The organism is Dyadobacter sp. HNCC25DJ184 (genome assembly GCF_056895215.1).
In genome coordinates, this window is record NZ_JBXHAQ010000013.1 from 1 (window position 1) to 115,343 (window position 115,343).

83 protein-coding genes (1 of these 83 running past the window's edge) are annotated in these 115,343 nt (G+C 43.2%); 41 read left to right on the plus strand and 42 right to left on the minus strand.

Annotation, left to right across the window (positions count from 1 at the left end):
* Nucleotides 1-498 precede the first annotated feature (498 nt).
* From AC1XUD_RS18715 to AC1XUD_RS18730, 4 genes are all read left to right on the plus strand, one after another.
* Nucleotides 499-1,317 carry a hypothetical protein gene (locus AC1XUD_RS18715; RefSeq protein WP_483362569.1) on the plus strand — a complete coding sequence of 273 codons (819 nt, stop codon included), beginning with the start codon at nucleotides 499-501 and terminating at the stop codon, nucleotides 1,315-1,317.
* A 134-nt stretch (nucleotides 1,318-1,451) separates the two neighbouring features.
* Nucleotides 1,452-2,603, plus strand: a complete 1,152-nt coding sequence (locus AC1XUD_RS18720) for a hypothetical protein (RefSeq protein ID WP_483362570.1) — start codon at nucleotides 1,452-1,454, stop codon at nucleotides 2,601-2,603.
* 11 nt (nucleotides 2,604-2,614) lie between these two features.
* The gene (locus AC1XUD_RS18725) at nucleotides 2,615-3,652 is read left to right on the plus strand and encodes a T9SS type A sorting domain-containing protein (protein WP_483362571.1); all 1,038 of its coding nucleotides are present in this window, start codon (nucleotides 2,615-2,617) and stop codon (nucleotides 3,650-3,652) included.
* Nucleotides 3,653-3,813: 161 nt separating this feature from the next.
* Nucleotides 3,814-5,850, plus strand: coding sequence for a DUF3472 domain-containing protein (locus tag AC1XUD_RS18730; RefSeq protein WP_483362572.1), 2,037 nt, complete (start codon nucleotides 3,814-3,816; stop codon nucleotides 5,848-5,850).
* 188 nt (nucleotides 5,851-6,038) lie between these two features.
* Here the strand turns inward: AC1XUD_RS18730 and AC1XUD_RS18735 are convergent, their stop codons facing one another.
* From AC1XUD_RS18735 to AC1XUD_RS18745, 3 genes are all read right to left on the minus strand, one after another.
* Nucleotides 6,039-8,063 carry a tetratricopeptide repeat-containing sensor histidine kinase gene (locus tag AC1XUD_RS18735; RefSeq protein WP_483362573.1) on the minus strand — a complete coding sequence of 675 codons (2,025 nt, stop codon included), beginning with the start codon at nucleotides 8,061-8,063 and terminating at the stop codon, nucleotides 6,039-6,041.
* A 149-nt stretch (nucleotides 8,064-8,212) separates the two neighbouring features.
* Nucleotides 8,213-10,231: a tetratricopeptide repeat-containing sensor histidine kinase gene (locus tag AC1XUD_RS18740; protein ID WP_483362574.1), complete on the minus strand. Its 2,019-nt coding sequence runs from the start codon at nucleotides 10,229-10,231 to the stop codon at nucleotides 8,213-8,215.
* 421 nt (nucleotides 10,232-10,652) lie between these two features.
* A complete protein-coding gene (locus tag AC1XUD_RS18745; RefSeq protein WP_483362575.1) occupies nucleotides 10,653-11,306 on the minus strand; it encodes a LuxR C-terminal-related transcriptional regulator in 654 nt (217 codons plus the stop codon).
* 470 nt (nucleotides 11,307-11,776) lie between these two features.
* Between AC1XUD_RS18745 and AC1XUD_RS18750 the strand changes: the two genes are divergently transcribed.
* Nucleotides 11,777-12,385, plus strand: coding sequence for a hypothetical protein (locus tag AC1XUD_RS18750; RefSeq protein WP_483362576.1), 609 nt, complete (start codon nucleotides 11,777-11,779; stop codon nucleotides 12,383-12,385).
* A 260-nt stretch (nucleotides 12,386-12,645) separates the two neighbouring features.
* On the opposite strand, the gene AC1XUD_RS18755 is transcribed toward AC1XUD_RS18750, so the two are convergent.
* Nucleotides 12,646-13,407 (minus strand): CHAP domain-containing protein, encoded by a 762-nt coding sequence (locus AC1XUD_RS18755; RefSeq protein WP_483362577.1) that lies wholly within the window; start codon nucleotides 13,405-13,407, stop codon nucleotides 12,646-12,648.
* A gap of 717 nt (nucleotides 13,408-14,124) precedes the next feature.
* Here AC1XUD_RS18755 and AC1XUD_RS18760 point away from each other — a divergent pair.
* From AC1XUD_RS18760 to AC1XUD_RS18770, 3 genes are all read left to right on the plus strand, one after another.
* Nucleotides 14,125-14,820 carry a LytR/AlgR family response regulator transcription factor gene (locus AC1XUD_RS18760; protein WP_483362578.1) on the plus strand — a complete coding sequence of 232 codons (696 nt, stop codon included), beginning with the start codon at nucleotides 14,125-14,127 and terminating at the stop codon, nucleotides 14,818-14,820.
* A 109-nt stretch (nucleotides 14,821-14,929) separates the two neighbouring features.
* Entirely contained in the window at nucleotides 14,930-17,125 is a 2,196-nt protein-coding gene (locus tag AC1XUD_RS18765; protein WP_483362579.1) for a hybrid sensor histidine kinase/response regulator, read from the plus strand.
* A gap of 25 nt (nucleotides 17,126-17,150) precedes the next feature.
* A complete protein-coding gene (locus AC1XUD_RS18770; RefSeq protein WP_483362580.1) occupies nucleotides 17,151-17,675 on the plus strand; it encodes an antibiotic biosynthesis monooxygenase in 525 nt (174 codons plus the stop codon).
* Between the two features lie 214 nt (nucleotides 17,676-17,889).
* On the opposite strand, the gene AC1XUD_RS18775 is transcribed toward AC1XUD_RS18770, so the two are convergent.
* Nucleotides 17,890-18,600: a YoaK family protein gene (locus AC1XUD_RS18775; RefSeq protein WP_483362581.1), complete on the minus strand. Its 711-nt coding sequence runs from the start codon at nucleotides 18,598-18,600 to the stop codon at nucleotides 17,890-17,892.
* Nucleotides 18,597-19,646 (minus strand): cupin domain-containing protein, encoded by a 1,050-nt coding sequence (locus tag AC1XUD_RS18780; protein ID WP_483362582.1) that lies wholly within the window; start codon nucleotides 19,644-19,646, stop codon nucleotides 18,597-18,599. Before AC1XUD_RS18780 ends, AC1XUD_RS18775 begins: the two co-directional genes overlap by 4 nt.
* A 371-nt stretch (nucleotides 19,647-20,017) precedes the next feature.
* Here AC1XUD_RS18780 and AC1XUD_RS18785 point away from each other — a divergent pair, with 371 nt between their 5' ends.
* The gene (locus AC1XUD_RS18785) at nucleotides 20,018-23,587 is read left to right on the plus strand and encodes a carboxypeptidase-like regulatory domain-containing protein (protein WP_483362583.1); all 3,570 of its coding nucleotides are present in this window, start codon (nucleotides 20,018-20,020) and stop codon (nucleotides 23,585-23,587) included.
* Between the two features lie 708 nt (nucleotides 23,588-24,295).
* Here AC1XUD_RS18785 and AC1XUD_RS18790 read toward each other — a convergent pair.
* The 3 genes from AC1XUD_RS18790 to AC1XUD_RS18800 all read right to left on the minus strand — a co-directional run bounded on the left by AC1XUD_RS18790 (nucleotide 24,296) and on the right by AC1XUD_RS18800 (nucleotide 29,890).
* A complete protein-coding gene (locus AC1XUD_RS18790; protein WP_483362584.1) occupies nucleotides 24,296-26,527 on the minus strand; it encodes a DUF7133 domain-containing protein in 2,232 nt (743 codons plus the stop codon).
* A gap of 25 nt (nucleotides 26,528-26,552) precedes the next feature.
* Nucleotides 26,553-29,033: a glycoside hydrolase family 95 protein gene (locus AC1XUD_RS18795; RefSeq protein ID WP_483362585.1), complete on the minus strand. Its 2,481-nt coding sequence runs from the start codon at nucleotides 29,031-29,033 to the stop codon at nucleotides 26,553-26,555.
* Nucleotides 29,034-29,362: 329 nt separating this feature from the next.
* Nucleotides 29,363-29,890: an NAD(P)H-dependent oxidoreductase gene (locus AC1XUD_RS18800; RefSeq protein WP_483362586.1), complete on the minus strand. Its 528-nt coding sequence runs from the start codon at nucleotides 29,888-29,890 to the stop codon at nucleotides 29,363-29,365.
* Here AC1XUD_RS18800 and AC1XUD_RS18805 point away from each other — a divergent pair.
* Together AC1XUD_RS18805 and AC1XUD_RS18810 are read left to right on the plus strand one after the other, a co-directional pair.
* Nucleotides 29,878-30,291, plus strand: a complete 414-nt coding sequence (locus tag AC1XUD_RS18805) for a uracil-DNA glycosylase family protein (RefSeq protein ID WP_483362587.1) — start codon at nucleotides 29,878-29,880, stop codon at nucleotides 30,289-30,291. The genes AC1XUD_RS18800 and AC1XUD_RS18805 overlap by 13 nt on opposite strands.
* Nucleotides 30,292-31,033: 742 nt before the next feature.
* Nucleotides 31,034-31,921 carry a lysophospholipid acyltransferase family protein gene (locus AC1XUD_RS18810; protein ID WP_483362588.1) on the plus strand — a complete coding sequence of 296 codons (888 nt, stop codon included), beginning with the start codon at nucleotides 31,034-31,036 and terminating at the stop codon, nucleotides 31,919-31,921.
* Between the two features lie 89 nt (nucleotides 31,922-32,010).
* Here AC1XUD_RS18810 and AC1XUD_RS18815 read toward each other — a convergent pair whose 3' ends face one another.
* The gene (locus tag AC1XUD_RS18815; protein WP_483362589.1) at nucleotides 32,011-33,054 is read right to left on the minus strand and encodes an NAD(P)-dependent alcohol dehydrogenase; all 1,044 of its coding nucleotides are present in this window, start codon (nucleotides 33,052-33,054) and stop codon (nucleotides 32,011-32,013) included.
* 256 nt (nucleotides 33,055-33,310) lie between these two features.
* On the opposite strand from AC1XUD_RS18815, the gene AC1XUD_RS18820 reads away from it, so the two are divergent.
* Nucleotides 33,311-34,270 (plus strand): amidohydrolase family protein, encoded by a 960-nt coding sequence (locus AC1XUD_RS18820; RefSeq protein WP_483362590.1) that lies wholly within the window; start codon nucleotides 33,311-33,313, stop codon nucleotides 34,268-34,270.
* A 108-nt stretch (nucleotides 34,271-34,378) separates the two neighbouring features.
* On the opposite strand, the gene AC1XUD_RS18825 is transcribed toward AC1XUD_RS18820, so the two are convergent.
* From AC1XUD_RS18825 to AC1XUD_RS18835, 3 genes are all read right to left on the minus strand, one after another.
* On the minus strand, nucleotides 34,379-35,872 hold the full coding sequence (locus tag AC1XUD_RS18825; RefSeq protein WP_483362591.1) for an SDR family oxidoreductase: 1,494 nt from the start codon (nucleotides 35,870-35,872) through the stop codon (nucleotides 34,379-34,381).
* A 288-nt stretch (nucleotides 35,873-36,160) separates the two neighbouring features.
* Nucleotides 36,161-36,805 carry a flavin reductase family protein gene (locus AC1XUD_RS18830; protein WP_483362592.1) on the minus strand — a complete coding sequence of 215 codons (645 nt, stop codon included), beginning with the start codon at nucleotides 36,803-36,805 and terminating at the stop codon, nucleotides 36,161-36,163.
* A gap of 1 nt (nucleotide 36,806) precedes the next feature.
* The gene (locus tag AC1XUD_RS18835; protein ID WP_483362593.1) at nucleotides 36,807-37,523 is read right to left on the minus strand and encodes an SDR family NAD(P)-dependent oxidoreductase; all 717 of its coding nucleotides are present in this window, start codon (nucleotides 37,521-37,523) and stop codon (nucleotides 36,807-36,809) included.
* 320 nt (nucleotides 37,524-37,843) lie between these two features.
* On the opposite strand from AC1XUD_RS18835, the gene AC1XUD_RS18840 reads away from it, so the two are divergent.
* The gene (locus AC1XUD_RS18840) at nucleotides 37,844-39,040 is read left to right on the plus strand and encodes an MFS transporter (RefSeq protein ID WP_483362594.1); all 1,197 of its coding nucleotides are present in this window, start codon (nucleotides 37,844-37,846) and stop codon (nucleotides 39,038-39,040) included.
* A gap of 31 nt (nucleotides 39,041-39,071) precedes the next feature.
* Here the strand turns inward: AC1XUD_RS18840 and AC1XUD_RS18845 are convergent, their stop codons facing one another.
* Nucleotides 39,072-39,542 (minus strand): DUF6790 family protein, encoded by a 471-nt coding sequence (locus AC1XUD_RS18845; protein ID WP_483362595.1) that lies wholly within the window; start codon nucleotides 39,540-39,542, stop codon nucleotides 39,072-39,074.
* A 167-nt stretch (nucleotides 39,543-39,709) separates the two neighbouring features.
* Nucleotides 39,710-39,931, minus strand: a complete 222-nt coding sequence (locus AC1XUD_RS18850; RefSeq protein WP_483362596.1) for a hypothetical protein — start codon at nucleotides 39,929-39,931, stop codon at nucleotides 39,710-39,712.
* Between the two features lie 350 nt (nucleotides 39,932-40,281).
* On the opposite strand from AC1XUD_RS18850, the gene AC1XUD_RS18855 reads away from it, so the two are divergent.
* Entirely contained in the window at nucleotides 40,282-41,385 is a 1,104-nt protein-coding gene (locus AC1XUD_RS18855) for an alkaline phosphatase family protein (protein WP_483362597.1), read from the plus strand.
* A gap of 46 nt (nucleotides 41,386-41,431) precedes the next feature.
* Here AC1XUD_RS18855 and AC1XUD_RS18860 read toward each other — a convergent pair whose 3' ends face one another.
* Nucleotides 41,432-42,430 (minus strand): endonuclease/exonuclease/phosphatase family protein, encoded by a 999-nt coding sequence (locus AC1XUD_RS18860; RefSeq protein WP_483362598.1) that lies wholly within the window; start codon nucleotides 42,428-42,430, stop codon nucleotides 41,432-41,434.
* Between the two features lie 269 nt (nucleotides 42,431-42,699).
* On the opposite strand from AC1XUD_RS18860, the gene AC1XUD_RS18865 reads away from it, so the two are divergent.
* Genes AC1XUD_RS18865 through AC1XUD_RS18875 form a run of 3 tightly spaced genes read left to right on the plus strand, consistent with a single transcriptional unit; the run spans nucleotide 42,700 to nucleotide 44,316 of the window.
* Complete coding sequence (locus AC1XUD_RS18865; protein WP_483362599.1) at nucleotides 42,700-43,302, plus strand: GDSL-type esterase/lipase family protein; 603 nt, start codon at nucleotides 42,700-42,702, stop codon at nucleotides 43,300-43,302.
* Between the two features lie 3 nt (nucleotides 43,303-43,305).
* Nucleotides 43,306-44,058, plus strand: a complete 753-nt coding sequence (locus AC1XUD_RS18870) for an esterase family protein (RefSeq protein ID WP_483362600.1) — start codon at nucleotides 43,306-43,308, stop codon at nucleotides 44,056-44,058.
* A gap of 51 nt (nucleotides 44,059-44,109) precedes the next feature.
* Nucleotides 44,110-44,316: a hypothetical protein gene (locus AC1XUD_RS18875; protein ID WP_483362601.1), complete on the plus strand. Its 207-nt coding sequence runs from the start codon at nucleotides 44,110-44,112 to the stop codon at nucleotides 44,314-44,316.
* Here AC1XUD_RS18875 and AC1XUD_RS18880 read toward each other — a convergent pair.
* Nucleotides 44,308-44,721 (minus strand): hypothetical protein, encoded by a 414-nt coding sequence (locus tag AC1XUD_RS18880; RefSeq protein ID WP_483362602.1) that lies wholly within the window; start codon nucleotides 44,719-44,721, stop codon nucleotides 44,308-44,310. The two genes, AC1XUD_RS18875 and AC1XUD_RS18880, sit on opposite strands and share 9 nt — an antisense overlap.
* Before the next feature lie 39 nt (nucleotides 44,722-44,760).
* The gene (locus tag AC1XUD_RS18885) at nucleotides 44,761-45,069 is read right to left on the minus strand and encodes a hypothetical protein (RefSeq protein WP_483362603.1); all 309 of its coding nucleotides are present in this window, start codon (nucleotides 45,067-45,069) and stop codon (nucleotides 44,761-44,763) included.
* Nucleotides 45,070-45,169: 100 nt separating this feature from the next.
* On the opposite strand from AC1XUD_RS18885, the gene AC1XUD_RS18890 reads away from it, so the two are divergent.
* From AC1XUD_RS18890 to AC1XUD_RS18910, 5 genes are all read left to right on the plus strand, one after another.
* Nucleotides 45,170-45,697, plus strand: a complete 528-nt coding sequence (locus AC1XUD_RS18890) for a hypothetical protein (RefSeq protein ID WP_483362604.1) — start codon at nucleotides 45,170-45,172, stop codon at nucleotides 45,695-45,697.
* Nucleotides 45,698-46,137: 440 nt separating this feature from the next.
* Nucleotides 46,138-47,829 carry a DUF4331 domain-containing protein gene (locus AC1XUD_RS18895; protein WP_483362733.1) on the plus strand — a complete coding sequence of 564 codons (1,692 nt, stop codon included), beginning with the start codon at nucleotides 46,138-46,140 and terminating at the stop codon, nucleotides 47,827-47,829.
* A 24-nt stretch (nucleotides 47,830-47,853) separates the two neighbouring features.
* Complete coding sequence (locus tag AC1XUD_RS18900) at nucleotides 47,854-50,160, plus strand: DUF4331 family protein (protein WP_483362605.1); 2,307 nt, start codon at nucleotides 47,854-47,856, stop codon at nucleotides 50,158-50,160.
* Between the two features lie 105 nt (nucleotides 50,161-50,265).
* Nucleotides 50,266-51,576 (plus strand): tetratricopeptide repeat protein, encoded by a 1,311-nt coding sequence (locus AC1XUD_RS18905; RefSeq protein WP_483362606.1) that lies wholly within the window; start codon nucleotides 50,266-50,268, stop codon nucleotides 51,574-51,576.
* A 93-nt stretch (nucleotides 51,577-51,669) separates the two neighbouring features.
* Nucleotides 51,670-53,928 carry a TonB-dependent receptor gene (locus tag AC1XUD_RS18910; RefSeq protein WP_483362607.1) on the plus strand — a complete coding sequence of 753 codons (2,259 nt, stop codon included), beginning with the start codon at nucleotides 51,670-51,672 and terminating at the stop codon, nucleotides 53,926-53,928.
* Nucleotides 53,929-54,007: 79 nt separating this feature from the next.
* Here AC1XUD_RS18910 and AC1XUD_RS18915 read toward each other — a convergent pair whose 3' ends face one another.
* The 3 genes from AC1XUD_RS18915 to AC1XUD_RS18925 all read right to left on the minus strand — a co-directional run bounded on the left by AC1XUD_RS18915 (nucleotide 54,008) and on the right by AC1XUD_RS18925 (nucleotide 57,052).
* A complete protein-coding gene (locus tag AC1XUD_RS18915) occupies nucleotides 54,008-55,027 on the minus strand; it encodes a proline iminopeptidase-family hydrolase (RefSeq protein ID WP_483362608.1) in 1,020 nt (339 codons plus the stop codon).
* A 48-nt stretch (nucleotides 55,028-55,075) separates the two neighbouring features.
* A complete protein-coding gene (locus AC1XUD_RS18920; RefSeq protein WP_483362609.1) occupies nucleotides 55,076-56,005 on the minus strand; it encodes a sugar phosphate isomerase/epimerase family protein in 930 nt (309 codons plus the stop codon).
* A 153-nt stretch (nucleotides 56,006-56,158) separates the two neighbouring features.
* Complete coding sequence (locus AC1XUD_RS18925) at nucleotides 56,159-57,052, minus strand: alpha/beta hydrolase (protein WP_483362610.1); 894 nt, start codon at nucleotides 57,050-57,052, stop codon at nucleotides 56,159-56,161.
* A gap of 323 nt (nucleotides 57,053-57,375) precedes the next feature.
* Between AC1XUD_RS18925 and AC1XUD_RS18930 the strand changes: the two genes are divergently transcribed.
* From AC1XUD_RS18930 to AC1XUD_RS18945, 4 genes are all read left to right on the plus strand, one after another.
* Nucleotides 57,376-58,485, plus strand: coding sequence for an AI-2E family transporter (locus tag AC1XUD_RS18930; RefSeq protein WP_483362611.1), 1,110 nt, complete (start codon nucleotides 57,376-57,378; stop codon nucleotides 58,483-58,485).
* Between the two features lie 171 nt (nucleotides 58,486-58,656).
* The gene (locus AC1XUD_RS18935; protein WP_483362612.1) at nucleotides 58,657-58,836 is read left to right on the plus strand and encodes a hypothetical protein; all 180 of its coding nucleotides are present in this window, start codon (nucleotides 58,657-58,659) and stop codon (nucleotides 58,834-58,836) included.
* Nucleotides 58,837-58,863: 27 nt separating this feature from the next.
* Nucleotides 58,864-62,484 (plus strand): cache domain-containing protein, encoded by a 3,621-nt coding sequence (locus AC1XUD_RS18940; protein WP_483362613.1) that lies wholly within the window; start codon nucleotides 58,864-58,866, stop codon nucleotides 62,482-62,484.
* Between the two features lie 33 nt (nucleotides 62,485-62,517).
* Nucleotides 62,518-62,802, plus strand: a complete 285-nt coding sequence (locus AC1XUD_RS18945) for a hypothetical protein (RefSeq protein WP_483362614.1) — start codon at nucleotides 62,518-62,520, stop codon at nucleotides 62,800-62,802.
* A gap of 65 nt (nucleotides 62,803-62,867) precedes the next feature.
* On the opposite strand, the gene AC1XUD_RS18950 is transcribed toward AC1XUD_RS18945, so the two are convergent.
* A complete protein-coding gene (locus AC1XUD_RS18950) occupies nucleotides 62,868-63,677 on the minus strand; it encodes a transglutaminase domain-containing protein (RefSeq protein ID WP_483362615.1) in 810 nt (269 codons plus the stop codon).
* A 254-nt stretch (nucleotides 63,678-63,931) separates the two neighbouring features.
* Here AC1XUD_RS18950 and AC1XUD_RS18955 point away from each other — a divergent pair, with 254 nt between their 5' ends.
* Entirely contained in the window at nucleotides 63,932-64,612 is a 681-nt protein-coding gene (locus AC1XUD_RS18955) for a ligand-binding sensor domain-containing protein (protein ID WP_483362616.1), read from the plus strand.
* A 42-nt stretch (nucleotides 64,613-64,654) separates the two neighbouring features.
* Here the strand turns inward: AC1XUD_RS18955 and AC1XUD_RS18960 are convergent, their stop codons facing one another.
* The 4 genes from AC1XUD_RS18960 to AC1XUD_RS18975 form a co-directional block, all read right to left on the minus strand.
* Complete coding sequence (locus AC1XUD_RS18960) at nucleotides 64,655-66,907, minus strand: T9SS type B sorting domain-containing protein (protein WP_483362617.1); 2,253 nt, start codon at nucleotides 66,905-66,907, stop codon at nucleotides 64,655-64,657.
* A 308-nt stretch (nucleotides 66,908-67,215) separates the two neighbouring features.
* The gene (locus tag AC1XUD_RS18965) at nucleotides 67,216-67,911 is read right to left on the minus strand and encodes a PDDEXK nuclease domain-containing protein (protein ID WP_483362618.1); all 696 of its coding nucleotides are present in this window, start codon (nucleotides 67,909-67,911) and stop codon (nucleotides 67,216-67,218) included.
* A 49-nt stretch (nucleotides 67,912-67,960) separates the two neighbouring features.
* Nucleotides 67,961-68,260: a DUF1016 N-terminal domain-containing protein gene (locus tag AC1XUD_RS18970; RefSeq protein WP_483362619.1), complete on the minus strand. Its 300-nt coding sequence runs from the start codon at nucleotides 68,258-68,260 to the stop codon at nucleotides 67,961-67,963.
* Between the two features lie 170 nt (nucleotides 68,261-68,430).
* The gene (locus AC1XUD_RS18975) at nucleotides 68,431-68,745 is read right to left on the minus strand and encodes a GntR family transcriptional regulator (RefSeq protein ID WP_483362620.1); all 315 of its coding nucleotides are present in this window, start codon (nucleotides 68,743-68,745) and stop codon (nucleotides 68,431-68,433) included.
* A gap of 281 nt (nucleotides 68,746-69,026) precedes the next feature.
* On the opposite strand from AC1XUD_RS18975, the gene AC1XUD_RS18980 reads away from it, so the two are divergent.
* From AC1XUD_RS18980 to AC1XUD_RS18995, 4 genes are all read left to right on the plus strand, one after another.
* Nucleotides 69,027-73,181 carry a hybrid sensor histidine kinase/response regulator transcription factor gene (locus AC1XUD_RS18980; RefSeq protein WP_483362621.1) on the plus strand — a complete coding sequence of 1,385 codons (4,155 nt, stop codon included), beginning with the start codon at nucleotides 69,027-69,029 and terminating at the stop codon, nucleotides 73,179-73,181.
* A 272-nt stretch (nucleotides 73,182-73,453) separates the two neighbouring features.
* A complete protein-coding gene (locus AC1XUD_RS18985; protein ID WP_483362622.1) occupies nucleotides 73,454-76,588 on the plus strand; it encodes a SusC/RagA family TonB-linked outer membrane protein in 3,135 nt (1,044 codons plus the stop codon).
* A gap of 8 nt (nucleotides 76,589-76,596) precedes the next feature.
* Entirely contained in the window at nucleotides 76,597-78,282 is a 1,686-nt protein-coding gene (locus tag AC1XUD_RS18990) for a RagB/SusD family nutrient uptake outer membrane protein (protein ID WP_483362623.1), read from the plus strand.
* 67 nt (nucleotides 78,283-78,349) lie between these two features.
* Nucleotides 78,350-79,912 carry a glycoside hydrolase gene (locus AC1XUD_RS18995; RefSeq protein ID WP_483362624.1) on the plus strand — a complete coding sequence of 521 codons (1,563 nt, stop codon included), beginning with the start codon at nucleotides 78,350-78,352 and terminating at the stop codon, nucleotides 79,910-79,912.
* A 153-nt stretch (nucleotides 79,913-80,065) separates the two neighbouring features.
* Here AC1XUD_RS18995 and AC1XUD_RS19000 read toward each other — a convergent pair whose 3' ends face one another.
* From AC1XUD_RS19000 to fdhA, 6 genes are all read right to left on the minus strand, one after another.
* Nucleotides 80,066-81,211 carry an efflux RND transporter periplasmic adaptor subunit gene (locus tag AC1XUD_RS19000; RefSeq protein ID WP_483362625.1) on the minus strand — a complete coding sequence of 382 codons (1,146 nt, stop codon included), beginning with the start codon at nucleotides 81,209-81,211 and terminating at the stop codon, nucleotides 80,066-80,068.
* 11 nt (nucleotides 81,212-81,222) lie between these two features.
* Nucleotides 81,223-85,590, minus strand: coding sequence for a CusA/CzcA family heavy metal efflux RND transporter (locus AC1XUD_RS19005; protein ID WP_483362626.1), 4,368 nt, complete (start codon nucleotides 85,588-85,590; stop codon nucleotides 81,223-81,225).
* Between the two features lie 103 nt (nucleotides 85,591-85,693).
* Complete coding sequence (locus AC1XUD_RS19010; protein WP_483362627.1) at nucleotides 85,694-86,071, minus strand: hypothetical protein; 378 nt, start codon at nucleotides 86,069-86,071, stop codon at nucleotides 85,694-85,696.
* A 169-nt stretch (nucleotides 86,072-86,240) separates the two neighbouring features.
* Nucleotides 86,241-87,179, minus strand: coding sequence for a sugar phosphate isomerase/epimerase family protein (locus AC1XUD_RS19015; RefSeq protein WP_483362628.1), 939 nt, complete (start codon nucleotides 87,177-87,179; stop codon nucleotides 86,241-86,243).
* Nucleotides 87,180-87,185: 6 nt separating this feature from the next.
* Nucleotides 87,186-90,026: a PQQ-dependent sugar dehydrogenase gene (locus AC1XUD_RS19020; protein ID WP_483362629.1), complete on the minus strand. Its 2,841-nt coding sequence runs from the start codon at nucleotides 90,024-90,026 to the stop codon at nucleotides 87,186-87,188.
* Nucleotides 90,027-90,365: 339 nt separating this feature from the next.
* The gene (gene fdhA, locus AC1XUD_RS19025; RefSeq protein ID WP_483362630.1) at nucleotides 90,366-91,556 is read right to left on the minus strand and encodes a formaldehyde dehydrogenase, glutathione-independent; all 1,191 of its coding nucleotides are present in this window, start codon (nucleotides 91,554-91,556) and stop codon (nucleotides 90,366-90,368) included.
* A 748-nt stretch (nucleotides 91,557-92,304) separates the two neighbouring features.
* On the opposite strand from fdhA, the gene AC1XUD_RS19030 reads away from it, so the two are divergent.
* Together AC1XUD_RS19030 and AC1XUD_RS19035 are read left to right on the plus strand one after the other, a co-directional pair.
* Entirely contained in the window at nucleotides 92,305-93,312 is a 1,008-nt protein-coding gene (locus AC1XUD_RS19030; RefSeq protein WP_483362631.1) for a hypothetical protein, read from the plus strand.
* Nucleotides 93,313-93,565: 253 nt separating this feature from the next.
* Nucleotides 93,566-93,994, plus strand: coding sequence for a hypothetical protein (locus AC1XUD_RS19035; RefSeq protein WP_483362632.1), 429 nt, complete (start codon nucleotides 93,566-93,568; stop codon nucleotides 93,992-93,994).
* A gap of 234 nt (nucleotides 93,995-94,228) precedes the next feature.
* On the opposite strand, the gene AC1XUD_RS19040 is transcribed toward AC1XUD_RS19035, so the two are convergent.
* Together AC1XUD_RS19040 and AC1XUD_RS19045 are read right to left on the minus strand one after the other, a co-directional pair.
* On the minus strand, nucleotides 94,229-95,104 hold the full coding sequence (locus AC1XUD_RS19040; RefSeq protein WP_483362633.1) for a c-type cytochrome: 876 nt from the start codon (nucleotides 95,102-95,104) through the stop codon (nucleotides 94,229-94,231).
* 2 nt (nucleotides 95,105-95,106) lie between these two features.
* Complete coding sequence (locus AC1XUD_RS19045; protein ID WP_483362634.1) at nucleotides 95,107-95,727, minus strand: YceI family protein; 621 nt, start codon at nucleotides 95,725-95,727, stop codon at nucleotides 95,107-95,109.
* Between the two features lie 320 nt (nucleotides 95,728-96,047).
* Here AC1XUD_RS19045 and AC1XUD_RS19050 point away from each other — a divergent pair, with 320 nt between their 5' ends.
* Both AC1XUD_RS19050 and AC1XUD_RS19055 read left to right on the plus strand, forming a co-directional pair.
* Entirely contained in the window at nucleotides 96,048-97,064 is a 1,017-nt protein-coding gene (locus AC1XUD_RS19050) for a helix-turn-helix domain-containing protein (protein WP_483362635.1), read from the plus strand.
* 107 nt (nucleotides 97,065-97,171) lie between these two features.
* A complete protein-coding gene (locus AC1XUD_RS19055; RefSeq protein ID WP_483362636.1) occupies nucleotides 97,172-98,326 on the plus strand; it encodes a threonine aldolase family protein in 1,155 nt (384 codons plus the stop codon).
* Nucleotides 98,327-98,409: 83 nt separating this feature from the next.
* Here AC1XUD_RS19055 and AC1XUD_RS19060 read toward each other — a convergent pair whose 3' ends face one another.
* From AC1XUD_RS19060 to AC1XUD_RS19090, 7 genes are all read right to left on the minus strand, one after another.
* Nucleotides 98,410-99,645, minus strand: coding sequence for a DUF4374 domain-containing protein (locus tag AC1XUD_RS19060; RefSeq protein ID WP_483362637.1), 1,236 nt, complete (start codon nucleotides 99,643-99,645; stop codon nucleotides 98,410-98,412).
* Nucleotides 99,646-99,671: 26 nt separating this feature from the next.
* The gene (locus AC1XUD_RS19065; protein WP_483362638.1) at nucleotides 99,672-102,095 is read right to left on the minus strand and encodes a TonB-dependent receptor; all 2,424 of its coding nucleotides are present in this window, start codon (nucleotides 102,093-102,095) and stop codon (nucleotides 99,672-99,674) included.
* Nucleotides 102,096-102,764: 669 nt separating this feature from the next.
* On the minus strand, nucleotides 102,765-103,259 hold the full coding sequence (locus AC1XUD_RS19070; RefSeq protein WP_483362639.1) for a GNAT family N-acetyltransferase: 495 nt from the start codon (nucleotides 103,257-103,259) through the stop codon (nucleotides 102,765-102,767).
* 169 nt (nucleotides 103,260-103,428) lie between these two features.
* Nucleotides 103,429-104,280 (minus strand): SDR family oxidoreductase, encoded by an 852-nt coding sequence (locus AC1XUD_RS19075; protein ID WP_483362640.1) that lies wholly within the window; start codon nucleotides 104,278-104,280, stop codon nucleotides 103,429-103,431.
* 24 nt (nucleotides 104,281-104,304) lie between these two features.
* Complete coding sequence (locus AC1XUD_RS19080; protein ID WP_483362641.1) at nucleotides 104,305-104,502, minus strand: DUF6496 domain-containing protein; 198 nt, start codon at nucleotides 104,500-104,502, stop codon at nucleotides 104,305-104,307.
* 30 nt (nucleotides 104,503-104,532) lie between these two features.
* On the minus strand, nucleotides 104,533-105,015 hold the full coding sequence (locus AC1XUD_RS19085) for a ferritin-like domain-containing protein (protein WP_483362642.1): 483 nt from the start codon (nucleotides 105,013-105,015) through the stop codon (nucleotides 104,533-104,535).
* Between the two features lie 236 nt (nucleotides 105,016-105,251).
* Nucleotides 105,252-105,449 (minus strand): hypothetical protein, encoded by a 198-nt coding sequence (locus tag AC1XUD_RS19090; RefSeq protein WP_483362643.1) that lies wholly within the window; start codon nucleotides 105,447-105,449, stop codon nucleotides 105,252-105,254.
* A 421-nt stretch (nucleotides 105,450-105,870) separates the two neighbouring features.
* Here AC1XUD_RS19090 and AC1XUD_RS19095 point away from each other — a divergent pair, with 421 nt between their 5' ends.
* The 6 genes from AC1XUD_RS19095 to AC1XUD_RS19120 all read left to right on the plus strand — a co-directional run bounded on the left by AC1XUD_RS19095 (nucleotide 105,871) and on the right by AC1XUD_RS19120 (nucleotide 114,257).
* A complete protein-coding gene (locus tag AC1XUD_RS19095; RefSeq protein ID WP_483362644.1) occupies nucleotides 105,871-107,073 on the plus strand; it encodes an imelysin family protein in 1,203 nt (400 codons plus the stop codon).
* Nucleotides 107,074-107,153: 80 nt separating this feature from the next.
* Nucleotides 107,154-108,572, plus strand: coding sequence for a di-heme oxidoreductase family protein (locus AC1XUD_RS19100; protein WP_483362645.1), 1,419 nt, complete (start codon nucleotides 107,154-107,156; stop codon nucleotides 108,570-108,572).
* A 70-nt stretch (nucleotides 108,573-108,642) separates the two neighbouring features.
* Nucleotides 108,643-109,782: an imelysin family protein gene (locus AC1XUD_RS19105; protein ID WP_483362646.1), complete on the plus strand. Its 1,140-nt coding sequence runs from the start codon at nucleotides 108,643-108,645 to the stop codon at nucleotides 109,780-109,782.
* Between the two features lie 11 nt (nucleotides 109,783-109,793).
* Nucleotides 109,794-111,125, plus strand: a complete 1,332-nt coding sequence (locus tag AC1XUD_RS19110) for an HTTM domain-containing protein (RefSeq protein WP_483362647.1) — start codon at nucleotides 109,794-109,796, stop codon at nucleotides 111,123-111,125.
* Nucleotides 111,122-113,560 (plus strand): TonB-dependent receptor domain-containing protein, encoded by a 2,439-nt coding sequence (locus AC1XUD_RS19115; protein ID WP_483362648.1) that lies wholly within the window; start codon nucleotides 111,122-111,124, stop codon nucleotides 113,558-113,560. The genes AC1XUD_RS19110 and AC1XUD_RS19115 overlap by 4 nt, the downstream gene beginning before the upstream one ends.
* A gap of 490 nt (nucleotides 113,561-114,050) precedes the next feature.
* Nucleotides 114,051-114,257 (plus strand): hypothetical protein, encoded by a 207-nt coding sequence (locus AC1XUD_RS19120; RefSeq protein ID WP_483362649.1) that lies wholly within the window; start codon nucleotides 114,051-114,053, stop codon nucleotides 114,255-114,257.
* 166 nt (nucleotides 114,258-114,423) lie between these two features.
* Here AC1XUD_RS19120 and AC1XUD_RS19125 read toward each other — a convergent pair whose 3' ends face one another.
* Nucleotides 114,424-115,343, minus strand: the 3' portion of a protein-coding gene (locus tag AC1XUD_RS19125; RefSeq protein ID WP_483362650.1) for an acyl-ACP desaturase. The gene runs 64 nt beyond the window's last position; the window shows 920 of its 984 coding nt (coding positions 65-984); the start codon falls outside the window, past its right edge — the gene reads right to left on this strand; it ends in the stop codon at nucleotides 114,424-114,426.

Genomic DNA, 115,343 nt, shown 5'->3' on the forward strand with positions numbered 1-115,343 from the left:
ATATTTACCTTTCCTGAATCAAATACAGATCGTGCTTTTTTAGTGAGTTTATTCGATGAAAATCAGTGATGCAGGGGTTCCGGGCTGAGTCGAAAGCTACCTTTTCAGTCTTGTGATGTTATCAGAATCACTTGCGTCAGAAAGAAGTTATTTCACAGTAATTATCGGCATACAAGATGCGAGGAGTCTTAGCCAAACATATTAGATTTTATGTTACCTCTAGTAATATAAATGTATCTAATTCGCATATACTACCTTATTTAAGGTATGAGTTTTGACAAATTTACGATCGAAGAGGTATTTTAAGGAGGGGGGCTTATCATGACCTTTGTACCGTCGGAGGTAAACAATGATTTAGACTTGCGAAACCAGATAGCCTGGCAAGACAATCTTCGATTTGACAATACATTATCTAATAGCAATTTATTTATGAGCGCGCAAACAGTTAACAATTTAAAAAGGTCAGTCAAATGTTTTTTTTATTTAAATGACAACGGAATGAAACAGTTTTTCAAAAAACCAGCGAAGGATATTCGCGTACTAGCCATTTCGTCGATGATAATGGCAGGCAGTATTGCTGCACATGCGCAGGTTAAAGTTGGCGCAAATCCAGGGAACATTACCACCAACGCAGTTCTTGACGTGGAAGGAACCAGTGCCCAACGCACGGTGATTTTACAGAATGGGAATATGGGAATAAACCAGGCTGCCCCTACCAACAAGTTGCATGTAAAGGATGCAGCCGATCCGGTTAAAATTGAGGGATTACAAACTTCAACAAATGCAAATGACAAGTCAGTGCTGATTGACGCAAACGGGGTTTTGAAATCCGGCACATCAATCTCTTCAACACCAGGCTATTCGTCAGTTTATCAGGCAATTGGAACCACAGAACTGGGGCTGAGCGAAAATAGTTCTAGTGCCACAGATATTCCAGGGGCATTTGTAACCTTCACAACAACCTCTGCATCGTCTAAGGTTCTTGTCACGGGAATCGGATACTTTGTTTCTCAAAATCCTGACAATACAATCCAGGGAGCGATGGATATTGTTGTAGACGGAACAAAAAGGACCTCTGGCTTCTTTTCTGGCACTGACTTTAAAACCACCAGTCATTCACTTAACAGAATGCCTATTCCGGTTACCTGTCAACTTGTTTTGACGTTGCCAGCGGGATCGCATACCATAAAACTTCAGGCAAGAACGTGGGTATATGCCGCATTTGTGAATCGAGACGGAAGTACCTATGGTGGTGCGTTTTCAAGCGATGCAGACGCCCTAAAATCACGTATTTCTGCTTTGGTGATTAGTCAATAATTATTGTAGGGTTAATCATTTTACCAGGGTTTTATTATCAGGGTTTTACCTGAAATTGTCCGGTAATCTGGTGGATTGAATGTTTGATATTTCGAACGGCACTGTAACAATATTGACAATAAAAAAACAAAATTATGTATAGGAAACTATATCACACACTTTTGCTTTTTAGTGTGGCCGTGGCAAGCCATGGCCAGGGGAGCAAAATATACAGCACAGTACAGACCTATTCTGGCGGATATTATGGGATCTATAGTCAGCTGGAATTCGGGACGGGCTACATTGTCACACCCCGTAGCACACCGGCTACCAGCAGTGCCTATTTTACCCAGGGTTCGACTTACACCGGCGCTTCGGCGGCATCACATGTAGACGGTTATGCAGAAAAGGATGGAAGCACGGCTTTTGTATTTCCGGTTGGCGATGGCTTAAAGCTTCGCACTGCGGGTATTTCTGCACCTTCCTCATCGGCACGGTTTCAGGCAGCCTACTGGTATTTCAACCCGGATGTTGCCATGCTGCCTGCGGGCGCACCTTTTCCTGCCGCCAACCTTGGAACTGGCCTGAGCTCAGTGAGTACGAAGGAATATTGGGATATCAACGGTGCACTTTCGGTTAACCTTACTTTAAGCTGGGATACAGAAAGTGACCTGGCTGCATTAACTGCTGGGACACTTTCAAGACTGGTTGTAGTAGGTTACAATGCCGCTGCGAGCAAGTGGGAAAACCTTGGCGCAGCTGGAGGTACCACTGGTGCATTGGCTACCACTGGGACCATTACAGCAAACGGGGTGATTCCTGATAACTACACTGCATTTACTTTTGGAACGATTACGGCCCTTGTACCGGATCTGACACCCCGAATTACGGTAACCCCTTCCATTACGCATGGTAATACTGCCATTGAAGTGCTAGTTTCGGTAATGGAAGTAAGCAACAAGGCGCCATCGAGTGGAGAGATCACGGTGCAGGTGCACAAGAATGCAAAACTGGCAGATGGGACCTTTGCCTATAATGCGGGGCAGACCACCTCTACTGCGGGACTGTCTGTGCAAAACAGTATCTGGACTGTTGACCAGAGCAACGCGAGTTACTACATTTTCAAAACCAGCACGGTTATCCCCAAAAACTCCCAACGACGTTTGGCGTTTACCATTCAGCTGCGGCCTGGTGGTGCCGATGGTATATTGTCGGTATTAGCTTCGATTCCTTCCGGAAACGTCGGTGGAGAAAGCAATATTCTCAACAATAACGATGACGAAGAAGTCAGGTTCTTCAATAATTAACCAATCAGATTATGAAAAATATTCTAAAATTCATTTTTTTCTGCGCAGTACATGTTTCTGTTGGGACGTCAGCATTTTCTCAGGCAGTAGATATGGCCGTTGATAATCCCAATATGTCGCCTTCTCCAACTAGCTTTCCTGGCAAAACGACGATCAGCTTCGATTTTCAGGCAGAGCAAGGCAGCCATTTGATAAGCTCGGATGATTTGGCCAGTAACTTTATGGTTATCAATGTCACGCTGGGTAAGCTTGATGGCAGCGGAATACAGCCATCTGGTACTGGTGCGGCTTTGTTTAACTGGAGTTACAATGCGTCAACGGGTGTTTTTCAGGGGACTTCGAAAGATGTGATCGTTGTTGAGGATGAGATATACCCGATTATCTTTGCTGATTTGCCCGCTACGTCGGCATCTACGGCCAACGATGTCGGCTTCAAAGTAAACATGGTGCCTCCTGGCGACCTTTTGAACAGCGTACCAACCGATGACAAGACTGAACTGTTTACCTCGGCACCACTTCCCGTGAAGCTGATCAGTTTTGATGCTGTCAAAGAAGGTAATACCGCAAATTTAAGCTGGGCAACAACGGAAGAGATCAACAGTGAGCGATTCGATATCGAGCGGAGTAATACCGGCAAAGAGTGGGTTAAGATTGGTACGGTGGGCTCGAAGGGCGAAAGTGTGACCCGACAGGATTACAGCTTTTCTGACCAGGCCCCGATAGCTGGCTCTAATTATTATCGACTAAAAATGGTGGACAAAGATGGGACGTATACGTATAGCCGTTTGCAATCAGTGAATTTTGAGTGGAGTGTGGCGGTATCTGTTTTTCCTAACCCGGTCTCCGAGGTGCTTTTCGTCAAGTATTCTTCCTTGGAAGGGGTAAAGTCTGTTTCGCTGATTAATATGGGCGGTAATACGGTCTACCACGCTGGGCGTGTTCCTGATGATGGGATCAATGTTAAGGGCCTTGCCAACGGGATTTATATCGTGAGAATTATTGGAAAACGCGGCGCACAATACACACACAAGGTAGTTGTCAGAAAATAAGTAAATATGGGAGTGTAAAAAAAATTCTTGAGCAGTCAAATAAGCGTCTTGTTTGTCGGAGTCTGGTTTTTTGATCCCATGGTTCTAAAATTTGGACAGGTATGTAAGAGCTTAGAATGAAGATCCGGGGGATTATTTAAAGCACAGACATAACATGCATCATGAAAACGATTGGAGCAATATTTATTTGTTTGTATCTGGCCTGCTTGTCACTGATGGCCCAGGAAAATGCAGCACCTTCAATGCATATTTACTACAATTTTAACACGAATGTGGCTTTGATGATGAACAAAGTGAAAGTGAAGGAGTCGGCCATGACAAGTTACTTTGCAGTCCAGAACTGGTCAGGCGGATATGGGGGGATACAACAGACACCGGATACGAAATATGCGACTTCCAATATTTTTATCGCATCGCAATGGAATCCGGATGAGTCTGCAGGAATATATTCAGGGGTAGATTATGTCGGTCCGGGAACTACTTCTGAAAGTTTCGGAGGAGAGGGGACAGGATCCAAAACAACCAATGACCAGTTAAAATGGGCGAAAGACAGGTGGTATAACATGGTCACCCGTTCGTATAAGAAAGGTAAAGATTTGAACATAGCCGTTTTCTTTCACGATCTTACGAATGATAAGTGGACCCATATGAGCACGCTGAGCAGGCCGTTTGCCGGATCGAATTATCTGGGCACAAGTGATGACGCATTTCTAGAGAACTGGAACGGAAACGGTGCTGCAAATGATGGTCGTAATCCGCGGAAAGCCTTTTTTAAGGATTGCTGGGGCATGACCGTCGATGGGGATTGGGTGAAGCCACAGAGTCAATACAGTGTGGCCAATGACAGTCAGGCTGATGTAAAAAGGAATGGGTCCTATCACTGGAGTTTTAATGCGGGTTATGACGCAACTGAGGATGCATACTTTATGGAGCACGGGGGAAATGCTACGCGCAGCGCAGAATATGGGGGAGGAGCCAACCGGACTCTTGACCTTGGACACCAGTTGGGGCAAGGAGATTTACCTGTGTTAACCGTGGGCGAAATAACCTCTTTCACGGCCAGCTGGGTTGACCATATAGCTACCTTGCAGTGGAGCGTAAACCAGGCGAAAAGTCCTCAGTGGATCACCAACGTAAGCATTGTCAACAGCGTCGGCGCGGAGATATATAATCGGACTGATACCATTCCCCAGCAGCGAAAGATTGTATTTAGTGCAGATTATGTGGACGGGCAGTACACGGCAAAAATAAAGATGACTGACATTTTTGGACAAAATGCGGAGGAGAAAACTGCCGTGTTTGATGTGGCATCCGGACCGGTTCAATATGTTCTGATCCGGAATGTGCAAAGTGGTAAGTATCTTGGTATTGAAAATACCAGTGTTGGCGATCAGGCGTATATCGTTCAAAATAAATTGAATAACTCCTTCAATCAGCAGTGGGCTATTCGGGGAAATGTCGGTCAATACCGGGTTACAAACAGAAACAGCGGCAAAGCCATTGAGATAAAGGGGGGAGATCAGGCCGTTTTGACCAATGTGGTTCAGGGAGAAATCGATGATCATGCTTACCAGTTGTGGAATATACTTGGTGTGGGAAATGACCGTTATTTGATCCAAAGTACCATGTCGGGTCAAAGAGTAATCGATAATCCAGGGGGGGCGACCGCAGAAAATACCCGGATGATTATTTATAATCGCTCAGGTTCTTTGGGCACACCTAATCAACAGTGGGAAATGCTCGATCCCAATACTTTACCAGATTTTGTGCCGAGAATATCTGTTACTCCGTCCATCATTCACGGTAACACGACCGTTGAAATACTGGTATCTGTTTTGGAAGTTAGCAATCGTGGAGGCTCCAACGGGGAGGTTGTGGTGAGGATTCGCAGGAATAATAAGTTAAGCGAGGCGAGTTTCTTTTACAATCCTTCCCAGACAATTTCACAATCAGGTTTATCTGTTCAGAATAGTATATGGCGTGTTGAGCTCAATGACCCAAACTATTACGTTTTCAAAACCAACAGCATTATTCCTAAAAATTCCCAGAGGAGACTTGCGTTTACAATACAGCTTAGGCCGGGTGGTACGAATGGGGTTTTATCATTATTAGGGTCAATCTCGTCGGATAACTTGGGCAATGAGTATAACTTTCTGAATAACAACGACGACGAAGAAATCAATTTTTTTGACCAATAGATGTTGCAGAGTAAGGGCAGACTTCGAGATTTTCTACTATTCCTTGGAAGAGGCCCTTGCTGTTTTAATGCTGGTTATATTATTGCCCAACAGCGGCCTTGCCATACGAGACGGATTACTGCGAACCCTGGATTTAGGTTACATTGATATACTCTCTCACGTTTATTGGTCAAATGATGTTGCCAAAGTTAGTCACGCTTGGCGTTGGTCACGGAGGATTTAATTTCCGTTGGAATTTCAACTCTTAGATTTGTTCCGGATGGTTGCCGTGGTTGAGCTGACATTTTGCCGTTTAATTTTGAAACTCTTTCATGAATAGATCGTAAGCCGACATTTTTTGAACCGGAGCCGAGTAACATTCCTTTGCCGTTGTCCTTCACCTCCAGTACCAGTATCTCCCGCCCGGCGTAAATTAATATCTCTACTTCCGAAGCATTTGAGTGCTTGATTACATTTGTAATACTCTCTCTTATTACAAGAAGAATAGCGGTTTTCTGTTCTGTTGTGAGAATTATATCAAAAGTTTTGCGATTCAAACTTACTTTCATCGTAGTTCCCGCAAAAAAGAGATCAATATTGCTTTCAAGTATTTTCCAAAAATTCTCGTCATTTTCTTCCAGATACAGCTCGTGAGATTTTCCCCGAGCCTTATTATATGCGCTTTCAAGCATATCCGAGATTTCGGAAATCTGAATTTTATTTTTATTGATAGACTCATCTTCAGTCATCATCCGTAAGTAACGAACTCCAGCAGCTATTGTTCCCGATAGGTCATCGTGCAGCTCTTGCCCTATACGCTTTCGTTCTTGCTCCCTTTCATCCTCAATTCGCAGGATTTGCAATTCTGTCAGATCATTGAGTTGACTAACCAGCAAATTCGTTTTCCTTAAGTTGTTTCTATACCGAATCCCCATCAACAGGCCTAGAAAAAATATAGATATGCCAACACTTCCAATAATTAACCTATTTCTTTTTTCCTCTTCCCTCAGTTGCCCAATATGCAAATCTCTGGTGGCGATATCATATTTTTGTTGAATCTCGAAAATTTGCCCTCTGGTCTTTGAAGATATGGCAGAATCCTGAAAATTTTGAAGCCGTTCAAGGTATACAAGTGCACTTTTCAAATTTCCTTTTTCTTTTTCGGCTCTATATAGTTCCTTCAGTATTTTACCGGCATCGGGGCCAGTTCCCTGAATTTTATTATTTTTTATTAGAGCTAAGCCTTCAGCTTTTTTTCCGATTTTGATCAAGCAAAGTGCTTTAAATATCAAACTATTGATTTGATCTTCATTAAGTTCCGTCCCTCGGACCTGAGCTAAAGAACTGTCAATTAAGGAAATGCTGTTTGTATAATTTTTTTGATGATAATTGATCCTCGCCAGGATGTCATATGCTATTGATCGGGGTCTGTCATAATTAGCTATTTCAAGAATTTTTCTCACATTGCTAATTACGGAATCCTTGTAAATTTCTTTATTTGTGCCGATGTACATACTACAGAATGCATATGCCTTGCTAATTAATACTCCTGTTACGCGACCATTGTATGATCTTACAGAGTTATTGTCTTTTTTATTTAAAACATAAGAATATTTCAGTGCACTATCGCAAAACATAATTGATTGTGGGTACAGCTCTAATTCATTATGCAATACAGAAAGTACATTGTATAGAAAACAGATTGATAAAGAGTCTTTTTCATCTCGATAAATTTTTAACGCTCTCTGGATGAAGTCATAAGATCCTGAGTATTGCTTTTCTTTTGCCAGCAATGTAGCTTTGGCGCTATAGTATTTGGCAAGATTACGTTTGTATTTTTTTCCCTCCTTCTGAATATTTTTCCTATATATCTCTGTATACTTGGAAGAAGAATCCAACATTCTTTTTTCTGGATGAACCTGATTGTTGTCATATCGAAAGAGCCAGAATGTACTCACTAGCACCAAATGATTTAGTTTTTCGTCCTCTGTTTTTAGAGTTTTATATACTGGCGTAAAGCTGCCACACAGTCGCTCAATTTCAAGGTCTTCCTTTGGAGACTTGAATCGGGTATATGTAGCGTATTTCAGGATTTTTCTTGCCTCGTGGTAAGAGATTCTATCTAAATTGCCCGGGCGGATTGAGTCTGGTAGCTGGCTATTAGTGTTTTTCGAAATTTGGGCAAATGCACATAAATGAAAAACTGTCAGAAGAAAGATTAGCAGACTTTTCATGACTTTTAAGAAAAGCAATTAAACCAAGGATGTTATGCGCTTGTCTTTTTCGGGAATAACGTATTCTGGATGATGATCCCTTACCGATAGGTGTTAATATCAACGACTGACGCGAAAAGTCTCGCCTAAGAAAGTTTTTTCGGTGTTTTTTAAGGCGAGAATTCGTGACTCATAGCAGAATATAACTGTTCTTTAACAGGAATTTCAACTGTGAGGTTTGTTCCTGTAGGATTCTGAGCGCGGATCCTCAAAGTTCCATTTAACTTCGAAACCCTCTCACTAATGGATCTTAATCCGACATTTTTCGAATCAAATTTGGATGACATTCCTTTACCGTTATCACTTATTTCCAATATCAGTTTTTGGAATTCAGAATAAATTAGTATTTCCAGCTCTGAAGCCTTAGAATGCTTGATTACGTTTGTAACGCTCTCTCTGATAATAAGAAGAATGGTCGTTTTTTCCTCTGGGGTCAGAATCAGATCCGAAGTTTCCCGATTCAGGCTTAGTTTTATGTTCGTTGCCGCGAGGAATAGGTCAATATTTTGGGTAAGTCCATTCCAGAAATTTTTGTCAGTCTCTTCCATATACAACTCATGCGACTTTCCTCTGGCCTTATCATAGCCTTTCTCCAGCATGTCAGAAATTGCTGACAATCCAATTTTATTTTCCCTTTTTGTATCATCTTCCGCGATCATCCGCAAGTATCGAACGCTGGCAGCTATCGCACCAGACAGATCATCATGCAGTTCCTGACCGATTCGCCGTCGTTCTTTCTCTTTTCCATCCTCAATCCGCTGTATCTGTAATTCGGTTAACTCATTAATCTGATCAATCAGAAAGCGCGTTTTCTTTTGGTTGTTTAAAAAACGCATACCTAGCTGCAGGACCGAAAAACAGACTACAAGTCCAATGCCGCCAGCAATCAATTTATTTCTTTTTTGTTTTTCCCTTAGCTGCTGAATTTGTAAATCCCTGGAGGCGATATCGTATTTCTGTTGAATCTCAAAAATTTGCCCCCTGGCCTTTAAGGTTCTGGAAGAATCCTGAAATTTTTGAAGACGTTCCAGATACGAAATGGCGTTGCCTAAATTTCCTTTTTCCTTTTCAGATTTATAGAGCTCCTGTAATATTTTGCCGGCCTCGGGACCCGTTCCCTGAATTTTATTTTTTTTGATTATAGCTATTCCCTCATTTTTTTTTCCAATTTTAATCAAACAGAGTGCCTTAAACAAAAGACTATTGATTTGGTCTTCATTGAGCTCCTTTCCGCGCGAGAGAGCCAATGAGCTGTCAGTAAATGAGATGCTTCTGAGGTAGTTTCCCTGATGGTAATTCAGCCTTGCCAAAATATCGAATGCAGTTGATCTGTATTTCGAGACGTTGGTACTTCTAATCACTTTATTGACATTGCTAATGACAGAATCACTGTGCTGTTTCATCTTGGTAGTAGCGTAAAGACTACAAAATGCATATGATTTGTAAATTAAAATGTTTGGGAAGGTGTATGACTGAAACTGGGTCTTATTGCCCGAATTTGAAGAGTATAGTAATGCACTGTCGCAATACATGACTGTTTGGGGGAATAATTCCAATTCATTGTGCATATTTGAAAGGGTTCTGTATAGAAAACAGATGAATGTGGAGTCGTTTTGTTTTTTATAAATTTCTATCGCACGCCGAATACAAGTATAGGCTTCCGGGTAATTCTTTTTTGTGTTCATTAAACTACCTTTAAGAGCATAATATTTGGCAAGATTTGCTTCATAATTTTTGGAGTCTTTTTTGATATATTTTCGATATATTTCGGTATATTTCAGAGAGGAATCTAAAATATTGCTTTTGGTGTAGATTTCTCTGTTAGCATATCGATTGTGCCAGAATGTTACGATCGTCATGACATGATCTAGTTTTTCGTCACTCGTCTTCAGTTTTTTAATTAGGGGAATAAATCTATTGCAAAGTTCCTCTATCTGCTTGTTTTCATTTTCAGTCTCGAATCGTATAAACGCGGAGTATCTAAGAATTTTTTTTGCTTCAACGTAAGAAATGTTGTTAATGTCTGCCGGTCTGAGTGAATCGGGTAGCTCGCTGCTCACATCTCCGGAAATTTGCGAAACAGATACAAACGGAGCAATGATTAGAAGGAAAATTGATAGATATTTCATGGTTAGGCGGATCAAATGATTGAACCAAGTATTTCTTGTGACACTTCAAAGCCTAATAAGTCACCTGTATTGTACTATTTTTGTATGAAATAGTCTTATCTTAACTTGTAAAGTTAATATTCCTTTATGATGAAGCCAAGAGGTTGCTCAATTTGGTTCATATAAATGAAATCGACATTGGTTCACTGAATTGTTTAAGACTGATATCGTTTGATCAGGGAGCTGACTCTGTCATGAAGAGCGTTCTGTACAGAGGGATCGTGTAAGGAAAATATCAGTGACGGTGGTGAATATTCGTTAAGTGATTACTAGGAATACCAATGGAATATACCCCGCGTTGAAGCATTTCTTGGTCAGGCGTGTTATGGCAGATATTGACATTCTTTAGTATTAAGTATCATCCGTATGGCTCTGTCCAATCTCAGTCATGTGCGACTATGCCCGCACGAATGGCGTACGCCACAAGATCAGTAACTGAGCTGTACCCGGTTTTCGCTAAAAGATTTCTCCTGTGCGTTATGACTGTGTGTTTGCTTATATTCAGTAGTTCGGATATTTGGTCCACACTTTTACTCCACGACAAGTGAGTCAGTATTTCAAGCTCACGTGATGTGAGATCTAAGGTGACAGTATTGCCATCTTCGGAACTTAGAAATTGTTTTATCTGAGGTGATTGGTAGCTTTCCTTTGCAGACAAAGCACGTATGCAAGCCAATACTTCATCTGCTCCATCAGTTTTGCTGATGAAGCCGTCCACCTTGTTTAGTAATATTTTCCGTATCAGCAAAGGGTTGGAAAGACTACTGACCATAATGACTTTTACAGTTGGACAGAACCTCCGGATGTCGTTCATGACGTAGATTGTATTGCAATTTGGAATAAAGTAGTCCATAAAAAGGAAAGTGTTGTCAAGTTGATTTTGTACAAAAAAGTTTACAACGTCCTCCTCTTCGTTAAAGACCTGAACCAGGGAAAACAAACCAGTGCGTTCCAGAAGCATAGCGAATGACGTCGAGAAAATTTTGTGGTCGTCAAAAATGATCGCTATCGCGGATTTGGTAATACGTTTTTCCATGATTGTTCGGAATAGGTGTGGATAATGTTTGCAATATTAGATCTTTTTGAAACACATGACCCTATAATCACAGTCCACTTTGCTCAAATTACCTTGTTAAAGGTGTTAAGTATAATCTTTCTACTAACTCAAAGTAGACGGACTGACCCGTTCTACCATCAAAAATTTTTAGATTAGACCTAGCTCAGTTTCGATCTGTACAATCATCCGAACTTCTAAAATAGTTGATAAATAGTTGGACTTGGCGATATAATGGAGACGCAAATACCTTTTTTAAGGGTACCTATCCATTTATATACCATAAAAAAGGTATTTCAAATTCTATGAGCCAAGAGGATATTTGCAAACCGAAAATTGGTTATCAAGCTTTTTGGTAAAAGCTTGTATTTCAATGGAGTTCGGGTTATGTGGGAAGGAGTGAGGCCCCTTATCCCTTTTTATGGATCAATGAAACAGAATTGATTCGGTGTTTGTGGAATACTCGAAACTTCACATCTATTCACCGGTCGCTTAGAGGACTTATGTTTTTTGTAGAATCACGGAAGCGCATTGTCGAATTGCAACAGCAGCTTCAAAAACTTTTCAGCCAAAACGAAACGCTTCAGTTAAAACTGACTATGGCTGAGCTGCGGCTGGCACGGATACGGCATCTTGTAAATCATGCGCCCTATGCTGAGATGACCAGTTTTTTAGGCACAACAGAGAAAGGGGAGGACTTCGTCTGTCGCAGTTACTACACGCGCTCGGACAGGACAATCATAATTGAAATGTGTAGGGTGGAGTGGAGCGAAGATGATGTTGACTTTACGATTTTGGCACGCAGACGAGCTGACGATTCAATCGTGATCGAGGATTTGGATGGCGATTTTCAATTTTGCACTGATGCCTTGCGTAGGCTGGTTTATTTGGCCAAACAGGATCGTATCAACTGGATTACGTTTCAAATCAAGCCGCGTAGTTCTCCATCAGTAAAGTCTATGGTCAGCATGTTCCAGGCCAGTAATTTCAGGGTAAGTTTTGATGCTGAAAATAGGCAGACCACAGCGGTAAAGATTATATCCAACGCGGTATTCAACTAGCTGGGGTTGATGCTCGATCGCCTGTCAGTGTTCTTTCTAAATAGTTGATATACAGTGGATTGTTAGCTATTGAAGGTGAGCTCGAATTGGGTTCTAGTTCTGCATTACATGTAGACTTCGCGCCAACCATAATGGTTAACCAGTTATAAAATGTTACCCTAAAACATCCCGACACGAGAAGGTTTAGACGAGTTTTTTTATAACTAATTGATATACAATTTATTCTGTATTATCAGAAGATTTTTCTCATCTCAAAGGTCTCAGTTATATATAATAAAACCTTTTTCGATTGAATTAATCTTTCTGAAATTCAGGCGAAAAACACCTAGACCATTGCTGCTTCCACTGCTATTACTATTTCCTTCAATTGTTTTTACAAATCCGTTTTCCACACTTTCGATGATGCCCGTATGGCCCATTCCTTGACCGTGATCTTTGATGAAAATACTACCGGGACGGATCAGTGATGGATCCTGGATCGCCTGATTTTTCAGAATTTTGTTCGCAGTTGTCTTTCTCCAATGATCCAGGCAACCAACTGTTCTGACAACTGGATTCGGCCTTCCTAATTGTCGGGCTGCCTCATTGAAACACCAGTAAACGAAACCGGCACACCAAAAAAGTCCCTCGCGTGAGCCAGCACTTTCCATATACATCTTGATATCCCTTCCTTTATTGGATCCGGGCGGGTTTTCCATCACGCCGATTTGAGTTATAGCCACCTCTACTGCTCTGATTAAAAGAGGACTGTCTGCTTGTTGCGCGGGAGCCTCGGCTAGCGGATCAGTATTGAAAAGGACGCCCCAGGTAATGGATCCGATCTTCCCGTCTGAGATAAGTGGTGTCCCATGCGCATCACGGTGTAACGCCTGAAACTGCTTCACTGCGGAAGTTGTCTTGGGTCCGAAAATACCAGTTCCGCTTAAATCGCCAATCCCAACCTCTTTAAGTCTGTTTTGAATGGCTTTGACGATGTTAATGTCAGTTTCTCCTTCTTTGATTATTCTGTTTGGAAATTGCATAGTTGTTTAATTTAGACAGACGAGATGAAATCTTTATGACTTCAATTTTTATGTTTGTTGCTTCGGAATCGGCGCATACCAATACTGATTATATCAGCAAATAATTGCCGACAACGATGTCCGGTTAAGAACATAAATATTATTAATAAATATCGTTTTTGCCAAGTTACAACTCGTTTGTTATTAAGCGGTTATAGGTTGGTTGTGCAAGTCTTCAATGGGCCGGTGACGCGGTTTTCTGATCAGGTAACCAAAATGACATCACGCTGAAAATAAACGTCGATATATCATGCTCGCCTCTGCTTCCTTTGATTTTTTTGTTGCAGGTATTTGTAAGCTCGTAGAATAGCATATCGGTCAGAAGAGTGCGAGTATAATTTCAGGCCATCTAAGAGGACTCGAAATAAAATCTTAAAACATTTGGGTGATGAAAGCAAGTATTGGAATCAGGGGAGACCGGCCTGCTTGGTCGACATCAATAAAATTAAAGTACAGGCAAAGTCCATCCTTCCAATCGCGCTGCTAACAATCGACAAGTTGCCGATTGTTAGCATCCTTTTTCGAAAACCATGTATATCAGCGGTATTTTTGCTATATGTTACTGAAAAAGTGATTCTGACGACTGTTTCAGGCCTTTTACGTCAAATTTGGTAACTTCGCTTTTGTACTTTCCATAGTAAGCCAAACCATTTGACAACCTATACTCTGCCTCACTCAATGAAATGTTTAATTGTTGACGACAATCTCATCGCGCGCGCAACGTTGAGCCAGTTGGCTACACACGTATCTGATCTTGTGGTTGCAGGAGAATGTTGTGACGCTTTGGAAGCATATCAGTTTTTACAGCGAAATGAGGTAGACATATTATTTCTTGATATTGAAATGCCCGAGATGTCTGGACTCGAATTGACCAGGAGCTTGAATAGTAATGGCATGGTCATCATTTTTACAACATCCAAAAAGGAATATGCCGTCGAGGCCTTTGAGTTAAATGTGGCCGACTATTTGGTCAAACCATTTACACCTGCCAGATTTTTACAGGCGGTAGGGAAGGCGCGGGAAATACTAGGTAGTAAAAATGATAGGGTGCAGCTGGTTAATGACGAATTTATCTTCGTTAGAGACTCCAATATCATGAGAAGGCTTAAATTTGATGATATTCTATATGCGGAGGCTATGGGCGACTACGTAAAATTTTATACAACTCAAACATTTTACGCGATCCATGGAACCTTGAAATCGGCTGAGGAACGTTTACCCAGCACCAAATTCCTACGAGTTCATCGTTCTTACATCGTAGCAGTGAGCAAAATTGACACTTTTCAGGAAGGCGGTCTGGTCGTTGGTGGAAAGTATGTTCCGGTGGCGGATGCTTATCGCAAAGCGCTTAACAACAGAATTAATGTATTTTGAACCGGGAGTTGTTTCAACGACTGGTTTTGCCTGTTCAGCGACAAATGAAACGCGTGTACATATTTTTTGAGCTATTTTGTTGCTAACAAATGCACCTATCGAAATCAATATGGCCAACAAATATTTTGCATACTACATTCTGTCGGCGTTTATTGTTGCAGCTGTTGTTCTAACGGTGGTAACTTATAACTCCTCGGAGAACCTGACTTCCCTGCAAAAAGGGAATGATGAGCTTTTACGTGAGCTCGTCATCAGTAATCACCTTCGAACTATAGACCGGGATCTTCTAGGGGTGGAAAGTCGTATTCGTGCTGCCATCGCTACGGGAGATACTTCGCACCTTGAGGGAGTTGATCAGAAGATCAATGAAGTTAACGGGTTTCTGGATACCTTAAAGGCAACCAGTCATGATATTAAAACGCGGCAATACCTGGACCGGCTGGAGGTTCTGGCTAGCAACAAGATCCGAATCAAAAATCATTTAATGAGCCGGTTTCTGAGGACGGGTGAAATGAATGACACGAGTTTGATCGCCAATCCACAAGCCAGAATTACATCAGACGAGATCATGGTGGCAACCCATCAGATTTATGATAGTCGCCAAAAGTCAATGCAGGCATTAAGTAGCCGCATTGGTGAGGGAGGCAGAAAAGCGAGGATATTTGGCAACATATACATTACACTGCTTCTTATCAGCTGCGGTAGTGGTTGTTGGTTGATTATCAGACAGTTTCGCAAACAAAATGATCTTATCGCAAGGCTTGACTTATCCGAAAAAACTGCGATGGAAGCCTTGCAGGTGAAAGAGAATTTCCTTGCTAATATGAGTCATGAAATACGTACACCACTTAATTCCATTTTGGGATTTACCAACCTTTTGAAAAGAAAAAATCTCGATATGGACAGCTCTGAATTTGTAAGCTCGATTCAGTTGGCGGGCGAAAACTTGTTAGAGATTATTAACGATATTCTAGACCTGTCCAAAATTGAGGCCGGGATGATGAGGATTGTAAATAACCCATTTAGCGTGCGGGGGCTGTTGCATTCGATCGAAACTTTGTTCGGGGAAAGAGTTAAGGAAAAGGGGTTGACTTTATCGAGCCGGATTAATTCGGATATACCAGATACGTTGATCGGTGATGCTACTCGCCTAACTCAAATACTTGTGAATTTACTTGGTAATGCACTGAAATTCAGCGATGCTGGTGAAATCGAATTGACGGTATATTCTAAAAAAGTATCAGGAGAGTTCATCGAACTATACTTTACTGTTTCAGACAAAGGAATCGGGATTGGTAAGGAAAAACTGGACAGTATATTCGAACGGTTTAGCCAGGCAGAGGATACAATAACGAGAAACTATGGCGGGACAGGATTGGGGTTGTCTATTGTTAAAAACCTGATCGCGTTGCAGAAGGGGGAGATTGAAGTGCAGAGTGAAGCCGGGAAAGGTACTTCTTTCACATTTTATATTCCATATCAGATAGCCCCGGAGCAAATTTCAGAGGCCCCGGAGCAAGATTTGGAGCGTTTAAAAAGCAGCATAAATCTGGCGGTAAAGCTTTTGGTGGTGGATGATAATACAATGAACCAAAGCCTTATGAGACATTTGCTTACGCAATGGAACGCATCTTTCGATATTGTTTCCAGCGGATCGCAGGCAATTGAAATTTTGAAAAAAGAACAGTATAATCTCGTTTTGATGGACATACAAATGCCGGAAATGGATGGCTATACTGCAACCGGTATCATTCGTGATGATTTGGGCTTGGAATTGCCAATTATCGCCATGACGGCTCATGCCATGGCCGGAGAAAGAGAGAAATCCCTTAGTCATGGGATGAACGAGTATATCTCGAAGCCGATCAATGAAAATGCCCTGTTTGAACTGATCCGCAAATTTGTTCCTGGAATCACTAATGTGGATGTGTATGAAGAATTTATCGGAGCTTCGACCGAAAATAAGTTTATAAATCTCGGGCCAATGAAAGAGATCAGCCGGGGGAATATTGAGTACGAGAAAATTGTCATCGCCCAGTTTGTTAAATGTATACCTCAGGATTTAGATAACCTTCAGTCTGCACTGGATCAAAAAGATTTTGCTTCTCTGGGAAGGATCGCTCATAACATGAAAACGAGTATCGGAATCATGGGTTTGACTCCGATTTTGGAAAGTCATCTGGATCTGCTGGAAGAGCCGGACTCAGATTCTGAACATTTACAAAGCTGCTTGAATACCGTCAGAGATATATGCTTGAAAGCAATTCAGGAAGCGGAAAGTGTTTACAAGAAAATCATTGCCTGAGCAGGAAAGTCAAATCGGAAAACTGATGCCAATACACGTCGCAATTACACGTAAAGTTCTTCCCGGGAAGGAAAAAGAATTCAAAGACGCCCTCCGTCATTTTCTTGGTGAATCATTTTTGCATGGTGGAGTGCAAGGTGCCGGGATGATCTCTCCATTACCAGGAACCGACAGCCAGGAAATTGGTATTCTCAGGACTTTTGCTGATGAAGCGGAGCGCGATGCCTTCTACAATTCCCAGCTTTTCAAAGAATGGGAAACCTACGCTTCCACGCTGACAGAAGAGCCAGTTTATCGTCAATTGTCCGGGTTAGAAGCCTGGTTCCGTTCCCCCACGCCTCCTCCTCGCTGGAAGATGGCAGTGGCGACATTATGTGGTGTTTTTCCGACCAGCCTGTTTCTGTCGCTTATAATCGGCCCCTATATCCAGCCACTTCCTTTAGTGATCCGGGTACTCATTGTTGCAACAAGTATGGTTACGCTGTTGACGTGGGTTGTGATGCCCCTGGTAGCAAAAGCGTTGAAACCATGGCTGCAAAGTGGAAAATGAATGATTGCTCCGAATCTGAAGGCATTAAAATCGGATGTCAACAGACTCACATAAGAGAAGCAAATACTACGTTCGGATCATAGCCTCTAGCACAGCATTAAAACCAGAGAAAGACGTCATTTCGCCAGAGCTGTTACCACTGTTTGGGCCACGGGCGAAAAGACGTCTTTTGAAAAATGCAGCTACTACAATCCAGGATCGCAAAAAAACAATTTTAGTGGCCAATCGACCTATACTTGCGTAGAAATGCCGGACATAGCAGTAGTGCCAAAATAGGCGGCAGGAGTATAAATTTGCCAAGCGATCCTGCAACGAATACACAAAGAAAAGCACCTGACAGAAAGCATATCCATACGGCAATTAGCAGTTTGGCTCTATACCAGTGCGTGTCCCATTTGCCGGCTGCGTTAATCATTGGCTTCTTTTCTAACGCAAACGCGAGATGCTGCATGGTTTTGCTAAGATTGCCCGTTACAAAATCCGCGTTAACAGATTCGCTGCCCACCTGTGTCAGTGTATTGTTCATATATCCTAAAGCAAAACTCAGCAGCGCAACTTCCTCATAATTTTTCGCTTTAGTAAAATCGACAAGCAAGCTACCAAGGGCGAGAAGCGTCGCTACAATTGCGTAGGGTATCCACCGACGATTATACCATTTTCGACCGGAGAAAATGGTCGCAGCAAATATCCCCGCTGCAAACAACGAAATTGCTGTTAGCGCAAGGTAAGCACCAGGCAAATCGCTTTGTCCCAGTGCGAATCCCGCTTGCGTGGTGTTGCCGCTCATAAATGAAACGTACGTTTTGAAGTGTATCAGGCCATAAGAATCGCAGAATCCCGCAATGAGCGCCAGAATCGTCATAAGCCGTTGCTGAACGAGTACCTCTTCCGGCTTCTCCCCGTGAGTACTGGACCTCGGCTTCACTGATTTTTTCGGGTAGCAGGTACTGCGAATAATTTATGGTGAGGCATTTTATCCAAAATATCAGCACCAATTCCGAAGTTAGTTTCAATCACATCTCTGGGATTGCCAGCCAGCCATTCACTCAGATCGATGGCTTCGTAATGACCGCTATTGAAACCAATCAGAATACGACAAACCGTTGTACCCGTATTTTTGATATAATGCCCGGCTCCCATGGGAACATACCCAACATCGCCTGCATTGAAATTTTCAGTTACAGCTGTAGCTTCGGCCAGGAAGACAGTCATCTCTGCCTTCCCCGATAAATAGTACTGCCATTCGTCTGCATTGGGGTGCCAGTGCATTTCGCGCAAAGCGCCAGGTTGCAACTCAATTACTGAACCTGTCATTGTCGTGCTAATCGGAAATTCTTTCATAGATACCACTCGCTGCGTTCCTCCGCCCGGTATTAATCGCGGCTGCTGCGCTTCAAGTGGGTAGCGGTGCATGCTGGTCAATTCTGATGCAGGTCTTTGCAAAGCTATGGCACTATTTTCGTCGGGATTGGCACCGAGAGCAAAATACGCTTCGCTGTGGGGCAACTTGCTCACTTCGTCTAACGTGAGCCCAAGATTTTGTGCTACAACCTCTGGCGGCATAGAAGCGATGAAATCAGTGACACTGAAAGTGTGATCTTCTGAGAAATTTCCATTATCGAAAATCAGAATAAAGTGACATTCTGTATCTCCCGTTGCCTGGATGGAATGGCCATAACCCTTTGGAAAATACCAGACATCTCCAGGGCTGAAATTATCGACGTAGGTATTGCCGTCGGGGTGGATTATCGTGGTACGTGCACTGCCCGAAATTACATATGCCCATTCAGCTGCGTTGGCGTGCCAGTGAAGTTCTCTCATGCCACCAGGCTGCAAGCGCATTGACACGCCGGCTATACCTATCGACGCAGGAAAGTCTTTAACAGAAGCACCGCGGGTAATACCCCCCGCGGCAATACGAGGCGTCTTTTTTTCAAGTTCGTATTTAAAAGATAGTCCGGTGTTTTCCATAATTCTACAGATTAAGCGTGAATAATTTTACCTGTACCAAAGCTATAAGGCTTCCGGACTAATCATTCGCTATATTCGATCAACAGGCAAATCGGATCGGTGGATGCTGGGATACCCGGTTGAACGGTGCCTCTTTCTAAATTTTGAAAAAATATTGGTTCTAATTATTGGCTGCAATCGTAATTTATTTATCTGCGAATCAGGATTGTTCAGTTAACAAAAATTTTCACGATGTTTTTTGTGTGAATAAACGCAATAAATAACCTTCATTTTTGATGGTAACTCCTGTTCAATTATCGACGTGCCACCCCGTATTCAGTCGTTAGGTATATTTACGTGGCAAAGTTCTTTGTAGAGCATAATTTATAACCATGCGTTCCTCGTTCTTCTTAGGGTGGATAACTTTTGTGCTGCTAAATTTGGTAGCGCTCCCGATGGCTTACGGGCAAAAGTCAGCCGTTCTGTCCGGCTATGTAGAAGATGCTGCAACTGGAAAACCCATGCCATTTGCCAATGTATATGTCAATGGCAGCACCCGGGGAGCTGTAGCCGACCAAAATGGAGCATATACTCTTACTGTTAATTCGCTTGGTACGGTTGAAGTTGTTGCTTCGTTTATTGGCTATCAGCCTGACAAACGCACATTAAGATTTGATAATACGTCTGCACAAAGAGCCAATTTTCGGCTGCAACCAAATGTGCAGACGCTTGATGCCGTGATAGTTCGGGGTAATCCGAAGCGTTGGGAACGACATTTACGGGAGTTTAAAAAGCAGTTTTTCGGAGAGCCGTTCGGAGGGCAGTGTTTGCTGGTAAACAGTGAAGTACTAAATTTCAAAGAAGAAAAAGGCCATCTGTATGCGACGGCTAGTGAAGCTTTAATTGTTGATAATCAGGCCCTGGGTTATCGGCTGATTTATGATTTGCAACATTTCGATGCCACTACATCAGGAAAGGTTTTTTCTGCAGGTACTGCGCGTTTCGAAGAGCTAAAACCCGATAACGAGCGACAAGCTGAGCGATTTCGGCATAACCGACTAATCGCCTACAAGGGATCTATCCGACATTTGATGACGACCCTGATTGATAATACCTTCGAGCAGGCTGGCTTTCTGGTTTATGAGGAAGATGTGAACAAGCCGATCTCCACGGAAACCAGGTCAATTACCCTTGCCGCTGCTGTGAACGATTACAAGCGGTTGGTTCCAGTAAAGGCTCCTACGTTGATTCAACCGGGACAATTATCGATAGAACGCCGACTGGTTTCGCCGCAAAAATTGATCATATTCTATACAAATGCTTCCTCGGGTTTTTCGCCATATCCAGATGCTCGTTACGCATATACAGAAATTAAATTGCCAAACGGACAGATGCAAATGACCGTCGACGGGGTTATTACGAAGCCTGAGGGCATGGAAGCGAAAGGCTCGATGGGTAATGACAGGCTATCGACTATGTTGCCTGCTGATTGGAAACCCGAAGCTGATCAGAAAGAGATGCTTGCGAATGGCCCGTTGGCTGCTCAGGGAAAGCTTGCAACTCCTGACACCTGCATAGCTAGTATTGCTGCGGCTTTCAAAGAGCGATTTACTGTGCTGGCTCCTTCAATTTACGTACACATCGATAAACCCGTTTATGTCACGGGGGACCGGCTCTGGATGAGCACCTACTTACTAGATGCAGCCAATTACCAGCGAGCCGCTGGCGAAACTGTCATGCATGTAGATATGCTCACTTCAAGTGGGAAACTAGTGCAGCATCAGTGGGTACATATCGTTGACGGTCGAGGTGAAGGTAGTTTCCGACTTTCTGATACCCTCATGACTGGAACCTATCGCCTCCGTGCTTATACTGATGAAGACGATTCACAGCGACGGCCGGCGTTCGAGCGGTCTGTGGCCGTCTATAACCTGTTTCGGAACGATATATCGGTACCTGAAGATTCTGTTGCTCAGCAACCAGACGTTCAGGTTTTACCCGAAGGTGGTCGCTGGATTTCTGGCTTTTCAGCGCGTTTAGGCGTCAAAATAGTTCATCCAAATGGTAATGGCTTGGCTATCGCCGGACGAATTGTCGACGATCTGGGAGCTGAGGTAGTTCATTTCAGGACCGATCAGCGGGGGATGACTAGCCTATCGATACAACCCAATTCTCAGCGGGTTTACTATGCCGAGGTAACGTATAACAACCAGGTTCAACTCATCCCTTTGCCCAAACCTGAAACGGAAGGACTATTGCTTTCAGCCGATGCCATCAGTGATACAACCCGTCTCGCATTGACCATAATGTCCTCTAAACGCGCCATCACGGACTCCGCATATATTCTGATTCAGCAACGTGGCCGTGTGGTAGATCAGCGAAAAATTATCTTGGAAAATGGCGTAGCAAAGATAAGCTTGCCGATGATGACCTGGTTTCCGGGACTTGCGCAAATCACCCTTTATGATGCTTTCAAAAAGCCTCATGCCGAGCGACTGATTTTTGTGCCCGAATTCAATGCGCCGGTAAGTGTGGTATTGGGTTTAAACAAAACACGATATCGGCCCCGAGAAGAGGTTATTTTGAGGGTAAGTCTGGATGATAGCGGATCAAATGCATTAGCAGCTTTATCGGCGTCGATTACCGATGTTGATAAAGTGTCTGAGGATACCACTGGCGCTTCTTTTCAAGCCCATTTATTGCTGACTGGGGAGCTTCGGGGACGTATCGAAAATCCGAAGCAATATGTAATGAACCATTCTGCCGAAACCCGTAAGGCTCTGGACGACCTGCTGCTGACGCAGGGTTGGCGAAGGGTAGGTGGGACACCTGAAACTGAAATACTCGACGGTATATCTATAAAAGGCCGTATTGTAAATGCTAAAAATGAACCGATACCCGGCGCACAGATTATCGTTGCCTCGACAAAGCCAGGTCAATCGTTTGTAAAATCGGCGGGCACTGACGAACAGGGGCGCTTTCGGATGAATGGAATGGCCATTGTCGATACGGTCCAGTTGATGTTACAACTCGCTAACCGACAGTTTAAAATTTTTTCTCCTAAGGAAGCTTTTTTGGTTCAGGAAGAGCCAGGCAAACGATGGGAGTCTGGTAAATTAGCCATTGCGCAAAACTGGTCTATGTTGTCGGCTCAACTGGAAGCTGCCCGAATCCGGCAGCAAGCGAATGCAGATTTTTACCGTGACAAAACGGTCGAATTGCTGAATGAAGTGACTGTGCGAGCGCCAAAAGCTGATGAAAGACCCGATGATATTCAAAGGCGAAGTTTGCACAATGACGCCGATGCCGTCATCACCTTTGATGATAAATCCCCAGTTTACTCAAATCTGTATGAAATGATGCAGGGGCGACTGGCTGGAGTGACGGTTGTACGAACTATACCAACGCCAGGCGGGCCGCCGTTGCCGCCGGGGTATAGGGTTTACATAAGGGGTATGAGCAGCTTTAAAAGTGGAACGCAGCCATTGTATTTGATGGATGGTGTGCCAGTTCAAGACCCTGACGGAAATGTGTTGATGAACTTTAATTCCAGAGATATTGAGCGGATAGAAGTCCTGAAAAGTGCTGGTACGGCTGGTATATATGGAGTTAGGGGAGGGAATAGCGTAATTGCTTTCTATACCAAACGCGCTCGGTCAATGCAGGTAAGGTCGGAACCAAAGGAGGGTATGATGCCGATTCAATTCATTGGTTATCCTTCGGTTCACCGCCAATTTTATGTTCCGCGCTACGATGTGGAGGTAAACGCCGACGCTATTTCCGGCCCGGTCGATCAGAGGGATGTTCTATACTGGAAACCAATCATGATAACCGATAGTCATGGACGCAGCCAGCTCCGCTTTCCGTTGTCAGACGCAGTTCGAACGCTGCGAGTGGTGATTCAGGGTGTTACGGATGACGGTCAGCCTGTGTCGACTGTTCAGTTATTCCGGGTTCAATAACGATTTCATTTTTTCCTGCAACGGAAAATCCTTGATTAAAAATAGGCGGACTGTAAGGATATGTATTAGGATTGGGCTGTTTTGAACTTGTGTTTTGGTACAGGCGGAGCCATCCATATGAAGGAGGGAATTAAGGTGATACGTAACGGGTTCGAAAGCCGGACTACTTTTTTTTACCGAAAAAGCATATCGTCAATAAATCAATGAATTATTGGTAGGAGCGGTACTGGCACCGTTTTGGAAAGATTTGGTGATCGATACCAGATTTAGAATGATCTCGGAGACTTGAATTATTTTGACGCCATAATAGATCCGCAAAGTTGTTGAAAAGTCTTTAACTAAAGTTGCTACATGCGTATCTGTCTACGTTAACCACCTGAATCGCTCCATTAAAGAAGTTACAAGCAAGTCGACCGGAAGACTGATCAACGATTTGGCCGTGATTGAAACGAAAGCACTCTAATAATAGCTTCAAAAAAAGACTGGGACGGTCCCGAAGTCGTTACCGGCTCATCCTCTTCGCTGATTCTCGTAACGCGCTATTGAGTTTCTGTGAAAGAAGGCTTGCCCGGTATATTCGTGAGGGGGGGGGAAAGTAAACGCCGAGCTCTCAAATCTGGCTCGGCGCGTCCATATCTACAATTTTATGCCTTTTTAGATCAAGTTTAATATTTTGGAAAGTGTAGCATTTTATGCCTACAGGGTTTACTATTTGACTACCAATTCGTCCAGCGTAAATGCCTTGGTCCTTTCTGCTGTTTGCTCTCTTATCAATTTCACGTCATTTGGTCTTATTGGCGGTGCGTTGCTAAACTCATGCCTCACATAGGAAGCAACTGAGGCAATCCATTGATCGTCGTTGTCCTTCATAGAAGGCATTTCGCTCGGGTATGTTTGCCCGTCAACAGGACCGGAAAGTCCATGGAGCAAAATGCGAACTGACGCGTCTGTGTTTCGTCCCAATCTTTTTGAGCCAACAAGCGGAGGGGCCGTTTTACTTATAATTCCTTTTCCATCCGGGCCATGACAGGTAGTACAGAGTGATTTGTAAATAACAGCTCCCTCCAATACCAGTTTTCGGTCTCCTTCTTCCAAACGGCCTAGCCGCAGTCCGAACTTTTTGACATCTTCATTCTTGTCAATGCTTCTTTGCGCTCGGGCAACCACTTCATTTGCGGCCGATGCCGTTAAAATTTCATTGATGAGACCCTTTGCTTTCGGCGATTTACTGTACGACAACGACAAAACCAGCTGCATTCTGACATCTGGACTTGCGTCGGTTTTTAGTGAAGCGAGTTGTTCGATGATTTGTTCGTCCTGCTTTTTCAAGTAGGTTTCGCTAAAAACAATCGCAGCCTTTCTGATCTGGAAATCACTGTCCTTAAGGGCATTTTCGACTGTAGTTTTATCCAAAGCGTCCAGGCCTTCCAATGTCCATAATGCATGTAGTCTCGCGAGTGGCGAAGTAGTCTTGATGAGCTCATTACTTTTTCCGCCCGCAATTAATTTTAAGGTTGGAATTACGGATTTGTCGTTTCTTAAAATCAATTCTTTCTGAGCATTATCGCGCCACCAGCCGTTTGGATGGTTCAGGAATCCTACCAGTTTTTTTGAGGTTTCGTCTAATAACCGGGGCTTTGGTCCTGGCTCCATTCCGTCGTACACCATTCTGTAAATGCGTCCGTGCTGAATATTTTTATCCAACCCCAAACGTTTGATTTGTGGTCTAAGATAACTGTTCGGCCCGGTCCAGTTGCCTTCCTGAATAATCCCACGGTTCATATCCACCAGATAGAGGCAGCCATCGGGGCCAGTATACATATTCACTACCCTGAAATTCATATCGGTTGAAGCGATGAATTCCTCGTTTTTGTAAGCGTTTTCAAGTGTGATTTTACCATCTTTATTGATCACCTTCGCACGTCTGATCAGACGTCCCACGGGTTCGCTGATCAGTAGATCTCCGTTAAGATCGTTCGGCAATCGGTCTCCCCGAAAAATAACCTGGCCGCAGCTGGCAGTAAAATGATTGAGAGTTGTGTCTGCTGTCAATCGCTTTAGCCCACCTTCCACGTCCGGCGTTTTTATGATAGGCCAAACCTGATTGAATTCTTCTGAATATTGGTCATTGAATTCCATTCTGCCGTAAATGGGATTAATTTGAAAACCCAATGCAGGAACTTCCCCACCTGCTGATGAGAAATAAAGTCGTCCATAATTGTCATGTGTCAATCCCCATTGGCCGCTTGATCCGCTCGGGATGGAATCAGGTTTCAGAATACCATCTTTATAACGAAACCGGACGGCGTCAACTGCCATGTATATCCAGTTGTCAACATTCCAATCAAGTCCGCTACGTTGATGCTCAAGATTCCCCGGTGCTTTTTTTCCGGGAGTGTAAACAGGGCGTTTTATATCAGCAACCCCGTCTCCATTTGAATCTTTGTAACTATATATATCATAGGTATCTGTCTCATTTACAAGTAATTCGTGGCCGACGCAGAGCAGCATTCTTGGCAAAAGCATCTTGTCAATAAAGACAGAACTTTTATCCATTTTGCCGTCATTGTTAGTGTCTTCCAGCAACATTACCCTGCTTGTCGCGTCATGTTCGTTACTTCCTTCAATATCCTGCATGTATGTGTTCAATTCAGCCACATACATTCTTGCATTCCCGTCCCACGCAATGGCAACCGGCTCATGGATCATGGGCTCGCTTGCCACCAACTCAAGATGGTACCCTTTCGGCAGTCTAAAGGTCTTCAGACTCTGTTCGGGAGTTAAAAAAGCCGGCGAAGGATTGGCAGTAAAAAGAGGAACTGAGTCCACCGAAGCGGCTGTAGTTCTCATGGTTTTATCGGCTGAGTTCTGTCGTGCTACCTGGCAAGTCACCAGCATTGAAGCTGTAATGACACATGCCAGTATAATTTTCTTGTTCATGCTTTTGGTTATTCTTGATAATGGATTACCAGGTTAATGTATATGTTTTTCCCTTTTTCGTTTTAAAATCGTAAAGAGACGTTTCCTTCAAAGGCAACCTGTTTATCGGCGCGCCTGGTGCGATCAGCGGTTGGCTGATATCTTCGGTTTTATAAAATCCATTCGAATTATCGCCCTGCGCTGTCTGCAGTACCTGTCCATTCATTTTCAGGCTATTAGGCAATCTTAGTCGACAGTTGCCTCCCAATTTGGATTGAATGACCAACTTCGAAACTCTACCGTTTTCCCATTCAAGGGAGATAATTTCAAAACCTCCGCGTGATCGTATTCCACTAATTTTGCCTGATTTCCAGACATCAGGGATGGCAGGGAGCAAGTGGATCGCACCATCATGGCTTTGCATAATCATCTCTGCAATTCCGGCAGTACAACCGAAATTACCGTCAATCTGGAATGGAGGATGGGCATCGAAAAGGTTGGTATAGGTGCCGCCTCCTCCTTTTTTACCAGCCGCATTGACGGGAGAAAGTTGGTCGGTAATGAGCTTGTACGCGCGATTTCCGTCCAGCAACCGCGCCCACCAGTTTACTTTCCAGCCCATTGACCAACCTGTTGAAACGTCTCCCCGATGTTCCAGCGAAGTGCGGGCAGCACTGAAAAGCTCGGGAGTACGATAGGCTGAGAGCTGATGGGACGGAAAGAGACCATAGAGATGTGAAATGTGGCGATGTTTGTCCTCCGGGCTGTCCAGATCTTCAAGCCATTCTTGCAACTGCCCAAACTTGCCGATTTGCATGGGTGGAAGTTTTGAGCGTTTTTCTTTAAGAATTTTTACAAATTCAGCATCAATTCCAAGCGCCTCTGCGGCATTCAGGGTACTGGTGAAAATGTCATATACGATCTGATTATCCATCGTATTCCCTGCGCTAATCGTGACACCGGGCCGTGTCGAAGGATTGTTTTCAGGTGACATACTTGGTGTCACAACCAGCCATTTATGAACAGGCTCTTCGACGAGAAAATCGACAAAAAACTGGGCAGCTCCTTTAATTGCCGGATATACCGATTTCAAATAAGTTTTGTCTCCTGAATATCGATACTTTTCCCAGGCGTGTTGACTCAGCCAAGCGCCACCCATCGGCCACATAGCATAAAAAATAGGATCAACAGGTCCGGTGATCCGCCAGAGATCAGTATTATGATGCGCAACCCATCCGTTTGCGCCGTACATTACCTTTGCTGTTTCCTTCCCGGTTTCCGATAGCTCCTTCACCATCTGAATCAAAGGCTCGTGCATTTCTGTAAGGTTAGTCAGTTCAGCAGGCCAGTAATTCATTTCTGTATTGATGTTGATCGTATACTTGCTACCCCATGGCGGAACCATTTTCTCGTTCCAGAGTCCCTGTAAATTGGCGGGCTGACCGACAGGCAATCCGGCTGTGGCGGGCTGCGACGAAGAAATAAGCAGGTATCTTCCAAACTGAAAATATAACGAAACGAGTTGCGGATCATTGCCGGAAGCAAATTTTGCAATTCTTTCGTCCGTCGGAAGTTTGGCTGCTTCTGTTGTTCCTAAATCAATTTTTACCCGATTGAAATACTTTTGATATGAAAGGATATGATCAGCAAGAACCTTTTCAAATGACTTCTTGGCCGCCTTGTTCAGATACAAGTCAGCTTTGGCCTGCGGATCGGCCGTCAGCGTTTTGTAATTCACGAAGTTGGTACCGATGGAGATATAAATGGTAACCGAATTAGCTTTGTTTACCACGACCGAAGTGTCCGTACTACTCAGGTTTCCTCCCTCATTCATCACTTTTACATGCGCATTGAAAGCGACCTGCCCTTTTATTTTTTCTCTGTCACCACTTATGCCGGAGAATATAAGCTTTCCCGATTTATCGATTTTCCGGTTGCCTTTCTGAGGGCTGTTCAGAAAAGAGGTGAAACTAAGTTTTCCAGGTTTGTCTGTTGTCAAACGGATCGCAATTACCTGATCGGGGACAGACGCAATTACTTGCCTGGTATACCTCACGCCATCAACATCATAGGATGTTGTTGTCGTAGCCTTTTCTATATCGAGTTCCCGATAATAGTTCGTGAAGGAATGATGGCCTTGAAAAATAAGATTCAGGTTTCCAACAGGCTGATACATCATCCCGTTGGTTGTTTTTGATTCAATTTTCGCTGCTGCAAGTTTTTGCGCTTCGGCATGTCTGCCTTCAAAAATCAGAGCTCTGATTTCTGGTAGTGCGGCTAGTGCGTCAGGATTATCGTTACGGTTCGGACCGCCTGACCAAACCGAGCTTTCGTTCAATTTGATAATTTCCTTTTCAGGATTTCCATAAACCATTGCCCCCAATCGGCCATTTCCGACGGGCAGCGCATCCGTCCAGGTATTATCTGCGGGTTTTTTATACCAAAGTTTTAAAGATCCATTCGGTTGAGCGAACGCTGCGGGTGGAAAGAGGAAAAAGATTATTGGGATTAAGATCGGGAATTTCATGAAGATTGAATCAAACAGGTGAATTGTTGACATCCGGAATACTACGGATATATTGATTTCCAAGACTATTCTAAACTCCTTTTACTGTAAATTTTCGTATTTGCTTAAAAAATTATCAGTATTCATTTGGCGTCTTAGCGGAATCGAGTGACAGTTTAAGCGCCAGCGCTCAATCGAATCATTACTTAGAAAGATTAATTCAAGCCTAATTAAAGACACCTTCATACCGGGTCATATCAATTTGCCATCAACTAGATAACACTGTATTTCGAAGCCTTTTTGCTGGTTCGTGATTTCAGCACTGTTTGACAAAATGAAATTTGTAGCGACTAAATAAGTCGTTTGCCCAATTGTTGAACTTTCATTAACCAGCTTTTCCGCCGCTCATCGGTTGATTTTCTGATGAATCCGAAAGTGGAAAAACGGATCGGATCAAAACCGACATAGCCGAACACGATATCTTTAAGGATCTGGTATTGGGAAGCGCGGTAAATGATATAGAACCACCATGTTGGCGTATCCATCGTCACCAGCAATCGTATACTTTTTCCCTTCAGGAGTTTTTCAGGGAATATTTTTCCAGAGTGGTTTTTGAAGGCGAAACCGGGCAGGAATACGCGGTCAATGAAACCTTTAGTGATGGCGGGCATGTACCCCCACCAGTTGGGATATGCCATCACCACGTGATCGGCCCATTGAATAAGTTCCTGAGATTCGATGAGGTCTCGTTCAAGCAGCATTGTCTGGCCGGTTTTGTAAGCATCCGAGAGATTTACATCAAACTTTAGCCGGGATATATAAAGGACTTTACAGTTGGCTCCGGCGCTTTCCGCACCCGTTCGATATGCTTCAAGCAACGCATTACTACTTCATCTTGCGGGGTTTACTCCATGTGAAATTGATGCGAACAACGATCAAGACATTAAAATATGGCTACGGCCTGTCAATAGCTGTTCGACGGCCCACTGTTCGCGCGGATGAGTTATCAAGGGATGATTTTGCAATGTCACAGGACGTTTTTAGAAAAAAAATGGCGATATATCAACCTCACTATATTGCATTCTTGGGCAAGATGGCATATGCTGCATTTTCAGGAAAAAAGAAAATTGACTGGGGTCTTCAGGAAGATTTGTTTGAAGGATCGAACGTCTGGGTGTTGCCAAATCCCAGCGGCCTCAATCGCAATTTCAATCTTACCAGCCATGCCGCGGCGTATAAAAAGTTGAAAGTGGCCGCTATGCCATTTTTGGAAATCTGATTTTATACGTGTGTGAAGTAAGACTTAGGAGAAAGCAATCTTAATACTTGGTAAAAAAATGCTTTCAAATGTTTGAATTTCATAATTAAACCAAAGTCTTTGGATATAGCAGAAATATCAACTAAAAATACAATTTACATTTTCTCTGAATATCACTTATTGATATAAAACGAACTTAACGCTGCAATCGAGGTAAAGGTTACGGCTTCTTACAGTCGTGAAAATGTGATGAACAAAAAATGTATAAAGTGGTTACAAGCGGTTTTTTTAATGGTTTCGGTGGTGATTGTATTTTTCTAATTCATTTTAATAACTTGCATCCAACATCGACGGGTGGAAGTTGGAGTCAGGATTCAGAACTATTGATCTATGAAATACCTGATTATCAAATTTAATGCATCTCGGATGACCAAAGTGTTGACGCAAAAGGGGCGGTCATCGACTCAAAGGCAATGATGGTATTTTTTATAGAATAGCCAAAATGGCGAATACAGTGATTTTAGACTCGTTTTCCATTCGTTAATTGTCCAACACGCAACAAATTATTAACCTCCATTAGTTAATATTACAGAATTATTTTTAAGATTTGGGCGTTTAAAGAGTAGCGAAGAGGGATGGGAGCAAAGTAGTGGAAAGTTTTTGTCTGGCCTAGTATCTTTGAATAATACAATAAATATATTTCATGAAAAAGGTGATGTTTCTATGAAATTCAAATGAATACCAGCTCAACACACATACTGTCATGGCACCACAAGTAACACCTCATAACCTGTTCGTCAGGCTTCTTTTTGCTATCGCATCGGCAATATCGTTTCTAATTTATTTCTTCACATACAGGTTATTTCGATACAGGTTCGATGTGATTATTGATAATTTATCGAAGTCGTTTCCTGAAAAAAGTCAGGATGAAATAGAAGTTTATGCCCGGGAATATTACCGTCATATGGGCGATCTGATTGTAGAGCCATTGCTATTTATCCTCGTTGACAATTCCACCAGAGAGAAGCTTGCCAGATACACGAATATTGGAATACTTGGTAGATTTTTTGACCGTGGAAAAAATGTAGTTACACTGTCTTCACATTGCGGTAACTGGGAATATCTTATAAACCTTCCCAGAATCCAGGCTCTCAAAACTTATACCGCCTATACCCCGCTTTCCAACAAGCTGATTGACCGTTATATACTGAAATTGAGATCGTTATACGGTATCATTCTGATTCCTAAAAAATACTTTTTCCGGGGAGCACTTTCCGCCCTGAAGAAAAAAGATGACCCGTCGATGGTTTTGGTGATAGCGGATCAGCGGCCTGCTCCTGGCAGTATCAAAAATTCTGTCAACTTTTTGGATCAATCAACCAATGTCCAAGTCGGGGCTGAAAGACTTGCCGAAGCTTCGGGTGTCGCTGTCTTGTATCTGGAGTGCCTAAAAACGGAGCGGTTTCATTATGAGTATACTTTTCATGTTGTTACTGAAGATGCGGAAAAGTGCCAGCCAATGGAGGTAACAAAGTCCTACTATCAATTACTTCAGGATAATATTCTAAGGGCTCCGTCTAACTGGCTCTGGTCGCACAAAAGGTGGAAGCAAATGCAGGAAGCGCAAGTCGTAGCTGCCTCGCCTTTATAATGCGGTGAGTTTGATGGATACAGAATCAGGTCAGGATGTTTATGAAAGCAAATATCCTGACCTGTCTTTATTTTAATTGAATGGACTGATTACAAGGTGGCCATATCAATCACAAAACGATATCGAACATCGCCTTTTTCCATCCTGTCATAAGCGGCCTGAATGTTTTTGATATCAATGAGTTCGATATCAGATACGATGTTATTTTCTGCACAAAAGTCAAGCATTTCCTGCGTTTCGGCTATACCACCGATTCCTGAACCTCCGATACTTTTTCTGCCTCCTAGCAAACTAAAGGCTGCTATTTCTGCTGCTTTTGGAGGGACACCGACGCATATCAGGGTACCATCTGTTCTGAGTAAGGAAAGGTACATATTGAAATCGTGCTCGGCCGAAACAGTATCCAATATAAAATCGAAGGTACCAATTGCCGCCTTCAACTGAGCTTCATCGGTAGTGACCACAAAATTGTGCGCCCCCAGTCTTTTGGCATCTTCTTCTTTCTTCGGCGATGTACTAAGTACTGTTACTTCTGCACCGAAAGCCACTCCAAACTTGACGCCCATATGACCTAATCCACCAAGACCCAGGACAGCCAATTTATGACCTTTTCCCACTTTCCAATGTCTCAGAGGAGAATATGTTGTGATTCCTGCACACAGCAATGGAGCTACCGCGGCCAGATCCAGTTTTTCTGATACCTTCAGCACAAATTCTTCTCTTACTACAATCGTGTTTGAGTAGCCGCCGTATGTAGGTGTTTTTCCATCACGTTCCAAACCGTTGTAAGTCTGCGTGTTTCCTTCCAGGCAATACTGTTCAAGGTCCCTTTTGCAGTTCTCACATTCCTGACAAGAATCGACCATACAACCGGTTCCGGCCAGGTCACCTACTTTAAATTTCTTTACGTGATCTCCTACTTTGACAACACGGCCCACTATTTCATGGCCGGGAACCATCGGGAATATCCCCGGGAACCATTCATTCCTTACCTGGTGCAAATCGGAGTGGCATACCCCGCAAAATGAAATATCAAATTGTACATCGTGAGGACCCACTTCTCGGCGCTCAAAATTCCATGGTGCTAAGTCTGCTGACGGAGTTTGCGCAGCATAACCTTTTGTTTCTATCATTTGACAGGTTTAGTTAAATTAAAAATAAAGATATGGACTTATACAACTCACGGCTTTAAAAATCGATTAAGAAATTATGCAAATCTCTCTTCTCTCAATTTAATCCAGAATTGTTATTGCTCCAATTTTGAAATAAGAGAATTATGCCAACAGGCGAGTAAACATTGTTACAAAGTGGGTTTGATCTGATATTTATAAACTTTGAGCGCAATCGCGATTCGAAGCGTAATTGGTTATTATCACAATTTATTCGTCCATGAACCGGAGAGAATTTCTTGCATTATCAGCCGGCGCTTCCCTGGTTGCTGGCCTTCCGTCGGTTAGTCGGGGACAAAATGCGCCAATTCCGATAATCGATACCCACATACATTTATTCGATCCGAATCGTCCTCAGGGAATACCCTGGCCAGAAAAAACCGATAAAATGCTTTATAAGCCTGCGCTTCCAGAGCGTTACCGCGGCATTGCGGAAAGCGTTGGGGTTGTAGGCGCGATTGTGGTCGAAGCCAGTCCATGGATTGAGGATAACCAGTGGGTTCTGGAGGTCGCGGAGAAGGATAAAATTATTGTTGGGGTAATTGGTAATATCAAACCTGGTACGCCGGATTTCGCGAAGCACCTAGAACGTTTTCAAAAGAATCCGCTTTTTCGGGGTATTCGATATGGCAACATATGGGGTTATGATATTTCCAGCCAGGTGGCGAATCCCGGATTTATTTCGGATCTTAAAATCCTTGCGCAAAATGGATTGGTACTAGACTCTGCGAATCCGAATCCGGCGCTTCTGGCTGCGATTGTGAAGCTTACCGACATTATTCCTGATCTAAAAGTTGTAATAGATCATTTGCCCCAAATGGCGATTCCGGCAAACAAAGAAATTCAAAAGTCCTATGAAGCCGACCTGCGAGCGCTCGCTCAAAGACCGAAAGTGTATATCAAGATTTCCGAGGTTTTAAGGAAAGTCAATGGCCAGATCCCAACGGATTTGAATTTTTATCGCGCTCGTTTGGAGGAGCTTTATTCAACCTTCGGAGAGAATAGATTGCTATATGGTAGCGACTGGCCCAACAGCGATCAGTGGCTGCCATTCGAAGAAGGGCTGAAACTCGTGCGTGCTTATTTTATGGAAAAAGGCCATAACATTGCAGAAAAGTACTTCTGGAAAAATTCGGTAGCAGCGTATAATTGGCAAAAACGAGAAGCGGCGCAGCCGTAGTTTTTATATATGTAAATGGCGTTAAACGAGGTGCTGAAATTTTGGATTAGGATATTACGTTGCTTGACTATTTTAACGAGAATGAATTTGAAGCCGACTTAGTATTACTCAGTCAGTAACTAATGGCGGATCGGTTTTTCCGTTTATAGGTTCAATCTTACTCATATAGCCAACGATGTTGCTAATCATTCCTTCAAAAACAAAAAAGTGGAACGGCAGTACTAAATACCAATATAATCGTCCCAGCAAACCTTTTGGACGAAACGTAGCGGTTTGCTGGAGATAGCTTTTGGAATCCTTTCTTACTACTTTGAATTCTAGCCAGGCTTCACCGGGCAGCTTCATTTCAGCATACAGAAGCAATCGCTGTTTAGACTTGTCTGCTGCTAATACACGCCAAAAATCGAGCGTGTCGCCGATGTGAATGGTATTGGCGTTAGTCCGGCCGCGACGCAGTCCCACTCCTCCTACCATCTTATCCATAAAGCCCCTCAACTGCCACATCCAGTTTCCATAATACCACCCACGACTACCGCCGATTGACCAGATGTTGTCAACTACTTTTTCAACATTTCCTGTAATTTCTTTCTGGCGTTTGTCTGTAAAACAGCCAGCCTTCGGAATGCGGATATGTTCGAGCATATAGCTATTTACGTAACTGGAAGCAAATGAGTCTTTCCAGCTTGAAACGACATTGTCCTGTTCAATTTTCTGGAACGCCAGCGCCACGGCTTCTTTGTAAGGAACGGGTTTAATATCAAGCATTTTTTCAAGGTCATTGTTTTCCGGAATGACCTCTACCTTCATGCTGTCCACCAGGTTGGAAGCGAGTTTGAAGGAAGTCGAAGTGACGAAATATAACCAGTATGAAGATAGCTTCGGTGTCATAACTGGCACAGAGATGATCCACCTCTTCAATCCGCGGATTTCGGCGAATTGCAAAAGCATTTCCTTATAAGTCAGAATTTCAGGGCCACCGACATCAAAGGATCGATTAAAGGTTTCTTCTTTTAATAGGACACCTGACAAGTATTCCAGGATATTACGAATCGCAATGGGCTGGCTCTTGGTATTGAGCCATTTGGGTGTGATCATCACAGGCAGTTTTTCGATCAGATCACGGATAATTTCAAATGACGCACTTCCGGAGCCCACGATAATTCCTGCCCTGATCGCAGTAAGAGGAATTCCGCCGCTGGCCAAAATTTGTTCTACTTTTTTTCGGGATGAAAGGTGTTTCGATAAATCAGTACTGTTTGCAATTCCGCCCAGGTAAATGATTTGTTTAATACCGGTTTTGGAAACCAATGCCATAAAGTTTTGGGCAGAAAGTGTTTCCATTCTTTCGAAATCGCCAGATTTAGAGCTCATGGAATGGATAAGATAATATGCAGCATCTATATCTTTCAGCTCCTCGCGACTGGAATTTTCTTTCAGGAAATCAACCTGATATAGCGAAATCCCGGAATTTGAATAGATACCCCCTGTCGGAAAACGCCCTTTATCCCTCACACAACACACGACATGATGCCCCTTTTCCAGCAATACGGTCAATAATCGTTTGCCAATATATCCTGTCGCTCCTGTAAGCAGTATCTTCATTTGCCTGATTATTTGAAAATCGTGACTTCAATCGTAGTTAAAAGAATAGGGGAGCCAGGAAAATTTTTACCGTTACTGGTATGTTGTCTTCCAATGCTTTTATATTCTAAATTTGCAAATCCACTATTAAAAAAGCATTCCAATAAAATCGGCCATTACCATATTCGCGACCTCCTTTGATTTTCCACTTCATACTACTCAACAAGCTTGATTATTTGATGGAAAAGGCTGATATGAGATCATTTCAGATGAAGAAGGCATCCTACTCATCGTGCCTCCGTCGATGGTTCAGTTCGGCCGGTTCAGCTCTTTTGGTTCAATACCTGGTTTTGCATAAGACAGCCGGCCGATTGCCTGTGGAAGAAAATAGGAATCCAGTCCTGCGACCGTCACAGTTTTTGCAGCAATATGGTCTATCGTTCCATCTTGACCCAGGATCGCATCATCGGCTATTATTTGAACTATTTCACCAACCACAATAGTAGTTCCATTTATTTCCATTGGGATAATCTCCCGAAGTTCTAATCCGATACTCACCGAAGATTGCGAAACAAACGGAGCCTGAAAACCGCTGACATACTGTTCTTCAAATCCACAGATTTCGAATTCGGACTCCCCTGATGGATAACTGGCACTGGTTTGATGCGCCTGTTTGTACCATTGCGGCAACACGTTATTTAATGTATACCGCCCATTCGCCTTAATGTTTCGAAGGGTATCGTTATGTTCGCGTTGGGGGCGCATCACCAGTCCAAGCAATGGCGGATTGGCACCGAGGTGGAAAGCGGAGCTGATCAAACATAAATTCTTAATTCCCTCATCGCTAATTGTTCCGAGGAGATTTAAAGATTTAAATCCTAAAAGGCTGTTTATTAATTCTATTCTGAACTGTTTCTCCATTTCGGAAATCTGCGTGCTGCTGATTGTTGCCATGTTATATAGATTTTAGTTTACCCAAGCCACCGTCAATGCCAATTACCTGTCCCGTGATCCAATTGCTGTCTTCTGAAAGTAAAAAAGCAATGGCACGGCTAATATCCTCGGGCTGACCATATTTTGCAATTGGATGTCTTTTTGCGGAGGCTTCTCTTTTTTCCGGAGAACTCAGTAATTGCTGAGCCATCGGAGTGTCTGTCAGAGACGGGGCTACTACATTCACGCGTATCCGGTGAGGGGCGAGTTCGGCGGCAAGCGATAGCGCGAGACCCTCAACAGCACCTTTTGCGGCAGATATGCTGGCATGAAATGGCATTCCGATTTTAACCGCAACAGAACTGATGAGTACAACCGAAGCTCCTGATACACTTTTTAATTGCGGAAGCGACTGCTGAATAACCTGCGCCGCGCCCAAAACATTGATCCGGTAATCATTCAGGAAATCATCGGTCGTGAGCCTGTTAAACGGTTTTAGATTGATACTGCCAACGGAGTAGACGAGGCCATGCAACTGATCTGGTAGAAAGGACCGTAAAGATTCCATGCTGCTGGTCACGTCGACCTGTAGCTGTTGAACACTCTTGGGTAAAGCCATGGATTTTGTACGCGAGATCGTATAAATATTAGCATTGGTTTCAGTTAAAAGGTGGACCAGTGACAGGCCAATCCCGGAGCTCCCGCCGACAACCAGGATATTTTTTTCTTTAAAATTCATCGTCAATTCTATTTAGAAATTAATTTTTGATATGATATACGATGATCGTACCATTAACGCTAGTTAATTTGAAAATAAATCGCAGAATAGCAGTGTAATTTTTAAAATGAGGGCGAAATTGGCGTAATTCCGGAGACCCGAGGAGGGTAACCGGGGTCTCGTTTGGGAACGATTGATTACTTTTTATTTAGAAAACGTGATTGCTCTTGTCCGTATCAACACCTGAGGTTGTCCGTATTACACCGTTTGTTTTTATCTCCCCTTCATTAGATTTGCACCCAGATATTGTCCCGCCACCAGGAAACCTATCCGTATTATTCATGAAAATGAAACCAACCGAGTTCATTGCACTGTCTGCCTGCACAATGACCCTGACAGCTCTTGGCATTGATATCATGCTTCCCGCTTTGGGTGCTCTCAGAATTCATTTCGGCCTGGACCCTCAGTCTACGGAAACGTCGCAAGTTATTTCCTTCTTTTTCATGGGCCAGATAGCCCAAATTATTTTTGGCGTGCTTTCTGATCGTTTCGGAAGGCTTCCCATATTGAAGATTGGTTTTCCGCTATATATTATTGGCGGATTAGCTGCGGCTTTTGCTCCAAACTTACCGGTTATGCTTGCGGCTCGATTTTTGGCCGGAGTAGGGGCATCAGCAGTATTGATGACTACTATTGCCGGCGTTCGGGATCGGTTTGTCGGGGATCAGATGGCCCGTATCATGTCGCTAGTTTTCACGATATTCCTTTTTACACCGATCATAGCGCCCTTTTTGGGAATAGCTATACTATCAATGTCGACTTGGCAGTCGGTATTTCTGACGCCGCCGCTGTTTGCAGTTTTTGTATTTGTCTGGTCGTTACGTCTGGAAGAGTCGTTGCCTCTGGAGCAGCGCGTGAAGTTGAATTGGAGAAGTGGCGTAAAAGCCGCTGGCAGTATTGTAAGTAACCGGATTTTTCTGCGATATACAGGTATATCAACCCTGCTTTTTATGGCGTTGAGTTCTTACGTAGCAAGTTCGGAGCATATCGTTGGAGAGATATATCACAAGCCGGAAATGTTCCCCTGGATTTTCGCTGGTATTGGGTTGCTCATGTCTTTATGCTCGCTCTTAAATTCCCGGCTTTCGATCAGATTCGGCGCTCGCCAAACCATCAAATGGCTGCTTGGTATTTATACGATGATCGCTACTATTTTACTTCTATATACATATACTTTTGGCGATCCGCCTGCCATATTTGTATTTTTTACGGGTATTGCCCTTTTGATGGCTATCAATCTGGCCATCGAACCCAATAGTAGTGCATTGAGTTTAGAACAAATGGGCCATATGGCGGGAATGGCTTCCGCGATTTACGGAACCCTTTTCTTTTTCATCGGGTCTACCCTCGGATCAGTTATTAACAATTTTATGGCAACCAGTGTTATCCCGCTTGTTGTGAGCCTTTTTCTGGTGGGGATATTCAGTTTGATGCTGGCATTGACAGATCGTCGCCAGCCTGAGGCACACCACGTGTGAAACAATGCTTGTTTTGGAAGGCCGGTTCCTGTTAACCAAGCCCATATTGAATGAAATAAGTCAACAGAACTGCGAAGATCAACAGGTCAGTCCATAGCGCGAATTTTTCATTGGCACTAACGGGTTTTTTGATCATGTGTTGCAACCCTGCTATACCAAAATAAATACCACTGGCGAATGTGCTCACCATTCGCCATTCAGGTTTCCAAAGTGCAATGATACCGACGAGGCCAAAGCAAAAATTCGCAAACCCCAGCTCCCGAACAATCGGAGAGCTTTCAGGATTGTGTATATGAAAGATTTCCTGAGCTGTAAAAGCAGGTTTGATCGACTGCTGAAGTCCGGCAACGAAGAGCCGAAGCCCTACCGCTGAAAAAATGAACCATTTGCAGAATAGCTGGAAAGATAACGCTACATTATCAGCCAGGTATTCTGCGATAAGTCCAACCACAGGGATGATAAACGTCATTAAAGAAACACTGACCAGATATTTCTTGCTCATAGTTTTTTCCCTGCAGTTTATGTCGTCAAGAATAATCTTTTTCTATAAGAAATTTGGTCGTGTGGATGAATAATGCATGGACGAAATTATTATTAATTGTTACAAAAAAATACCCACCCAATGTTCATCGGGGGGTAACGTTATGGTTTAATTTGGGGCAAATTGAATTATAATGCCGCCACTGCATCCTTCTTAATTGCCTTTGCTTTCTTTTTCGCTTTTTTAAGTTTCTTGTCGGCTTTTAAAGCAATCTTGGAAATCTTTTTTGCCAAATTTTCAGCGGATTTGGTAACTGCTTTGGTTACGCTTTTCGATTGCCCGCCAGACTCACTCAATTTGCTTAGTATAACTTCGGTGAGACTTATGGATAGCGCTTTTTTGTCTTTCATGATGATTGGATAATAGCTTTGGGAGATAAATCTAATCTTTACTTGTCGAAAAGTAATATTAAGTTTTTTGATCCTACGGGATTTGGCTTGATGAAAAGCGATGCGATGATTCTCGAAAGGGCTTGATTCTTCAAATCAAGGAAAAATCGAATGGTGAACTTCGTTTTGTAAGTGACTTAATATCAATACTATACGAATACCAGTGGCGTAGCTTTGAAAACCATCTTAATATTCACACTACGATAATAAATACTTAACCTACTAATCCGGAAGACAATCGTTTCTTGCATGGGAAGGGATTATAAAATCTATTGACCTTCGCCTGACTTTTTCAAATCAACCGAAGTTGCATGAGAATCATCCTGTTTTTTGTATTGATGGTAATTAATAGTTGCGTCATATATGCCCAAGAGAACAAGACCAGAAATATCGTGATGATTTCTATCGACGGATACCGGTGGCAGGAGCTTTTTAATGGGGCAGATTCGACGTTGCTGTTTGACCGCAAATTTACCAAACAGGATCAGGCGACGATGGTTCGTAAATATTGGGCAACATCGCAGGAAGAAAGGAGGCAAAAATTGATGCCGTTTTTTTGGGCGAAGATCGCGAACGAGGGGCAACTATATGGGAACCGCGACTACGGAAATTGGGTGAATGTCAGAAACCGATACAGATTTTCATACCCTGGAAGAAGCGAAACATTGTGCGGCTATTTTGACCCCGAAATCAACAGCAATAATTATCCGGATAATCCCAATGAAAACATTCTCGAGTTTTTAAATCGCCAGGAAGAGTTTGAGGGGCAGGTAGTTACATTTTCTTCCTGGGAAGCACTTACGCGAATACTGAATAGGAACAGAAATAAAATGTTGGTAAATGTTCCCGGTGAAAGTCTGGAAGGTGTCGGGTTGACCGATATGCAATTGTTATCCAATGAGTTGCAGCATTATATGCCGGAGCGTTTTGGAAATGGAAGCCGTGATGACGTTCATACCTATGCGCTGGCGAAGTCATATATCAAAGCCAGACATCCGAAAGTCGTTCACCTTGATTTTGGTGACACGGATAACTATGGACATGCGGGCCGATACGATTCTTATCTGGATGCTGCTCACTATCTGGACGCTATGATCGGCAGGCTTTGGGAGGATATGCAGGCAGACGACTTTTATAAAAATAATACCACATTTTTGATATATCCTGACCACGGCAGGGGTACAAATAAGAATTGGACAAATCACGGTTTTTGGGCAACCAAATCTGGCGAAACATGGTTACTGGCTCTCGGCCCTGATACACCCGCCGATGGCGAAATGAAAGCAAAAATGCAGCTATATCAGGATCAATTTGCCCAAACTATCGCCAATTTATTGGGGTTCAACTTTGCCGCAAATCACCCCATCGGAGAAGCCATCCCGACAATAGATACTCGCCCTATCACAGCCAGATGAATCAGGATGAGTGATATGAACACGCTCTCACTATATCATTTGCTCATTAATTTGCCGCAAGAATATCCTTATCAACCTGTACGTCATTCAGCTTCCAGTTAAAAACCAGACTTACCGGATGGTGATCAGAAAGCGGGCGGCCGGAATTGTTGGTAAACAGCTCGTTTTCAAGCTTATATTCAGAAGGTATAAAGCTGATCCGGTCGCTGCTTCGGTATAGGATTTTGTCGATGGATTCCGAATCGTTTTTCAAATTCAGTATATCGCTTGCTGGCAGCTGTTTGATGGAGACTGGAAGAATGTCGTTATGCAGGAGCGTCAACCATGCATCTTTAAGTGAATTGGCAGTAAGCAGATTTTGAACGTTGTCATAGTAATATCCGAAATGCGCATTCAAATCCCCCATCACAATCACCGCCTCGCCTTTGGAGTGGGCATTGATAAACTCCGAAAGCTGAAGGATATTCTTTCTCCTTGCTTCCGCCGCGCTCAAATGATTATAGGCGTTTGCATGTACGTTATATAAATCCACAAACACGTTTTTGGCAATTTCCAGTCTCGAATACGTAAATCCTTTTGGCGTAAGACAATCAGCGCCGGTGCAGTTATTCCATGGTATGCGTTGGAGTTGACTTACGGGATATTTGGATAATGTATTTAACCCATCTCCAAAAGGCACCCCGCCCTTGGTCTGCGTTCGAAATGGATGGTGATTGCCCGAATTGTACAGATATTTGGTATAGTTGAAGTCCTCCTGAACGTTCACGATGTCAAATCGGTTGACTCTTCTACCAATTTCAGCAATGCTGGGAGCACGTTTGGTAGCTGCGCTGGATATGAATTCCGGTAAGCCAGCGATATTATATGTCAGCACCGTGAATTGACCGGAACTTATGTTGCCCGATTCCCAATTCAGGCAGGAATCTGTTGGTTCGTTTCGATCTGAATCTGAGATTTCGAAGCTAAACGCTGATGAAAGAAGCAGCAGAAAAGCCAGCAGGAATTGGGTGAGAAATCTTCTGTTGCGGGTAGACTTCCGTATCATATGGGGTGGTTTGGTTTCTCAAAATTAATCCCGCAATGTGACCCCGCTTGTGCTTGTAGGTTAAGATTTTATTATGTTTAAAATGTAACACTACGGGACATCAGGATTGCATTCTTCCGCCGCAATATTTGTCTATCAGGACTTCCACATCTTCAAAATTTCTTAAAATGAGCCACATCCTGATTAACATTTAGTTCACATATGGTAAGTATCTTTAAGAAACTATGGACTGCAACAAATTTTAAACCGTTTCGCTAATTGCAATTAATATGAACTGGTATGAGGATGAAGTTCAACGCGTGGAGAAGGAATCGAAAAATCTGCGATATGAGCCGGAAGTGGTATTTTATGGAAGTTCGAGCATAAATCTCTGGGGTACTTTATATACGGATTTCGAAGACATAAAACCGATTAATCTGGGTTTTGGTGGCTCGACCTTGGCCGCCTGTACATGGTTTTTTGACCGGATATTTGCGCAGATCAGTACCGCCAAAGCCATAGTTATTTATGCGGGAGATAATGATTTGGGAGATGGTCGTGATCCCATTGAAGTATACCTTTATTACAGGCAATTGATAGGGCTGATTCGGGAAAAATATGGCAAAGTGCCTTGCTTTTTTATCAGTATCAAACCGAGTTTACATCGTTGGGAGATCATTTCGAATATCAAAGCAGCAAACCGGCTGATCTCCGAAGAAATAAGTAAGGATCCCCAGCAACATTATATCGACATTTTTGAAGCAATGCTGAACGAAAAGGGTACTCCGTCCAAACTTTTGTTCGAACAGGATGGATTGCATCTCAGCACGTTGGGATATGATGTATGGAAAGAAATGGTAAAAAAATCACTCAACACGGTATGTAATCTTTGAAAAATGGTAACCTCTCAAATTTCGGAAGAAGTAGTTCGGGAATATCAGAAGTGGTTTAGCCCAGCTCTGAACAGACACATGGAAATGTTGATTTTTGGCCATGAAGGAACACCCATATTGTTTTTCCCGACCCGTTCTGCACGTTTCTATGACTTGGAAAACTGGAAAATCATCGACGCGATGAGCGAGAAAATAGCTTCGGGTCAAGTTCAGATATTTTGTGTGGATAGTGTTGATATGGAGAGTTTTTATTCAAATATCCCGCCGCATCAAAGAATTCTCAGGCATATGCAGTACGAACGATATTTGATAAAGGAGGTAATCCCGTTCATACGAAAGCGGAACAAAAACCGTGAATTAACAGTCGCAGGCTGCAGTCTGGGTGGTTATCATGCGATGAATCTGGGGCTGAAACATCCGACCATTTTCGGCAAGATTGTCGGTATGAGTGCGCGATACGACCTTACACAACCGCTGCCATACTTTGCCGATCTTTTTGACGGATACTACGACGAGAATATCTATTATAATATGCCGAATCACTTTGTGCCCCGGATTAATGACAAAAAGTTGGTTGGACAATTGAGAAATATAGATATAACTATCGTGATCGGCAGGGATGATGCGTTTCTTTCTGATAATCAAAAACTTAGCTCGTCGTTACAAAATATTGGCGTGCCTCATAACATGTATATATGGGAAGAAGAGGCGCATCGGCCGCGTTACTGGCGACAAATGGTGAACCTGTATCTATAAACTACAATTCGTATTTCCTTATAATAACATTGAAAATATAACAGGAACCCAATGAGCATCGACAGAAGTTCTCTTGAAACCAAAATCGCAGAAGTTGTACAGAATAGCCTTTCAGATGACCGTAAACTATCAAAAAAAGCCATAGTGAAAATACAGAAATCGGCACGAAAGCTATCGGAAAGACTGCTGGAAATCTTTGAAAAAGAAGACAAAAAATTGGCAAAAAAGGCATTAGGCGAGGAAGACACGTCAGAATAGACCTGCCTCTAATTTTAACTCGGTTCTTGACCTGCTACTTTTGGCCTGATATATGATCTGAGCCTCCTTAAGCTGAGGAGCGATATCAATTTTTTTTGTAAAAACTGCATTCAGATTTCCAGCCGGGATCCTGATTGAATCTGAATGACTCAGCGTTCGGTTGTCTCCATTGTTGTAAATCAAATTTAGTCTCAGCATGTAATCTTCGCTGGAGCTTCCATCCACCTTTATGATCAACTTTTCGTTATCCAGGTCTCCGGATCGAACTTCGAGCGTATCCGAAGTTTGTGGACTGATGATCATTCTGCTTGTATAATGCGGATTGATGAAATAGTATAGAATGCCCGGCACTATAACAATCGCCATAAAAGCGACTGCGATCCATTCTTTGTTGCTTAACCACATATTTACGATAGTTATGTACGGAGGGTATGATTTGCGATATCAATTGGAAGATTTTACATCAGTGCCTGTCAAACGCTGGAATTCCCTAATTGTCTTTCTTAGCTGCTTTTGCTTGATGCCGCTATATTTGATCTGAAGCGATTTTGATTCATTTGAATTCAGCCTTTTTAATTTCCAGTATTTTGGATGAGCAACACCGATCGGTGGATGAAAATTTTCTTCTTTCGGTTCTTTGATCAGAACCTCAATTTCAGGTTCGCTTAGCAAAAGGTCTGAGGTCGACTGCGCTTTCGCAATAACCTTAACGGATCGTCCCGTTTCAAGGGTGAACGTTTTTTCGTGGATCATGGTGGTATATCATTACTGCTGCAAAGTTAATCATTGGAAGACGCGATGTGATTGATTAACAATAAGATAATACTGCATTGCTGGAGTACTGGTAAACCATATGTGCGCCAGTTTCCCGTCAGACCATAAGCAGTTTGACGCGAAGGATTGCCTGTTGATTTCGCTTATCAATTTCTTAACAAGTAGCCTGCCAGGAACATATAGCAAATCCTATATATTTGTGAAAAGCCATGACCTTATGAAAAACTGTTTGATGATCGGTATTCTTCTTTGTGCATCTGTAAATGCCTTTGCTCAAATTATGGTAGGGAAAGTCGATATCAATGAGCTGGACAGTGTTCAGGTGGTGGAGGTATTTGTTGAACGGAGCTCCGCCATCAAATCTGTGGATGTATATGTTGATTACGGGCAAAACGACAATTCTAATTACGCTACTATTGGTGTACGCAATGCCAATCAACGAATCATGGATCCCTCGACCAATACCAGAATGGTGTTCAGATCGACCGCATCGGTGATTAATTTTATAGAGAGAAACGGCTGGGAACACTATGAAAGTGCGGTGCTTAAAGATGGCAACCGGGTAGGTATGTTTTACTATTTCAAAAGAAAGAATCTAAAAAAATAGCGTGGTATATTAATTCTATTTCACGCCTGAATTTCCCGTCCTAATGCTTCCAGCTTCTGGTTGTTCCTGATTTTCTCAAAATACTGGGTTTCTCTTCGGAGAATAGTATCTCACTCTGTACATCCGAATTATACCTGCGGCGATCAAATTCAAATCTGCGACGGTCATTGGTTATACGTTTTATTTTGAGAATAATACAATAAAATCGATCTAAAAATCAATTTATCTCGTAAGTCTAGATGTCTTAGACAAATATGGTTGTAAGTCAGCGCTGGCAATACTGGCACTGACATGTGCTCCTCTTTGTAGGAGAATATATCGTGCGCTCTAGTTTTTTATCCGTTAATCCCTTTTTTATATTTAAACACGTCTACATTATGCACATTTCTTCGTTTCGCTTGAGCCGGCTCAGGACTGGATTCCTTTGTTGTGCGCTACTGATGGCATGCGAAATCGGCTACGCCTCCAGCCACAGGGAAGCTCCGCTTATTTCAAACGACCCGCTGGCAGACAATACCGATGTTTATGCTTTCAAAAGCCCCGATGACCCCAACAGTATTACGATTATCGCCAATTACATTCCTTTTGAATCACCTGAAGGAGGACCGAATTACTACAACTTCGGTACAAATGTTCGTTACGAGATTCACATTAAAAACAAAACCACAACTGCAGGCGACGATATCACGTATCGTTTTACATTCTCACGGGAAGATGAAGATCCTTCAACATTTTTCAACATCCGCTTAGGTAAACAGAACGGAAAAACAACCTACCGTTGCGAAAAAAGCATGGATGGCGGAATGTCATTTGTAACAATTGTGGCCAATGGAATAGTACCGCCACCCAATATTGGCCCACGTTCTATTGAGGGCGCTGTCGGTTTAGGAGCGGCCGATTACAATTCCCTTGTTGAGGGAGCGATTGCAACAGCCTCAAGCGGCGAAAAAGTATTCGCCGGACCAGTTGACGATCCATTCTTTGTAGATCTGGCAGGTGCTTTTGATGTAGGGAATTTCAGACCGGAAGGCAATTCCACCAATGCGCCCAAAGACGGTCTCAGCAGATTTAATGTTCATAGCATCGCGATCAAAGTGCCGGTTAATTTGCTTCAGAAGGATGGAAAAGGGATGGACGCGGCAAAAAATATCCTTGATCCAGACTATGTAATTGGTGTTTGGGCATCCGCTAGCAGGCAGATGATCAAAACTTTGTACAATGAAGGAGATGTTGGGCACGATGGTGAATATGTTCAGGTTTCTCGCCTGGGTATGCCTCTGACAAACGAAGCGGTAATTCCGATTGGGATGAAAGACAGATGGAACGCCACAAGCCCGTATAATGGTGAAGATCTTCAGTTTGCCAAATATTTTACCAATCCGGAATTGGCGCTTTATATGGATGATTCTCAGTTTGGAGGAGCCGTTCCATCTTTAAATGCGCTTAGAATTCAATCTAATTCACTGGGGGCGTTCGATTTTCGCAATGGAAAACCAGGCTTGTATGGTTTGAAAGGAAATGCTGCTCTGGATGGAACTGCGCTTGCAGAAGCTGCTTTTGGAGGGGTATTGTTGCCAGACAATGCAAGCCCGCGTGCTGTGGATCTTTTACCAATATTTTATACCGGAGTGCCGAATCTCATCCCATACCAATTGGCAACCGGCAAAAATAACAACCCGTTAGCGGCCGGTAAGCCGTTCATTCATAACTTCTTACCAACGCTTGGCGATATGCTGCGGTTGAATATGGCAGTTCCTGCAACTCCTCGCAATGATCCGAAATTCAGTTCGCTCGGTTTGGTTGGAGCAGCCGTATTAGGTATCACCGATGCAGCATATAACACAAATACAGATTTGCAATGGATACCTAATATGGATGGATTTCCTAACGGACGCAGGTTGGAAGATGACGTCACGACGATCGAACTTCAGGCTGTTTCCGGTGTGGTGCTCGCGGCTGTAGGCTTATTCTACGACGATGCTACTGCGGAAGCTCCGGTATCTCCTGCTTTGGTAAGCGTGCTGTCATTCACATCCGGGCCGACTAAAAATGACGTTGCGCTGAAAGCGACGTTCCCGTATGTGCAAAATCCGTGGAGAGGATATGACTACGAAGAGAAGGCCAGATTTTAAGCTCAAATTATAAAAATCGTATTTATGAAAAATATTATATATCTGGTTGGGGTACTCGCATGCATATGTCTGGCTCCCTATCAATCTCAGGCTTCTTCTCACCGGGAGGCACCGCTGATTTCAACTGATCCGCTGGCTGACAACACCGATGTGTATGCGTTCAAAAGCCCGATCGACAAAGAGAATATCGTGTTGGTTGCCAACTACATTCCATTCGAGCATCCTGCGGGTGGACCAAACTGGACTTCGTTCGGAGAAAATATCCGATATGAAATTCACGTAGACAACAACGCAGGGACCGCCGGAGCGGATATCGTATATAGATTTACGTTCAAGAAAATGAACGAAGATCCATCGACGTTTTTCCTCATTCGTCTGGGAAAAGAAAATCTTAAAACTACCTACACTTGCGAACGCAGTATGGACGGTGGAAACAGTTTTACGACCATTATCGAAAATGGAATCGTACCACCGCCTCATATTGGCCCACGGTCAATTGATAACAAAACAGTTGGTTTAGGTTCCAGTTATGAGCAATTGGTTGAAAAGGCTATCATGACTGCCAGCACAGGTGAAAAGATATTTGCAGGACCGGTTGATGATCCGTTTTTTGTTGATCTGGGCGGTATTTTTGATTTGGGTAACGTAAGAAAAGAAGGCGCGAGAGACGGTGTTGCAAAATTCAATTGTCATTCAATTGTGATTGAGGTACCCGTGGCGACCTTACAAAAGAACCATAAAACTGTAGCTCAGGCTGCTAATATATTGGATGGTGATTATGTCATCGGAGTATATGCATCCGCTAGTCGCCGCAAGATTACTACGCTTTATGGTGGTGGAGATATAGGATATGATGGTGATTGGGTTCAGGTTTCGCGTTTGGGAATGCCTTTAACCAACGAAGCGATTATCCCGGTTGGGATGAAAGACAAATGGAATGCAATGAAACCTTCGCAGGATCTTCAGTTTGCCAAGTATTTCACAAATCCTGAACTGGCGTTGTATATGGATGATTCTCAGTTCGGAACAGCAGTGCCGGGATTGAGCGCGCTTCGCATCCAAACCAAATCTTTAGGTGCTTTTGATTTCCGGAATGGCAAGCCAGGACTTTACGGTTTGAAAGGAAACGCGGCGCTGGACGGAACAGCTTTGGCTGAGGCTGCTTTTGGAAGCGTTTTGCTACCAGATGCCATGAGTCCAAGGGCAGTTGATATCCTTCCTATATTCTATACCGGGGTGCCTAATTTACGTCCATATCAATTGGCTACTGGCAAAAACGGCGATCCACTTGCAGAAGGAAAACCATTTATCAATAACTTCCTTCCAACACTTGGTGACTGGCTTAGATTGAATATGGCAGTACCTGCTACTCCCCGTGATGATCCGAAATTCAGCTCGTTGGGTCTTGTTCAGGCGGCAGCACTTGGGTTGACAGATCCGGCATATAATCAGAATAAAGATCTTCAATGGATTCCGAATATGGATGGCTTTCCAAATGGACGTCGTTTGGAAGATGATGTTACAACCATTGAGCTGCAGGCAGTTGGCGGTGTAGTATTGGCTGCGATTGGTCTATGGTACGACGATTTTACACCTCAGGTAACTGAAAGTCCGGTGACTCCAAATTTATTGAGTGTTTTGACTTTCAACGCCGGTGTTACTAAGAACGACACAACTTTAAAGGCAGTTTTTCCATATGAACAAAATCCATGGCCAGGTTTCCGGGGAAATAGCTATGAGGGCACCGTAGTCGAAACTCCAAAACCGATGATGCTAGCAGCAATTGTTGAAAATTATGAATGCAGCACAGGCATGATCACTTTCGGAACGACAGGCGCTGATCCAAATAAAATAATTGAATATTCAGCGGCCGGTGTGGTGAATGGCGTTTGGGGGACAAGCAAAATGCGGATGATTGAGCAAGAGCTGCTTAGGGATAATAACAGCCGCAGTATATTGGTTGTAAAGGCTCGTTATCAGGGAGATCCGGCATCAGAGGTAAGCACCGATTTTGATTTCCGTAAGCCTTGTCAGTCGAATATGAGGTTGGGATTATCAATTGGCGAAACTCAGTCGGAGCCTCTCAGCGCATACGTAATGGGTAATCCTACGACGAACGACGAAGTGGTGATCCAGATCAAAGGTGCAGCCGGTCAGAAAGTGCAAATTGACCTGGCTAACAGCAGAGGGCAGGTTATCGGACAGCAAGTGGTAGGACGCGCCTCTGCAGCTGAACAGCGGTCGGTTAAACTCGGCAAATCAAGCGGTTTCTACTACATCCGGGTGAGCACTGCCACTAATAAGTACACGATTAAAGTATTACGTTATTAAAAATTAAACCATTGCGGGTTTTGTCGGCCGGAGGGAGGTTGAGGTTATTGTAAAATGTAGCTTTTATTAACCTCTGGCTGTTTTTAACTTTTAACATCCTGTTTCATGAAAAAGCACCCAATATTGTCACGAATTATGTTTTGCCTGATTGCGGCGTCGTTAGCGATGTTACAGCTGAGTTGCGATGAAAAGAAAAAGTCCGAAACCGCAGAAAGCAAGTCAGTCAGCATGGATATTCCGCCATTATACGAACGTCAGGGTACGCTGGCAAAGGCTGAAGAATGGCAGAAAACGAAGCTCAGGGTCAATGACCTAACTAAAAAAATTAAAGAAAATCCAAGTGATATTAAGGCAAGATTGCAGGTGGTTGTCATTTATTTGTCAGAAGCTCGAATTACCGGAGAGCATCCATATTACTACCCGGCGGTATTGAAAATTCTGGACGGAGTGTTGGCAATGGATCCGAAGAATTTTGAAGCTACCACTTTTAAAGCTTCTGTGAAGATGTCGCAGCACCAGTTTTCGGAAGCGAGAAGGTTGGCCGAAAAGGCTCGTCAGATTAACCCGAATAATGCATACGTATATGGCGTATTGGTCGATGCCAATGTCGAATTGGGTGATTATGAGCAGGCCGTGATTATGTCGGACAAAATGCAGGAGTTAAAACCTTCTCTGGAAGCCTATTCCCGTGCGTCCTATTTGCGTGAAATTTATGGCAACTATCCCAGCTCGATAGCGGCAATGAAGCTGGCGGTTCAGGCGGGATTGCCAGGATCGGAACCTTACTGCTGGAGTAAAAATACACTTGGTCATTTATACGAAACCACCGGGCAACTCAATGAAGCAGAGCGTCAATATGATGAAATTTTGATTATGCGCCCTAGTTATGCCTTTGCACTACGTGGAAAAGGCCAGGTATATAAAGCGAGAAAGGAATATGGAAAGGCATTGGCGGAATTGGAAAAAGCGGCTAAAATAATGCCTGAATTTTCTTTCCATGAAGAAATGGCCGACATCTATGCACTGCAGGGCGAAAAAGAAAAAGCAGCTAAAAAGTATGCAGAAGTGGTGAAGATGCTAGATGAAGATGCCATGTCGGGCCACGCTGTTGATCTGGAACTATGTAAACTATATACCAAAACCGGGCAACTGGATTCAGCATTGGAATATGGGCTTAAAGAGTACAAAAGAAGACCGAAGAATATCGATGTCAATCATGCCCTTGCCTGGGTTTATTACAAGAGAAAGGAAAATAGCGTAGCCCTTGAACATATCAATATAGCATTGCGTACAGGCAGTAAGGAGCCGGAATTACTTCAGATGGCAAGTGCTATTCAGCTGGCAGTTGGCAATAAGGCTACAGGTGAAAAGCTGGCTGCGCAGGCGAAGAAAACAAATCCGTCATTTGTTTTGTAGTTGAAATCGATTTCATAAAATCAGCCGATATGAGTTTCTTTGCGGATTATGGGCTAATGAAAGGGATGTTTTGATAAAGTTTATATTACAAAAATGAAGAAATATCTACTCACTATTTGCTGGCTGTTAATTGCTTTTCAGGCATTTGCGCACCTTGGAAATATTTCTGGAACGGTGTTTGATCACAACAGTAATCTTCCTTTATCTGGCGTGACGGTTCAGCTTTCAGGGCTTGGAAAGTCGACCTATACCAACGAATTGGGTCAATATAGATTTGAGGGTCTGGTCGCCTCTGAGTATAAAATTGAATTGTCTCACGTCGGATTTAATACGGAGATTATCAGGTTGATAGTTCAGGATAACCAAACGGTTTTTGCAAAAACTGAGCTGACAGGGTCAGAAGTCAAACTGAATGAGGTTTTGATATCATCTCAAAAAGCGCATGACCAGCAATTGATCAGCAGCCTGGATATCAAGCTGAGACCAATTACCAATTCTCAGGAAATCCTGCGCATGGTGCCCGGACTTTTTATCGGTCAGCATGCCGGTGGTGGGAAGGCAGAGCAGATATTTTTACGTGGTTTTGATTTGGATCATGGAACAGATATTCGCCTGACAGTCGACGGAATGCCGGTCAATATGGTTTCTCACGCCCACGGACAGGGTTATGCGGATCTTCATTTTGTGATACCGGAGATGGTGCAGGGTGTGGATTTCAAAAAAGGGCCATATAACGCGGAGAAAGGAAATTTTACAACAGCCGGATGGGTTGACTTTCGTACGAAAGATGCGTTGGATCGATCTTTTGTAAAATTGGAAGCTGGGCAGTATGACAGTTATCGCGCTGTTGCAGGGATCGATTTGCTGGGTCAAAAGGCAAAAGCTAATGGTCAGTCTGCCTATGTCGCTTCTGAATATTCTTTCACGAATTCCTATTTTGAAAATCCCCAGAATTTCAACAGGTTTAATATCATGGGCAAATACCATGGTCATATCGCCCCAAACACATATATGACCTTGACCGGCTCTACTTTTTGGAGTAAATGGAATCACTCAGGACAAATTCCCGACCGAGCATATGAATCCGGCCAGATCGGTTTTTTCGGTTCGATTGATCCCTCAGAAGGAGGGGAGACCAGTCGTACCAACTTCAATGCGCAGTTTGTTACGGTTACACCTCAGAACTTTGTCGTTAAGAACCAGGCTTTTTACAGCAATTACAACTTCGAACTGTTCTCGAATTTCACCTTTTTTCTGGAAGATAGTATCAACGGAGATCAGATCAGGCAAAGGGAAAAACGGAATTTATTTGGCTATAACGGAAGTGTATCAAAACAGGTTTTTTGGGGCAAAACGCAGTGGACCACAACGGCAGGGTTGCAATACAGACAGGATATAACCAGCGGTTCCGAACTTTCTCATACCAAAAACAGGACAGAAATATTGCAGCGTAACCAATATGGAAATGTAAATGAGTTGAACGCGGGCGCATATCTGGATGAATTAGTTCAGGTTAACGACCGGTTTACGATCAATGCTGGAGTGAGAATAGATTATTTTCGTAACCAGTATAAGGACCTGCTTGGTCAGCCCATCAATACAAAACATGCCCAGGATGCGATTGTCTCGCCGAAGCTGAATTTCTATTACACCTTTAATCCGCGGTTTCAGTTATATCTTAATTCAGGAAAAGGTTTCCATTCCAATGATACGAGGGTAGTGGTTCCGCAAGGTGGAAAACAGATTTTGCCCGGGGCATATGGGTCCGACCTTGGCTTCATATTGAAACCTACTCCGAAAATATTGATCAATTTCGCTGCGTGGTATTTATGGCTGCAGCAGGAATTTGTCTATGTAGGCGATGCGGGCGTGATCGAACCAAGTGGCAAGTCGAAAAGACAGGGTCTGGATCTTTCAGTTCGTTATCAAATCTCAAAAATTTTATACGCCGATGTTGATATCAGCACCGCGAAACCAAGGGCTATTGGCGAGATGGAGGGCATGAACTATTTACCACTCGCGCCACTCTTTACGTCAACCGGGGGGATCGTGGCGCAAATGGCCAATGGATTCAGCGGATCATTAAGATATCGCTATATGGCCAACAGGCCAGCCAATGAGGATAATTCCATTGTTGCAAAAGGATACTTCGTGACTGATGCACAGATCAATTACTCAAAAAAGAGATATAATGTAGGATTATCGGTTCAAAACTTGTTCAATACACGTTGGAAAGAAACACAATTTGACACAGAAAGCCGTCTGAAAGGAGAGAGCCAGCCAGTCGAGGAAATACATTTCACGCCAGGAACTCCATTCTTTGCGAGGCTGAGTCTTACGGTGTTTTTTTGATTGAGTTTAATTCAACTGTACTTGAGTTTTCAAAGGGCTGAATGATTTTTTGATAATTCAACCACGCACAATTACCAGACTACATCTTCCCGGAATCAACATCCCTGATAAACTGAACAACACCTTCCATGAACACTTTCTGATCGTCCCACATAGCCAGGTGGCTTCCGTTGGGACAATATAGATAACGACCTTTTTGAACCAGTTTACTTTGTTCTTCCATCGCTTTTGGATCCATCGTGTCATGTTTCGCTCCGATCATCAGGGTTGGTTTTGCGATCTCTTTCAGTCTCTCTTTGATGTCCCATTTTGCTAGCCTGCCACTGATACCAAACTCGCTCGGGCCTTGCATCATCGTATACACGACGCCGTTTGCGTGCTTCATTGATCGATTAAATCCGTCCGGCCATTCTTTCAAACGACATAAATGTTCTTGATAAAAATTGGGGATGAGGAGCTCCATATAGCGCGGATTGGCAAAATCCTTTTTCGCCTCAATAGCTTTCACTTCGGCCAGGACTTCCGGCTTCATTTGTTTGGCAAGCACTTCTTCCGCATACTTTCCATATTCAGGAGCGCTTGCCATCATGTTGGCTACAACCAGACTCTTTAAGTTTTTCTGGTATTTCAAAGCATATTCCATACCCAGAATCCCTCCCCACGAATTCCCGATTACATAAAAATTGGTACTGTCGGCGCCAATTGCTTGCCGTACTTGCTCCACCTCTTCTACAAAACGATCGGTAGTCCAGAGCGTGCTGTCTGTTGGCTGGTCGCTATAATAAGAACCCAGCTGGTCGTATTCATAAAACTCAAAACCCTCTCTTTGAAAAAAGGTCTCGAAGCATTCCATATATTCATGCGTCATCGCAGGTCCACCGTGCAGCAACAATATCTTTATTTTAGGGTTCGTGCCGAATCGTTTCGTCCAGACTTTAAAATCACCAACAGGCGTCTTAATAGGAATCATTTTAACGCCTCCCGATTCTATTGAATCATTGTAGTTGAAATATTCAACGAGCGAAGACTCAACTGGAGTTGTTTTTTTCTGACAAGAGAAGGCTGCAAAAACGGATAGCAGGAGGATGAGTAAACGCATAGGTTCAATTGAAATAAATGTTGATAAATTAAGGTTGAAATCTGGAAATTACTTAGCTGTTTCCTTGTAATATCTAATGCTTTGAGTGACAGACGTCAGATTGTTTGGCTTATCCTGCTGATCTCGTTCAATCATCATATTTCCTGAAAATTTCTGACGTTTCAACTCCGCAAAAATCTCGGGGAATTTAATAATGCCAGTGCCCACTGTTACATCTTTTAATTTTGGGTTGTCATATTCGGCAATATCTTTCAAATGCATCGCAATGATATGGCCTGACAATTTTTTAATGCCTTCGGTCGGGTTAATACCCGATTTCGGCCAGTGACCCACGTCCGGGCAAGCACCCAAATTGGGGCGATTTTTTAAAGCTGCTAAAACAGAATCGGGGTGCCAATATTGGCTTGTACCTTTCCAGTGGTTGTGTAACGCCACTTTTATCCCATATACCCCTGCGAGGCTATCCACGCTGTTTAGCAGATTTACAGGGGGCTCAGCAGTAACATATTTTACCTTCAAATGTTTGGCTATTTCAAAATCCTTTACCCATTTATCAATCGTTTTTCCGCCGACAACATATATTGATTCCATTTTCAACCCGCTTTTTTCGATCGTCTTATACAATTTGTCCAAACCGGAAGCGGAGAGGTTCATGATCAGGCTGTCCTTCAGCTCCGGGCCTGCTTTTCCGAATGTATAGCCCTCGATATATGTTAAGCCCGCGGTTCTGACGAGCTCAAACTGCTCTTCCAACGGAGATGGATTAAATGTGTATAAGGCAATACCTAGTTTCCAGCCCGGGCCTTTTGTATGGTTAAGTCGTTCTTTCGTTTCATCGTTTTCATACTGCTTCTTTTCAACTTTAGTGTTTGAAGCATAAGCAGGAGCGATTGCCTTCGACACGTTTTGAGCAAAAACAGTAGAGACGCTTACATATGCACAGAGGATCAATGCCGTTTTTAACAATCCTTTTTTCATTGACGTTGGAATTTATATTCTTGATTTATAAACTGTTATATGCTTGTGTGGGTTGAATTTGATTTGCCATGAAGACACAAAGGGACTAAGGGTAAAGGGTGTCCCACGCTGTTGACATAATCGCTCTCTTTTGCATAACATTAAATTAATTTGTTATTTTCCAGACGGCAGATATCCGTTCAGTTTCAGCCAGTCACCAAAATGTTCGATCCAATTATCGGTGGGAATGCCGTTTTTACTCATACCAAACCCATGACCGCCTTTTTGATACATGTGCAATTCTGCGGGTTGTTTTGCTTCTAACCATTTTTCATAAATATGAACGCTGTGTGTCGCGAAGCCTAAGTTATCATCGCTTGCCGCCAACACATAAATTGGCGTGGTCGCTTTTGGGATTTTGTTACCGATAATCGCTTTCTCATATGCATAAACTGGTGCTATAAAATTCGGCCTGTTATCGTCGTTTGCGTTATATATCACCGACATCGTGACCGTCCCGCCAGCCGAAAAGCCCATGAATCCGATTTTTTGGGGATTAATTTTCAATTCTTTGGCATGGCTGCGGACATATTTTACGGCTGCTAAGCCGTCTGCCATGGCAAGAGGCACAACCGGGGCATTGATGGAATCCATTTTGGCAAAGTTGCCGCTCATAAGAAGTGGAAGCAATTCTTTGACAGGATCATCGGTTTCACTTTTCACGACTCTATATTTTAATACAAAAGCAGCCACACCTTTAGTATTGAGCCAATTAGCAACCTCAACTCCCTCGCTGTTAATCGATAATGTATGAAACGCTCCGCCCGGCGCAATGATAATGGCAGTTCCATTCGCTATTGAATTCGGAGGTAAATAGGCCGTGATAGTTGGGTCAGAAACATTGTAAATAACCTCGGTATTGAATGCATTTTTATTACTCCTTGCCTCACTCCAGGTCCAGGTTTCGGATCCGGGAGCCTTGCCTTCATAAAGACGAATAACCTGTTGGGCGAATGAGTGTTGTATAAAGACAAAAAATGCAGATACCAGCAAAATAGTTTTATTCATCTTAATCGATCGTTATACTGCTAATAATAAGCATTTTGTGGCTGATACTACTGATTTCTCCCGAGTTTGTTTGGGATCGGTCGAGGCGTATATAGTGATTGCTGGCAATGACGGGCTCATAGGACAGGATGCGCGGAAAGTTGGGAGGAACGCGTCCAGATATCACGGGAAATTATGAAGTTAAATTTATCTATCTTAATGGACAAAAGTTGCTGATAATAACGCCGGGGTCCAATGCAGGCATTATTCTTTTGTTAAGAAATATTAAACCAGTTTAGTTGATTTAACACAAAATTCAGATGGCCAAAATTTACAAGAGAAGGATGAAAAGTTTAGCAGAAGGCGAGGAGGAAGAGGTTGAAGCAGGGTATCCATTTTATATCAAAGCACCGCTGGTTATAATCGGCCTTTATTTATTTTTCCTAATTGCTTCGTTGCTTCAGGACGTATTCGTTCCATTTTCATTTGCCGGGTTAATAGCGATTTTGCTAAATCCTGTTTACGTATTTCTGGAAAGTAAAAAAGTAAACAAGATCCTGGCGATCATTCTCACCATTCTTTTGGCCGTTTTGGTAGTGGCCGGCATTATGTTTTTTCTTTCGGCGCAAATTGCGCAGTTTGGTGAAATGTTGCCACAGCTGGAAACCAAGTTTTTTACCCTGCTCCATGAAGGCCAGACCTGGATCACTGAACAATTTGGCTTGTCTGTGGCAAAGCAAACGAGTATGGTCAAGGATGCGATGAATGGAAGCAAAGCCTTTGTCGGCAAAACCCTGAATACTGTGATGGGGATGCTTACGTTCCTGGTACTGATTCCGTTGTACGTGTTTTTGTTGCTATTTTACAAACCTCTGCTTCTAAATTTTATTTTCGAAGTTTTTGAGGAAGATCATTCGGAGAAGGTTGCCGAAATATTACAGGAAACAAAAGGTGCAGTTCAGAGCTATATAGTCGGACTGATGATCGAAATGTCGATCATAGCAGTTCTCAACTCAACAGCGCTGCTTATTATCGGTGTCAAATATGCTGTTTTACTAGGAGTTATCGGGGCAATATTAAACCTGATACCATATATCGGCGGTATCATAGCCATCGCACTTCCTGTCCTGATGTCGTTGATAACAGGAGATAACTTAACAACGCCACTTCTTATCGTTGGAGCATATACGTTGATCCAATTTGTCGACAATAATGTTATCGTACCGAGAATTGTATCCTCCAAAGTCTCTGTTAATGCCTTGATATCGATACTGGTGGTACTACTCGGCGGAAATTTATGGGGGGTGAGCGGTATGTTTTTATCGATCCCATTTGTGGCTGTTCTGAAAATTATATTCGACCGGATTGAAGGCCTTAAGCCCTGGGGGAAATTATTAGGAGATAAAATGCCGACCGATTCGCCCGAGAAAGTGGTGAAGAAAGAGCAACTTTAAGGAAACCGCGGTGCTTTTTGTCGGGATGCGCCCCATATCAATTTAAAAACCTCCGGCAAAATAAAAAATGGAATAGCTGATTTAGGCTATTCCATTTTTTATGTCTTTTCCTCAAAAGCCCGTTTCAACTCGAGAGGGCCTCACGTTTGATGCCTGTATATTAAGGGAAAAATGAGTGCCCACTTTAGCAGGAATGTCAATATCCTTATGCACGAATTGACCCCTGCGCCGCTTCCTAAAATACTGAATTTTAAGTATTGTATTGGAAATCAGAAAGTTGGAAATTTTGACACTTATTCGTCCGATTATAGACCAGCTCAATATGAGATTGCTGGTCTGGACGAAGGTTAGTTTTGATAAAGTGAAAGCCCCCGCACTATGAAAGCGTTATCATTTTCCAAAGAAAGAATGCCATTTTTTTTGTCACTGATTGCGGTGATTGTCTTGGGCTGTCTGTATTATTTTGCCTACCTCCCAAAAAATGAATTGGATATAAATGAATGGAAGTTCAGAACGCTAAGGAAAATAGATAAGAATTTTCATTCAAAGATTGATGGCGGTCACAGGCAAATTGAGACATATCTGAAAAACGACATTTTAACAAATATGTCAGGCCAAGAGCTCGAAAAACTAAATGATTTTCTTGGAAAGCAACGAACTGCTAATTTTCCCATTGGCTTTATCCGGCCAATTGGTGCTGATATATTTAAAAACGGAGAGGAATTTGGTATTTGGCAAGGTTTCATGTCAAGAGACAAAAGTAAGCAAAGGATTCTAATGACAAAGGAGTCAGAATTTAATTCCTCAAAGAAGAAACTGACACTAATTGGATGGAGGTATATAAATGAAAAAGGCGGCTACGAATTACGGCTTAACTATGATATTGAGAATTTTATAAAACCGATCCTGCCATTAAATGTATTTGATGGATATATAGTTATCGGAGATGATCAAGTATTGTTTGAAAGCTTTGCCTCGGGAATGGATGTCAAGCGGGACAGTACATTAAAGCCTGACGGTAATTTGACGGGTGCTTCAATTATCGATAGGGAATTCGGTGGTATAAAATACAGATGTTTCGTCCAGCCAGTCAGGGTCGATGGCAAGTCGAATTTCCTCGTTGTGGGTCTTCTGTCCCAGGATCACTTTTTTCATGCAAAGACCCGATTGCCACCGAGACTAATTCTATTTCTCATAACAATCTTTACGCTTATTCTCGTAACATTCCCGATTTTGAAACTATTCCAGTTGGTGGAAGAAGATCAGTTATCGTTATCAGATGCGCTCTCTGTGATGATAGTTACAATGTTTCTAATGTCTATTATATTTTTAATTTTTATCAAGTACAGTGGCGTATGCGATAATCCAACCACGCCCAAAAAGAAAGTTTTAGCTGAAAATATTAAATCGGAATATATCAAAGAAATTACTTCAAACTTTGAAATACTTCATCTTCTGGATAAGTTGGGTACTGCTCCCGCTTTCAAAAAGGATTTTATAACCGTAGTCAAAAATAGGAAATTCACGAATCAGGAAGACGACCTAAAAAAGATATACAATTTGGCAAAAGATATCGATCTGGATCGGGCCTATTGGATGAGGTCGGATGGAGAGGAATTCAGAACCTGGACATCAAGCAAAGATTATCCGCTGTTTAAAGGGAATTTTAAAGAGCGGCCGTACTTTCAAGGAATTACTAATAACATGCCTTACAGGCTTGCATCGCGTGCTGATTCAGCATTCTATACCCAGCCGTTTGTGTCTTGGGTCTCAGGAAAGTTTCTGACAAATATCTCGATAAAATCCCGACTTGGTGATACTACCGTGGCGTCCATTTCTTTCAAATTAAAAAGTTTGAGGCATGCAAAATTGCCACCCATTTACAACTTTGCGGTTGTAAGTCAGGATGGGAAGGTGCTTTATCATTCTGATAGTACCAAAAACCTTAATGAGAATTTATTTGAAGAATTTTCTGCATCAGATGAACTAAAATATTCCATAAGCTCCGGATCAGAGGATGCATTTAATACCCAATACTATGGGAATGAATATAGTGTGATTGTTAGTCCAATTGGTGGCGGAGTTCCATATCATTTAGTTATACTTGAAGACCTTGTATTTGATGAATATCGCGACGTGAACGTTTTTGGTTTTACAATATCAATGCAACTTCTGATATTCCTCTTGGTGGTGATTCAGATATTAATCGTATTTTTTGCTTCTGCAAAACCTTCAATTTATAAGAATAAGATATTTGACACAGATTGGATTGGTCCCAGGGAATCCAGCAATTTGGAATATATTATTTCAACGGGCTTTAATGTTTTTATTTGTATATCGATTTGCTTCTTTCCGTTCCAAACATTTTTGTCGCGAATATTTATGCTGCTAGCGGGAATCACCGCGATACCCGTGTTTTTGAATATACTTTTTGTTCAGAAGTTTTCCAATAGTGATGTTCCGTCGTCATGGTATAGAAAGCGGGCTGGTGGATGGGGCGCGTTTGTTTTACTAATTATAAATGTAGTGGCATTTGGAAGTCTTGATGAATCAAGGTGGCGTTTTTTTATTTTTGAAATTACTTGTATCGCTCTACCCGCTTTTATATTTCTGGTTATTCATAAAAAATTGGCGCCAGGTAATTTAGCTGGAAGTATGATCCGAAAGATAAATTTCGGAGGAAGTTATGCCGCCGTATTATTTTCCTGGATGCTGGTCGTTATGGGACTGCCAATTCTGGTATTTTTTAGGGGCTCCTATGATTACGATCAGCACGTGGTAGCTCGCTTCAACCACGTTCGGGCGGCGGAAGCCAGTTTACAGGAGGCGACTGGAAAGACCAATGATCGTAATCGATTTTTCAATCGCCCGATGTCGGACAGTTTGACTGATTTTATTTACAGAGATGGAAGATGGATTTCGAGCGTGTCCTTTTTGAAAGAACATACGAGTTTGAAACATCATGACGAACCGGATCGTAAAGAGAATCTACGGTTTATTTCTTTAATACAATTTTTTCATATTTACCGAAGCGAAAGAATGCCGGGGGCGATTAGTTTGAACAGATCTGCGGCTGGCAATTTTAAGTTTAATGATTTAATGGAGCGTGTCGCTTCGATTGATGAGCCAACCGTTACCCGCCTCAAATTATCCGATAGAATATTGAGTATTCGTTCTTCAGCACTTAATTTTCATCTTCCCGGTTTTTCCAGCCCGCTAACGATATCATGGTGGATACTGTTTTTCCTTGCTTTGGCTGGCTTGTATTTTGTTTTTAGTCGCCTCATTAAGAAGATATTCGCAATAGGAGTAAGAACGGGGATATCTGCTGACTTTTATCATGACGAACTGGAAAAATGCCTTAAAACAAATCACGTTTATCTTGTAGGATATCCCGGTATTGGAAAGTTTGACTATATCGAACAACTGCTTGATAATGATCAGCTTGTGGGTTATAGTCGTATTGTTTTTGACTTCTCGCAAACAATTCAACCGGACGGGGAGGTAGAGAAGGCAGTGTGGGATAGCCAATTGGACGAATGTTATAATGACAAATATGAATTGATTATTTTACGTCATTTCGAACATGGCTTCAACAATATAAAGGCCATTCATTTTAAGCTGATGTTGCTGGAAAATCTATTGCTGAGAGCTGCAAATTCCAGGCTATTGATTCTGTCGACCATAAGTCCTGATATGATGATTGACATCGTTTGTAAGTCGGAAGCAAATAACCACGATAGTCAGACGGTTAGTCGCTGGCATACGGTCCTGGGTGCTTTCAAGATGCAGCTGGATCAGATCTCGGAATCTAAAACGAATCGTCAGTGCAATAGGGAATGCAGGGAAGATCCTTTATATGAGTCACTTGTATCGGATCACCACTTTTATTTTACCATCTGGCAATCTCTCAGTAAGGAGGAGAAATTTATGATTTATGACCTCGCAGAGGATGGGATCATGAATACCTATGATAAGTATACGCTCGCTTTGCTCTAGAGAAAGGGACTGATTGTGAAAATGGACGGCAGAATGAAATTGTTTAAGCCAGCGTTTCGTGGTTTTGTGATGGTTGGTCTTGGCGGGCTCGAGATGGGCAAGCTCATTGAAAAAATCAACGATAACAGCCATTGGAACAGAATTCGAATGCCTCTTATCATGATTTCGCTTGCGATTCTGATTTTCATCGTCTCCTCTCAGCATGAAACAAGCACCAAACTGATCACAACATTGGGTGCCCTGTCGGCCGCAATTCCAACGTTAATTAATTTTCTGTCGACGCTAGGCGGAGTAAGTGGAAATAAAAAAGCGGCCTAAGTGTCATCAAATAAATAAATTCTGTAATTGGACAGGAAAATTAACCCTGTCCAATTTGAAATCTATTAATTCGTAGCAGGCTCAGCCTCCAGCAGCTGAACTTCCACATGTAGCGATTGTAAAGTTGCATTCCCGTATTGGGTAATCATCGCCACGTCGGCCGCGTCGCGTCCATGGGCAATTTCTATTCGGTAACCCTCGGTAACTTCCTGAACCGCATCGAAAGTATACCATTCGCCGCCTATATATACCTCAAACCAGGCATGCAGGTCCATGTCCTGCAGCTTGTCGAGATAACCCACTGTCATTCTTGCTGGTATGCTCAGACTTCTACAAAGTGCAATCGCCAAATGGGTAAAATCGCGACAAACCCCAATCCGGTTCTGGGCGAGGTTCAAAGCTGTTGTACTCGAGTCGGTTACGCCATATTGGTACTTCACGTTTTTGTGAATCCATTTTCTGATTTCTTCGACCTGATCATATCCAGGCACAAAATTCCCTGCGATTTCCATTGCCAGTTTGCTTATTTCAGGCAAATCAGACTCACAATAGCGACTAGGAAGGATATAATGCATTACTTCGTCCGGCAGATTGCCAACGAGCATATATTCAGGAACTGGAAAAGGAATTGGTTTTGTGGGGCCGACCTGAGCCTGCACTTCCGTTGTGATAGTAACCTGACCCACTGGTAGTATAAAACGCTGACACGGGTTCCCGTACAAATCTGTGTATTCCGAAAATTCCACCGGCGGGTTAATATTGAAACCTTCCTGCAAAATTGATTGCCCCGATTGACGACGTGGACGTAGCATAGTTGTAACATTCGTAGGAGAATATACATCATATGTGAAGGTGCTTCTTCCTTTGATCTTCATAAAAATTTCGACTTAAATAGGATGATTGATATTAACTCAGGCGATATAAAAACCTGTGCCAGAATATGGAAATGAAATATCAAATCATTCCGCTCCGTATTCATAAAAAACATGTGATATTAAAATATTTTTTTGAACTACTTTTTACCTTAAACAGATGAGTATAACCCATATATAAGTTGTTAAATCCGAAAGAATATCGGTAAAGTAATATCTTGCGACTTACGGGATTTTACCGGTAACACCTGAATTTAATGAGAGGATGGAGGACATATGACTGTGCAAGATATATCGGAACGAAGTCCGTTTGTTGCGTGGTTTTATGTCTATTCAGGGTTTTATTTGCTACCGGCGACGGTCTGAATAAATACGATGGAGCTTCCTTTAAAATCTACCACCACGATCCGGGCGACTCCACATCTCTTGGTAGTGACGACCTAACCTGCGTGCTGGAGGATTCGAAGGGGCGTTTTTGGGTGGGAACACGCAACCATGGGCTCGATCTTTTTGATCGGGAAAATAACATTTTCCATCATATCCGACACAGGGGAAAGAATAGTATCCGATCTGATAATATCCTTGGAATTGTGGACGATAAGCGCGGCACGCTATGGATTCGTACAAAACAGGGTATTGACAGGCTTAATGTCTCCAGGATATCGCCCAAAACCAAATCGGTTTATAAACCCAGTTCCTTTCCATCGCTTCAATTTTCGTTTACCCCCATTCATGTGGATGCTGCTCAGGAGGATATAGATACGCTACCGCGGATTAGGTCGTTGGGTGATTATTCTATCAAAATATTCAAAAGGCTGGATCCAATCTGCCATCCTTATATAACGCGATTCCGGCAGCGAATGCTTCGGCTTCCTTTTCTGACTTGCTGCGCAGGTAGGCATAGTTCCGTAAATAATATATATATCAGAAGAAAGTAATGACCGCCAGTAGTTCTAACATAAATTGTAACGCCTTGAAAATTACCTCACCAACATCAAAGAACCTGTTGCCAGGGTTGACTTGTTATCGGCAATTCTGTAGACATAAACTCCCGCAGGTAAGATCACTCCCTGAGAAGTTCCGTCAAATGGCACGGCATACCCCTTTGAAGAAAAGACAGCAACTCCCCATCGATTATATATTACTACTTCCAGTTCAGGGTACAAGTCTGTGCCTTTAAGCTCCCAGGTTTCATTAATTCCATCACCATTAGGCGAAAAAATATCCGGGACGGAAATATGAGAATTAAGCTTCACATTGACAGATACTTCCAGTGCGCATCCTTGCGAGTCAGTAATCGTTGCGGTATATACCTGATTGTCTGTTGGCGTGGCAAGTGGGTTCGGAGAGTTTGGATTGTCCAGATAATCAGACGGAAACCAATCGTATAGGTAGTCGTTGAGCTCGTCGTTACCGATGTAAACACTGCCTCCCTTTTGAACGGTTACTTCCGGGGCAATATCTACTTTTGGTAAGGCATATACCTGAACCGTTTCGGTAGCAGACACACTTGGACAAGACCCTGTCCCCGTGACTGTATATTTAACCTCGTGAATTCCCACGCCAGCAATCTTGGGGTCGAAATTATCTCCTGCCACACCTGGCCCACTGAACGTACCGCCGGAGGGAAACCCCGCCATCTGAACGGGAGAGTGCTCAGCCCCACAGATAGCTAGTATCGGGATGATATAAGGAGTAACAGATTCGGTTAGCGTGATGGCCAGCGTATTGGAGTTATTCAAGCAACCAGCGGGATCGGTTATCTGCACAGTGTAGCTTCCGCTTTCTTTGACGTAAAGCTGGGCATCACTCCCTTCGATCGGCAGGTTATCCCTGCTCCATAAATAGTGGTAATCCGGCTTGCCGTCCGTTGAGGAAATTAACAAAGAATCGCCGGGACAGAAAGAGGTGGTATTATTGGCCGTACTAATGATAGCAACCGGAATTTCACCCTTTTCAATGTCGACAGTATCAGAAAAAGATTTGCATCCATCTGAATTATCCGTTACGACCAGCCAATATTTACCCTGGGTTGTTGCCTGAACAACTTCTCGTTCACCCGGGGCAATTACGCCGTCTTTGTACCACTCAAAGCCGTAATTGCCATTTATAGGAGCATATAGGTCAAATTGTCCTCCATTTTCGCATATAAGCGGAAAGCCGTCGTATTTTAGCTCGAAAGTTGGTTTTGATACGTCGACCAGGATTTTTTGGGACTTCCCCGATTTGGAACAGTTTGAAACAGAGGATATATATAGCTGATATTCACCTTCTTCCGAAACTTCCAACGTCGACTTATTGGCACCTTCAATATTTCTGCCATTTTTTTTCCACTGGTAGTTCCAGTTAGGATCGACTGTAGAAGTTAGGCGTATAGTATTTCCCGCACAGATGGATGCCTCGGTGGCGGCTTGTCCATTGATGTACGCTATCGGATCGGGGAGAATCGCCGGCGGACAATCTACCACATATAGCTGATAATCTCGTGCCACTGAACCTATAACAATACCATCACGCAGTTCCTCCACCAAAACAGAAAATGCGAAAAGGCCTAATTTATTAGGAACGACGAAAAGCTCTCCGGTTTTGGCGTCGATCTGTAGGCCTGGAGTCCCCGAAATTGCATTGGTTGCGCTATATCCTGTTTCCCATTGATTGGGATTGAAGCCTTCCGGGTCGCGCATCTTGTACCGCAATTCATCGCCGTCTTCGTCAACGGCGTCAAAAGGGAAATTAAACGGTTCTCCAATGCAAAGGTAGGCTCCGTCTATTTCGTTAAAAGAGGGCGTCGAATCGAGAAAGGGCTTACCATCTTTAGTAAGTGGAGGAAAATAGGTAATCAATATCGTTTCTAATACAAATGGGGTTTTCAGGTTGGTTATGGCATTATTCCTGCAGCAATCTGTCCATTTTATGTAATAGCCTTGAGGGTGGGCGTACTTCGAAGGGTCCAATGTCACAATGCTTTCGTAGTGAACAAACGATGTTTTAAGGCGGCGGGATTCTGTACAGGCTTCGTTTTCGTATAAGACTTGTTTTTCAGAAACCCGGGGAAGCTTTAATTCTATTATTTTTTGATCACCAAATTTTCTGAAAATAGTGACCTCAAGCTCTGGAGCTGATCCGAGCCCAATGGCTTCGTCTATATATACTTTTAAGGTGATCTTATATTTCCCGGGCTGTTTTTCAAGCGCTTTCATCTCAATATTTCCACCCATGATGTGAGTTGCCATCCCTTTTGCACCACAAATGCATAAGAAAAAGATCAGAAGGAGTGTACGTAAGAAATGTAACATACCTGATAACGAATAAAGGAGGTGAATTTATAACGCTGAGCTCCCACAAATTAAAACAATCGAACTGAAATTTTGTAGCTGAAAAGGTACTTTTCGGAGAATAGCACATTATTATTTGATACAGAGAAATTCAACAGTGAAATGTCCAACATTTTCAAGCAAACAACGGATGGGATGTAGGTATTTGGGGATCCGTCTGGACTAGGACTAATTCTTGGAATTTTGTATCCTGATTTTCGTCGGTATTAAGACGACTGCTGATTGTTATTTTGTATCTTACTATCTATCAGTGTTCTCTCACGTTCAATTTCGGCGATAAGTTCTTCTTCAGATGGTAGGAAAAGTCGGTATCGGGTGGCGAAAAGCTGTTCATTTCCCTTGAGAATGGAATATTTGACAACGGTCTCTTCTTTTTCGCTGCATAATATGATACCAATCGTTGGATTGTCTCCTTCTGTTCTTTGCAGATCGTCAAACATGCGGATGTACATATCCATCTGGCCCGTATCCTGATGTGAAAGCTTGCCGGTCTTAAGGTCGAACAGGACGAAACATTTCAGAATGTAATTGTAAAATACGAGGTCAATATAAAAGTGAGAGGTTTCGGTGCTGATGCGGAACTGACGACCCACAAATGAGAAACCTTTTCCGAGTTCCAGAAGGAAGTGCTGCAGGTTTTGAATCAGGGACGACTCTATATCGCGCTCATTCGCCATGAAAGGTTGAGGGATATTCAGGAATTCGAAAACATATGGATCTTTGATGAAGTCGTCAAGCGTATGTTTCGTGGCAGCAGATGTAGGCTTTTTGTTTTCCTTTGACGACAGTATCCTCTCAAAGTAAAAGGTGTTGATATTGCGCTCTAGAACGCGGCTACTCCATTGTTGATCAGCAGCCTCATTTACGTAGAAGTTTCTGGCAGAAACATTTTCCACTCTCATAATCAGGCGGTAATGTGTCCATGAGAGCTCTTTCCTTAAACCGCCCAAACTAAAGATGGACGAGTCGGAAGCCAATTGAGGTGTCTGGGAACGTTTGGTAAAACTGCCGAAAATTTTTGAGGTTGGCGTACGAAAAACCTTTGCCGAAGTCGCCTGAAAGTGATATTGAGAGTTCTTTCAGCAAGTAATCTCCATACTTTGCCCTATGTTCTCCTCGCTGTTCTTCTTCAACAATTCGCTTTCCCACTTGCCAATATGCCTGAACCATTGCAAAATTCACAGCCTTGTAAGCCTGCTGTCTCGCATTAGTAAGAATAACTCTGACGTCATTTACCAACGATTTTTCCATTTGTCGACGAACATTAAAAAAGGTTAAGACCTATGTCGTCGATATTACTGACTTCCTGATGTGGAAGTCACAGAATCAATGGAATTGAGGTGATAAAATTGGTGTCTACATAACACGAATAGGCAACAAGGTGCCTGAAATGCATATTGTGCTGCAGATGTAAGGATATGTCAGCCAAATAAAGCCCGAAACATCACAGTATCTCCAATTGGTTGATTGTCAGTAGTTTCCTTTGTGATATAATAACATTTTCCATGAAATGCAGATACTACACCCATCTTTCGCAGAACAAAAAAAGCTTTTTCAACCGTTGCACGTGACACGTTGTAATATCGGCTGATCTGGTTGATAGACGGACAGATATCACCACCTTTCAGGGTTTTCTGCTCGACAGCGTTAGAGATCGCCGCCACCATCTGATGGTATATCGGCGTGGGGAGACTTTTATCGATCGTCAGAATCTTTTCAAAGAGGTTATTTTCCATGGGTTCAGTAAGTCTTCTTATGTTTGCAAGATTCAATATACTGTCAAAAATTCCGGTAAGTTTTTTCAATATATCGTTTGGACGTAATAATCGACGAATCGCCGGAATGGATAGACGGTTGCTAATATTGTTTAGCTCATAATTTCTACTTGAAAAAAACGGTTCGAATTCCTGATTCAAATATTCTAACTTTGGAATATGTGTAATAAAATGTTCTCGACGGACTTGTGGTAGACTGGAAAATTAAACGGTTCTCTTTCAAAAATTTACTCTGGTTGGTGATGTGTTGCCTTGGCGTTTTTCCTGTCTGGGCGAATGAAAACGGAAGAGTATTAAGATATTCCTTGAAGGAAGGCCTGTCATTTGGCATCGTGAACAGCATTGTTCAGGATAAGAAAGGGCTCATGTGGTTTGGTACAGGTGACGGTCTCAATCGGTTCGACGGCACCTCGTTCAAAGTATTCAAAAATAATCCTGATGACCCCAAAACGGTATCAGGTAACTATATCAAAACGGTTTTTGTAGATACCGAAGGAAAAATCTGGACTACTTCACGAAATGGATTGAATGAATACATTGAAGAAACGGAATCATTCAAATTGCACAAGCCCATACCAGCTCGAAACAGCTTGGGGAGTGATATCAGTGATATTTCTCAAGCGAGAGATGGGAATCTGTGGATTTCCCTTAACGGTTCCGGTATCGCGCTTTATAATAAAAAGACGGCTGCCTTCACCTATTATAACCAGAAAAGCACCCCACATCTTGCCTCCAATTCAATACTAAACGCCTTTGAAGATTCGCAAGGACTGCTTTGGCTCGGGACACGTGACTATGGAATTGAGGTTTTTAAACTGACTAAAAACAGACAGGTCGTCAACGCTGACCTTAATCTGAGTGCCATTCCTTCTACTCGAATCAACGGTATCTATGAAGATCATCTTCACAATATCTGGATCGCTTCGGCAAAAGGACTTATTTTATTTAAACGCAACGAGGGCAAATTTTACGTATTACATGTAGCAACCAATAGTCAAAGTGATATTTATCTTTCATTATTGGAAAACGATCGCCACCAGTTGCTCATCGGTGTTCAGGACGGCGGGTTGTATAGCCTGGACCTGGCCCAAGTGAAGGATCGGCAACCGGCATCTTTTGCATTTGAGAAAGTTAATGATAGTCACAATCAAGGCATTACGCAACGTTCGGTCCAGTCGATTTATATGGATAAGGACCGGAACATATGGGCCGGAACTTATGGAGAGGGGGTATACCTGATCAGTCGGATACCGGAGAAATTTCGAAAATTTGAAAAGAAGATTCGCGACGACCGGGCTGAGAGTTATCTTCGTTATTATGGGATATGCCTTGATAATGAGGGATATATGTGGTTGGGTACGGATGGCGATGGTATATATAAAACCAAAAGCTCGGGCGAGGTCGTAAAACATTATACTGCCAGTAACGCTCCCGGTGGGCTTTCTGACGGTGCGGTCATCGCTGCGTACCGCGACAGCGGGGGAGATCTTTGGTTCGGCTCCTATTCAAAAGGAGTCTTCTTATATAACCCCAAAACCGATTCGTTTAGACAATTCTCTAATACCCCGAACGATCCATCGAGTCTGGCCAAAAATGATGTCAGGGTTATTTTTGAGGATAGTCGAAAAGAAATTTGGGTTGGGACCAATGGAGGAGGTTTGAGTAAAATGGATCGTAAGACTGGCAGGTTTGTCAATTATCTCACTACCAATAGTAGCATCAATTCCAACGACGTCCGTGCAATAGTTGAAGACCGCAATGGAAATTTATGGATCGGAACTTACGGAGGCGGGCTCAACTACCTGAATGTGAAAACGATGCAGTTTCAATCGTATTTCAATGATCCTGCTAAAGCGGATTTTCTGTCAAACCGCATCATTTTTTCACTCTATTTTGATAAAGCTGAAAGGTTATGGGTTGGCTCGGAAGGGAATGGGTTGCTGGTTTATGATACAAAAGGAAAGAAAACGATGCATTTCACAACCAGAAACGGTCTTGCGAATGACGTTATCTATGCCATTATGCCGGAAGACAATAATAAGGTGTGGATTAGTACCAATAAAGGACTTTCACGGATCACTTTGTCGAACAACCGAATAGAAAATTTTGACCAGAGTAATGGGTTACAGGCTGGGCAGTTCAATCCCAATTCCGCGCTTTATAATTCCCGGGAGAAGTCGATGGTGTTTGGTGGGACAGAAGGTTGGAACTTGTTTTTTCCTGAATACATTGCGCCGTCTGCTTATAAGCCAAAGGTGATGATCACGGGGCTTCAGTTGTTTGGTCAGGATATTGAAGTGGGCGATATGAGAGACGGAAGGGTGATATTGGACCGGCAAATTAGTGAGCAGCAGGAAATTGTGCTGGAACCTTCTCAGTCGGTTTTTTCAATCCAATATACCGCACTAAACTACGCATATCCAGACGGAAACAGCTTTGCCTACAAACTGGATGGTCTTGACCGGGATTGGAATTATGTTCAGAATGAGCGATCCGCGACCTACCGATATTTGCCGGCAGGTTCTTATACCTTCAGGGTAAAATCAGCTAATCAGGATGGTGTTTGGTTTGAGGATTTTGCATCGTTGAAAATTCATGTATTACCTCCCTGGTATCAAACATGGTGGGCATATTTGCTATATATCAGCGTTTTAGCGCTGGTCTTTTATTATTACCAGCAATATAAGATACGTCAGGCGAGGTTGAAATATGAAGTTCAGCTAGCTCATTTTGAAACTCAGAAGGAAAAGGAAGTAAATGAGAAAAAGCTCGCGTTTTTCACCAGTATTTCTCACGAATTCCGAACCCCTTTGACACTGATTATCAATCCGGTGAAAGAATTGTTGCAAAAGGCAAATGGCAAAAGTGAAGAGGATAAGAGCCTCACAATCGTTTATCGTAATGCCAAAAGACTGCTAAGTTTGGTGGACCAACTGTTACTCTTCCGAAAGGCGGAGCAGGGTGCAGACAAACTGAAACCAGCAAAGCAGAATATCGTCGATTTAGCCAGGGAAGTGTTTCAATGTTTTACACATCAGGCTGAACAGAAGCATATTACATACCAATTCATTTGTGAAAGTGAAAGTGTGGATATCGTGGTAGATCGAGAGAAAATCGAAATTGCGCTCTTTAATCTGGTGTCTAATGCCATTAAATATACCCCAGTCAATGGTTCGGTCAGCCTGGAAATTACGGACCTGGGCGAGCAGGTACAGTTGTTCGTTCGTGATTCAGGACAAGGTATATCAAAAGAGGCTGGCGATCAGGTATATTCCGTCTTTCATCAGTTTCAGGATAACCGGTTTCCCTCAAAAGGAGGGTTTGGAATCGGATTGTTTTTAACAAAAGCTTTTGTGGAAAGCCATTTTGGCACTATATCCTATGACTCGGAAATGGGGAAAGGTACACTTTTTAAGGTGTTGCTTTGGAAAAATCATGCAAACCTGATGGAGCAAGAGGGGTTGGAGCATAATGCTGAAAATAACTCGGTTCTATTGGGTGAGCTATCTGAGGACGATATCCTGCTGACGTCTTCCACTATATCAAAGCATCAATTGGTGGTCGACGAACTAAGTTCAGACACCAAAACGATGCTGATCGTCGAGGACGATGAAGATATCAGGCAGTATATCGGGCAGGCATTTGCTGATAAATTTAAGTTATTACAAGCGGAGAGCGGGGAGGAAGGGATTGCGCTGGTTCGGAAACATCTGCCTGATATTATCATCAGCGATGTAATGATGAACGGGATCAGTGGAATTGAAATGTGTCAACAGATCAAAACAGACATGTCGCTGAGCCATATCCCCGTGATTTTGTTGACGGCGAGCACTTCGCAGGAAACACGACTTAAAGGAATTGAAGGCGGTGCGGATGACTATATCAGCAAACCTTTCGACAAGACGCTGCTTATGGCCCGGGTGGGCGCTATTTTGAAAAACCGCAATGACCTTCAACGGTATTTTTACAATGAAATAACCCTCCAGACAAGCGACTTCAAAATCTCATCAGAATATAAGGAGTTCCTGAAAGAATGTATTCGAGTAGTCGAAAATCATTTGACTGACCCTTCTTTTTCCATCAAAGTTTTGGCCGCGGAAATTGGCATGAGTAACTCGACTTTATACAATCGCATCAAGTCCATATCCGGCCAGTCGACCAACAGCTTTATTCGTTTTATTCGCCTTCGTCGCGCAGCCCAAATTTTGATCACTACGGATATCACCATTTCGGAGGCAGCATATCAGGTAGGTATCAATGATATCAAATATTTCAGAGAGAATTTCCAAAAACTGTTTGGTATGAAACCCTCGGAATATGTGAAGAAATTTAGAAATACGTTCCATGACAATTATCAGGTAAACCGCGGAGTTTTTCAGAATAAATTGGATAATTGACCGATCCGTTTGAAAAATTCACGGTAAAAGCGCCCGATTTTTAGAAATCGGGCGCTTTTTGTTGATATACCCCCTTTTTAATATGAAAATGTCCCCCGCCCCTCAGATACAAATAATCATACTTTTGATTGGTCGATTCATAAAATCGGCTGGCGTGTTACAGCAGTGTTATTATTCCAAGATTGCCTTCATTCTGGTTATTTCAAGAATACGAAACATTCGTTAACACCCGCCATCGCAACCTAATTATTTAATTTTTCAAACTTTTATCTATGAAGAAATCTTTTCAAAAGGACGTGGCCTGGTCTGCTCCCGAAGGGAAAACAGTCGTTAAAACGGCGAGGTTCGGGCTGCTGGCTTTTCTATTATTGGTGGTGTCATATGGCAGTTTTGCCCAGTCCTCTTTTACTGTGAAAGGAACCGTCACTTCGGAAAATGGAGAAGGGCTGCCAGGCGCAAGTGTGATATTAAAAGGTACTTCAACGGGAACGACAACCGACGCTGAAGGCAAGTATTCCCTCAGCCTTTCGGATGGCAGCGGCACGCTGGTTATTACCTATATCGGGTTTATCACACAGGAGGTAGTACTGGCCAATCGCAGCCAGATCGACGTAAAACTTGCCAATAATGATAAGGTGCTGGATGAAATCGTGGTGGTGGGTTATGGCACCCAAAAGAAAGCAACTTTGACCGGATCTGTTTCAGAAGTGAAAGGATCGGATATCGTTAAAAGTCCGCAGCCGAACTTGTCGAACTCACTGGCAGGTCGCTTTTCAGGTTTTGTGGCTAACAACCGCGGCGGAGAACCCGGATATGATGGATCCAGCTATACCATTCGTGGATATGGCACAACCGGAAATAACGACGTTCTGGTTGTTGTAGATGGTATTCCGGGTCAAGTAGGTGGCTTGGATCGTCTGGATCCGAATGATATTGAAAGTATATCCATCCTGAAAGATGCGTCGGCCGCAGTTTATGGTAGTCGTGCAGCAAACGGGGTTATCCTTGTGACCACCAAACGTGGGACTACGGGTAAACCAGTTATATCATATAGCTTCAATCAGGGTTTTTCTTCACCAACACGGCTGCCAAATTTGGCCGATGCACCCACCTATGCGACAATCCTGAACGAGATTGATTATTATAACAATCCGGCTGGCGGGATGAACCAGCATTATACTGCGGAAGAAATTGAGAAATTCAGAAATGGTTCAGATCCGTTGAATTATCCAAATACCAATTGGCAAAAAGCAACCCTGAAAAACTTTGCGCTGCAAAACCAGCACAATTTGGGGATTAACGGAGGAACCGAAAACGTGAAATATTACGTGTCTTTGGGGACCATTTATCAGGACGGTTTGTACAGAAACGGAGCGACAAAATACAAGCAATACAATTTTCGTTCGAACGTAGACGCAAATGTTACTAAGGACTTCAAAGTAAGTCTTTCATTATCAGGCCGTCAGGAAAATCGTCAGTTCCCGGTGTCATCTGCAGGGAATACTTTCCGTTCGATCTACCGCGCTTACCCGACTGTAATTGACCAATATCCGAATGGCTATTATTCAACAGGCGTTGAAAATAGTAACCCGGTTGTTTTGGGAACGAATATGGGTGGAACGACCAACAATCCGACCTCAGTTTTCAACGGGATTGTAAGAGCAAGTTATAATATGCCGTTTTTGGATGGCTTGTCTGTGGACGGTTTTTATTCAGTAGACAAGTCCTTCAATTTCTCCAAAACCTTCAGTGTTCCTTATACCCTTTATAACTACGACAAAACGACGGGAGCATATAATCCAGTCGTAACGGGCGGTTCTGCGGGTGCAGCGTCATTGTCCCAGTCACAGTTGAATATTACGAATATCACTCAAAACATTCGTCTTAATTTCCTGCGTTCGTTGGGCAAGCATAATATCAACACGTTTGTGGCTTACGAGCAAAACAAGCGTAACGAAATCACTTTTGGTGCTTCGAGGATCAATTTTCCAACTGCATCAACTCCGGAACTTTCGCAGGGCGGGGCAGCAGCGACGGACAAAAACAACTCGGGAAGTAGCTTCAATTTTACTCGTCGAAGCGTTATCGGCCGTTTTGCTTACAACTTCGATGAAAAGTATCTGGCTGAAATTCAGGCTCGTGTAGATGGATCCTCGGTTTTCCCGAAAGGAAAGCAATATGGCTTTTTCCCATCCATATCGGCAGGTTATCGGATATCTCAGGAAGACTGGTTTAAAAACAGCGTAACATTTATCAATGACCTGAAACTGCGCGCTTCTTACGGTTCTTTGGGTAACGATAATGTTGGCCAGTTCCAGTATTATAACAATTATTCATTTAATAATCAATATGTTACCGGCGCAAACGTGATCACGCCGGGTATTGATCTTACCAAATTGGCTAACCCTGATATTACATGGGAAGTTGCCAAGAAAATGGATATTGGTATCAACGCGGTGTTCCTGAAGAATTTCAGCCTGGAATTCATTTACTTCCAACAGAAACGTTCGGATATCCTGGCGGCACGGAATGCATCCATCCCGAATACATCCGGAATCGTGAATCCATATGGGTCCGGAGCTCTGGTTCCTGATCAGAACTTAGGTAAAGTGAACAGCTCGGGTGTTGAGGCAACTTTGGCTTACAACCACGCAGGAACGTTCCGCTACAATATCTCGGGGAACATCACTTATGCCAAAAGTAAAATTGTATTCATGGACGAAGCCCCGGGTCTGCTGGATTATCAGCGTCAAACAGGCGGCCCGCTTTATACCAATTTGCTTTACAACTCCATCGGAATTTTCCGGTCACAAGCTGATCTTGACAAGTATCCTCACTTGCAGGGAGCACAGCTGGGTGATTTGATCCTGGAAGATTACAATCAGGATGGCAAAATCACTGCAGACGATCAAACACGTACACCTTATGGAAATGTGCCTTTGCTGACATATGGTGTGGTTTTGAACGCGGGGTATAAAGCTTTCGACGCGGCAATTGTATTTGCAGGACAAGGAATGGTGAGCCAATATGTACTTCCGGAATCCGGTCAGGTGGGTAACTTTTACAGCAGCTGGGCAGACAACCGCTGGAGCCAGACCAATCCGGACGGGTCATATCCGAGGGTTGACACGCGTGCTTCTTCATCCATCAATGGTGGTTTATACAATAGTACTTTCTGGTTGAACAATGCGTCATTTATTCGTTTGAAAAACGTGGAAATCGGATATACTCTTCCTAAATCAGCACTCGATAAAATCAAGATTTCTTCTTTGAGAATCTACGCGAGTGCATTTAACCTCTTCACAATCACGGGGGTGAAGGATTATGATCCGGAAGGAAACAGCACGAGCGGTCAGTTTTATCCGCAGCAGAGGATATTGAACCTGGGTTTGAATATTAAGTTTTAATTGAAATTATGATGAAGAAAATACGAAATATCTCAATAGCAAGCCTTTGTGCCGCGGTCATGCTGATGACTACGGCTTGTCAGGAAAACTTTCTGGATGTAGTACCAACCGACCGGGTATCCGACGCATCTATTTTGTCCGATTCAGTTCTTTTTGAGGCATATGTGATCAACCGCTATATGGGCACCAGATTGACCGAAAAAGAAGCGGAAGGTACATTGCCTGGCTTTGGACGTGGTTTTGAATACGCGATGTGGTCGTCGCTGACCGACGAATCGATTTATAATAATGATGACAATACCTGGCTGATCCAACGCGGACAAATTGCTCCCGAAAACACGGGTATCGCTGGAACGATATGGGGAAGAAGCTACCGAAGCATCCGCGAGGTGAATTATGCGCTGGCCAATCTTGATAAAGTGCCGATGAGCGAAGGCCAGAGAAACAGGTTGAGAGGTGAATTGAAATTCATTCGCGCATTTCGCTATCAGGATCTGATTCGCAACTACGGCGAAGTGGTTTTGCTAGGTGACAAAGTATATGAACTGAGCGATGATTTGACAAGCCAGGATTTATTCGACCGCTCTGATATCAAATCAGGAATTGAATACGCCGTCGGTCAACTGGATGAGGCCGCCGCGCTTTTGCCGACAGATAACAACGGAACATACTGGAAGCTGGGCCGTGCGACGAAAGGTGCTGCTTTGGCTTTGAAGGCGAGGTTATTACTTTACGGAGCAAGTCCGCTTTACAATGCATCCACCTGGCAGCAGGCAGCTGAGGCCTCGAAAGCGGTAATGGATATGGGTAAGTATAGCTTATATTCAGGCGGTTATGGGAAATTATTTACTACGACTGACAACTCGGAAATCATTTTTGGTCGCCTGTTTGCGCAGGGTGCCCGCCACGTGTGTCTGGAAATATCAAACGGACCTAATAGCTATAACGCCTGGGGCGGAAACGTGCCGGTTCAGAATCTGGTCAATGATTATGAGATGATGGACGGAACAAAAATCACCGATGCAAATACCAGCTATGATCCTCAGGAACCATATAAAAACCGCGACCCGAGATTTTACGAAACCATTTTATACAATGGAGCACCGTACAGAAACAGCACGGTTCAGACTTTCACGCCGGGGGGCAAGGACAGCAAAGATGGCCCATCCAACTGGAATACATCGAAAACGGGCTATTATCTGAAAAAATTCATGAACGACAACCTGCCGATCGATAACCCTTGGGACGTGGCCGGAACGCAAACCTGGATTTATTTCCGGTATGCCGAGATATTGCTTAACTACGCGGAAGCTCAAAATGAAGCGGTAGGGCCTGATGCGTCGGTATATGCTGCCATCAATGCCGTTCGCCAGCGTCCGGGAGTTATGATGCCGGTTGTTCCGGCAGGATTAACCCAGTCGCAAATGCGTGAAAAGATTAGGAACGAACGCCGGATCGAGCTCGCTTTTGAGGAGCATAGATTCTATGATGTCCGCAGATGGAAGATTGCTCCTCAAACCGAAAATGTACCAGCATATGGGATCGAGATCGGTAAAAACGGGAATACTTTTACTTATGCATTGAAAGAGGCGCTTACCGGAAAGTCATTTGCAGAAAAGCAATACTGGCTGCCGATCCCGCGATCTGAGATTTTAGCATCGGACAACAAACTCGAACAAAATCCTGGTTACTAAACTTCATCGCCACCTTCTTCTTCGGAACCAGGTGGCGATTTTTTTCAAGACCCCTAAACTCAACTATATGGTTTTTCAGTATTATTCAAAAAATACACTGCTATTTTCACTGCTTTTATCATTCACGACCTGTTCAAATGCAACGCCGGACGAAACTCCCAAGCCCACCGCGGAAGCCACGATCACGGTCACAATCAATCCGGCAAAGACCTATCAGACCATCGAACATTTCGGGGCATCTGACGCCTGGTCGTGTCAATTTGTGGGAAACTGGCCTGATTCCAAAAGAAATGGAATAGCTGACTTGCTTTTCAGTAGTGATATATCGGCTGACGGGCAGCCCAAAGGTATAGGGCTTTCTCTATGGCGATTTAATATAGGTGCGGGTACGGCAGAACAGGGTGATGCGAGCGGAATCAGAGACGAATGGCGACGTGCGGAGTCGTTCCTCAATAATGACGGAACTTATAACTGGGACAAGCAAGCTGGCCAGATCTGGTTTTTAAAGGCTGCCAAAGAACGGGGAGTTAATGAGTTTCTTGCGTTTCCAAACAGCCCACCGGTTCAGTTTACCAATAACAAAAAAGGATATGCAAGTAACGGTGCCCCAAATCTTTCCGCCGATAGTTTCGGGAAATTTGCCGGTTTTATGACTGACGTCGTGGCTGGGGTTCGTCAAAAAACAGGTATCACTTTTAACTATATCAGCCCCGTAAATGAGCCGCAATGGGACTGGAGCGATGGAGGACAGGAGGGTACGCCGTTTTACAACAATGAGATTGCCAATATAACCCGTGCTCTGAGTAGCTCGCTGAACAACAGTAAGCTGCCGACAAAAATTAACGTGGCCGAGGCCGGGCAGATCGATTATCTTTATTCGGAGTATAACAAGCAAGGCAGGGGGAATCAGATCAATTCCTTTTTTAACAAAACCTCTGCGGATTATATCGGTAATCTTTCAAACGTAATTCCCGCGATTTCAGGGCATAGCTATTTTACGACATCGCCTCTGAAAAGCGCGGGATTAAAGCGTCAGGAAGTTGCATCTGCTCTGGAGAAAGTAGACGGTGTAAAGTACTGGATGTCTGAGTATTGTGTTTTGGGTGACAACGGTGGGGAAATCAATGGAAGCGGTAAGGATTTGGGTATTGCTCCTGCTTTATATATCGCACAGGTAATACACAACGACCTCGTGTATGCGAATGCAACTGCCTGGCACTGGTGGATCGCCATATCTCCATATAATTATAAAGACGGCCTGGTTTATATTGATAAAAACAAAACAGACGGAAATTATCAGTCTTCAAAAATGTTATGGGCTTTGGGGAATTTCAGCCGTTTTGTCCGTCCGGGTGCAGTCAGAACAGATGTTAAAACTTCGGTAGGCGGAGAAGGACTTCTAGTATCTTCTTACAAAAATACCAACAATCAACTTGTGACAGTTATTATAAATCCTTCGGAAAAAGAATCGAAAGTGACACTCGATTTGCAAGGAAACAATTTATCAAATCAAAAGATATACAAAACTTCTGCTTCTGATGATTTGCATATAGTTAATCAAACCAGCAGTGACAAATCAATTATGGTCGATGCAAAGAGTATATTGACAATCGTCGGTGATATGAAATAGGCAAGCTTCGACATTCAATCAGCATATTCCAAATTATTTTTTACACAAAACCGGTCGGTAGCTTTTCATAATATTCCTGAATGGATCAACTATGAATGGCTATCGGCCGGCTTTGTGATATCTCTGAGAATCTCGGTTATATTTTTTGGAGGATCATCCCTCCTCCTCCGTATTCTTGATTTTCATCAATAGAGCATATGCGTTTTTCACCACAAGACGCGTGTTTTCCGTGATACTTGCAGCCTGGATCTGTTGTTTCCCCTTGCTGATAACGCCGGGCTTCACCTCTTTCATTTCAAATTGACCACCGCCATTTTCGGTGAAAACATAAAATTTATTTTCCCAGCGAACCACTGCATCTTCCGGAACGGTCAATGCCTGTTTTGAAGTAGTAGAAACCTCTCCGTTGACAAACATCCCGGGAACCAGTGATGAGCTATACTTCTCAAAATGACAATGTACTTCGGCCATCCGGTCCTCGTCAAGGTTCTTGCTAATCAGGATAATTTCCGCCTGAAACTTCTTGTCTGGTTCGCTATTAGTATATGCATCAACACGTTGCCCGATTGACAAAGAATTTAAATCTTTTTCGAACACATTGAGTGCCAGGTGGATATCTTTTGGGTCTACAAGTTCGAAGAGCATATCCGTAGGAGAGGTGTATTTACCCACATTCACATTTACCTTCGAAACGAATCCGTTGATCGGCGAAACGATAGCTACGCTTTTTGAGATATTATCGGCTCTGAGTTTGTTAGGGCTGATGCCGATCAGTTCGAGCTTTTGTCCCAGAGCATTCATCAATATGCGTTGAGTTTCCATTTCCGATCTCGATTGCTGAAAAATTTTGTCGCTGGCGGCTTTGCTGGCGTTCAGGTCTTTTTGGCGATGGTATTCTGTCTCCGCTAATGTGAATTTTTCCTTCGCAGTCAGATAATCCTGCTGCAACTGAATGAATTGCATATCTTCCAACTGAGCCAAAACCTGACCTTTTCGGACATGCATACCTGGCAGCATATTGGTGGATTTGAGATATCCGCCCAAAGGAAAACTCAAACTGACTGTGCTCTGCGGAGGAACGTCGATTTTTCCTGATAAAGTAAGTTGGCCGCTCATATTTTCCAGCGTCGGTGTGCCCAATTCGACGCCCGCGGTGTTGATTTCGTTTGCATTAAAATTTACGCTTTCCTCAGACTTGGTGGAATCGGAGGTTGTTTCAGTCGGCACTTCTTTTTTTGGTTCGCTTTCGCATGAGGCAAGCACCAAAAGGCTTAATATTAAAATGTGATATGGTTTCATGTGATATGCTTTTATAAATTTTGGAGCTTTAAGAGTTGGATGGCGGCCTGATTGTAGCTATTGATCGCGGAGATATACTCACTTTTGATCGTGATGCCCTGGTTGAGGAGCATCACCCACTGCAGATAGTTGATTTCGCCGCTTTGAAATTGCTCGTCAGCTGCTTTGATAATGATGTCAGCGTTTTTAATGGCTTGATTTTCATAATATTGCAAACTTTCATGGAATTTGACTACCTGTTCCGCTGTATTTCCCAACTCCGTTTGAAGCTGTAATGATGTGAGTTCGACTTGTGTACGGTACTTTTCCCAGTCCAGTTTTGCGGCTGATATTCTGGAGTTATGGGCTTTGAAAAATAATGGCACACCAACTCCGATACTGAAATAACTGAACCTGTTTTTGCCGCTGAAATATTGCTCCTGCTCACCAACCATTTGAGTGCCGATCAAACTCTGGTTGTTATATCCAATCGTAAAATCGGGAAGCAATCTTGACTTCTCGGTTTCCCACTTAAATCGGGCTGCATCCTGAAGATTTTTAGCCAGTTCGATTGCGGGGAGTGCAGGAGTAATACCTGCCGTATCCACCCAGGCTGGCGAACTAATTATTTTCAATTTTTCGAAAGCAGGTACATATTTAACAGAGTCCTGAATGAAGAAATTGAATTGTTTCAAATTGATATTCAGGTCTTTACTAAGCAAATTGAGCTGATTGGATATCTGCTGTCGTTGCGATTGCGCTGCTGTTTTCTCCAGAATATTGGCTTCGCCTTTTTCAAAGCGAAGGTTTGATTTGGTCTCAAAAATCCGGAAAATACTATCGGCATACAGTAATAATTTCTTACGCTCGGTCAGAACTGCATATTCATAAAAAAGCTGGCGAACCTCTGCTCGGATATCCTGTTCGGTAAGCTTCGTTTGAGCCTGAGAGGCAAGGTAATTGGCTTTCAGCGCTTTTTGCTGATTTGAATAAACAGTCGGGAAGCTGAAGGTCTGGCTGATGCCGATTCGCGTGTCGTTATTGGCACTATTCACTTTGCCATAATCCGCGCTGATATTGGTCTTCGCCAGATCATATGCGCTCGTTTGCAACTTTTCGGTGGCCTGTTGATTCAACCTGGAGCTCTGGACACTGAGATTTTTCTTCAATGCAATCTGAATCGCGCTGTTGAGATCAATATCCTTTGCTGGTGACTGCGCATATGTTGTATTGAAAAAGCAAACGGCCATCAGAATGAGTAGTGCCGGAACCGCTTTTCTGATCTTGATTTTCGTATCGAATAATAGATAAAGCGCTGGTAACACAAAGAGTGTGAGTAAAGTAGCCGTCACCAGTCCGCCGATGACGACCGTCGCCAAGGGCCGCTGAACTTCTGCACCAGCTCCGTTACTGAGCGCCATCGGAAGAAAGCCGAGCGAAGCCACAGCCGCCGTCATCAACACAGGACGAAGCCGGTTTCGGGTCCCGGTCATAATGATATCCAGTGCACTGGAAACTTTGCCCTCTTTTTTGATTCGGTTAAATTCCGTCAGTAATACAATACCGTTTAGAACTGCTACTCCAAAAAGTGCAATAAAACCGACGCCAGCTGAGATACTGAATGGCATATCGCGTAAAGCAAGCGCAAAAACTCCACCGATTGCGGATAAAGGAATGGCCGTAAAAATCAGCAAGCCGTCTTTAAGCGATGAAAAGGTGAAATATAACATGGTCAAAATCAGCAGCAAAGCGACTGGAACGGCAATGCTGAGCCTCGACTTAGCCTGTTGCAAATTTTCAAAAGCTCCCCCGTATGTGATACTATATCCAGCTTCAAACTTCATTTTAGCATCCACTTTTTTCTGCAACTCTTCCACGACAGATTCCACATCGAGTCCTCTGATATTGAAACCCACTATGATCCTCCGTCGCGTATTTTCCCGCTGAATTTGATTGGGGCCTTCCACTTCTTGTATGTCAGCGACCTGATAGAGCGGTATTTGTATTCCGCCGGGTGTTGACACTAATAGATTTCTGACATCCTCAATACTCTTCCGTCCTTCGTTTCCGACCCGAACTACCAGATCAAACTTTTTCTCACCTTCGTAAATCTGCCCTGCGGCTGCACCCGCAAAAGCCGCATTGATGGTTCGATTCAGCTCGTCGATATTCAAGCCATATTTCGCAATTTCGCTTCGGTTGAATTCAATCACGATTTGAGGCATACCGGTCACTTTTTCGATATACCAGTCGGCAGTGCCTTTAACAGTTTTTGATATGTTGCCCAACTCTTCGGCATATTTGGCAAGTTGATCAAGATTTTCACCAAAAATCTTGCAAACCACGTCCTGCTTTGCTCCTGTCATCAACTCGTTGAAACGCATTTGCACCGGATATTGAAAGCCGGTAGTCACGCCGGGAACCACCGATTGAGCTGTTTTAGCCATTTTTCCAGCGAGCTCAGGAAACGAAGTTGCACTGGTCCATTCGGATTTGTCTTTCAACACGATGATCATATCCCCGCCTTCAATCGGCATCGGATCGGTTGGGATTTCGGCACTCCCGATTCTGGATACTACCTTTTCTACTTCCGGATATTGTGCCTTGAGTTTGTCGGATATTTTATTGATTGCGTCAATCGTGGTGGTCAGGTTGGTTCCGACGAGCAATCTGGTCTCTGTAGCAAAGTCGCCTTCTTCGAGTTGCGGAATGAATTCTCCACCCATTTGTGTGAATATAAAAACGGCAGCGGCAAACAAAACGAATGCTGCACTCACCATCATTTTCTTGAAATTCAAAGCAGATTCGAGTATGCGCTGATATCCGTTTTCAATCCGGGACATGATGCGATCCGACAAATTTGGCGTATGAGAGATTTTCTTGCTAATGAACATGGAACTGATCATTGGCACGTAAGTCAGGGAGAGAATAAAGGCTCCCAGTATCGCAAAAGCGACCGTTTGTGCCATCGGTTTGAACATTTTTCCTTCAATGCCTGAGAGAGAAAGGATGGGTAAATAGACAATCAGGATAATGATTTGGCCAAAAACAGCGGCATTCATCATCCGGGAAGCTGACCCCGCCACTTCTTTATCCATCTCATTTTGAGAGATATTGGAAATACCGGCGTACTTTTTCGAGAAATGAATATGGTGCAAAATTGCTTCAACAATGATGACGGCTCCGTCGACAATTAATCCGAAATCCAGTGCTCCAAGGCTCATCAGATTACCGCTCACGCCGAAAATGTTCATCATCGCAATGGCAAAAAGCATTGATAACGGTATCACGGACGCGACTATCAGACCTGCACGCAGATTTCCCAAAAACAAAACCAGCACTATCACAACGATCAGTGCGCCTTCCAAAAGGTTATGCTCCACAGTACCTATAGCATTGTTTACCATTTTGGTTCGATCCAGAAACGGCTCAATTTCAAGTCCTTCAGGGAGCGTTTTCTGGATTTCGACAATCTTGTTTTTGATATTCGTGATTACTTCCGAAGAGTTGCCACCTTTCAACATCATCACTATCCCCCCCGAGAGCTCACCTTTTCCGGCCATCGTCAAGGCGCCATATCGAATCGCTGAACCTATTCGGACGTCGGCAACATGACTAATTAAAACTGGCGAACCGTTGCTATTGTTTTTGACAACGATATTGCGGATATCCTCCTGAGATCCAGCCAGACCAACACTTCTTATGTACAAAACGGTTGGCCCTTTTTCAATATAAGCGCCTCCGGTATTTTGGTTATTTCGGCTTAATGCAGTGAATATGTCGCTGATTGTCAGGTTTATAGCTTTCAGATTGGCAGGATTTACAGCGACTTCATATTGCTTCAGATCTCCTCCAAAAGTAGATACATCTGCAACTCCTGGTGTTCCCAAAAGTTGCCTCCGGACAATCCAGTCCTGGGTAGTTCGCAAGTCGGCCAGTGAATATTTATTCTCATATCCGGTTTTGGGTTTGATCACGTACTGATATATCTCCCCAAGTCCGGTCGTGACCGGCGCGAGTTCAGGTTTGCTGGCGTTTTCATTGATATCCACCTGAGAGAGGCGTTCGGTAACCTGCTGGCGAGCCCAATATACATCCGACCCGTCTTCAAAAACGATGGTGATCAGTGAGAGACCAAATCGTGACATGCTTCGACTTTCCTTAAGTCCGGGTATATTGCTGATTGCTTGTTCGATAGGGAAGGTGATCAAACGTTCCACATCTTCGGCTCCCAAAGCCGGAGCGGTCGTAATAATCTGAACCTGGTTATTGGTGATATCCGGCACCGCGTCAATCGGTAGACGCGTGACTTCATAGGTACCGTAGACGACCCACAGTACCATGAATATGCCAATGATCAGTTTGTTTTTAACTGAAAATTGAATGATTTTGTTGAGCATAAAGTATTGATATATAAATACATAGCATATGATCTGCGAACGCGAATGTTTTTACGCGGGCACAGAAAAATAGGGGATGTATATCCCACAAAATGATATGTGATTATACCTGAGGCGGGCGGAAGAGAGACCCCAATGAAGTGTGGTAATATACCTGAGGCTGCTCAGGGCCGTAATCTGATTTTATCGGCCAGAAAGTATTTTTGAAAGTAAATCCTGTCGCTACGGGGATGAACAGAAAGGTGGTGTGGTTAATTTCAAACTTTTTGAAAGGCAATTGCATGTCTTTTTCATCGTCGTTGTCGTCCAGATCTTCGCCCCAATAATGCATAGACATGAAATCCATGAAGGTAATTTCATGGTTAAGTTCTTTATGTTCTACGAAATGTCTTATTAGGGAAGGGATTTTGAACACCTGATACAAAGACGTGGTATCCAGTATCATGACGGTTAAGAGGATATGCAGAATAAACCTTTTCACGCCCCTAAGATAACAGCGGATACTTGTCTTTGCAACAAATGCACCGGGAAATGCCAAAGGTGCGTCAGTTTGAGGCGGTTGGAGGACACGGGCAATGGTTAGTAAAAACGCCAAAGTCCTGCAAAACTATCGTTTACAGGACTTCGGTGAATAATTAGATAAATAAACCTTAAGACAAGATCTTCTGAAGGTTAGTATAGCAATTTTGCACTATATCAAATTCCGGTGCCATATCATATTCGACGAAAAAGTATTTCAATCCGGCAATTTTCGCGGCTTCGAAAATTCTTTTGAATTCTACAACTCCGGTTCCAACCGTTGTGATAGTAGCCAAATCGGCTTTGATATCCTTCACGTGCCAAAGCGGGAAGCGGCCAGGATGTTCCTTAAATAACGCAACCGGATCCTTTTTCGCTTTTGTCGCCCAGGCGAGATCAAGTTCCATTTTTACCAAATCCTTATCCGTCTGAGAAAGAACCAGTTCGTACGGCGTCTTGCCTCCATCCACAGGATCGAATTCCGTTGCGTGATTATGATATGCGAAACCGACTCCCGCTTTTTTGGCCGCTTCTCCGGTTTTTTGAAACACCTCAATTGAATTTTTGATTTCTTCTGAAGTCGCGACCGGAGTACTTGCGCATACTAAATAACTCAGCCCACCTGCCGCAGCGTCATCCACCAGTTGCTGATAGTTGTCACGCAGGTTCAGGCTTGGCGGAATTGTGATCGGTTTTCCATCGGCTCCCGTGGGCATTTTAGCGTTCGGGGGTAATTTGAACGGAGCTCCCAATGCATGGTGAGCCCGCCAGTGCATACCCAATCCTTCCACCAGTTTCTTAAACTCTTTGGGTTCATATCCATAGTACCGGCCGCGCGTACTGAACGCAGATTCGATCTCCTTATATCCGGTCGAAGCAACTTTTTTCAGCGTTCCTTCAGGATCCTGGTTCATTGGTCCGAATAATGTAAAAAGCTGAATACCAACAGGTTTGTCGACCAAAGTAATACCCGCCAGCTTTGCAGCGTCTGCAAGGTAAGGTATGGCCAGCGTTCCAGCCGCAGCCATACCGGCGGTTTTTAGAAAGTCTCTTTTTGAAATGGTCTTCATTATCAATTAATTAGGTTTGTTTTGGAATTTAATTTTGGAAAATGACACAAGCGGTTCAATCAACTTTGCTTCGGGGTTTTTGAAAACAAAATAGATATCATGTTTACCGTGCGTGTCTTTCAGGGCTATTTCCACAGGTGGCTGGGCAAACCGATTTCGGGGAGGCGGAGCAGCGGCACCCGGCTTGGCGTTCTTCTTTTCGCTCTCCATTTCTGCCATTACTTTTGCCATGTCAACTTTCGGCGCAACAGCCAGTTGCTTTTCACCAATAATCGGTCCGTTCGGGGTGTCTAATCTGACTTCAATTGTTCCTCCCACACTACCTTCCCGCTGCTGGGCGCTGGCATTCAGTTCCAGTTTTTCTATTCCCGTCAAATCTATGGCTTGGAATGCGATGTAACTTTTGTCGAAAGCAACGACGCTGAAGCCCAGCCCGGCGACACCTAATGCTTTCATTTCAACTCCTTTACTAATCGGAGCTTCGGCTCCATTCAGTTCCGGACTACGTAGAACGATCATTTCTTCGGCCGTTTGAGCTGGCAAGTTTTTGACAGGTCTGTCGGAATATGCTGCCCTGATCAGTACCGAACCCTTTCCGTTATCGCCTTTCGGAATTTGAGGGGTATAATCGCCTTGAAGTGGAAGAGTTGACAACGTTTTGTCGGTACTGTTCAGGATATATTTGACGATCACTTCTGCATCAGCCACCGGCAAAGCCGGGTGAGCAGCCATCGCAACTTCACCCCAAACTCCCGAGCCGCCTTCCAGAACCTTTTTAACAAGCTGATTAACCGCGCCAGCCTGTCCTTTGTATTTGTTGGAAACATCGGCAAAAGACGGACCAACAGATTTGGTATTTGGTTGATGACAAACCTTGCAATCGCTTTGGCCGATCAGTATCTGAGCCACGGCAAACTGCGTTGAAGCATCCACACTGCGTTGATTTTGAGCTACTTCTGCGTAATCAAAACCTTCGGAGGTATAGTCAATACTCACTGCGACCTGGGCGGGCTTGATCTTCCCTTCAGCAACGCTACCGTCCTCTTTATCAGTCACATTGACGGTATAGGGAATTGGTTTGCCAGGGAAAAAGAACGTTTGATTACCTTCAAGCGCTATGGCAACTTTCGGCGGTTCGTCCCCCGCAACGATTTGAATTGATCGGCTATTGCTCGCGCCTTTTGCGTCGGTCACGGTCAATGCTGCCGTATATACACCTGCCTTATCAAACTTTACAGTTGGATTTTCGGTGGCGTAGATTTTCGGTGCTGAAGCCGCTCCGGTTATTTTCCAGCTGTATTTTAACGCATCGCCATCCAGATCTTTGGTTCCTTTGGCAGACAAAACTGTTTCCAATGGAATCTGACCACCTTTTCGATCAGCAGAGACTTCGACGATAGGTTTACGGTTTCCGCCATTGTACTCAATCCGAACCAGACGGGAATTATCACTTTTGCGGAACCAGTTGCTACCATATTCAAGAATATACAAGTCGCCGTCGGGACCGAATTTGATATCAATTGGCTGAACCGGGTGATAGCTAGGCAGTACTCTTTCCATTGATTCGTAGTCGCCCTGGTCATTCATCGTGATGGTCATAATCCAGCCCCGAGAGAAGTCGGCCGCTATCCATTTGCCTTCGTAATAGGCAGGCCACGGACGTTTGGGATTTTTGAAATCAGCACGGTGGTATATTGGCCCTCCCGTTGCACTTCTTGAACCTGAACCAACAAGTGGAAACTTTTCGGAAACACCATATGGATAGTAGATGAAGTTTGGGGCAACCGGTATCAAATCCTTCAGACCCGTGTTGTTTGGCGAATTGTTGACCGGTTTTAACGGATCTTTTTTCTCCAAGGGTTTATTGCTAGCATAGTCAAAAACGGGAAATGCTTGGTTGTCACCCACAAACCAGGGCCACCCAAAGTTGCCCGGTTTTCTGGCCTGGTTCAATTCGTCATATCCTCTTGGCCCAATTTCCGAATCCTCACCTGCATCAGGACCAACTTCGCCCCAATATACATAACCCGTTTTGCTGTCAATCGAGATACGCCAGGGATTCCGGTGACCCATTGAATAGATTTCGGGGCGAGTCTTAGGCGTTCCTTTTGGATAAAGATTACCTTCGGGAATGGTATAAGTTCCGTTGGCTTCAGGATGAATGCGCAGAATTTTTCCTCTCAGATCATTGGTATTTCCGGCATGACCTTGATCGTCCCAACTGCTTCTGCCGGGCCGTTCGTCGGTTTGCGCAGCCTGCTGATTCCCGGTGTTGTTTCCAACTGTAAGAAATAAATTGCCAGCCTTATCCCATACCATACCGCCTCCGGTATGGCAGCAAACTTCTCTTTGCGTGCCGATCTCGATGACGACCTTTTTTGAGTTGTCAACCAGTTGGTTATCAACCAGATCCCAGCGAGCCAGAACGTGTTTTTTCTCGGTTGGATCTGCGTAATAGAGGTATATCCAGTGGTTTTTGGCAAAGTTTGGATCCAGCGTCATACCCATCAACCCTTCTTCAGCTTCTCGTGAAACCCCTTCCGCACTGACGTACTTTGTGTTGACAGGTATCGTCGCGATCAGGTCGGTGGTTTTTGTCGATGGGTTGTATTTCTTTAAATTCCCCTTTCTCTCGACAATATAAGAAGTGCCATCTGGAAGTACCTCAAAGGCCATCGGCTCATCCAGGTTTTCGGCCAGAACCACGGGAGTAAATCGGCTTTCGTCCGGTTTTGTAATCGTATCCTGAAGCGTAAACGAGGCTAGTAACGCAACGCCTGCGATTTTAACGGGCCATCGGAAATGCCTCAGAACGGCATTTCTACGATCGAGTAATGTTTGAATCATTATATTAGTCAGGTTATATTTATTTCTTAGATTATCCAATTTAAGGCTTTTTGCGACAAGTTGGCGACATAAGATCCCTAAAGGCACTATTCTTTTTGTTTGTTTATAACCGATATAATACTTAGTCGTTGTATTGTGCTCATAATCAGTACTGTATGACGAATTTTTTGCATAAAAAAAGGCTCCCGATCGGAAGCCTCGTTGTTTGATTAATGAAGGATTGTACTGGATGTGAAGTCTTTTTTTGCAACACAGACGCGAAGAGCCTAAGATTTAAAATAATGAATCTGTTCTATTTTGTGCCTCCGCGTTTTGTAACAATTTCAACTTAACATGATATCAGTTTGGAATCATACCATGCGGGTCGATTACAAACTTCTTGGCCGCACCTTTGTCGAAATCATGATATCCTTGCGGCGCATCCTGCAATGTGATCACCTGTACGTTCACCGCTTTCGCGATTTTGATTTTGTCGTATAAAATGGCCTGCATCAGGTTGCGGTGATATTTCATGACGGGACATTGTCCGGTATAAAACGAGTGTGACTTAGCCCAGCCCAAGCCAATCCGGATGCTCAGACTACCTTCCTGTGCGGCCTTATCCTTGGCACCGGGGTCGCCGGTGACATATAGTCCTGGTATACCTATCGCTCCGCCGGCTCTGGTTACCGCCATTGCCGTATTAAGTACTGTTGCTGGTCGTTCTTCTGAAGCGTGGGAACCGTGGCCACGGGCCTCAAATCCAACACAATCCACAAAGCAATCCACTTCTGGCGTGCCGATTATTTCTGCAATCGCTTGTTCGAGCGGTGTATCTTTCGACAAATCAATGATTTCACATCCAAAGCTTTTGGCCTGATCCAGTCTTTCCTGAATCATATCGCCAACGATTACAACTGCGGCACCAAGCAGGTGACAGGACGCAGCGCAAGCCAGCCCAACAGGACCAGCGCCAGCTACATATACAATAGAACCTGGCCCAACACCGGCGGTCACTGCTCCGTGATATCCGGTAGGGAATATATCAGAAAGTAAAGTCAGATCTTTAATATACGCCATTCCCTGATCTTTATCCGGGAATTTGAGCAGGTTGAAATCTGCATAAGGAACCATCACATATTCAGCCTGACCGCCGACCCATCCGCCCATATCCACGTATCCATATGCGGCGCCAGGGCGTGCAGGGTTAACATTCAGGCAGATTCCCGTCTTGCCTTCCTTACAATTCCGACAACGGCCACAGGCTATATTAAAAGGGACAGACACGAGATCTCCGACTTTGATAAACTCCACATCCCGACCCGCTTCGAGGACGATTCCAGTAATTTCGTGACCCAAAACTAGCCCGGCAGGTGCAGTAGTGCGACCACGAACCATATGCTGGTCGCTGCCACAGATATTGGTAGAAACAATTTTCAGAATAACGCCATGATCACATTTGCGATCACCAATGGATAATTTGGGATATTCAATTTCCTGAACAGCCACTTCACCTGGTTTAATGTAAGCAACTCCATGATTTTGACACATTGGGCAACGGGTTTAGATTGGGAAAACATTGTACATCAAAGCCTTTGTTAGGCCGCTTTTTTATCAGCCGGAACGTATAATATCTTTATTCCATCCGCCCGTTATTTTAGAGCCGGATGGCGGTTATTACTTCTCTGTGAATTTCGTGTACTGTCTGCGCTGAGTGATTCTGATATGGTGTTTTAATAGCGGGATGAGTCAATATGGAGGTATAAGTACTATTTATTATGATTATACTTCTATTATTTACAAATAAAATAGATGCGACTGCGCTAGGATATCATTGCATTATGCCGAAGTAAAAAGATTGGTGCATGAGGAGAAATTGGCTCAGAGTATTCGCAGGGGCTGATATAGACGGATCTGCTTCCGATATTTTGCTTTGTTTTAGTTTAAAAAGATAATCCGAATCAAAGCTCATTTTCGCTTTCAACCAGGTCATCTCACAGACATCGATTTGAGTATCCGGGTGGCCAGGCACATCATCACGGCGAATTGGTATATACTTTGCGCCGAGATAAGAAATATGAGCTATCCATAAATACTTCCGGGCTGTCGTGAAATTTATTGAAGTCCATCAGGTTAAAGGTCTGCACAACAGAACAAAGGAGTATTAAGGAACAACATATTCAATGAAAAGTTCGTAATACTATTTCGGGAGGAAATAGATTTAGTTGCATGTTTATCTGCAAAATGAGACCATTCTACCTTATCTTTCGCTTTTTTGTTTGTTTGTAAAGATGTATTAATGAAGAAAGTAGACGTTTGCCTAAACTTTTACGGGAAGCCTTATCAAACAATTGTAACATTATCAAGCCTTTGGAAGCATTCCAAAAAGCATATTGATCGTATTTACATCATTACAGAAAAGAAGCAGCCACACAACCATTACATCGGAGTTTATATCCTGAGGCATTACCTGAAGGCCTTGCCAATCACTTATTTTACGCCCAGGCATTTCTATGATGGTGTAGGGTCTCCGCCCGTGGATTGGCTTCAGGATCCTGAGAAAAGATATGGTTTGAACTTTCAATATGCGCTGGAGAAAAGTAACAAAAAGCTCATGTTCATTACGCACAATGACTGTCTTTACAAAGAAGATTTGCTAGGAAAAATGCTGGCGCGACTGAAAATGGAAAAAGCGGACGAGCGGGTGGCGGGAATTGGACTGATCGGCCAGTGCTGGAATTGTCCGGCCTTTGAGGCACAAGTTTGCGATAGTGATCGTTTCCAGGAGTACCAGCCGGATTCGAGTCAGTTAAAAAATCTCCTTCAGGAATTTCCTCCCGTGCGTTTGGCTATTCACGAACAACTCGTCGATAATGGTTATTTACACCCATTGCCGGAATGTCGCCTGAACGAATATGCCTGCCTGATTAACGTAGACTATTATAATCAAGAAGTTTATCCGGGAAGTAATGTGCGTCCTTTCGGAGGTAGCTGGCATGGTACTGATACTGGAGCAGCCTGGTTTTATGAGATGTACAATCTGGGTTATAAATTCATCAATTTCCCGTTTGAGCCTGCCATGATTCATGCGCCTTTTGCAGATAACGGCAGTGGGCACAAAGGGAATTCAAACCAGAATCTTTACCAAATGACTGAGAACGCCGCACGCGAGTATTTGATAGCACAAAGGACGGTGGCGAAAACTGAAGCGTTGGCGATCAAATTGCACGCCGCCCGACTGGCGTTATATGTGCCATTTAAAAGAATGGTGGGCCGAGCTAAAAATAGGGCGAAGCAATTATTATAAAGTCTTTTAAATCATTTAGGAGATCTTAAGGCTAAAAAGACTCGCAAAAAGACTGACTTTTTTGTCTTGGAAAATAAGCAGCAGGACGGGTAAATGAAAATCTTTAATAATTGTAATATTTTTGGAAGTTTTGGTATAAAATTTGAGTTATATTTAGGCAAAACTCAACATGATGACTTCAGTTTGCCTCCATCAAAATCTCCGTCTAAAATATATTCATGATCTCTCGAAGTGCTGCAAGGTATTGTTGACGATGAGCTCGCTATATTTTGTTTCCTGCACTTCCAATCCCAAAAATGAGACACCTGCGGATATAGGCCAGACTACCGTTGACAGTACTTTCACTATTTGTTATGAGTCTGTCGATCAGAAAGATACGGTTCTGCTCAATGCGAGCATTCATGGCGATAGTGTTACCGGGAGTCTGGTGTACCAGTTTTATGAAAAAGACAAAAATATGGGATCGATTCTGGGAACGATCAAAGGAGATACTTTACGCGGTATGTACACATTTATGTCGGAGGGAATTGAATCCGTTCGTGAGATTGTGTTTCTCCGTAAAGATACGTTACTCCTTGAGGGGTATGGCAACCTTACCCAACACAACAATCAGGTCGTTTTCGCGGATTTATCGAAACTCAAATTCGACGGGTTGGCGTTGCGAAAAGTTAAATGTCCGTAAACCAGCCTTTTACGATCTCTTGAAAAAGTAAAACCCCGTCATAAACGAGGCTCACTTTGTGGTATAGTTATGAAATAGGACTAGTATGAGGATTGAAATTGGTCACTTCAAAAGCTTCTGTTTTCGATTGTAAAAGTTAGATTACTAATGATTTAAACTTCGCTGCCCGGCCTTCGACATGCTCGGGCTTAAACACATCTTTGCACCTTCTGCCTTAGTTGCAAAACCCAGAAGCTATATCGTTCGAAAATATTGATATAATGACGCCAGCTCTTTGTCATCATACTGAGCCGTCATCTTCCAGGGCATATCTTCGTTTCTCAATTGGTGTCCTGATGGCGTTTTGCCTGTCCTGAGTGTTTGAATGAATTGTTCCTTACTCCATTTCCCAACATTCCCAGCAAACGTCAGACTAGGCACTTTCGGTCCGCCGGGAACAACTGCATCGCCACCTTTAAAGTCTTTTTGATGGCAACCGCTGCAGGATACTGCCAGATATTTGCCCAGCGCAACGCCTTCTGCAGTGTCCGCGTTCATCACCATCGCCTGGTTATGATCAATTTTTTCAACTGATAGCAACGGCATTTTGTCGAAATAACCCAAAACTTTTGCCATGGGGCCTAGTGTCGTTTCAGGCAATATATGATTAACGGGTTTAATAATACTGCAATATGAAATTATAGCTGCCAAATCGTTGGCTGATAGTAGGGTAGTTTCGTGGGATGGCATAAAAATCAAAGGTTTTCCAGTTTCATTTATTCCATGTCGTAAGGCAGTGACCCAGTTTTCGGCGGAATATGTAGCAGATAATCCGCCTTTTCCTTTGGTCAGGTTACTGGCCGCCAATATCCCGATGGCGGGGTCATCGATCATGACTTTTCCTGACAAATCGGTTCCGTGGCAGTCCTCGCAGCCTTTGATGGCTACGAGGTGTTTGCCGCGCGCCAAGGTCGCGCTATCCGTCGGTATTGTGAGCTTTTCTTTCGGAAATGCATATATCTTGGCTGCTCGCACATTGATATTGTGAGCGATCAGGAGAAATCCGCTTCCAAAAAGCATAGCCATAATCAATAGTGCTATGCCCGACCATTTCAGTATTTTGATAAACATATCTATTTTTTGGTGCCGACCAGTTTTAGATGGATATCAATCAGATTTTTGATCTTTTGCTCAGGAGCGAGGGTGTCCGAGGTAGCATAATTAATACCCCATTTGGTGCGATCGATACTTACGATACCTTCCGCGCTGAGTCCATTGTTTTCCAGGGAAATTTTGGCAGGAAACTCTACAGGGCCTCCTTTTCCAAGAATTTTCAATGTGCCGTTCACCAGATAATTTGCTCCCTGAATCCCATCGGTTGCTTTGGAGGAATACGGTGTCACAGTTACGATTTCGAATTGTATCGATGGGTGAAGTGCCATATTGAAGAAATCGGGGCTTTGCAAATGGTGTACGAGCTGTTCTTTCAATTCTTCAGTAGGTAAGTTTAGATTGACAAGCGACGAAAGTGGAATTGTGAATGAGCCGGATGATATCTTTCCATCGGTAACTCCGAGGTTATCACTTTGAACTGAAATTGTACCATTGTTGAAATACCCGGTTTCCAGATATCCTTTCCACTCAGCGACAGACTGACTTTCGTTCAGCTTGTAGGTAGATCTTTCGACATCATTGTCGTCGCAGCTCCAAAACAATGCCGATACAGCTACCAGGGTAATAAATTTTGTTTTCATGGCTAAAGATTGATTTTAACTAAATGATTGATTTGCGTTTTTACCAAACGGATATGTCATTTTTGGCGCTACAAAATTGGGCAGGACAAGAGGTTCAGCGCCTACGCGGAAAGGAATACTATCTACGCAAAACGGATTTTCGATGATTGGGAAAGAATATTCAGGATACCCAAAAGGAGGTCTAAACTGTCTCGATCGCCTTTCATACGCTAGTTTCAACCACTTAATAAGTTTTATTGCTTCAAACGGTGACAACGTTCTAGTTTTGTGGTTAGCCCTTAACAATCAGGTGCTTATCGAGGATACTTCAATGTTTTGATATGGCAACCATTATACAAGCTTCAGATATTGTCAATTTTGATCAGGTGCAGGCAACGGCACGGCTTTCTACGAAACTGGCCAGCATGCTCCCGGTTTATCATCACCCCGCAGTCGGGACCATTCGTACCGATCATTTTCTTGCTCCCTATTTTTCGGTATCGGACATCCATTGGCAAACCACAAATGATGTGGAGCTTTACAACTGTGATTCGCCCGAAACAATTAATATTAACTTCTTCCAGCGTGGACGGATCGACAGTAAGTTTTTAGGTATTAATCACGACCTCAATATGCGTCCCGGATATCACAATATCGTCTTTTCACCAGAAGGAAAGGATGTCAGCCGTATTGCGCGTAACCAGGAAATGAATATGTTTCACATCAGTCTGGACAGGAATTTCTTCCTTTCAAGCATCGGCACAGATGATCGCTGGAGTGAACATATGATGACGGAATTATATCATTGCAGGCCCGTTTCTGCTGGTAGCCAGAATCGGGAAATTACCGGCCATATGCAAAATTTGATTGATGGCGTCCGGTACTGCGAGATTTTGGGTCCGATGCGTAACTTGTTGATTCAGTCTAGACTATTGGAACTGCTGGCGCTCCAGGTTGATCAGTTTCGGATTGCCGTTCCGATGCACCAGGAAATCCGGCATGATGAAATGGAGAAACTATATGAACTTAAAAAGTACCTGGACGTTAATTTTCTTTCCGATCTTAATCTTGCGCAACTTAGCAGAATATGCCTTTTAAATGAATTTAAGGTCAAAAAGGGGTTCAAGTTACTTTTCGGAAACACAGTATTTGGATATATACGGAAGTTGAGGATGGAATATGCTGGTGATTTGCTCAAAAATCATTCGCTTTCCATTGACGAAGTGGCCGATAAATTGGGTTATGAACATGCTCAGCATTTTTCTATAGCATTTAAAAAGTTTACAGGCGTGAATCCCTCTCAATATCAGCGAAAGAGAATCGGTAATTTGTATAGTATCCAGGAGATGATGAGCTAATAAATGTCGCATACTGGTTTTTAAAAAGAAACAAACTTGTGGTACTGGTTATATTTGTTGATAAGTAACTATTCGTCAAACAGGATCTTAACCACGGTACCTTATTTATGAAACGCAGAGACTTTGTCAAAGTTGGAGGCATGCTTGCCGCAGGCAGTGCTCAGGAATTTAATATCAATCCGCTTGCCTCCCAAAAAAGCGGCAATAATAAAGCGGTTGATTTCATGCATGACGGTCTCTTTTTGACACCAAAAGAATATACAGAAATCCTCCTGAAACTTGCGGATGAGGGAAAGGTCAAAGCTGATTTTTATTCGAACGGTGGAGTGGTGGAGGAGTTGGAGATCAAATTTGCATCTTTACTGGGAAAAGAGTCATCGGTTTTTATGCCGACCGGAACTTTGGCAAACCATATTGGTATCAGACACCTGGCAGGTAATAATCGCCGTGTTATCGTGCAGGAACAAAGTCATATTTACAATGACGTTGGAGATTGCTCGCAGATTTTAAGCGGCTTGAACCTGATTCCGCTGGCAGACAACGCGGTCGAATTTTCAGTTTCGGACATCGAAAAAGTAATTGCAAAAACCAATGCGGGCAGGGTTGAAAGTCCGGTCGGAGTGATCGCGATTGAAACTCCGGTTCGGCGCCAGTTTGACAAAATGGTGAGTTGGGAATCCATAAAAGCGGTGACGGAATACGCAAAGAGCAAAGGTATCAAAACGCATTTGGATGGAGCGAGACTCTTTGTTCAGGCCGTTCACACGCATATGACTCCGGCGCAATATGGAGCTGCATTTGATACTGTATTTACATCGATGTGGAAATGTTTTAATGCAAGCTCCGGGGCCATATTGGCAGGATCAAAAGTCTTTTGCGAAAAATTATTTCACGAAAGGAGAATGTTTGGAGGCGGACTTCCGGCAGCATGGCCGTTTGCGGCGGTGGCGTTATATTATGCCGACGGATTTATGGATGAATACAAACGAGCATGGCAAAACGCGCAAGATCTGGTAACAGAATTAAAGAAAAATGATCGGTTTTCCTCGGAAGAGTTTGCGAATGGATCTCATATTTTCAGATTAAACGTCAGTAATACCAATCTTCCCAAGTTCCGTGAAGCTTTGGCGAAACGGAATGTATCACTGGGTGCGCCGAACGAGAAAGGATTTATGCTTAAAGTAAATCCGTCAATTAATAAAGAAACCTATCAAAACCTGGCCGGGTATTTCATGGAAGCCTTGAAAGAGGCTGCAGTTTAGGGTTCCCAGCCACATATAAAAGCCGCCCCGATTGTATATCAATTGGGGCGGCTCTTTTGTTGATCTCGATCTAAAGCTGTCCTTTATTTCATTTTAAATATACCACCCACGAAAGTAGACTCAACTTCAGCTCCTTTTGTGGCTGTGGCTGTAACCACATCAATCTGATAGATGTTAGTAGTACCATTTGATCCGGTGATCGGATAATATACTTTTCCCTGGTCGACCAACACGGGAAAGCTTCTTGCGCCAGTACCATTATGAATCAGGTCGTTAACGGTTCCACCGGCAAGTTTAACATCCGTTATGGTTTGGTTAACCATATCAATAATGGCAAGCTTCAGAGATTTGTCTCCCCATGTATCCGATGACGTTTGATTTGTCAGAGTGCTGATAGCGGCAAATACCCATCCATTCCCTAAGTATTTGATGTGTGAGATTTTACCTCCCAATTTATCCGTGTTAAAGAAATAGGTCGGATCGAAAGCAGTCTCACCATTTTTGATACGAAGAAATCCACCCGGTTTTGTTGATTGGCTATATCCATTTGAGATATTGCTCGAAGACATTGCATATATATCGCCACTCTCAGTTTTAACCAAACCGTTTCTCGTTCCCCATGCTCCGGATGGACCTGTGCGGGTGTCAGTAATTACTTTTTCAAACTTGATATCAGGATATGAATATACTGCCACATAATTCGAATCAGTATGTTTCGTACTGAAATCAGCTCCAAAGGGCAAGAATGAAACAAACAATTTGCTTCCATTCACTACCATGCCAGTTGGTGTCGGATTCTCACCACCAACCACAAGCGGCGCTAAAGGAGAAGAAGGCTGTAAACTGATTGCCTTGTTTGCGATATTAATAAAGTAAAAACGAGCCTGGTCCCCTTCGGCCTTTGTCGGATATTCCAAAGCTAACATTTGGGTGTCGTCAATTTGCTGCATATCGTCAACAGCCCGGTCGAACGTTATAGTAGCGCCAATTGAAAGCACACCATTTATATCTTGAGTTATACCATTGACATCGGCAGCATCAAAGCCGCCAACAGTGAAAAGAGTTTGATTACCCTGCGTGAAATCTCGGTATCCAATCAAAGGCAGCCCGTTTCCAACAAGCGAAATTTTTCCTGTCATCAAATCATTGGCCTGAGCTACATAGTTGGTAGTCGTACCGTTGGAAGTAACACCCAAACCGAGTGCGTAGGTTTTTTCGGCAGTAGGATCCGGCGTGGAGCTGTCGTCATTTGAACACGACACGGTGAAGGCGACTACATTGAGTAAAAGTCCGATTTTTAGAAATTGCTTGATTGACATATAATTTTAAATTGATTGATAATGAGTTATTTATTAATAAAATACCGCAGTTTTACGGAAAATGAACGACCTGGTTTTTGAAGTCTGTATGAGTCGTATAGCAGGTTGTCCGTCAGGTTTCTGCATTCAGCCGAAACGTTGTATCGGCCATTGACAAGTGAGTAGCTGGCTGATATTTGATGTGAAAATTGAGTGGGAATTATATATCTTTCATTGGCTGCACTCTCACCCAATTCCGCATATACCAGGTAATATTTTTGTACATAATTCAGGTTATAGTTGAGCGAAAGCGTGTTTTTGCCCAATGGTAAATTGTAGCTAACATTCGCGTTTCCAAAAAGATAGGGGATATTTGGCAGCCTGAAACCATATGTGATATTTTTAGTCACACCGCCCGTAAGGCCACTGCTCTGCTCGAATTCCTGTCTGTCGATAATACTTTGGTAGGTTCCGTTCACTGAAACAAATAATGTTTTCTTGAATGAATAGGTAAGTTCTCCTTCAACACCTGCGGTTCTGACCTTCCCTTTGTTTTCCATTTTTCGGTTAGCACCGGCCACACTTTGATCCAGTCGAATGAAATCCTTTGATAATCTATATATTAGCCCGGTTTCGGCGGTTATCCTGTGATCTTTTTCAGATGGAGTTGCATATCGTATGCCCAGGTTGACATTATCGCTCTTTTCAGGTTTCAGTCCGATACTGTAAACTACAAAAACGCCATCACCGAAGATCTCATTTCCTTCCGGCATGCGGTATGCATGTTCGTAAGATGCTTTTACCTGAATTCTTGAATTGATAAAGTATGCAGACGCTATTCCGAAACCCGGATTATTATACTTGTACGTTGTTGCCTGATATCCTTTGTTCGGCAAATTGGCGTCAACAAGCTGATAACCAACTGACTTCATTGCGTAATATTTGGTAAATACAGAGCTGGTAAACTTATTTTCAATGGCAATATTCCAGGCAAAACCCAGAACATTTTTAGTGAGATCGGATGGGAAACGATTGCCGACAGCCTCCGGATTTTGAGGGTCAAAGGATCTCCGTTGAAAATCTGTCAGGACATAGTTAAACGCTAATGCTTGCTGGTCGTTAATTCTGTAATTCATGTTCGCCGTTAACAAACCCTCTTTATCCTTATTCTCGTTTTCAGTTCGCGAAACTTCGCCACCCACACTACCATCACTGGACGCTGCATCTTTCTTATAATCTCCGCGCCAGTTATATTCCCTGGCTGTCGTATCTATCAATTTGAAACGCGTCATATTGTAAGCGCCATATATATTCAAATCCAGCCCCTTCACGAATAAATCTGTCTTTTTATATTTTAAGGTCGGGATCAAAGAGCGGGTAGTACTTGTCATCGCACCAAAAACAGTTTCCATTACCACGCCCGTCTGGATGTCCTTGTTATTTCCCGATGCGATGAGGCCTACCATCAATTTATCGGCAAACTTCTTTCCGGTTATACCAGCTTCAACTTGCACCGTGGCAGATTCATACTTGTCGTGAAACCGTTTTTGCCATTCTTCCGGGCCGTAGGAGTTGGTATTCAGGTCTTTAATAGGCACCAAAACCTTGTAGTTGTTGTCCGAATAGTTGTAAAAAGCATTGGCTCTTACTGTAAACCCGCTCTTGATATCAGTGAAAGCACCGTTTATGGACGCCCTATGTGTGTTAAAAGAACCCGCAGAATAACTCACATCCAGATAATTAGGGTTGCTTCGCGTAACAATATTTACGGCTCCGCCTAATGCATCCGTTCCCAAAGTCACAGGCAATACCCCTTTATATACCTCTATTCTTTCCGCCATATTGGTCGGGAAGTTGTTGAGTGTCAGTGATGAACCGAAATTGTCCATCGGAATCCCATCCAAAAAAAACTTTATCTGATTGCCTGAAAAACCGTTAAGTGAAAACGTGAATTTGGATCCAAGGCCACCATCCTCTCTGACGCGCACGCCGGTCGTGTTGTTCAAAACCTGATTGAGGTCGCCATTAAGACTATATTTCGATTTGATATCGATCGCATTTACGTTAAAACCCTGTTCATTTATTTTGCGAACTTCCGTTTTTTGACGTACCACCATTTCCTGAAGATCAGCTTCGGAGGTCAGGCTTAACTCTTTTATTTCGGTTCTTTTTCCAGCAATAATGACAATTTCACGCGCTAAGTTTTTGAAGCCAACCATCGTGATCGACAGGGTATAGCTTCCTGCCGGGGCTTCCAAAACAAATCTTCCTTTCGAATCTGTAACCGCGTGAAAACCGGTTCCTGCCAATATTACATTTGAAAACTCGATAGGCTCATTATCCTTTGAAACCACTTCGCCATATATTTTCCCTTTTGCCTGCTGCGCCTGCGTATATTGAGAGAAGCTTGATATTAGAAGGAGCAGGGATATCTTAATATACAAAGTAGAGCGTTTTGCCAAAATGGCCATATCATCGTCAATTATTTTAAACCGTTAAGCCCTCTTAAAATTTCCGGAAAAGTATCGATAATGCGAGCCGCATTTTGATGGAACCCGATGAGATTCATCAGTACTATTTAGACTAAATTTAATGTGGCAAAAGTACTTGTTACTTTTTCGATAAGCAAGGAGTTATTTAGAATGTTTATGAAGAATATAATTTAAAATATCGCGAGCAGGTGGAGATTTATAATTTTCTGGTTTCCAGTATGAAACTGCCTTTCCTGAAAGGATAATGGCAAACCATTCTCCCCAAGTGTCGAAATCCTACGATGCGATTTTTTAAAAAATTAGCATTCCGTGAGCTTGACTTCTAGTGCTTTTTTTAATACTTTAGACAATGCAACCACTTTTATCTTTTTATTGAGGCCGATCTTCGGAAACACGGAATTCGTTCCGTAGCAAACCCAAATTTGCTGTTGCCTATAGACTAAAAAGATAATTGTCGCAAATAGCGGATCTTTCTGCAAGTAGATTGGTCTTGGACCACAAAGGATACTGGCATCAACCTGCCTCCATGCTTTGTTGTAGGTTGTTGGGCGGTCAGTTATGACCGCCTTTTTTTGCGCACAAAGGGATGTGTGAGCAGACTAGTGTGGTGATTGCCTATCTTCTGTTAAAAGCTTGACAATTTGATCGTTACAATGGTAGAATATAATCTGCACGAAGTCCTCTCTCGGTCTTGACTTCCCGATAGAAGGCGAAATTCTGCTTGGTCAACACACGTACGGAAGCCTCGTTTTCAGGAGATACCAGTGCAATAAGCGTGCGGATATATCGCAATTCTTTTGCATAATTGATAAGGCGCTCTGTAATTTCCGAAGCAAAACCTTTCCCCCAGAAAGCAGGATGTAGCGCATATCCGATTTCTATCATTCCGTTTTCGAAAGGAACAATTTTGGCAAGGCCAATAAATTCGTCGGTTTCAATATTTCTAACAGCCAGGAATCCAAGACTTTCCGCCTTCATATCAGCATCAAGCGCAACCTGAAAGCGTTCTTTCGTGTCTGCTGCCGATAGACCGTATCCCGTAATGTGCTTCATCACATCATCTTGCACCACCAGTTTTTCATATTCGGGAAAGATATCAGGTGTGAATTTGGAGTAGGAGAGTCTTTGCGAAGAGAATTGCATGAATCTATTGCGTTGGTAAAAACTCAAATTTACGATCATCGATGAATTTTGCGTCGTCAATTCCAACCAATCTTGTTTTTCTCAAAATAAAAATATCGGCCAAGCAAGAAAAAAAACCTGCTTGTCCGATATAGACTTTACTAACAACTGATAAATTAAAGTTACGGGGTTAGCCGTTAATAATTTGTCCGCCATTCGGATGTATAACCTGCCCGCTGATATAGGAAGCGTCCTCGCTTGCCAAAAAGACAAAAGCAGGTGCCACTTCACAAGGTTGACCAGGTCTCTTTAACGGAGTGTCTTTTCCAAACGATTGGACATGTTCCGCATCGAATGTAGATGGAATGAGTGGCGTCCATATAGGGCCGGGTGCAACTCCGTTGACCCTGATTCCCTTATCGGCAAGATTGCCGGACAGCGAACGGGTGAAAGAGGTAATCGCACCTTTGGTGGCAGAGTAATCCAGCAATCCGGGGCTACCATGATATGCGGTAATCGACGTGGTGTTGATAATAGAATCTCCGCTTTGCATATGCGGAAGTGCTGCTTGAGTGAAATAGAAAAACGAAAAGATATTCGTTGCAAATGTCGTTTGTAATTGAGCTGAAGAAATCCGTTCAATATCCTCTTCCGGATGCTGTTCAGCAGCGTTATTGACCAGGATGTTAAGTTTTCCAAACTCAAGTACGGTATCCCCCACAGCCGCTTCACAAAATTTCTGTTCACGAATATCACCTCGGATCAGAAGGCATTTTCTACCTTCTGCCTCCACCATCGATTTCGTGGTTTCGGCATCCTGATCCTCAGCCAGATACACAATCGCAATATCTGCACCTTCACGCGCAAAATGAACTGCAACTGAACGGCCAATCCCACTATCACCACCGGTTATAAGTGCCACTTTATCGAGCAGTTTTTCACTTCCTTTATAATTTCCCCGAATCACGACGGGCTGCGGATTCATCACTTCCTCCACGCCTGGTTTATTCGGCTGCTTTTTTACTTCTGCTTCCGCGTTCATATAGGTTAACGGTTAAGGCTTGTTTTATTTTTGAGCTTTTGCTGGTTTCGTTTTTTCATTCGGGACTTTGGCTCCTTCTTTTCTTGCTTCCGAAAGTCCGATGGCTATGGCTTGTTTCCTGGAAGCAACTTTTCTGCCACTTCCGGTTTTCAGAGTTCCCTTTTTTTCCTCGTGCAGCGCTTCGCCAACCTTTTCCGAGGCTTTTTTTGAATATTTAGCCATGGTGATTTGTGTGTTTAAAATTTGCCGCGTCTAACTAACAGGAGCATACTTTTGCTCCTTACTTTGTTTTATTCGCCTTTGTTTTATGTACCGGTGAGATTGATGAATGGCATTCATTTGAGTTAATACCATATCATATTCATATTGAGGTAATTTCCCCGAATTAAGTGCCAGATCATATGCTTTCAAAGCAGCATCTTCTCCCAATTCGGTGCTTTCCAAAACGGCCCTTCGAACATTATTGGACAACGTTGCTTTGATGTCCATCCACACCCGGTAAAGCTTTCCGGAGAACAGGGTTCCGGATTGCGCTTCTCCGCCCAACCTGTTAATTTGTTCGGTTAACTGTGCAGCGTAGTTCTTACTATCATTACTTAGTTTCTGAAAAAGGCCGGTCAATTCGGTATCGTTCTCGTCCACTTCCGAAGCCGCCTTCGCATACCCCGCAATCCGGTCATTGTTAATCAACAGAAGATCGTTAAGGACGTCTATTGTTTCTTCTTTCGTATTCATAACGTTTTTAATTTTAAGTTGAGAATAGGAGCACTCAGAATTTCTTAAACCTCCCTAAAGTTGAATTGTGGTATATTAATTCTTTGTAGGTATTCTTTGAAAACCGTGCCAGTTGTCAATGAAGTGTACTGTACAATTAATTGATTATGAAATCATTATGTAATAATTATTTCTTTTTCCGGGCATGGCAGATCTGCCGTCACCTCGAGTGCGGAATACGCTTTCGGTTTGTTACCTTATATTTCCACGAGGTCCTTCTCTGAAAAAGTAGCTTCTCTTTCCGCACCTTCCGCATCCTTAAATTTGCATTTGATCTGATTGTCTTCAGGATGACCCTGCTCTTCGTTTGAAATGGCAATTACCGTCATTCCGATTGTCCCGTCGATTTTTTTTACCCAACTTCCGACATTAAACCTTGATTTACCGTTTTCCATGGCCTCTTTGCTTTTAATTGATTAAGTGAGTATTGTTAGATTACCTGCTACTCATGTTTACAACTCAAAAACTGTTCCCAAGGAATACGGATGAACCCTTTTGCGAAAATTGCCATATTATACGTATACAATTGGACATGGTTTGAGTGAATGTCTGGACTTATGGCAAATTTTGAAAAATGCTGAAACTGCGTTGAAACGTCCCTATACGGTGGAGCATCCTCTACATTTCATCTAAAATTTTCATACTGCGAATAACTGTAAATCTTTTATAGATGTGAATTAGCTTATGTAAGTATTTGTATATGAAATATTTATGGGTTTGCTGGAGCCAATTGATAAGTCTATTAATTTTTAATTAAAATCAGTCTAATTAAGTTAAGATTGCTACATTTGCCATCAGAAGAACAAATGATAGCATATGAAAAAACTTATTTTACCAGTTTTACTTGTAGTCTTTTTTGCAAGCTGTAAGTCCGATGATGATGATAATACCATTGTAGCGGATCCACTTCGTCAGGAGGTTGTAAGCAATTACGCTGATCTGGTTTCAGCCAATTATCAGGATGCGATCACACTCGCGAAAGCGTTGCAGACAAGAGTCAACGCGTTTGTGGCTAACCCAACTGCACAGGGTCTGGAAGATTGCAAAACGGCCTGGATAGCAAGCCGTGTACCTTATTTGCAAACAGAAGCGTTCCGTTTTTATGATGGACCAATTGATAATGGAGATAATAACTACGAAGGGTTGATCAACTCCTGGCCGCTGGATGAAGCATATATCGATTATGTCGTGACTGATACTGCGACCAATGCAATTGATTCCACTGCCGGAGTGATAAATGATGTTACAAACTACGCTGTCATTTCCGAAGCCATTTTAATTGCTGACAATGGGAAGGGTGGAGAATCGGACGTGAAGGTAGGATATCATGCCATTGAGTTTCTACTCTGGGGACAGGATTTAAACAAAGGGGCTGACAAGTATAGTCCTGGCAAAAGACCATACACCGACTACGTCGACGGAGGAACGGCATCGAATCAGACTCGCCGCGGTCAGTATCTGAAAATCGTGACCGATCTTTTGGTAAAAGATCTGGAAGCAGTTCAAAGTCAGTGGGCTGCGGGTGGTGCGTATCGGGCATCCTTCACTTCAGCTGCCAATGTTGAACAATCGTTGACAGATATGTTAAACGGTATGGGAAAATTGACAAAGGGTGAACTTTCGGGTGAGCGTATGACTGTTATACTTGCCTCGAAAGATCAGGAGGACGAACATTCCTGTTTTTCAGATAACACACATAATGACTATGTCTATGATGAAGCGGGAGTTTACAATGTATATGTAGGAAAATATGTACGTCTGGACGGATCTGTTTTGGACGGTCCAGGGCTTGACGATCTCGTGAAAGCGAAAGATGCCGCTGCAAATACTACCATGATCGCTAAGCTGGATGCATCCGTAGCAGCAATTCTTGCAATACCTGCTCCAATAGATCAGGCTCTTACAGCTGCCCCCGAAAAATTTCAGGCCGCGATTCTTGCGCTTAGATCTCAGGCAGATCAGCTGACAGTTGCAGCGTCGAAAATTGGTATCAATCTGAATATTCCTGAAAGTAACTAGGGTAATTAATTAATAGTTAGCGTTGTGACAGTTTCGATTTGAAGCTGTGGCAGCGTTTTAATAATGAAATGTAAATGTTTGTGAGTCAACACAAATTCAGATTGCTGTCTTTGCTGGCGTGTGTATTTATACTATCATTTTTGAGTCGGTGTCATCGCTCCGATGTAGATTCCGAGCCAGTAGTTGATGCGGATGAAGCTTTGGCTGGCGGCAAGGACGCAACGGTTTTTGATCAAACGGCGAACGCTTTCGGGAATTCGATCAACAGCCTGAATTCAGGTGAGGTTGATCGTTTTGTAATAGGTAATTCTTTCAACAGAAATAATTGGGTTACGGCGCCATCGTCTACCAGTGCACGCGATGGATTAGGGCCATTCTTTAACGGCACGTCCTGTTCTTCGTGTCATTTTTTAGATGGAAAAGGAGCCCCTGTCTCAGCAGACGGAGCAGTGAATCAAGCTCTGCTTTTTCGGCTTTCGATACCCGGAGCGTCCGAACACGGAGGACCGGTTCATGATCCGAATTATGGAGAGCAGTTTAATCCGCGAGGAATTATCAGCGTGGAGGCCGAGGGGGATGTTTCGGTTGTTTATCAAGAACAGCCGGGTGTATATCCTGACGGGACGGCATATTCACTAAGAAAGCCAACTTATACATTTTCCAATCTGAAATATGGATCGCTGGACGGAACGATGATATCGCCTAGAATTGCAACTCATATGGCTGGGGTGGGTTTATTGGAAGCGGTTCCGGAGGCAGCTATTCTTTCCAGAGAAGACCCGGACGACAAGAATAAAGACGGTATTTCCGGTCGGGCCAACCATGTTTGGGATTTTACTTTGAATAAGAAAGCACTGGGTAGATTTGGCTGGAAGGCTAATCAACCATCTGTGAAGCAACAGACTGCGGGCGCATTTGTTGGTGATATTGGTATCACATCATCAGTTTTCGCCAGCGAAGATCTTACGATATCTCAAAAGGAAAAATATAGCGGGTTGCCTAACGGCGGAATGCCGGAGGTTTCCGACGATATATTTGACGACGTGGTTTTCTATATCAGAACTTTGGCAGTGCCTGCTGCCAGAAACTTTGATGACGATCAGGTGGTTCAGGGCAAAAGGCTGTTTCTAAAGGCGAACTGTTCGGGCTGTCATATTGCTAAAATGACGACGGGGATATCGGCTGGCGAAGCATACCTATCCAACCAAACGATCAGGCCATATACCGATTTGCTTTTGCATGATATGGGCGATGGCCTGGCCGACGGCCGTCCTGATTTTGAGGCTTCCGGTAATGAATGGCGAACCGCTCCATTATGGGGTATAGGTTTGGTTAAAACTGTTAATAAGCATACTAATTATCTGCACGATGGAAGGGCCAGAAATGTACAGGAAGCCATACTTTGGCATGGCGGAGAGGCAGAATCTGCTAAAACAGTTTTTATGAGTTATTCGAAAACAGAGCGGGAAGCTTTACTGCGATTTCTCGATTCTCTGTAATTTAAAATTGATATAAAGTCCAGTAAATAAGATAGTTAAATCCATTCTTGCTGACATTCACCGAATTGATATGACCAAAGAAATCAGAGTAATATGCATCCTAGCATTGATCGGGTTGATCGCCCTTGTCAATGCATGCTCGTCGGACGAAAGCACGACGGATCCGATTAACGCAACAGATCGGGTAGCGATGCTGACCAACGTCGGCGATAACCTGATCATTCCAGCATTCGAGGCTTTTGAAGCCAGTACGGCCAGCCTGAAATCGGCAGCGGCTGCTTATAGTTCGGATGTAACAAACGAGCAGAAACTCATCGAATTGCAAGTCGCATGGCTTGGTGCCGCAACTGCCTGGAAAAGAGCGTCTTTATTTTCTCAGGGCCCGATTGAAAATGGCTTTCTAACCTTTGGAATTTACAATCCGACGATCAATACTTCCGGTATCGAAAAGGCTATATCGCAAACCACGACTACCATCAACAATGCATATATTGAAAGTTTGGGTGCGCCGCTGAAAGGAATACCCGCCATTGAATATTTGATTTTTAACAAAGGAGATAATGCTTCCGTCCTGAATAACTACAAGGGCATCAATGGTGGCGCACGAACTGCGTATTTACAAGCGCTTTGTGAGAATTTAGGCCAACAAGCTTCAAAGGTATTGACCCAATGGAAACCTGATGGAGGTAACTATATCAAGGAGTTTATTGCGGCTGATGGTCGCGATATTAATTCGTCGTTTGGAATTCTTTCCAATAAAATGATTGACCTCGTTTATACGATCAAGGATGAAAGGTTGGGTGCTCCGTTAGGTAAAAGAAACAACGGTACGCCTCAGGCGGATCTGGTCGATGCGCCGTTTAGTAACGAATCCCTGGCATTGCTGAAAGCAGAGTTGAAGTCGTTGGAATATACCTTTAGCGGTGAGAGTTTCTCGGGTACAAATGGTGCGGGCTTTGATGATATTCTTGATAAAGTGGGTGCAAAATCCGGCGACGAACTGTTGAGTACAAAAATAAAAGGTCAGTTTTCGGTAGTATATTCAAAATTAGACGCATTGAACAAGCCTTTAAGTGCGGCCGTCGTAAGTGATGCCTCAGCAGTGAGCGCGTTATATGACGAAGTGAAAAGATTGCAGGTTTTGATGGAGGTAGACATGATTAATAATCTTGGAGTTCTGCTGACATTCAGTGACAATGATGGCGATTAAATTTTGAAGTCATGTTTGACAAGCTAATCCGGACTGGGCAAAAACCTACAGGCGCAGAGTCGCTTGCATTTTTTCGGATTGTGTTCGGAATGCTGATGCTTGTTGCTGAGTTGCGTTTTGTTTCAAAAGGCTGGATATCAGACTTTTATGTAAAGCCTCAGTTTTTCTTTCCTTTTTATGGTTTTGAGTGGATCAAGCCATTGCCAGAACCCTATATGCATTGGGTTTTCTTCGCGTTGATCCTTTTTTCGATATTGATTACGATCGGGCTGTTCTACAGATTTTCGATCATCTCGTTTTTTTTTGCCTTCACCTATATTGAGCTCATTGACAAGAGCGTGTACCTCAATCATTATTATCAGGTCAGCTTGCTAGCATTTTTAATGTGCTGGTTACCGATGAATGCAATGTATTCAATTGATAGCCAATTGTTTAAATCGAGTAGTGCCAGACAGGTTCCGTCCTGGATGCTTTGGTCTTTGCGCCTTCAGGTTGGTTTGGTTTACTTTTTTGGCGGCATTGCCAAACTGCGATATGACTGGCTTTTCGAAGCGCAGCCTTTGAGAATATGGCTGTCAGCAAATCAGGATTTTCCAATTGTCGGTGCGTTGCTTACGGAAAAATGGGTGGCATATGCGTTGGCATGGTTTGCTATGGTATTTGATCTGAGTGCCATATTTTTACTCAGTTGGAAACGCAGCAGGATTCACATTTACGCGGTCATCGTAATCTTTCATGTATTGACGCATTTCCTCTTTTACATCGGAATGTTTCCATGGATGATGATCTTTACCGCATTGATTTTCTTTTCACCTGAATTTCATCGGACACTTTTACGCACAGCTCTGGGGGCGCCATGCGATACAATTGTTCGGGTTGGATCGTTTGCTATGAAACCATATTTCGTCGCTTTATTAGCTGTTTTCTTTGGCTCTCAGCTTTTGATGCCCTTCCGAAGTTATGCTTATCCGGGAGATGTGCTTTGGCATGAGCAAGGTTTTAGATTTTCCTGGAATATTATGTTAATGGAAAAAAACGCATCGCTGGAATATGAAGTGAAGATGCGTGATACTGGTCAGAGCTTTACCGTAAAGCCGGACAAATTTTTGACCCGGATTCAGGCGAGACAATGTAGTTTTCAACCGGATATGATATTACAATTTGCACATATGCTTCATCAATATTATCTGGAAAACGGGGTGGGGGAGACGGAGATCAGAGCCGTTTGTTATGCCTCCGTAAATGGACATGCAAGCAGACTTTTAATTGACCCAACCATCGATCTGGTTGCTCAGCAAGATGGATTCGCGCCGAAGGACTGGATTATGCAATATAGGGAATGAAAACATTTTTTGATTTAACAGTGATATTCAGATTAACGTTTACCGTCGGGTTATTCTTCATTTTTAGTTTAAATATTGCTGCCCAGCAATTGTCGATTTCCGGAAAGATCTCTGATCCTTCCGGCGTGGGAATATCCTATGCGCGTATTCAGCTCAAAAGTTCAGGAAATGGTGTTTCAGCGGATTCTGCTGGCCAATACCGACTGAATTTATCGATTGGTAAACACACCTTGATTATATCCTCTGTTGGTTTTCAGTCTCTTACTCAGGTTATTAAAATATCAGATAATGAAGTGCATTTTGATTTCACCCTGAAACCCGACGTAACGAAACTGAATGAGTTGCTGGTGACTGGTAGCAAGGAGGATTTCAACGGATTACGCCGTCTGTCGGACGTGGAGAATATGGCGATCTATGCAGGTAAGAAAAATGAAGTGGTAGTTATGAGCGGATTGAATGCCAATTTGGCCACAAACAATGCAAGGCAGATATATGCCAAAGTTCCGGGAATCAATATTATCGAAAACGATTCTTATGGAGTGCAGTTAGGGGTTGCCACACGTGGGCTCAATCCAAACAGGACTACAGAGTTTAATTCGAGGCAAAACGGCTATGATATTTCAGCAGATCCCATCGGTTATCCGGAAAGTTATTATACGCCTGCAACAGAGGCAATTAGTCGGATAGAAATTGTGCGCGGCGCTGCGTCTCTTCAATATGGAACCCAGTTTGGAGGATTGTTAAACTTTGAATTCAAGAAGGGTAATCCGGATAAAAAATTCGAGCTGGATACTCGTCAGACTTTGGGTAGTTATGGGCTTTTTAATTCATATAATGCCGTCGGCGGCCAGGTTGGTAAGATCAATTACTATGGATATTATCAACATAAACAAGCCGATGGCTGGCGCGAGAACACGAATCTCAATCTGAATTCAGGATATGGGTCTGTGAGCTGGAATGTGTCGTCTAAATTGAAAGTGGGACTGGAGCTGACGATGATGCAGTACGTGATGAAACAGCCGGGAGGATTAACGGATGAGCAATTTGAAGAGGACCCCAAAGCCAGTTACCGCAACCGAAACTGGTTCAGGGCGAAGTGGGTCATTCCGGCGGTTCATCTTGATTATCAAATAGATGAACGTACCAAACTGAATGTAAGGACCTATGGATTGATAGCAGAGCGCGGTTCTATTGGAAACATAGTGAATCCACTGAGGGACAAAACTGACACAACGAGCAGGCGACAGCTTTCATATGACGACTACAATAATATCGGGGCTGAAATACGGCTTCTTCGTCGTTATAAACTGGCTGGAAAAGCATCTTCATTTTTGGCAGGGGCGCGTTATTTTCATGGTAATACCAAAAAAGAGCAGGGGACGGGATATGGTGGTAACGATGCGAATTTCAATTTTCCGGATGAGGAGCACGTCGATGAATTTTCCTATCGTTTTCCGTCTAATAATGCAGCCTTATTTATTGAAAATGTGCTTTGGTTAAATGAAAAATGGACTTTGACGCCCGGTTTTCGCCTTGAATATATTAATACCAGTTCGAATGGATATAGCATTGAGCCAAAAACCAATGAGGTCGTATATAGCAATGAAAAGAAAACCAGGATCATTCCATTGCTGGGTATCGGTATGAATTATGCGCTGACCGCGAAATCTGAATTGTATTTCAATATCTCTCAAAACTATAGCCCTGTCAATTTTTCAGATATATTGGTTCGGACGCCCAATTTTCAAGTTGACCCCAATCTGAAAGACGTTACCGGCTTTAACGCCGATCTCGGCTTTCGCGGAACATTCAAAGATTGGCTGAATTATGATTTGAGTGCCTATTATCTGGATTATAACAATCGAATAGGCATCATCAGAAAAGCAAGCGAAGATGGTCTTGAAGTGATACGTTACCGGACGAATGTAGGTAGATCGAGAAGTACTGGAGTCGAAGTTTTTGCGGAAATGAATATCCTGAGGTTGTCGGGTTTGGCCAATTCTTTGGGCGATTTATCTGTTTTTGGAAGTTTCGCGTATACCAATGCCACCTACACCAAGGCGATCAATCCGTTGCTCACACAATTGATCGTGGGTAATCAAGTGGAATATGCTCCGAAAATCATCAGTCGCGCAGGATTGACCTACAAAAGAAACCGATTTGGCTCTACTCTGCAGCTCGCATACAATGGACTTCAATATACAGATGCTTACAATTCTCTTCACACTGCGGACGGACTTGTAGGGGAAATCCCTTGCTATATGGTGGTAGACTGGTCGGCTAATTACCAGTTAGGCAAGCTGAGTTTTGCGCTGAGCGTCAACAATATACTCGATAAGAGATACTTCACAAGGAGGGCGCTTGGATTCCCTGGACCAGGCATCATACCCGCTGATGGAAGAACTGCCTACGTTACTGTTGCCTTCAAGTTATAGGATTTTACCGTGTGGTATTGCAGGTTCCAAAAAAGCAAATGTTGTGTAAAACGTTTGCTTTTTCACCACACTTTTGTGTGGTTTCACGGACGAGTTCGTAAGTATACAATTTGTAATAGTCCTTGTTACGACATACTTTCCCGAAATCTGTTTTTTCTGTAAAAGTTCTTCATCTAGAATATAAGAAGCTATTTGTCAGTATAATAGCTGCTTTGCGAATAATTAGACTACTACGCTACAAAGTCTCAATATGTGAAAAGTGATAAATTTTAGTAGTATAGTTTATTACATTTTGTAGTAAAATTTATTCGATACCAAACCAAAACTCCCTGTTATCCCACTTTTTGCCCAGTTCACCCCAAAAAGGGATATGGTGACAACATTAATTTATGGGTATGGACTTCAGTCCGTAATATTGGATAAGTTTAATAAAGTTAAATGCCGCAATTGTTGTGATGTTGCTTACTTAAATTTAAACACCCTTCTCTTGATGAAAACTGATGAAAAGCATTTTGAAGAAATTAACCGTCTACTAAAATTATATCTGAAAGAGGTTAGCGATTCCAATCTCAAGCCGCTGTCTGCTCAAATGTATCAGACACAATCGATAAATTTTGTAAGGTGGATTCAAGGAGATTTCACGCCGGGTGGCAACGCTCGCAGTGTGAAACCTGAAAAGATTAATTCACTTAATTGACATGAAATTTCAAACCCTCCATAAAGAAAAAATGCTATTCTCGTAATTGGAATAGCCAACAATTTGATTGTTGTTAAGATTACAAAAAAGTAGAGTGGAAAATTGAATCTTTTAAAAGCACCGGACATTTGTCTGGTGCTTTTTTTCTTAACAGGGGAGTGTCAGATTATTTTATCCAGCTAAACTCATATTGGAGCTCAGGGACTTTGGTTCTTTCGGCGATTCGGGCAAGGCGTACGGGCAGGGCCATCAGGTAATCACGTGCCTTTTCAGCCTTTTCATTCAGGCCTTTTACGGTCTCAATTTCCCATTCAATTAGCAAAGAGTCCAGGATTTCGATATAATCATTTGTCGTGTAAACCCCGAGTCTTTGGGCAGCATCCGAAAAATGTGAAAATGTCTGGCCCATTTTAACGCCAGTTTCCCTTAGGAAATGTGCCGGCATCACAATCTTTTTACGCATCATATCTTCAAGTGCCAGTATCAGCTCCGATGGGTCTACCGCGAGTATTCTGCTTACAAATGCTTTATATGCTTTAGCGTGCCGCATTTCGTCGGCAGCAATAACTCCGCATATCTTCGATAAATGTGGATTTCCAAATTTCTTTGCCAAGGTAGCCGTTCTTCTGTGCGAAACGTTTGTGGCGAGCTCCTGGAAGGAAGTGTAAATAAAGTTACGATATGGATCCCGGTCCGTACCGATATCAAAACCGTCGGCAATCAGATATTGAGTGGATACTTCCATTGCCCGCATGTTCACTCTGCCCGAAAGATATAAGTATTTGTTGAGCAAGTCTCCGTGGCGATTTTCTTCGGCGGTCCAGGCGCGTACCCATTTCATCCAACCGTTTGGCTCGTTCACCTGATCGACACCAATCACATCCGAGAGCCATGACTCGTACGTGGGCAACGCTTCTTCCGTAATTGTATCGCCGATCAAAACGGCTATGTAATCATACGGTAATTCCAGACAGCTTTCTTGTAATAATTTAACTTCCTTTATGAAATTTTCATCGGAAGAATCGGGTAAAAAATCAGCAGGCTGCCAGTTGTCTTCGATAGGTCTAAGGTATTCAGCAATCAATG

Bases quoted from the DNA above. Each gene is read 5' to 3' on its own strand.
- AC1XUD_RS18715 (WP_483362569.1), top strand. From the start codon at position 499: ATGAAACAGTTTTTCAAAAAACCAGCGAAGGATATTCGCGTACTAGCC.
- AC1XUD_RS18720 (WP_483362570.1), top strand. From the start codon at position 1,452: ATGTATAGGAAACTATATCACACACTTTTGCTTTTTAGTGTGGCCGTG.
- AC1XUD_RS18725 (WP_483362571.1), top strand. From the start codon at position 2,615: ATGAAAAATATTCTAAAATTCATTTTTTTCTGCGCAGTACATGTTTCT.
- AC1XUD_RS18730 (WP_483362572.1), top strand. From the start codon at position 3,814: ATGAAAACGATTGGAGCAATATTTATTTGTTTGTATCTGGCCTGCTTG.
- AC1XUD_RS18735 (WP_483362573.1), bottom strand. From the start codon at position 8,063: ATGAAAAGTCTGCTAATCTTTCTTCTGACAGTTTTTCATTTATGTGCA.
- AC1XUD_RS18740 (WP_483362574.1), bottom strand. From the start codon at position 10,231: ATGAAATATCTATCAATTTTCCTTCTAATCATTGCTCCGTTTGTATCT.
- AC1XUD_RS18745 (WP_483362575.1), bottom strand. From the start codon at position 11,306: ATGGAAAAACGTATTACCAAATCCGCGATAGCGATCATTTTTGACGAC.
- AC1XUD_RS18755 (WP_483362577.1), bottom strand. From the start codon at position 13,407: ATGCAATTTCCAAACAGAATAATCAAAGAAGGAGAAACTGACATTAAC.
- AC1XUD_RS18760 (WP_483362578.1), top strand. From the start codon at position 14,125: ATGAAATGTTTAATTGTTGACGACAATCTCATCGCGCGCGCAACGTTG.
- AC1XUD_RS18765 (WP_483362579.1), top strand. From the start codon at position 14,930: ATGGCCAACAAATATTTTGCATACTACATTCTGTCGGCGTTTATTGTT.
- AC1XUD_RS18770 (WP_483362580.1), top strand. From the start codon at position 17,151: ATGCCAATACACGTCGCAATTACACGTAAAGTTCTTCCCGGGAAGGAA.
- AC1XUD_RS18780 (WP_483362582.1), bottom strand. From the start codon at position 19,646: ATGGAAAACACCGGACTATCTTTTAAATACGAACTTGAAAAAAAGACG.
- AC1XUD_RS18785 (WP_483362583.1), top strand. From the start codon at position 20,018: ATGCGTTCCTCGTTCTTCTTAGGGTGGATAACTTTTGTGCTGCTAAAT.
- AC1XUD_RS18790 (WP_483362584.1), bottom strand. From the start codon at position 26,527: ATGAACAAGAAAATTATACTGGCATGTGTCATTACAGCTTCAATGCTG.
- AC1XUD_RS18795 (WP_483362585.1), bottom strand. From the start codon at position 29,033: ATGAAATTCCCGATCTTAATCCCAATAATCTTTTTCCTCTTTCCACCC.
- AC1XUD_RS18805 (WP_483362587.1), top strand. From the start codon at position 29,878: ATGCTTCAAGCAACGCATTACTACTTCATCTTGCGGGGTTTACTCCAT.
- AC1XUD_RS18810 (WP_483362588.1), top strand. From the start codon at position 31,034: ATGGCACCACAAGTAACACCTCATAACCTGTTCGTCAGGCTTCTTTTT.
- AC1XUD_RS18815 (WP_483362589.1), bottom strand. From the start codon at position 33,054: ATGATAGAAACAAAAGGTTATGCTGCGCAAACTCCGTCAGCAGACTTA.
- AC1XUD_RS18820 (WP_483362590.1), top strand. From the start codon at position 33,311: ATGAACCGGAGAGAATTTCTTGCATTATCAGCCGGCGCTTCCCTGGTT.
- AC1XUD_RS18825 (WP_483362591.1), bottom strand. From the start codon at position 35,872: ATGAAGATACTGCTTACAGGAGCGACAGGATATATTGGCAAACGATTA.
- AC1XUD_RS18830 (WP_483362592.1), bottom strand. From the start codon at position 36,805: ATGGCAACAATCAGCAGCACGCAGATTTCCGAAATGGAGAAACAGTTC.
- AC1XUD_RS18835 (WP_483362593.1), bottom strand. From the start codon at position 37,523: ATGAATTTTAAAGAAAAAAATATCCTGGTTGTCGGCGGGAGCTCCGGG.
- AC1XUD_RS18840 (WP_483362594.1), top strand. From the start codon at position 37,844: ATGAAAATGAAACCAACCGAGTTCATTGCACTGTCTGCCTGCACAATG.
- AC1XUD_RS18845 (WP_483362595.1), bottom strand. From the start codon at position 39,542: ATGAGCAAGAAATATCTGGTCAGTGTTTCTTTAATGACGTTTATCATC.
- AC1XUD_RS18850 (WP_483362596.1), bottom strand. From the start codon at position 39,931: ATGAAAGACAAAAAAGCGCTATCCATAAGTCTCACCGAAGTTATACTA.
- AC1XUD_RS18855 (WP_483362597.1), top strand. From the start codon at position 40,282: ATGAGAATCATCCTGTTTTTTGTATTGATGGTAATTAATAGTTGCGTC.
- AC1XUD_RS18860 (WP_483362598.1), bottom strand. From the start codon at position 42,430: ATGATACGGAAGTCTACCCGCAACAGAAGATTTCTCACCCAATTCCTG.
- AC1XUD_RS18865 (WP_483362599.1), top strand. From the start codon at position 42,700: ATGAACTGGTATGAGGATGAAGTTCAACGCGTGGAGAAGGAATCGAAA.
- AC1XUD_RS18870 (WP_483362600.1), top strand. From the start codon at position 43,306: ATGGTAACCTCTCAAATTTCGGAAGAAGTAGTTCGGGAATATCAGAAG.
- AC1XUD_RS18875 (WP_483362601.1), top strand. From the start codon at position 44,110: ATGAGCATCGACAGAAGTTCTCTTGAAACCAAAATCGCAGAAGTTGTA.
- AC1XUD_RS18880 (WP_483362602.1), bottom strand. From the start codon at position 44,721: ATGTGGTTAAGCAACAAAGAATGGATCGCAGTCGCTTTTATGGCGATT.
- AC1XUD_RS18885 (WP_483362603.1), bottom strand. From the start codon at position 45,069: ATGATCCACGAAAAAACGTTCACCCTTGAAACGGGACGATCCGTTAAG.
- AC1XUD_RS18890 (WP_483362604.1), top strand. From the start codon at position 45,170: ATGTGCGCCAGTTTCCCGTCAGACCATAAGCAGTTTGACGCGAAGGAT.
- AC1XUD_RS18895 (WP_483362733.1), top strand. From the start codon at position 46,138: ATGGCATGCGAAATCGGCTACGCCTCCAGCCACAGGGAAGCTCCGCTT.
- AC1XUD_RS18900 (WP_483362605.1), top strand. From the start codon at position 47,854: ATGAAAAATATTATATATCTGGTTGGGGTACTCGCATGCATATGTCTG.
- AC1XUD_RS18905 (WP_483362606.1), top strand. From the start codon at position 50,266: ATGAAAAAGCACCCAATATTGTCACGAATTATGTTTTGCCTGATTGCG.
- AC1XUD_RS18910 (WP_483362607.1), top strand. From the start codon at position 51,670: ATGAAGAAATATCTACTCACTATTTGCTGGCTGTTAATTGCTTTTCAG.
- AC1XUD_RS18915 (WP_483362608.1), bottom strand. From the start codon at position 55,027: ATGCGTTTACTCATCCTCCTGCTATCCGTTTTTGCAGCCTTCTCTTGT.
- AC1XUD_RS18920 (WP_483362609.1), bottom strand. From the start codon at position 56,005: ATGAAAAAAGGATTGTTAAAAACGGCATTGATCCTCTGTGCATATGTA.
- AC1XUD_RS18925 (WP_483362610.1), bottom strand. From the start codon at position 57,052: ATGAATAAAACTATTTTGCTGGTATCTGCATTTTTTGTCTTTATACAA.
- AC1XUD_RS18930 (WP_483362611.1), top strand. From the start codon at position 57,376: ATGAAAAGTTTAGCAGAAGGCGAGGAGGAAGAGGTTGAAGCAGGGTAT.
- AC1XUD_RS18935 (WP_483362612.1), top strand. From the start codon at position 58,657: ATGAGTGCCCACTTTAGCAGGAATGTCAATATCCTTATGCACGAATTG.
- AC1XUD_RS18940 (WP_483362613.1), top strand. From the start codon at position 58,864: ATGAAAGCGTTATCATTTTCCAAAGAAAGAATGCCATTTTTTTTGTCA.
- AC1XUD_RS18945 (WP_483362614.1), top strand. From the start codon at position 62,518: ATGAAATTGTTTAAGCCAGCGTTTCGTGGTTTTGTGATGGTTGGTCTT.
- AC1XUD_RS18950 (WP_483362615.1), bottom strand. From the start codon at position 63,677: ATGAAGATCAAAGGAAGAAGCACCTTCACATATGATGTATATTCTCCT.
- AC1XUD_RS18955 (WP_483362616.1), top strand. From the start codon at position 63,932: ATGAGAGGATGGAGGACATATGACTGTGCAAGATATATCGGAACGAAG.
- AC1XUD_RS18960 (WP_483362617.1), bottom strand. From the start codon at position 66,907: ATGGCAACTCACATCATGGGTGGAAATATTGAGATGAAAGCGCTTGAA.
- AC1XUD_RS18965 (WP_483362618.1), bottom strand. From the start codon at position 67,911: ATGAGAGTGGAAAATGTTTCTGCCAGAAACTTCTACGTAAATGAGGCT.
- AC1XUD_RS18970 (WP_483362619.1), bottom strand. From the start codon at position 68,260: ATGGAAAAATCGTTGGTAAATGACGTCAGAGTTATTCTTACTAATGCG.
- AC1XUD_RS18975 (WP_483362620.1), bottom strand. From the start codon at position 68,745: ATGGAAAATAACCTCTTTGAAAAGATTCTGACGATCGATAAAAGTCTC.
- AC1XUD_RS18980 (WP_483362621.1), top strand. From the start codon at position 69,027: ATGTGTTGCCTTGGCGTTTTTCCTGTCTGGGCGAATGAAAACGGAAGA.
- AC1XUD_RS18985 (WP_483362622.1), top strand. From the start codon at position 73,454: ATGAAGAAATCTTTTCAAAAGGACGTGGCCTGGTCTGCTCCCGAAGGG.
- AC1XUD_RS18990 (WP_483362623.1), top strand. From the start codon at position 76,597: ATGATGAAGAAAATACGAAATATCTCAATAGCAAGCCTTTGTGCCGCG.
- AC1XUD_RS18995 (WP_483362624.1), top strand. From the start codon at position 78,350: ATGGTTTTTCAGTATTATTCAAAAAATACACTGCTATTTTCACTGCTT.
- AC1XUD_RS19000 (WP_483362625.1), bottom strand. From the start codon at position 81,211: ATGAAACCATATCACATTTTAATATTAAGCCTTTTGGTGCTTGCCTCA.
- AC1XUD_RS19005 (WP_483362626.1), bottom strand. From the start codon at position 85,590: ATGCTCAACAAAATCATTCAATTTTCAGTTAAAAACAAACTGATCATT.
- AC1XUD_RS19015 (WP_483362628.1), bottom strand. From the start codon at position 87,179: ATGAAGACCATTTCAAAAAGAGACTTTCTAAAAACCGCCGGTATGGCT.
- AC1XUD_RS19020 (WP_483362629.1), bottom strand. From the start codon at position 90,026: ATGATTCAAACATTACTCGATCGTAGAAATGCCGTTCTGAGGCATTTC.
- fdhA (WP_483362630.1), bottom strand. From the start codon at position 91,556: ATGTGTCAAAATCATGGAGTTGCTTACATTAAACCAGGTGAAGTGGCT.
- AC1XUD_RS19030 (WP_483362631.1), top strand. From the start codon at position 92,305: ATGAAGAAAGTAGACGTTTGCCTAAACTTTTACGGGAAGCCTTATCAA.
- AC1XUD_RS19035 (WP_483362632.1), top strand. From the start codon at position 93,566: ATGAGCTCGCTATATTTTGTTTCCTGCACTTCCAATCCCAAAAATGAG.
- AC1XUD_RS19040 (WP_483362633.1), bottom strand. From the start codon at position 95,104: ATGTTTATCAAAATACTGAAATGGTCGGGCATAGCACTATTGATTATG.
- AC1XUD_RS19045 (WP_483362634.1), bottom strand. From the start codon at position 95,727: ATGAAAACAAAATTTATTACCCTGGTAGCTGTATCGGCATTGTTTTGG.
- AC1XUD_RS19050 (WP_483362635.1), top strand. From the start codon at position 96,048: ATGGCAACCATTATACAAGCTTCAGATATTGTCAATTTTGATCAGGTG.
- AC1XUD_RS19055 (WP_483362636.1), top strand. From the start codon at position 97,172: ATGAAACGCAGAGACTTTGTCAAAGTTGGAGGCATGCTTGCCGCAGGC.
- AC1XUD_RS19060 (WP_483362637.1), bottom strand. From the start codon at position 99,645: ATGTCAATCAAGCAATTTCTAAAAATCGGACTTTTACTCAATGTAGTC.
- AC1XUD_RS19065 (WP_483362638.1), bottom strand. From the start codon at position 102,095: ATGGCCATTTTGGCAAAACGCTCTACTTTGTATATTAAGATATCCCTG.
- AC1XUD_RS19070 (WP_483362639.1), bottom strand. From the start codon at position 103,259: ATGCAATTCTCTTCGCAAAGACTCTCCTACTCCAAATTCACACCTGAT.
- AC1XUD_RS19075 (WP_483362640.1), bottom strand. From the start codon at position 104,280: ATGAACGCGGAAGCAGAAGTAAAAAAGCAGCCGAATAAACCAGGCGTG.
- AC1XUD_RS19080 (WP_483362641.1), bottom strand. From the start codon at position 104,502: ATGGCTAAATATTCAAAAAAAGCCTCGGAAAAGGTTGGCGAAGCGCTG.
- AC1XUD_RS19085 (WP_483362642.1), bottom strand. From the start codon at position 105,015: ATGAATACGAAAGAAGAAACAATAGACGTCCTTAACGATCTTCTGTTG.
- AC1XUD_RS19090 (WP_483362643.1), bottom strand. From the start codon at position 105,449: ATGGAAAACGGTAAATCAAGGTTTAATGTCGGAAGTTGGGTAAAAAAA.
- AC1XUD_RS19095 (WP_483362644.1), top strand. From the start codon at position 105,871: ATGAAAAAACTTATTTTACCAGTTTTACTTGTAGTCTTTTTTGCAAGC.
- AC1XUD_RS19105 (WP_483362646.1), top strand. From the start codon at position 108,643: ATGACCAAAGAAATCAGAGTAATATGCATCCTAGCATTGATCGGGTTG.
- AC1XUD_RS19110 (WP_483362647.1), top strand. From the start codon at position 109,794: ATGTTTGACAAGCTAATCCGGACTGGGCAAAAACCTACAGGCGCAGAG.
- AC1XUD_RS19115 (WP_483362648.1), top strand. From the start codon at position 111,122: ATGAAAACATTTTTTGATTTAACAGTGATATTCAGATTAACGTTTACC.
- AC1XUD_RS19120 (WP_483362649.1), top strand. From the start codon at position 114,051: ATGAAAACTGATGAAAAGCATTTTGAAGAAATTAACCGTCTACTAAAA.